The sequence below is a fragment of the Streptomyces sp. NPDC041796 genome, assembly GCF_055590785.1.
Window position 1 is genome coordinate 56,658 of record NZ_JBVJAH010000001.1, and the last position, 114,300, is coordinate 170,957.

The following is a 114,300-nucleotide window of genomic DNA, read 5'->3' on the forward strand; positions in this document are numbered from 1 at the left end:
GCCGATCGAACGCCTCCGCTTCCGCGTCCAGTCGCCGGTCGGCCTCGCCGCAGCGGGCGGTGATCTCCTCCAGCATCCGCCGGCCGGCCGCCTCGTCCTCCGGGTACGCGTCGTCGAGCTGCTGGCGCAGCCGGAAGGCCGCGGTCAGCTCGCCCTTCGCGTACGCCACCGCCTCGGTGAAGGGCTTCGCCGCCTCCTCGCCGAACTGCGCGACGGCGAACCCCAGCTCCTCCTCGCTGGTCCGGATGGCGTCGTCCGTGTCGACGAGCACCCGCTGGGCGTGGGCGTCCAGCTCCGCCACCGGTGGTTCCTGGGGCGCACACCACCGCGCCTCACCGCCACCGTGCGGCGTGGTGCGTGTCGCGGTCCGCCTGCGGCGCCTGGTGTACGTGTACGCCGCGACCGCACCGGCGCCGACGAGCAGCACCACGGGAAGGACCAGGTCGGTGCCTGAGCCGCCGTCGCCACCCGGATCCGCCGGTCCGGGTGTGACGGTGGGGGTGGGCACCGGCCGCCCGGCCAGTACGGCGAGGTACCCGTGGGCGGCCCCGATCGCGGCCCCCGCCCAGTCGTTCTGCCGCAGCGCGGGTTCGACGGCGGTACGCGCGACCTCGTCCAGGTCCGCCCGGGTGAGGCGGGAGGCGGGGTCGGCGGAGTAGGCGTACTGCCGGTCGTGCGTGGCGACGGCGAGCAGGACGTCGTCGGCCCCGAGTCCGTTCCTCACCGCGGTGGCGTCGGCCCATTCCTGCGCCGGGTGCCCGGAGAAGTCGCGTACGTACACGACGAAGAGCTGCACGCGCCCTTCTTCGTCGAGTTGTCGGAGCGCCTGGCTGACGTCCTGTTCCCGGCCTTCCAGGGCGGCGACCTTGTCGGTGATCCGGCCCTGCCGTGACAGGTCCACCGGGTCGTCGGCGTGTGCGCCGCCCGGCGCGCCGGGCAGGACCAGCCACCACGCCGTCACCAGTGCACCGAGGAGGACAGCGAGGAAGGCCGGGGTGGCTCTCCGTGTCACATTCGTGAGGCTATGACGGTGTTTGTACGGGCGCGACCGGACGCCTCTCGTCACTGTCAGTGGCGAAGGCTAGGGTGGAGATCGTTCAGCACGGCTGCGGGGGGATGAAGGTGAACGTACGGGCGATGCGGGCGAAACTGGCCGGTCCACGGCTCAAGTGGCCCAAGCGGATCGCGCTGGTGCTGGCCGTGCTGGTGGTGCTGCCCCCGCTCGCCGCCTGGGCGGCGCTGCGGGTGAACTACGCGGGGGACCTGCAGGAGGGCACGAAGACGCGGGGCAAGGACGCGATCTGGCTCGGTCACGCCTGGGTGGACGGGCGGAAGAAGGACGCGGATCTCGCGGCCTTCGCCGCACGGATAAAGGGGACGGGCATCCGGGACCTGTATGTCCACGCGGGCCCGCTGGAGCACGACGGGACCCTGCCCGCCGCGCGGTACCCCAGGGCACGGTGGCTCATCGACTCCGTGCACCGCACGATGCCCGGGATACGGGTGCAGGCCTGGCTCGGTGACGTGCTGGCCACCGAGGGCCCGAACGGGCTGCGCCTGGAGCGGGCCGAGTCCAGGGCCGCCGTCGTGCGCTCGACACGGCAGATCCTGGACGCGGGCTTCGACGGCGTCCACTTCGACCTGGAGCCCCTGCTCTCCGACGACCGGAACTACCTCTCGCTCCTGGACGACCTCCGCGAGGTGACGCGGGCCCGCAGGGCGCCGCTGTCGGTCGCCGCCCACCAGATAGACCCGCTGCCCGCGGCCCACGCGGTGAACGGCGCGCTGAGCGGCAGCGAGAAGTGGTGGTCGCAGGAGTTCTTCGGGGAGGTGGCCCGACGGGTGGACCAGATAGCCGTGATGTCGTACGACACATGGATGCCGCTGGAGGGCATGTACGGCGGCTATGTCGCCCAGCAGACCTCGCTCGCACTGGAGGTCACGCCCGAGAGCACCGACCTGCTGATGGGCCTGCCCTTCTTCCACGAGGACGACCTGGGTCACCACGAGTCGGCGGAGACCGTCGCGGCCGCGGTCCGAGGCACCCGGCTGGGCCTGGGGCGCACGGACCGCGACCGGGAGCGGTTCGGGGTCGCGCTGTACGTCGACTTCGCGGCGAAGGACGAGGACTGGGCCGCGTACAAGGCCGGCTGGCACTAGGGCGTGCCCGGGGATCCGGCCGGGCCCGACCGGCAGGACGCGCCCTGGGCCCGGCCCGGGCGGGTCAGGACCCCCGGCGAGTGATCTTGTTGCCGAGCCAGACCAGCGGGTCGTACTTGCGGTCCACCGCCCGTTCCTTCAGCGGGATCAGCGCATTGTCGGTGATCTTGATCTGTTCGGGGCAGACCTCCGTGCAGCACTTGGTGATGTTGCAGTAGCCGAGCCCGTGTTCCTCCTGTGCCGTGCGCTTGCGGTCGAGGCCGGAGTCCGCCGCCGCGTCCAGGGGGTGCATGTCGAGTTCGGCGATGCGCATCAGGAAGCGGGGCCCGGCGAAGGCGGTCTTGTTCTCCTCGTGGTCCCGCACCACATGGCACGTGTCCTGGCACAGGAAGCACTCGATGCACTTGCGGAACTCCTGGGAGCGCTCCACGTCGATCTGCTGCATCCGGTACTCACCCGGTGCCACTCCCGGCGGCGGGACGAAGGCCGGGACCTCCCGGGCCTTGTCGTAGTTGAAGGACACGTCCGTCACCAGGTCACGGACGACGGGGAAGGCGCGCAGCGGGGTCACCGTGATGACCTCGTCGCGCGAGAACACCGACATCCGCGTCATGCACAGCAGCCGCGGCCGGCCGTTGATCTCCGCACTGCACGAACCGCACTTGCCCGCCTTGCAGTTCCAGCGCACCGCCAGGTCGGGGGCCTGGGTGGCCTGGAGCCGGTGGATGATGTCGAGGACGACCTCGCCCTCGTTCACCTCGACGGTGAAGTCCTTCAGGCCGCCGCCGTCCAGGTCGCCCCGCCACACCCGGAAGCTCGCGTCATAGCTGGTCACTCGTAGAGCTCCTCTTCGGCGAGGTACTTGACCAGCTCCTCCTTGTCGAACAGGGCGAGCAGGTCGGAACGGATGGGTTCGGTCGTGGTGCGTTCGAGGGCGATCTGGCCCTCCTCGGAGTCGGGGTCGGCGAGGCGGCACAGCAGGTTCACCCGTCGCCACTCGCGTTCCATGGCCGGGCAGTCCTCCCGGGTGTGTCCGCCGCGGCTCTCCGTGCGCTCCAGTGCCGCGCGTGCCACGCACTCGCTGACCAGCAGCATGTTGCGCAGGTCCAGCGCCAGGTGCCAGCCGGGGTTGAACTGCCGGTGTCCCTCGACGCCCGCGCCCTGGGCCCGCAGCCGCAGCTCGGCCAGGGTCCGCAGCGCTCGCCGCATCTCCTCCTCGCGGCGGATGATGCCGACCAGGTCGTTCATCGTCTGCTGGAGCTCCTGGTGCAGGGTGTACGGGTTCTCCGGCCGCTCGCCCGCCCCGGTGGGACTGTCGCCGCTGAACGGGCGCAGCGCCTCCGCGGCCGCCGCGTGCACCTGGGCGTCGGCCACCACCGGGCGGGCGGCGAGGCCGCTCGCGTACCGGGACGCGTACAGCCCGGCCCGACGGCCGAAGACCAGCAGGTCGGACAGCGAGTTCCCGCCGAGCCGGTTGGAGCCGTGCATCCCGCCCGCGACCTCACCGGCCGCGAACAGCCCCGGCACACCGACCGCGGCGGCCGTGTCGGACTCGACGGCGACGCCGCCCATCACGTAGTGGCAGGTGGGGCCGACCTCCATCGGCTCGGCCGTGATGTCGACGTCCGCCAGCTCCTTGAACTGGTGGTACATCGACGGCAGCCTGCGCCGGATGGTCTCGGCCGGCATCCGGGTGGACACGTCCAGGAACACCCCGCCGTGCGGTGATCCGCGCCCCGCCTTCACCTCGGAGTTGATCGCGCGGGCGACCTCGTCACGCGGCAGCAGCTCGGGCGGGCGCCGGTTGTTGTCCGGGTCCTCGTACCAGCGGTCGCCCTCCTCCTCCGACTCCGCGTACTTCTCCTTGAAGACGTCGGGGACGTAGTCGAACATGAACCGCTTGCCCTCGGAGTTGCGCAGCACCCCTCCGTCGCCGCGCACCGACTCCGTGACCAGGATGCCCTTCACCGACGGCGGCCAGACCATGCCGGTCGGATGGAACTGCACGAACTCCATGTTCACCAGCGGCGCGCCCGCCAGCAGGGCGAGGGCGTGCCCGTCGCCGGTGTACTCCCACGAGTTGGACGTCACCTTGAACGACTTGCCGATCCCGCCGGTCGCCAGGACGACCGCCGGGGCCTCCAGCACGAAGAAGCGGCCGGACTCGCGCTCGTAGCAGAACGTCCCGCCGACCCGGCCGTCGTCGTCCTTGAGGACGCGGGTGACGGTGCACTCCTGGAAGACCTTCAGCCGGGCCTCGTAGTCCCCGAAGGCGCGGAAGTCCTCCTGCTGGAGGGAGACGATCTTCTGCTGGAGCGTCCGGATCAGCTCCAGACCGGTCCGGTCGCCGACGTGGGCCAGGCGCGGGTACTCGTGGCCGCCGAAGTTGCGCTGCGAGATGCGGCCGTCCTTCGTCCGGTCGAAGAGGGCGCCCCACGTCTCCAGCTCCCACACCCGGTCCGGCGCCTCGCGCGCGTGCAGTTCCGCCATGCGCCACTGGTTGAGGAACTTCCCGCCGCGCATGGTGTCGCGGAAGTGGACCTGCCAGTTGTCCCCGGCGTTGACGTTGCCCATGGAGGCGGCGATGCCGCCCTCGGCCATCACCGTGTGGGCCTTGCCGAACAGGGACTTGCAGATCACGGCCGTACGGGCGCCCTGCTCGCGCGCCTCGATGGCCGCCCGCAGCCCCGCCCCGCCGGCGCCGACCACGACGACGTCCCATTGCTGCCGTTCCGCTTGCGTCATCGATGAGCACCTTTTCTAGAAGAAGCGCGGATCGTCGAAGGCACCGCTGGCGAGCAGGTACACGTAGAAGTCGGCGAGCGCGACGCTGAGCAGGGACGCCCACGCCAGCTGCATGTGACGCGCGTTCAGCCTGCCGACCCAGCCCCAGAGCCGGTAGCGGACGGGGTGTTTCGAGAAGTGCTTCAGCCGGCCGCCGACGATGTGCCGGCAGGAGTGGCAGGAGAGCGTGTACGCCCAGATCAGCACGATGTTGACGAGGAAGACCAGCGTCCCGAGACCCATGTGGCCCCACTCGTACGACGCGTCGCGGAAGGTGAGCACGGTGTCGTAGGTCAGGATCCCGGCGACCGGCAGCGCGGCGTAGAAGAAGTACCGGTGGATGTTCTGCAGGATCAGCGGGAAGCGGGTCTCGCCCGTGTACTTCGTGTGCGGCTCGGCGACCGCGCAGGCCGGGGGCGACGCCCAGAAGCCCCGGTAGTAGGCCTTGCGGTAGTAGTAGCAGGTCAGCCGGAAGCCGAGCGGGAAGATCAGGATCAGCAGGGCGGGGGACAGGCCCCACCAGCCGCCGAAGACCTCCCAGTTGGGGCCGCCCTTCATGGGCACGCAGTTCTCGGCGAGACAGGGCGAGTAGAACGGCGAGACGTAGGGCGCCGCGTAGTAGTCGCTGTTCGCGAAGGCCCGCCAGGTCGAGTAGACGATGAACGCGAGCAGTCCGGCGGCGGTGGCGGCTGGGGCGAGCCACCAGCGGTCGGTGCGGAGATGTGGTGCCGCGATGGTGGCGCGGGTCGGGCTGTGGACGCCACCGCGGCCCGTGCGGGCGGCGGTGGCGGAGTCGGGGTCGGTGTCGGGTGGCTGTTCGGTGCCTGTGGCCAACGGGGTCTCCTCGGGCGCGTGCCGGTCATGGCGCGTGCCGGTCGGTGAGAGTGGGTGCCGGTTCGGGTGCGGGCCGTGTCGCCCGGCGGACCCGCGGCAGCGGGACCTCTGGCGCCCGAGGACCGGAGCCGGTGCCGGGTGGTGGTGCCCGGCGGCGGCCTACGGACCGGGCGGGGCGGCGCGGGCGGGCGGGGGCGGGCCGGGTCCCGCATGCGCGGGCGCGGGCCCCGGCGTGCACGGTCCGCGCGGTGCCGTGCCGCTCCTGGGCGCCCCGCCCGACTCGGCGGGCCCCGGGCACGGGCCGGCGGACCGTCGCGCCCCGCGCCGCTCCGGCGCGGTCGTCCGCCGCCCCGGCACGGCCGCCGCACGAGCGGGCGGTCCGCACCACGGCGCGGTCACCCCTCGCCCGGCCGGGGACGCCCGGCGCTCCGGCGCCACGGGCGTCAGGGGGCGCGGCGGTCCCGCGCGCCCAGGCCCTCGTCGTCCGAATCGGTCCACAGGGAGCTGTCGTACGGCGTGTCCGGGATGGTGACCAGGCCGTCGGGCCGGCCGACCGCCATGGGAACGGGCTTCTCCTCCCGCTGGTGCGCGAGGTTCCGTTCCAGCTGGATGACCGATCGGGCCAGCTCCTCAAGGCGGCGCTTGACCTCGGTCAGATCGTCTTCGAGTGACATGAATTGCCCTCACTTCCGCAATAGCGGGTGGCAAACACGCGCCTGAGAGTGTCGCGCGTCACATCCCCCATTGTGAAGCCATGTGCACGGATTCCACTCTTCCGAGGCTTGGGCCGGACGGGTGGTGTTTGTGCGCCGTGTCGCCGTGTCGCCGCTCCGGGGCCCTGCCGATGGATTTCAGTGTATGGGCAATAGGTGTGATCATCTCTAAATTCCACAAAACAGGACGAAGAGGTACAAGACATGTCCCACGTCGGCGCCCCTCGGGGGAGGACATGCTCCCGGGGCCCCCGTTCCCGCAGACTCCGGTCCGCCGTCCTCCTCACCAGCGGCGTACTCGCCGTCTCCGTGCTGAGCGGCTGCAGCTCCCCCGAGGAACAGAGCGACGCCAAGGCCGTTCCCCAGGACATCGCCCCCGCCTCGCGCGCCGACGTCGCCGACGGCGGCACCCTGCGCTGGGCGGTCGACGCGATGCCGACCACCCTCAACGCCTTCCAGGCGGACGCCGACGCCACGACCACCCGCATCACCCAGGCCGTCCTGCCCTCCCTCTTCACCCTCGACGACCGCGGCCGCCCCCAGCGCAACGCCGACTACCTGGAATCCGCCGAGATCGTCGAGCGCGAACCCAAGCAGGTCGTCCTCTACAAGCTCAACCAGCAGGCCGTGTGGAGCGACGGCCGCGAGATCGGCGCCCCCGACTTCGTCGCCCAGTGGCGCGCCCTCAGCGGCAAGAACTCCGCCTACTGGACCGCCCGCAACGCCGGCTACGAGCGCATCGAGAAGATCGAGCGAGGCGCCGGCGACCTGGAGGTCCGGGTCACCTTCAACAAGCCGTACGCCGACTGGCGCGCCCTGTTCTCGCCGCTCTACCCCAAAGAGGTCATGGCCACCCCGGCCGCCTTCAACGACGGCGCCCGTACGCAGCTGACGTCGACCGCCGGTCCGTTCCAGCTCAAGGGCGTCGACACCCGCAGCGGTACGGCGACGCTCGTGCGCAACCCCCGCTGGTGGGGGCAGCCGGCCAAGCTCGACACCCTCGTGCTCCGGGCCGTCCCGCGCTCGGGCCGCGCCGGCGCGCTCGCCACGGGCACCCTCGACCTCGCCGAGATCGACCATGCCACGGCGGACCGGATCGTCCGCGCGGCGAAGGGCACGGACAAGGCCGCCCACGGCGAGCCCGCGCCGCCCGCGTACGGCTCCGATCCCGCGAAGGCCCGGCAGTACGAGGCGGCACGCCTGAAGAACCAGCAGCTCGTCGCGGCGTACGCGGCCGAGCAGAAGGCACTGCGCGGCTACGTGGTCCGCAAGTCCCTGGAGCCCGCGTACACGCAACTGGCGCTGAACGGTGAGAGCGGCCCGCTCGCCGACGATCGGGTGCGCCGGGCGGTGGCCCGCGCCCTGGACCGCCAGGAGCTCGCCGAGGCCGTCCTGAAGCCGCTCGGACTGCCCGCGTACCCGGTCGGCAGCCACCTCGCGCTCGCCGGACAGCAGGCGTACGCCGACAGCAGCGGCGCCCTCGGCGGCCAGGACACCGAGGAGGCCCAGGAACTGCTCGCCGACGCGGGCTGGACGCGGGGCGGAGCCCGTAAGCCCGCCGCCCCCAAGGACGGCACGAAGGCGGGCGCCGAGGCGTCACCCGCCGCGCACAGGCCCGCCACGGGCGGCAAGAACGGAGGCGGCAGCGACGTACCGTCCGACGAGGGCCTCTACATCGTCGGCGACGACAAACCCGCCGTCGGCGGTAACGACGGCCCGGAAGGTACCCACGTCCTGGCCCCCGCCCCCGCCGCGGCCGCCCAGGGCATCGCCCTCCACCGCCAGGCCGAGAGCCAGGCCCGGGCCGAATACCGGAGGCAGTCCGAAAACAGGCCCCAGGCTCTCCGCGACACCGACAAGGGCGTGCCCGACCAGCCCAAGGCCCAGGGCGGCGGCGCCCCCGGCGCCTACGCCCCCCGCGGCACCGCCGCTCCCGCCCCGGCGGCCCCGGCCGGTCCCGGGGGCGACGGGGCCGCCGGGTCGCTCGGCAAGGACGGCCAGTCGCTCACCCTCCGCTTCGTCCTCCCCGCCGGTCCCGACTCCGAGTCCCTGCGGGTCGTCGGTGACAAGATCTCCCGGATGCTCGACCGCATCGGTATCGGCACCGAGATCGTCAAGGTCCCCGACGACAGCTACTTCAAGGACCACATCGCCTCCGGCGACTACGACCTCGCCCTCTACTCCTGGCCCGGCACCGCCTATCCGGCCACCGACGGGCGCCCCATCTTCGCCAAGCCCCAGCCCGCCGCCGACGGCTCACTGCTGGTGGAGCAGAATTACACCCGGGTCGGTACGGACCACATCGACCAGCTCTTCGACCAGGCGGCCGCCGAGCTGGACGAGAAGGCCGCCCGCGACCTGGTGAAGCAGGCCGACGCCCGGATCTGGGCGGCCGCCGGCTCCATCCCCCTCTACCAGCGGCCGGAGCTCGTCGCGGCCAGGCCGACCGTGGTGAACGCCGGGGCGTTCGGCTTCGCCACCCCCCGCTACGAGAACATCGGCTTCCGGCGGAAGTAGGGAAGTAAGGCCAACCTCAGAATCCGCTCAAGTCGCTTGCCCGCCGGTGCCGCCGGCGGGCAAGCTCCGTTACGGACCATGACCCGGGCCCACACCCACGCACCCCCAGTGCGCCGCAGTACCGCAGTACCGCACGACACCGCAGTCCACCTCACCGCACGGACCTGTACCCACCCCGTTAAACAGCTGTTCGATCTTCTCCGGATGGGCCGGGAAGCCTTGTGCGCGTCGGCCCCGTACCATGGACACAGCCGTGGCGCGTCCGCCCGGCGGGCGTACGAGGAACAAAGAGACGCCGCACCCACGATCCGAGAGAAGCGCAAGCCACTCATGCCCACGCGCCACGACATCCGTAACGTAGCCATCGTCGCCCACGTCGACCACGGCAAGACGACCATCGTCGACGCCATGCTCAAGCAGGCTGGCGCCTTCGCCGCCCACCAGCTCGACTCGGTCGACGACCGCATGATGGACTCGAACGACCTGGAGCGTGAGAAGGGCATCACGATCCTCGCCAAGAACACGGCGGTGAAGTACCACCCCAAGGACGGCGGGGCCCCGATCACCATCAACATCATCGACACCCCCGGCCACGCCGACTTCGGTGGTGAGGTCGAGCGCGGCCTGTCGATGGTCGACGGTGTCGTGCTGCTGGTGGACGCCTCCGAGGGCCCGCTGCCGCAGACCCGCTTCGTGCTCCGCAAGGCGCTCCAGCGCCGGATGCCGGTCATCCTCTGCATCAACAAGACGGACCGCCCGGACTCCCGGATCGACGAGGTCGTCAACGAGACCTACGACCTCTTCCTGGACCTGGACGCGGACGAGGAGCAGATCGAGTTCCCGATCGTCTACGCCTGCGGCCGTGACGGCATCGCGTCGCTGACCAAGCCCGAGGACGGCACGGTCCCGGCCGACTCCACCAACCTGGAGCCGTTCTTCTCCACGATCCTGGAGCACATCCCGGCCCCGGTGTACGACGAGGAGGCCCCGCTCCAGGCCCACGTCACCAACCTGGACGCCGACAACTTCCTCGGCCGCATCGCGCTGCTCCGCGTCGAGCAGGGCGAGCTGCGCAAGGGCCAGACGGTCGCGTGGATCAAGCGTGACGGCACCACCGCCAACGTGCGCATCAGCGAGCTGATGATGACCGAGGCGCTCACCCGCAAGCCGGCCGAGGTGGCGGGCCCCGGTGACATCTGCGCCGTCGCCGGTATCCCGGACATCATGATCGGCGAGACGCTGGCCGACCCGGAGAACCCGATCGCCCTGCCGCTGATCACGGTCGACGAGCCGGCGATCTCGATGGTCATCGGTACCAACACCTCGCCGCTGGTCGGCCGGGGCGCCACCGGCAAGGGCGCGGACAACAAGGCGGCCGTCAAGGACCGCAAGGTCACCGCCCGCCAGGTGAAGGACCGCCTGGACCGCGAGCTGGTCGGTAACGTCTCGCTGCGCGTTCTGGACACCGAGCGCCCCGACGCCTGGGAGGTGCAGGGCCGCGGTGAGCTGGCGCTGGCGATCCTGGTCGAGCAGATGCGCCGCGAGGGCTTCGAGCTGACCATCGGCAAGCCGCAGGTGGTCACCAAGGAGATCGACGGCAAGGTCCACGAGCCGGTCGAGCGCATGACCATCGACGTGCCCGAGGAGCACATGGGCGCCGTCACGCAGCTCATGGGCGTCCGCAAGGGCCGGATGGACAACATGTCCAACCACGGCTCCGGCTGGGTGCGCATGGAGTTCGTGGTGCCGTCCCGCGGCCTCATCGGCTTCCGTACCGAGTTCCTGACGCAGACGCGCGGCACGGGCATCGCCCACTCCATCCACGAGGGCCACGAGCCGTGGTTCGGCACGCTGACGACCCGTAACAACGGCTCGCTGGTCGCCGACCGCTCGGGTGCCGTCACCGCCTTCGCGATGACGAACCTCCAGGAGCGCGGCGTGCTCTTCGTGGAGCCGGGCACCGAGGTGTACGAGGGCATGATCGTCGGCGAGAACTCGCGCTCCGACGACATGGACGTCAACATCACCAAGGAGAAGAAGCTCACGAACATGCGGTCGTCCTCGGCCGACTCGTTCGAGGCGATCGTCCCGCCGCGGAAGCTCTCCCTCGAGCAGTCCCTGGAGTTCTGCCGCGACGACGAGTGCGTGGAGGTCACCCCGGAGGCCGTGCGCATCCGCAAGGTGAACCTCGACCAGCGCGAGCGCGCCCGCGCCGCCTCCCGCGCCAAGAACGGCTGACCCCCGCCACCCGGGCCGCCCGGGTGCCACCGCCGCCCCGCGCCCGGAGCCTCACGGCTCCGGGCGCAGCGGCGACCGGAGCGCCGGTCAGCCCGGCGCCCCGCGCCTCACGGCGTCCCGGGCAGGCCCGCGTCGTCCTCGGCTTCACGGCGCCCGCACCGCCACGGGTGTCCCGACACCCTTAAGGCGTCCCCCGCCCCACGGCGTCCCGCGCCCACGGCATCCGGGGCTTCACGGCCCCGTACCGTCACGGGCGCCCCGCACCCGTCACGGCATCCCGCGCCCACGGCGTCCTCGGCTTCACGGAGCCCGTACCGCCACGGGCGTCCCGCACCTCAAGGCGCCCCCGCCCACGGCATCCCGGGTGGGCCCACGGCGCCCCGGGCCGCCTAGGTGCCACCGGCGACCCGCGCCCCGCACGCTCGGGACCGCCCCGCAGCCCGTGCCGGACCGCCCCGCACCCCGCACGGTCGGGACCGTCGCGCGGCCCGGGCCGGGCCGGTCCGGCGTGGGCCACGGGGCCACGGGCCGTCGGCGAGGCGTCAATTCCCCGCCCTGGAAGGGCTGATCCCCTTCCAGGGCGGGGAGTTTTCTTGGTCCCCCCGCCGGGCAGGCAGCAGGCGTCCGCCGGCTCGTCCCGGAACGGGTCCGACGGCCCGTAGCAGAAGGGGACGCCGCCCCGGACGCGGGCGGCCGGCGTGGTGCGGGCCGGTCCCGGCGTCAACGCGTTTTCGCTGACGAAGCGTCCGGATATCGACCGTCGCTCTCCGGAACATGTGTTAACGGTCCGTTTCGCGGGTGTCTGTCTGTGCTCGCTTTGTCCGGATTTCGGTCTTCGGGGCCTTGGTGATGTTGCCAAAACGAGACCCTTTAAGTGTGGTTTACGGCCCGGACGTACTTAATAGTTGGCTCCATTGAGCTCGGGTCAATGGGTCACGCGCTGTGGGGAGCGCCGACTCACGAGCACACTCGGGGCACTTGGGTCATCGCCGTCAGGGGTGTCGGCATGCAACCTCGAAGTGCCCCTCTTGTAGTGACAAGTGGACTCATGAGGAGGAACCCATGCGCGGTGCCAAGAGCGCCAAGTGGGTCGCGGGCGCGATAGTCGTCGCCCTTGCAGCCACGGCCTGCGGCGGTGGCGGTAGCGACAGCAAGGCCAACGGTGCCAAGCAGGTCGTGATGGAGCTCGGCGAGCCCCAGAACGGTCTGATCCCGTCGAACACGTACGAGTCCGAGGGCTCCGAGGTCATGAACGCCCTGTTCACGGGCCTCGTGCGGTACGACGAGAAGAACGAGACCCAGCTCGACATGGCGGCGTCGATCGAGACCAAGGACAGCAAGGTCTGGACGATCAAGCTCAAGGACGGCTACACCTTCCACAACGGTGAGCCGGTCACCGCGCAGTCCTTCGCGGACGCCTGGAACTACGGCGCGAACCAGGACAACACCCAGGAGACGAACCCCCTCTACAACAAGATCGAGGGCTACGCCGACCTGAACCCGGGCGAGGGCAAGAAGCCCGCGACCGACAAGATGAAGGGCCTGAAGGTCGTCGACGAGAAGACCCTCGAGGTCACGCTCACGGCGCCGTTCTCCGCCTTCAAGACCATGCTGGGCTTCAACGCCTTCTACCCGCTGCCGAAGGCCTTCTTCAAGGACCCGAAGGGCTTCGAGACCGCGCCCATCGGCAACGGCGTGTTCAAGATGGACGGCAAGTTCGTCCGTAACCAGCAGATCAAGACGGTCAAGTACGACAAGCACCCCGACGCCGGCGAGATCAAGATCCCCGGTGTCACCTTCAAGATCTACAACAACCAGGACACGGCCTACCGTGACCTGCTCGGCGGCCGCGTCGACATCATGGACACGGTTCCGCTGTCCGCGATGACCACCGCTGCCAAGGACCTCGGCGACCGCTACATCCAGGGCACCGACTCGGGCGTCGGCTACATCGGCTTCCCGATCAAGTACAACAAGGCCTACGCGAAGCCGGAGCTGCGCAAGGCGATCTCCCAGGCGATCGACCGGAAGGCGATCACCGAGAAGATCTTCGTCAACACCCGTACGCCGGCGGACGACTTCATCAACCCGCTGGTCCCGGGCTACCGCGCCGGTGCCTGTGGCGCGCCCTGCACCTTCGACCCGGCCGCGGCCAAGAAGGCCTTCGACGCCGCGGGCGGTCTGCCGGGCAACAAGATGGAGCTCGGCTACAACGCCGACGGCGGCCACAAGGACTGGATCGAGGCCGTCGCCGCGCAGCTCGAGAAGAACCTCGGCGTCGACGTCACCGTCAAGCCGTTCGAGCAGTTCCAGACCATCCTGAACGACCTCGGTGACAAGAAGTACAGCGGCGCGTTCCGTCTCGCGTGGTCGATGGACTACCCGCACCCGGAGAACTACCTGCGTCCGGTCTTCTCCGAGGACGCCATCGAGCACGGCTCCAACTACTCGGGCTACGTCAACCCGCAGGTCGAGAAGTTCCTCGACCAGGGTGACACGGCGACCACCGAGGACGCGGCGATCAAGGCGTACCAGCAGGCTGACGACCTCATCCTGAAGGACATGCCGTACATCCCGGTGTACTTCTACAAGCTGAACGCCGGCCTCTCCAAGAACCTCAAGCCGGGCGTGCGGATCGACAACATGACCCAGATCGACTGGACCACGGTGAACCCCGCCTGACGGTTCAAAGGATCTCCGTAGGGAGATCCTGACAGCGGTGGGGGTGACGGGGTTCTGCCCCGTCACCCCCCTTCTGCCGTCTCGTTGTCGCTTACCCCTCACCCGGGCCGGGGCCCACTGGTGTGCCCTGCCCCGGTATCCGTACAACTGGAGACCTGATGGGTCGTTATGTGATCAGGCGTCTTCTGCAGGCGATACCCGTACTGCTCGGCGCGACAATTCTTATCTACTGCCTCGTCTTCCTGCTCCCCGGCGACCCGATCCAGGCGCTGGCCGGCGAGAAGAAGGCAGACCCGAACATCACCGCCATCCTGCGGGAGCAGTACCACCTCAATGACCCGCTCTACCAGCGGTATTGGTACTACATCTCGGGCGTGCTGACGGGCGATTTCGGCACCGACTTCACCGGCCGTCCGGTGGCCGAGATCATGAGCGAGACCTTCCCGGTCACGCTCAACCTGGCCGCCATCGCGTTCGCCGTCGAGGCGGTCGTCGGCATCGTCGCCGGTGTCTTCTCGGCGCTCGGCCGTGGCAAGTTCCTCGACAACATGGTGCTGCTGTCGACCCTTCTCCTGGTCTCCGTCCCGGTGTTCGTGCTGGGTAACGTGCTTCAGCTGGTACTCGGAGTGAAGTGGGCGATCGCGCCCATCAGTTACGACTCCGAGGACATGACCACCCTCATCCTGCCGGCCGTGGTGCTCGCCTCCGCGTCGCTCGCGTACATCACCCGTCTGACGCGCACGAGCATGATGGAGACGATGCGCGCCGACTACGTGCGCACCGCCACCGCCAAGGGCCTGAGCCGGTCCCGGGTCATCGTGCGGCACGGCCTGCGCAACGCGATGATCCCGATCGTCACCTTCCTCGGTGTCGACCTCGGCGCCCTGATGGGCGGCGCGATCATCACCGAGCGCATCTTCAACATCCCCGGCATCGGCGGCACGCTCTACCAGGCCGTGTACCTGCGGCAGGGGACGACCGTCGTCAGCATCGTCACCGTGCTCGTCCTCGTCTACATCGCCGCCAACCTGATCGTGGACCTGCTCTACGCCGTGCTCGACCCGAGGATCCGCTATGCCTGAGAACACCTCCACCACCGTCGAGGAGAGCGCGGTCCCCGTCGCGACCGCGCCCGGCAGCGCCGTCAAGGGCACGAAGAAGGACAAGCCCGAGCGGGTCGCCAGCATGTGGAGCGACGCCCGTCGCGACCTGATGCACAACTGGGTCTTCCTGGTCTCCGCGGTACTGATCCTGGCCCTGCTGGTCATCGCCGCGTTCCCGGGGCTGTTCACCAGCGGCGACCCGTACGCCAAGGGCTTCTGCGACCTGTCGAACTCGGTCGTGCCGCCCAGCGGCGCGCACTGGTTCGGCTTCGACGTCCAGGGCTGCGACATCTACACGCGGACCATCTACGGCACGCGCAACTCGATCATCGTGGGTGTACTGACGTCGGTGCTGACCACGCTGGTCGGCTGTGTCCTCGGCATGGTCGCGGGTCTGCGCGGCGGCTGGCTGGACGTCTTCGTCTCCCGCTTCACCGAGATCTGGTTCGCCATCCCGACCATGCTCGGCGGTCTGCTCGTGCTGGCCATGCTCGGCACCGGCAACGTCGTCACCGTCTCGCTGATCATGGCGGTGCTCGGCTGGCCGCAGCTGTTCCGCATCATGCGCGGATCGGTGATCACCAACAAGCAGAACGACTACGTGATGGCCGCCCGTGCGCTCGGTGCCGGCGGCTGGCGCATCGCGATGCGCCACATCCTGCCGAACGCGCTCGCCCCGGTGATCGTGGTCAGCACCATCAACCTCGGCGTCTACATCTCGGCCGAGGCGGCGTTCTCGTACCTCGGCATCGGCGTCCAGTCCCCGAACATCTCCTGGGGCCTGATGATCAGTGACGGCCAGGACCGCTTCCTGAGCGCCCCGCACATGGTGCTCTTCCCGTCGCTGTTCCTGAGCGTCACGGTCCTGGCGTTCATCATGCTCGGCGAAGCTGTCCGCGACGCCCTCGACCCCAAGCTGCGCTAGGAGGGCGTACGTTGACCACCATCGACAAGAAGACGAGCGCGTCCGGCGCCACGAGCGCCGCGACCGCCCCACTCCTCGAAGTGCGCGACCTGCACGTCGAGTTCCACACCCGGGACGGCGTCGCCAAGGCCATCAACGGTGTGAGCTACAGCGTCGACGCCGGCGAGACCCTCGCCGTCCTCGGCGAGTCGGGCTCCGGCAAGTCGGTGACCGCCCAGGCCATCATGGGCATCCTCGACATGCCGCCCGGCCGCATCCCCAAGGGCGAGATCCTGTTCCACGGCGAGGACATGCTGAAGATGTCCGCCGAGGAGCGCCGCAAGATCCGCGGCCGCCGGATCGCGATGATCTTCCAGGACGCGCTCTCCGCGCTGAACCCGGTGCTGTCCGTCGGCTACCAGCTCGGCGAGATGTACCGGGTGCACCTGGGCCTGTCCCGCAAGGAGGCCAAGGCCAAGGCCATCGAGCTGATGGACCGGGTGAAGATCCCGGCCGCCGCGGCGCGGGTGAACGACTACCCGCACCAGTTCTCCGGCGGTATGCGCCAGCGCATCATGATCGCCATGGCGATGGCGCTGGAGCCGGACCTGATCATCGCGGACGAGCCGACCACCGCGCTCGACGTGACCGTCCAGGCCCAGGTCATGGATCTGCTCGCGGAGCTCCAGCGCGAGGAGAACATGGGTCTGATCCTGATCACCCATGACCTCGGTGTCGTCGCCGACGTCGCCGACAAGATCGCGGTCATGTACGCGGGCCGGATCGTCGAGCAGTCGCCGATCCACGACCTGTACAAGCGTCCCGCGCACCCGTACACCCGTGGTCTGCTCGACTCCATCCCGCGCCTGGACCAGAAGGGCCAGGAGCTGTACGCGATCAAGGGCCTGCCGCCCAACCTGATGAAGATCCCCACGGGCTGCGCCTTCAACCCGCGCTGCCCGAAGGCGACGGACATCTGCCGTACGGAGATCCCGGCCCTGGTGCCGGTGACGGAGCAGGACGGCGGCGAGCTGCCGGGCCGCGGCAGCGCGTGCCACTTCTGGAAGGAGACGATCCATGGCTGAGCTCAGGAAAGAGGACGAGGCCGTGGACGCGACCCCGAACGTCACCGAGGTGGAGACGGTCGAGGCGGCCACCGAGACCGCGGCCGTCGCCGCGATCGAGGCTCCGGTGGAGCGCGGTGAGCCGATCCTCCAGGTGCGGGGCCTGGTCAAGCACTTCCCGCTGACCCAGGGCATCCTGTTCAAGAAGCAGGTCGGCGCGGTCAAGGCCGTGGACGGGGTCTCCTTCGACCTCTACCAGGGCGAGACGCTCGGCATCGTCGGCGAGTCCGGCTGTGGCAAGTCCACGGTCGCGAAGCTGCTGATGATGCTGGAGACGGCGACCGCGGGTGAGATCTTCTACAAGGGCCAGGACATCACCAAGCTGTCCGGGCGTGCGCTGAAGGCGGTCCGCCGCAACATCCAGATGGTGTTCCAGGACCCGTACACCTCACTCAACCCGCGGATGACGGTGGGTGACATCATCGGCGAGCCCTTCGAGATCCACCCCGAGGTGGCTCCCAAGGGCGACCGGCGCCGCAAGGTGCAGGAGCTGCTCGATGTCGTCGGCCTGAACCCCGAGTACATCAACCGCTATCCGCACCAGTTCTCGGGCGGTCAGCGCCAGCGCATCGGCATCGCCCGCGGTCTGGCCCTGAACCCCGAGATCATCATCTGCGACGAGCCGGTCTCGGCGCTGGACGTCTCGGTGCAGGCGCAGGTCGTCAACCTGATGGAGAAGCTGCAGGACGAGTTCAACCTCTCGTACCTCTTCATCGCGCACGACCTGTCGATCGTCCGGCACATCTCCGACCGCGTCGGTGTGATGTACCTGGGCAAGATGGCGGAGATCGGCACCGACGTGCAGATCTACGACCACCCGACGCACCCCTACACCCAGGCGCTGCTGTCGGCCGTCCCCGTGCCGGACCCGGAGGCCCGCGAGGGCCGCGAGCGGATCATCCTCACCGGTGACGTCCCGTCGCCGGCGAACCCGCCGTCCGGCTGCCGCTTCCGCACCCGGTGCTGGAAGGCCGAGGACAAGTGCGCCACCGAGGTGCCGCTGCTGGCGATCCCGGAGCGCTTCCAGGGCTCCGACAGCCCGGCGGCGCACGAGTCGGCGTGCCACTTCGCCGAGGAGAAGGACGTCGTTCACGCGGCGTGACCTCCGGTAGGCACATGAGGGCGCCCCGGGCCGTGATCGGTCCGGGGCGCCCTCATGCATGCGGGTGGTGCGGCGCCCGGACGGCGGGGTAATGCGTGCGAGATCGCACCTTATGGGGTGATATGTGGGCCTAGGCGAGGTCGAAGACCGGACGAGGACCACGGGAGGCACCCATGCGCGGAGCCATGCACGTCAGGTCCGCCGCGTGCGCGGTGGCCGTCGCCCTCGCGGCGACCGCCTGCGGCGGCGGCAACGGGGCCGGCGGCGCCGACGGGATCGTCAGCTCCTCCTGGGGCGACCCGCAGAACCCGATCGAACCGGCCAACACCAACGAGGTCCAGGGCGGCAAGGTCCTCGACATGCTCTTCCGCGGCCTCAAGAAGTACGACCCGAAGACCGGCGAGGCCAAGGACATGGTCGCCGAGAAGATCGAAACCACCGACTCCCGGAACTTCACCGTCACCCTCAAGCCGGGATGGAAGTTCAGCAACGGAGAGCCGGTCACCGCCAAGTCCTTCACCGACGCCTGGAACTACGGCGCCCACGTCGACAACAAGCAGGCCAACTCGCCCTTCTTCAGCGACATCGTCGGCTACGAGGACGTCCACCCCGCCTCCGGCCCCGCCAAGGCCAAGACGATGCGCGGCCTGGTCGTCAAGGACGACCGAACCTTCACCGTCGCCCTGAAGGACACGTTCTCCACCTGGCCCGAGACCCTCGGCTACCAGGCGTTCGTCCCGCTGCCCCGGGTGTTCTTCACCGACCACGACGCCTGGCTCGCCAAACCCATCGGCAACGGCCCCTACACGGTCGAGTCGTACACCCGCGGCACCGGCATGAAGCTGCGCCGCTGGGACGGCTACACGGGCGAGGACAAGGCCCGGAACGGCGGCGTCGACCTCAACGTCTACACCGACAACAACACCGCCTACACCGACCTGATCGCCGGCAACCTCGACCTCGTCGACGACGTGCCCGCCCAACAGCTGAAGAACGTCGGGAACGACCTGGGCGACCGCTACATCAACCAGCCCGCCCTCATCATCCAGACCCTCGTCTTCCCGCTCTACCGGCCCGAGTGGAGCAAGCCCGGCACGGAGAAGGTCCGGCGCGGCCTGTCCATGGCGATCAACCGCGACGAGATCACCAAGCAGATCTTCCAGAACACCCGCACCCCCGCCCAGGACTGGACCTCACCCGCCCTCGGCGGCGACGGCGGCTACAAGGCGATCTGCGGCGATGCCTGCACCTACAACCCGACCGAGGCCAAGCGGCTCATCGAGGAGGGCGGCGGCCTCCCCGGCGGCAAGGTCACGCTCACCTCCAACGTCGACACCGGCTCGCACCGCGCCTGGATGGACGCCGTCTGCAACAGCGTCAACAACGCGCTCGGCCGGGGCGCCGTCTGCACCGTCAACCCCATCGGAACCTTCGCCGACTTCCGCAACCAGCAGACCACGTTCAAGCTCAGCGGCCCCTTCCGCTCCGGCTGGCAGGCCGACTACCCCCTCATCCAGAACTTCCTGGAGCCGCTCTACTACACCGGCGGTTCCTCCAACTACGGCAAGCTCAGCAACAAGGAGTTCGACGGCCTCGTCGACAAGGCCAACCGCGAAGCCGACCAGGGAACGGCCGTCAAGGACTTCCAGGCCGCCGAACAGATCCTCGCCGAACAGATGCCGGCCATCCCCCTCTGGTACCAGAACGGCAGCGCCGGCTACTCCGAGCGGCTCTCCGACGTCACCCTCAACCAGTTCAGCGTCCCGGTCTACGACCGGATCAAGGTCAGCTGACCCCCGCGATCCTCCGGAGCCCTCATGGGACGCTATGTGATCCGGCGGCTGCTCCAGATGGTCCCGGTGTTCATCGGCAGCACGTTCCTCATCTTCTTCATGGTGTACGCGCTCGGCGACCCCGTCGCGGCCCTCTTCGGCGACAAGGCGCCCGACCCCGCCACCGCCGCCCGCATCAGGGAGGACCTCCACCTCGACGAGCCGCTGTGGAAGCAGTACCTGCTCTACATGGGCGCGATCTTCCAGGGCGACTTCGGCACCGCTTTCAACGGCCAGCCGGTCACCGAGCTGATGGCCTCCGCCTTCCCCGTCACCCTGCGCCTCACCCTCGTCGCCATCGTCATCGAGATCGTCATCGGCATCACCCTGGGCGTCATCAGCGGCCTCAAGCGCGGCCGCCCCCTCGACACCGGCCTGCTCGTCCTCACCCTCGTCGTGATCTCCGTCCCCACCTTCGTCTCCGGCTACCTCCTCCAGTACCTCTTCGGCGTCACATGGGGCTGGGTACGCCCCTCCGTCTCCTCCGACGCCCGCATCGACGAGCTGATCCTCCCGGGCATCGTCCTCGCCCTGGTCTCCCTCGCCTACGTCACCCGGCTCAGCCGGACCTCCATCGCCGAGAACGTCCGCGCCGACTACGTACGCACCGCCATCGCCAAGGGCCTGCCGCGCCACCGGGTCATCACCCGCCATCTGCTGCGCAACTCCCTCATCCCGGTCGTCACCTTCATCGGCGCCGACATCGGTTCCCTGATGGGCGGCGCGATCGTCACGGAACGGATCTTCAATATCCACGGTGTCGGCTACCAGCTCTACCAGGGCATCCTGCGCAACAACGCGCCCACGGTCGTCGGGTTCGTGACGATCCTCGTCATCGTCTTCCTGGTGGCGAACCTGCTCGTCGACCTGCTCTACGCGGTCCTGGACCCGAGGATCCGGTATGCCTGAGCCCGACCCGTACGAGAACCCCAAGGAGGCCATCGCACCCACCGGCGCGGGCGGCGCCATGGACCTCGCCATGAGCGAGGCCGAGACACTGCGGACGACCACCGGCAGGCCCCGCAGCCTCTGGTCCGACGCCTGGCACCAGCTGCGCCGCAACCCCGTCTTCCTGGTGTCCGCGGCCCTCATCGTCTTCCTCGTCCTGATCGCCGCCTGGCCGCAGATCCTCACCAGCGCCGACCCGCTGCGCTGCGACCTGTCCAAGTCGCAACAGGGCTCCGCCCCCGGCCACCCCTTCGGATACGACACCCAGGGCTGCGACGTGTACACCCGCACCGTGTACGGGGCGCGGGCCTCCATCACGGTCGGCGTCTGCGCCACCCTCGGCGCCGCCCTCCTCGGCAGCCTGCTGGGCGGGCTCGCCGGGTTCTTCGGCGGCTGGTGGGACGCGACCCTGTCCCGGATCGCCGACGTGTTCTTCGGCATCCCCGTCGTCCTGGGCGGCCTGGTGTTCCTGTCCGTCGTCACCAGCTCCACCGTCTGGCCGGTGGTCGGCTTCATCGTGCTGCTCGGCTGGCCCCAGGTCGCCCGCATTGCCCGCGGTTCGGTCATCACCGCCACACAGAACGACTACGTCCAGGCCGCGCGGGCCCTCGGCGCCGGCAGCGGACGGATGCTGCTGCGGCACGTGGCACCCAACGCCGTCGCACCCGTCATCGTCGTCGCCACCATCGCCCTCGGCACGTACATCGCGCTGGAGGCCACCCTGTCCTTCCTCGGCGTCGGGCTCCGCCCGCCCACCGTCTCCTGGGGCATCGACATCTCCAACGCCGCCCCGCAGATCCGCAACGCCCCGCACATGCTGCTGTGGCCCGCCGGCGCCCTCAGCATCACCGTCCTCGCGTTCATCATGCTCGGCGACGCGGTGCGCGACGCCCTCGACCCCAAGCTGCGGTAGGCCCACCATGCTGCTCGAAGTACGTGACCTGTACGTGGAGTTCCGTACCCGGGACGGGGTGGCCAAGGCCGTCAACGGCGTGACCTACTCCGTCGACGCGGGGGAGACGCTCGCCGTGCTCGGCGAGTCGGGCTCCGGCAAGTCCGTCACCGCCCAGGCCGTCATGGGCATCCTCGACACACCGCCCGGCCGGATCACCGGCGGTGAGGTCCTCTTCCAGGGGCGTGACCTGCTGACGCTCAAGGAGGACGCCCGGCGCACGGTGCGGGGCGCCGAAATGGCGATGATCTTCCAGGACGCGCTGTCGTCGCTGAACCCCGTGCTCACCGTCGGCGACCAGCTCGGCGAGATGTTCGTCGTCCACCGAGGCATGTCCAGGAAGGACGCCCGCGCCAAGGCCGTCGAGCTGATGGACCGGGTCCGCATCCCCGCCGCCCGGGAACGCGTCGGCCAGTACCCGCACCAGTTCTCCGGCGGCATGCGCCAGCGCATCATGATCGCCATGGCGATGGCCCTGGAACCGGCCCTCATCATCGCCGACGAACCGACCACCGCCCTCGACGTCACCGTCCAGGCCCAGGTCATGGAACTCCTCGCCGAGCTCCAGCGGGAACTCGACATGGGCCTCATCCTGATCACCCACGACCTGGGCGTCGTCGCCGACGTCGCCGACCGGATCGCCGTGATGTACGCCGGACGGATCGTCGAGACCGCGCCCGTCCACGACATCTACAAGGCGCCCGCCCACCCCTACACCCAGGGGCTGCTCGACTCCATCCCACGCCTCGACCACAAGGGCCAGGAACTGTACGCCATCAAGGGCCTCCCACCGAACCTGACCGCCATCCCGCCCGGATGCCCCTTCCACCCGCGCTGCCCCCGCGCCCGGGACGTGTGCCGCGCCGACGTACCGCCGCTGCACCGGGTCTCCGAGGACCGGCGCAGCGCCTGCCACTTTTGGGAGGAGACGGCCAATGCCTCCCCTTCTTGAGGTCCGCGAGCTCGTCAAGCACTACCCGCTCACCCGCGGCATCCTGTTCAAGAAGCAGGTCGGCGCCGTCAAAGCGGTCGACGGGGTCTCCCTCGCCCTCGCCCCCGGCGAGACCCTCGGCATCGTCGGCGAGTCCGGCTGCGGCAAGTCCACGGTCGCCAAGATGCTCGTCAGCCTGGAGCGGCCCACGTCCGGGCAGATCCTCTACAAGGGCGAGGACATCACCAAGCTGTCGGGCCGCGCCCTGAGGGCGGTCCGCCGCAACATCCAGATGGTGTTCCAGGACCCGTACACCTCGCTCAACCCGCGGATGACGGTCGGTGACATCATCGGCGAGCCGTACGAGATCCACCCCGAGGTGGCTCCCAAGGGCGACCGGCGCCGCAAGGTGCAGGAACTGCTGGACGTCGTCGGGCTCAACCCCGAGTACATCAACCGCTACCCGCACCAGTTCTCCGGCGGGCAGCGCCAGCGCATCGGCATCGCCCGCGGGCTCGCCCTCCGGCCGGAGGTCATCGTGGCCGACGAGCCGGTCTCCGCCCTCGACGTCTCCGTCCAGGCGCAGGTCATCAACCTGATGGAGAAGCTCCAGGACGAGTTCGGCCTGAGTTACGTCTTCATCGCCCACGACCTGTCGATCGTCCGGCACATCTCCGACCGGGTCGGCGTGATGTACCTCGGGCGGATCGTCGAGACGGGTACGGACACCGAGATCTACGACCACCCCACGCACCCCTACACCCAGGCGCTGCTGTCCGCCGTCCCCGTCCCCGACCCCGAGGCGCGCGAACAGCGCGAGAGGCTCCTGCTGACCGGCGACGTGCCCTCGCCGACCGACATCCCCTCCGGCTGCCGCTTCCGCACCCGCTGCTGGAAGGCGCGCGAGCAGTGCGCCCTGGAGATCCCGCTGCTCGCCGTCCCCGCGGTCTTCCGGGACACCCGCACACCGGCGCGGCACGATTCGGCGTGCCACTTCGCGGAGGAGAAACAGGTCGTCCCCGGCGATCCACGAGGACAAATGGGCTGATCGCCACTCAAATCCGTTAACACGTAGGCAACTTGCCGGACCCCGTACCGATATACGGACGCGCCACTCTGAACAGCGTACGGCCGTGCGGGTGCCGTGGACCGGCCGGGGCGCGCCATGTCGCCCCGGCCGGTCGCCGTACTCCTAGGCCAGACCCAGTGACCGCTTCAGGAAGTCCACCTGGAGCAGCAGCAGGTTCTCGGCCACCTGCTCCTGGGGCGTCATGTGCGTCACGCCCGTCAGCGGCAGCACCTCATGGGGCCGACCGGCCGCCAGCAGCGCCGACGACAGCTTCAGCGTGTGTGCCGCCACCACATTGTCGTCCGCCAGTCCATGGATGATCATCAGCGGGCGGGTCGGGTTCTCCGGCGCCGACAGACCGTCGTCCGTGATCAGCGAGTTCTCCGCGTACACCTCCGGAGCCTCCTGGGGAAGACCCAGGTACCGCTCCATGTAGTGCGTGTCGTACAGCCGCAGGTCCGACATCGGCGCGCCCGCCACCGCCGCGTGGAACACATCCGGCCGCCGCAGCACGGCCATCGCCGCCAGGTAGCCGCCGAACGACCAGCCCCGCATCGCCACCCGTCCCAGATCCAGCGGGAACCGGTCCGCCAGCCCGTGCAGCGCCTCGATCTGGTCGTCCAGCGTCAGCGTCAGCCGGTCCTTGATCGCCTTCTCCCAGCCCGGCGAACGGCCCGGCGCGCCCCGCCCGTCCGCCACGACCACCGCGAAACCCTGCTCGGCGAACCACTGCGAGGTCAGGTGCGGATTGTGCGCCGCCACCACCCGCTGCCCGTGCGGCCCGCCGTACGGGTCCAGCAGCACCGGCAGCGGACCGTCACCCTCCCGGTGGTCCCGGGGCAGCAGCACCGCGCACGGGATGCGGTGCGGCCCCGACTCGGTGAGCGTCAGGCGCGGCGAGAGCACCGGCTTCTCCGCGTACGACGCCACCTCCGCCACCGGCTTGCCGTCCCGCAGTACCCGCACCGTCGTCCCCGGCTCACCGGGCCGCGCCGACGCCAGGACGGTCACCGCCCCCGACCGGACCGCGAAGTGGACTCCGGGGCCTTCGGAGACGCGTTCCACGCCCAGTTCGTTGACCCGGTACACATGAATCTCGCCAATTTCCGCCTCGGCGGCCTCCTCGCCCGCCGACGCCGACACCAGCACGTCGTTCTCACCCACGTCCAGGACCCCGCGGAGGTGGAGCTGCGCGCCCGTCAGAGTCCGGTCGCCGACCGCCAGCACCCGCGCCCCGCCCTCGTCGGCGATCCGCACCAGCCGCCCGTCCGGCGCCCACGCCGGCACCCCACCGAGCAGTTCCAGCCAATCCGGGTCCTCGTCGACATGCACCGTCCGGGTCGCCCCCGTCGCCGTGTCCACCGCCAGGTACAGCTGAGTGCGCTGGTCACGCGTCTGCACCAGCAACAGCGGCGCCCCACCGGACGACCAGTGCACCCGCGCCAGATAGGGGTAGCGCGCCCGGTCCCACTCGACCTCCGTACGGGTCCCGTCCAGGCCGAGCAGACAGAGCGACACCTCCGCGTCCGCGGTCCCCGCCGCCGGATAGGCCACCTTCACCGGCTCCCGGTCCGGATGCGCCGGATCCGAGATCCACCAGCGCTGTACGGGACTGTCGTCGGCCCGGGCGACCAGCAGCCGGTCCGATTCCGGCGCCCACCAGAAACCACGTGAACGGCCCATCTCCTCAGCCGCGATGAACTCCGCCAGCCCGTAGGTGACGTGCTCGTTCTCCGGCTCGGCCAGCGCCCGGTCGTCACCCTCGCCCCCGGCACCCGTCACCCGCAGGGCGCCCCCGGCCACGTACGCGACGTACCGCCCGTCCGGCGACGGCCGCGGGTCGATCACCGGACCCGGTACGCGCAGCTCACGCGCCGTCCCGGCCCTCAGCTCCGCCACGAACAGCCGCCCCGACAGCGCGAACGACGCCAACTCGACCGCCCCGTCGACCGCGTACCCCACGATGCCGCCCGCGCCCTCCCGGCTGCGCTCGCGGCGTGCCCGCTCCTCGGGCGACAACTCCTCCTCGGCGCCGCCCAGCAGCGCCTCCGGCTCGGCGGCCACACGCTCGCGCATGCCGTCGTCCAGGTCGAGGACCCACAGCAGGTTCGCTCTGTCGGTGCCGGAGGGGGAGCGGAGGAAGACGACCCGGGAGCCGTCGGGCGAGACGGTGAACGCCCGGGGGACACCAAGGGTGTAGCGCTGAGTCCGTGCGTACTGGCGAGGGAATGAGAGCTGTTGCCTGGAGGTCATACGACCGAAACTAGCGGTCGTGCGCCCCCATGTGCTGCCGTGCACCGATCGATGCGTGGGAACGGATAGTTATGATCCGTAGCGCCGGGTGGGTATGTACCCTCCGGCACGTGCGCCTGCCCGGTCCGGAACGAACACGTATGGAGGTGAACCGCCGTGGCACTCTCGATTTCGGCGGTGGTGCTGCTGGCGATCGTCGTCTTCCTGCTGATCCGGAAGTCCGGCCTGAAGGCCGGCCACGCGGTCGTCTGCATGCTCCTCGGCTTCTACCTGGCGAGTTCCTCCATCGCCCCGACCATCAGTGAGCTGACGACCAATGTGGCGGGCATGATCGGCGGCATCAAGTTCTAGACGCCGGGTTCCGGGGCGTGTCCTCTTAGAGTGTCCGTATGACGGAACTCCCCGCCCGTCGTCTGCTCCTGGTGCACGCGCACCCCGACGACGAGTCGATCAACAACGGCACCACCATGGCCAAGTACGCGGCCGAGGGTGCCCAGGTCACCCTGGTGACCTGCACACGCGGCGAGGAGGGCGAGGTCATCCCGCCCCACCTCGCCCATCTGGCACCCGACCGGGAGGACCGGCTCGGTCCCCATCGCGTCGGTGAACTGGCCGCCGCGATGAAGGAGCTGGGCGTCACCGACCACCGCTTCCTGGGCGGCCCCGGCCGGTTCCGCGACTCCGGGATGATGGGCGCCGAGCAGAACCACCGCGACGGCGCCTTCTGGAACACGGACGTGGACGACGCCGCCCCGTACCTCGTCGAGATCATCCGTTCCGTCCGCCCGCAGGTTCTTGTGACGTACGACCCGGACGGCGGCTACGGCCACCCCGACCACATCCAGGCCCACCGCGTCGCCATGCGCGCCGCCGAACTGGCCGCCGAGCCGGCCTTCCGGCGCGACCTCGGGGACGTCCACGAGATCGTCAAGGTCTACTGGAACCGGGTGCCGCGCACGGTCGCCGAAGAGGCGTTCGCCCACTTGCGGTCGTCCGGCGCCTTCCCGGAGATCGCCGCCGTCGACGACGTCCCGGGTGTCGTCGACGACGAGCTGATCACCGCCGAGATCGGCGGGGCGGACCACGCGGCACGGAAGGCCGCGGCCATGCGCGCCCACGCCACGCAAATCGCCGTTCAGGGGACTTTCTTCGCCCTCTCCAACAACCTGGGGCAGCCCATCTTCGCCACCGAGTACTACCAGTTGGTACGCGGCAGGCCGGGTGTCCCGGCAGGCCGGCGGGAGGACGACCTGTTCGCCGGGGTGGCGTCATGAGGGCCGCGCGGATCGCTTCGTACGCGGGCCTGGCCGTCCTCGGGGCCCTGGTCGGTCTCGCCGGGGCGCTGGTGCAATCGGCCTGGTTCCCCGCCGGGTTGCTGCTGGCGCTCGCCGCGTGCGCGGGACTCTTCTACGGCGGTCTGCGGGCCACGGGCACCCAGTTGGGCGTGGTGGCGCCGGGCGTCGGCTGGCTGCTCGCCGTCGTGCTGACGAGCCTCGGCCGACCCGAGGGCGACCAGCTCTTCTGGGGCGGTGTCGCCGAGCTGCTGTACGTCCTCGGAGGCATGGTCACCGCTGTGATGTGTGCCACGATCTCGCGGCTCCCGCATCGGGACGACCGAACAGGGTCACTTCGTACGTGACGTGCCCTGACTTGGGCCGGAATGACCGACCGGGTTCCCCTGGTCGTGGGATACCCGACGGCGGCGGCCAGTATGGTGGTGCGCGCCGCCGAGCGCCCGCACGTGTAAGAGCGGGCGGCGGAGCCAACCGGGAGAACCTGCTTTGAGTCGTGAAACTGACAGTTCGTCCTCCGGCCCCCAGGGGCGCGGCGGAGCCGCGTACCCCTCGGGTACACCGCCGTACGGATCGCGCCAGTATCCGTCGCTGCACCCGACGCAGGACGCACCGGAGGAGGGCGCCGGAGCCGCCGCCGCGGAGCCGGACGAGCCCAGGACCGAGACCACGCTGACCACCCGCATCCGGATCAACATCCCCGGGTCGCGGCCCATCCCGCCGGTCGTCGTACGCAAGCCGGTGAGCGAGACGGACAGAGCCGCTGCCGCTCCGGCCCCCCGTGCCGCCGCCGAGCGGCCGCCGGCGGCCGAGACGCCGAAGCCGGTGGAGGAACCTCCGGCGGACGAGAAGCCTGCCAGCGACTGGTTCGCCCCCCGCAAGCCCCCGGCTCCCGCGCCCGTGCCCGCGCCTTCGTCGGCGCCCGAGCCGGCGCAGCCGCCGGCTGGGCCTCCCGGCGCCGGGCCCTCCGCTTCCGGGGCTCCCGCGCCCGGGGCTCCCGCGCCCGCACAGCGCGCGGACGGTCCGCGTGGCGATGGCCCGCGTGGTGACGGTCCGCGTGGCGATGGCCCGCGTGGTGACGGCCTGCGCCCCGACGCGCGCCCGCACAGCTCCCTGGCGGACCTGGCGGCGGGCACGGCCGCCCCCGGCCGCCCGGCGCACGGGAACGGCCCGGCGCATCCCAGTGGCCCGACGACCGGCCCGGTGACCGGCAGCATGGGCGCCGTGCCGTGGATGTCCGACGACACCGCCGTCCTGACGCCGCAGAAGCCCGCGCCCGAGTCCGGGTTCGAGCCGGAGTACGAGCCCCCGTACGAGCCGGGCCCGCCGGCCGGCGGCCATGTCTCCGGCGACACACTCACCAGCGGCATCCCCGTGGTACCGCCGGAGCACCGCTCCCCGTCGCCGTTCCCGGTCTCCGGCCCGGCACAGGTCGCCGCCGACCGGGGCCCCGCGCCGTTCGACAGCCCGGAGCCGGTGGCCATTCCCGCGCCGCCCGCCCCTACCCCCGTGCCGTCGGCCGCCCCCGCGCCCGCGCCTGCCCGCGCGCAGAAGAAGGGCCGCTCCAAGCTGGTCCTCCTCGGCGTGGCGGCGGTCGTCCTGCTCGGTGTCGCCTACGGCGCCGGTCTGCTCCTCAACCACTCCGACGTACCCAAGGGCACCACGGTCCTCGGCGTCGACATCGGCGGCGGTACCAAGGAGCAGGCGGTCCAGAAGCTCGAAACCGCCTTCGGTGAGCGCGCCTCCGCCCCGCTGCAGCTCAGTGTGGGCGGCAAGAAGGAGGAACTGGCCCCGGAGAAGGCCGGGCTGTCCCTGGACGCCCAGGAGACCGTCCGTGCCGCCGCGGGCGCCGACTACAACCCGGTCTCCGTGATCGGCTCCCTCTTCGGCGGCGAGCGCGTCGCCCAGCCGGTCATCCCGGTCGACGAGGAGAAGCTGAGCGTCGCCCTCACCGACCTCGCGGGTACGTCCGGCTCGGTCGCCGAGGGCACGATCAGGTTCGAGCCGAACAAGGCCGTCGCCGTACCCGGCAAGGCCGGCAAGGCACTGGACGTCCAGCGCTCGATGATCTCGGTACGGGACGCGTACCGCGCCCAGGTCGAGACCGGCCGGACGGACCCGGTCGAACTGCCCGTCGTCACCAAGGAACCCACCATTACCCAGGCCGAACTGGACCGGGCGATGAAGGAGTTCGCCGAGCCCGCGATGTCCGGTCTCGTGACCATCAAGGCCGGCGGCAAGGAGATCCAGTTCGGCCCGTCCCGGTCCCTGCCGAAGATCCTGTCCATGAAGCCGATCAACGGCCGCCTGGTCGAGGTCTACAACAAGCAGGCGATCACCGAGCTCCTCGACGGTGTCTTCGAAGGGGTCATGATCACCAAGGGGGACGGCAAGCAGCACGAGGTCTCCGCCGACGACGTGGCCCACGCCATGCAGACGGCCCTGCTCGGCAAGACCCCCGCCGAGCGCACCGAGACGATCGAGCTCGACCCCCAGGGCTGACCCGACCGGCCTCCCCGTGCCCCAGGCCCCCCGCCCCGCCCGGGCGGGGGGCCTTTCGGGTGAGTCTGCGCGGACCGGGCATGCGTGGACGCCCGAGGGGTTACCGGTGCGGACATGACCGCTCAGCTCCGCCTCCGTGGCCTCTCCGTCGCCGCTGCCGTGTGCGCCGCCGCCGCGTCGGCCCCGCTCCTCACCGGCTGCGGGGACGCCCGGGAAATCACGCGCCGTTGCCGCCGCGCCGTCCCCGTACGGCAGCCCCACCGGCACCTCGTCACCGCGCCGCCCCACCCGGGACCAGGCGGAGCGCAAGGCCCTCATCCAGGCCACCAAGGTGCCGTGGGACAAGGCGGCCGGGACGGCGGTGGCCGGTGTACGTGAGGGCAGGCTCGCCGAGATCGAGCTCAAGTGGGCGCGTTCCGGCATCGGCAGCCCGAGCCCGGGCCCGCGTACCCCCGAGTGGGACTCCACCGTCGTCGCCCCCGACGGCACCGCCCACACCGTCCACGTCGACGCCGTCTCCGGCAAGGTGACCGAGTCGCGGGTCGACCCCGGGCAGGACCCGGACGACAAACGCGAACTCGCCGACCGGCTCGGCGCTGCCACGGTCACCCCGCAGCAGGCCGTCAAGACGGCCACCGACCGGAAGAAGGGCACGGTCACCGCCGTCCAACTGGACGACGTGGTCTGGTCCGTGGACGTCGTGACGACGAACGACTGGAACAAGACGACGTACGACATCGACGCGAAGACCGGCAAGATCGTGCGCGAACACGTCGACCGCGACTGACGCGGACCGGCGCTCGGGCGCCCCGGCGCGGGGGGGCGGGTCCCACCCATGGGTGGGGGGCGTGGCCCCTCCGGGCTCGCCTCCTCGAGGCCGGCGGCCCCGGGTCCCTCGGACGGGAACCCGGCCTTCGCCGCCGACCTCTGCGGGGGCGACCCTGCACGGCCCCGCCCCGGCCGTCGGCCGTCTGCGGGTGGGTGGGCGGGCGGGTGCGGTCCTGCCTTGGGTGTCGGCCGTCGGCCGTCGTTCGTCTGTTGGTGGGTGGGTGCGGTCCTGCCTTGGGGGTCGGCGTTTGGTGGGTGGGTGACCATGCGCGGTCCCGCCCCGGCCGTCGGTCGTCTGCGGGTGGGTGGGGGCGGCCTCGGCGTGGCGGTCAGTTGAGCATCGCGCGTGCCGCCCGGGCGCGGTGGCGGACCGTCTCCGCCACGGCCGGTTCGACGGGGGCCACCACTTCGGCGTACGCGTCCATCTCCGCCGCGCCCGTCAGGAAGTCGCCGCGCTGGACCAGCAGCTGGGCCCTTTCGTAGCGCAGCCGGGCGGGGTGCGCGGGCAGCAGCAGGGACAGCTCGACCGCCCACAGGGCCACGTCGGAGCGTTCCGGGCGTACGGACGCCCAGGCGCGGATGTTGTTGAGGATCCGCTGCATGATCTGCAACGGGTCCGAGGGGGTCAGCATCGACGGGTGCAGGCGCTCGCCGGTCGCCCCCGCCACCAGCAGCTCCGCGTCCGCCCCGGACAGGGCGCGGCCACCGGCGAAGGGGTCCGCCAGGACCTGCTCCTCGGGGTCGCCGAAACCGACCACGAAGTGTCCCGGGAGCGCCACCCCGTACACCGGGGCGCCCGCCCGCCGTGCGACCTCGATCCACACCACCGACAGCAGGATCGGCAGGCCCCGGCGGCGCCGCAGGACCTCGGGCAGCAGCGAGGCCTCCAGGTGCTGGTAGTCGCCGGGCGTGCCGTGGAAGCCGCACCGCTCGCCGAGGAGGTCGGCGAGCGCGGTCACCCAGGAGCGCGGTCCCCGCACCCCGTACGGCAGGAGCCCGGCCAGCCGGTCCAGCTCGATCTCGGCGGCGTCCATCCCGGCCTGCCCCAGCGCCGGATCCGCCTCCGCGCCCACCAGCAGGCACAGCGTCGCGAGGTCCGGCCGTTCCTCGCGGGCCTCCTCGGCGAACCGGCGGCGCCACTCGGTGGTGTGCATACGCGTCACGTACCCGCTTCGGGAGATCGGAAGTGGTGGTACAGGTGGTGGACGGTGAAGCCCATCCCTTCGTACAGGGCGAGGGCACCACCATTGTCCGACTCCACCTGGAGCCAGGCCGCGGACGCGCCCTCCTCCAGCGCCCGGCGGGCCAGCGCCGCCATGACGGCCGTGGCGAGGCCCCGCCTGCGGTACGCCGGGTCCACCTCGACCGCCATGAAGCCGGCCCACCGCCCGTCGACCACGCACCGCCCGATGGCGGCGGGCACGTCACCCTCGCCCGGCACGGTGGCGAACCACACCGACGGGCCGCTCTTCAGGACGTGCAGGACGTGGGGGCCGGGGACGCCCGAGCGGTTGTAGCGGCGCAGCCACGCCTCGTCCACGGACCGGGACAGCCGTACGTCACCCGGTTCCCGGTCGCCGATCGGCGCCAGGGCTCCGATCCGGACCTCCGCCGTGACCTCCCGGCGCCAGCCGCGCTCCTCCAGCGCCGCGCACAGCCGCTCCTGGGTGCCCTCGGCGCCGGTCGCGGTCTGGACGTACGGGGGCAGGCCCCGCTCCTCGTACCAGGCACGCGCGCGTGCCAGGGCGTCGTCCAGCGGCACGCCGGGATCACCGAGCGGCAGCACCGAATTGGCCCGGCGGGTGAACCCGCCGGCGGCCCGCAGGGTCCACTCGCCGAGCGGTTCGCTCTCCACCGGCTGCCAGGCCCTCGCGGTCGCCCTCGCGAGCTCCTCGAATCCGGCCGCAGGGCCCCTGCGGCGGGCGGGCGCGGCGGGCACGACCTTCCCCGCGACCAGGGACGATTCCGGAATGCGGACGGTCTCGCCGGTCCGTCGTGTGATCAGCAGCACACCCCCGGTCCATGATGTGAGAACACCAACCGTGTCGGTGAACTTCTCCGGCCGTGCTCCGGTGTCGCTCGACCGGCGGACGGAGACTCGTTTACCCACGTCAGAGGGGCTGATCCGGACCTCCAGCCGTCCGCCCGCAGTGAATTCCACAGCTGTGTCCGCCCCTCCTGTTCGGTTCCGTCCCAAGAACGGAGATACTAGGTGCGGGCATCGACGACGCCGCGCTCCCGCGCAAACAGCCCTACCGAGGAGGAACGACCAGCGTGACCTACGTCATCGCGCAGCCTTGTGTCGACGTCAAGGACAAGGCGTGCATCGAGGAGTGCCCCGTCGACTGCATCTACGAGGGCCAGCGGTCCTTGTACATCCACCCGGACGAATGCGTCGACTGCGGTGCTTGTGAGCCGGTCTGCCCGGTCGAGGCGATCTTCTACGAGGACGACACTCCCGAGGAGTGGAAGGACTACTACAAGGCGAACGTCGAGTTCTTCGACGATCTCGGTTCGCCCGGTGGCGCCTCGAAGCTGGGCCTGATCGAGCGCGACCACCCCTTCATCGCCGCCCTGCCGCCGCAGAACGGCTGATCGCGCATCCTCGGTCCCGTACGGCCCCGCCGCTGTACGGGACCGACGCGTATCACCCCTGAAGCAGAAGAAAGCGAGCACCGTGTCCTCCCCCGTCTCCTCACGCCTCCCCGTCTTCCCGTGGGACAGGCTCGAGCCGTACAAGAAGACGGCCATGTCCCACCCGGACGGCATCGTGGACCTGTCCGTCGGCACGCCGGTGGACCCCGTCCCCGAGGTGATCCGGCGGGCGCTGGTGGCCGCGGCGGACTCGCCGGGCTATCCGACGGTGTGGGGGACCCCCGAGCTGCGTGACGCGCTCACCGGCTGGTGCGAGCGGCGCCTCGGCGCACGCGGCTTCGCCCACAGCAACGTCCTGCCGGTCGTCGGCTCCAAGGAGCTGGTGGCCTGGCTGCCGACCCAGCTCGGCCTCGGCGCCGGGGACACGGTGGCCTACCCGCGGCTGGCCTACCCGACGTACGAGGTCGGCGCGCGGCTGTGCGGTGCGACGCCGGTCGTCTACGACGACCCGACGGAGCTGGACCCGGCCGGGCTGAAGCTGCTGTGGCTGAACTCGCCCTCCAACCCGACCGGCAAGGTCATCTCCAAGGACGAGCTGATCCGGATCGTCGCCTGGGCGCGTGAGCACGGCGTCCTCGTCTTCAGTGACGAGTGCTACCTGGAGCTCGGCTGGGAGACCGACCCCGTCTCCGTACTGCACCCCGACGTGTGCGGCGGATCGTACGAGGGGATCGTCGCCGTCCACTCGCTGTCCAAGCGGTCCAACCTGGCCGGCTACCGTGCCGCGTTCGTCGCGGGTGACGCGGCCGTGCTCGGCGAGCTGCTGCAGATCCGCAAGCACGGCGGGATGATGACGCCCGCCCCGGTGCAGGCGGCCACGGTCGCCGCGCTCGGCGACGACGCGCACGTGGCCGAGCAGCGGGCCCGGTACGCGGCGCGGCGCACGGCGCTGCGTACGGCCCTGGAGACGCACGGGTTCCGGATCGAGCACAGCGAGGCGAGCCTCTACCTGTGGGCGACCCGCGACGAGGCCTGCTGGGACACCGTGGCGTACCTGGCGTCCCTCGGGATCCTGGTCGCGCCCGGCGACTTCTACGGCGTGGCCGGTGAGCGGTTCGTGCGGGTGGCGTTCACCGCCACCGACGAGCGGGTCGAGGCTGCGGTCAAGCGGCTGGGCTGAGACGTGCGAAGGGCCCGGGGAGAGTGTGTGACTCCCCGGGCCCTTCGCGTACGAGCGGGCGGTTACTTGCCGAGCGCCGGCAGGGTCTGCACCGGCAGCTCCGCCGGCACGCCGCCGCCGAGCGCGTCGGTGGGCGCGGCGCCCGCGGCCCCGCCGACGATCTCGCCGGCGCCGCCGGCGGCGTCACCGGCGGCCTTCTGGGCGACGGGGGTGGCGGTCTCGCCCGCGGCGGGAACGGCCTGCTCGACCGTCTTGCCGCCGGCCTCGCCGACCATGCCGGTCGTGCTCGTGGAGGCGCCGCTGACGGTGTCGGTCGCCGAGGCGGTGTCGAGGCTGCTCACGCCGCCGAGCTGGGGGGCGTTGGGGAGGTCCACGGCGCTTGCGGAGCCGGCCGCACCGACCACGGGAGCTGCGCCCGCTGCGATCAGCAGCGCGGCACGGGCGATCCGACGGGTCAGGGGGAGGGACATGATGCTCCTTCGACGGGAGAGGTCGTTTGACTGTGGTGCCTGTCCGACGATCGGACGCTGTGACAACCGCTCGGAGGCCGGGGAAGGTTGCGGTGGCCCGAGGTAAAGAGTTGGTAATGCGTCGCATTATCGGCTCCGCCTAAACCCGGGCAAACGAGCAGACACATCTGGGAGGGAAGAACCGTCACTCCCCAATGCTCGTAAGGGAATTGGGGCGCGTCCGCGCACTGGGGGAGAATCGGCCGCCGACGCGATGACGAGTGCCTCACCCGAGTGAATTCCCGTACGTTTGCCCGGCCGGTCTTCGACCGCCCGCAGCCGGACGGACGGCCGGGGTGGGACCGCGCAGGGTCGCCCCCGCAGAGGATGGCGGCCCCGAAACGGCTCCCTCGCACGCGACCCGAGGCCGCCGGCCCGGAGGGGTCCCGCCCCACCCACGATCACCGCGGCGCTCGCGCCGGGCGCCCCGGCCGGGCCCGGCTACTTCGCGACGCGGATGCGGACCTCGTCCGTGCGTGCGGCGTCCTCCGGGGCGGGGCGCCAGCCGTCCTCCGACTGCTCCACGCTCCAGACACGGCCCGCGTACGAGACCTCCGCGAGCCCGAGGGCGTCCGCCTGGGCCACCGCCCACTGCGCCAGCTCCCAGCCGCCCCGCGAACCGCCGCCGGGCGTCGCGCCCCGGGGGCCGGCCGAACCGGCGGTCATGCTCCGCACCGGTACGGAGATGTCGGGCGCCGCCCCGCCCGGGGGCAGCTCACCGAACGCCCGCTTCACCTCCGCCCGTACCTTCGCCGGATCGCCGGCCCGCACGGGCCCCCTGCCGGACGTGCATGTCAGTGACGCGGGCGCGCGGCCGGTGAGGGCGGCGGCGAGCAGCGAGGCGTCCGGCTCGTGCTTCGCGTACGCCTGCGGGAACCCGCTGCGCTGCACGCGCTGCGCGGCGACGGTCAGCGGGAGCCGGGAGTAGCCCGGGACCTTGGCGAGGTGGTCGTAGAACTTCCCGGCCGAGAAGACCGGGTCGAGGATCTGCCTCTCGGTGCCCCACCCCTGCGAGGGGCGCTGCTGGAACAGGCCGAGGGAGTCGCGGTCGCCGTACCGGATGTTGCGCAGGGCGGACTCCTGCAGGGCGGTCGCCAGGGCGATGGTGACCGCGCGCTCGGGCATCCCGCGCGACGTCCCGACGGCGGAGATCGTCGCGGCGTTGGAGGCCTGCTCGGGCGTGAAGCGGTAGGTGTTGCTCCCGCTGCCCACGACGCAGTGCGGCGCGTCCTTGCCGCCTGTCACGTACTGCACGACCACGTACGCGATCACCGCCAGCAGCACGGCGAGCGCGACGGCGATCCTCAGGCGGCGAGGTCGGCGAGGGCGGGTGGACTCGGACACGCAGCCCACCGTACTGGAGGCCGGGATAGGCTCGGCACCATGTCCGAGACCATGCCCGCCACCCTGCTGGACCTCACCCAGGACGGCCCGGCGCTGACCGCCGCGCTCGTCGACTTCCCCTCGGTCAGCGGCACCGAGAAGCCCCTTGCCGACGCGATCGAGCAGGCGCTGCGCACACTGCCGCACCTGACGGTCGACCGGTACGGCAACAACGTCGTCGCCCGGACGAACCTGGGCCGGGCCGAGCGGGTCGTCCTGGCCGGACACATCGACACCGTGCCGATCGCCGACAACGTCCCCTCGCGGCTCGACGAGAACGGCGTCCTGTGGGGCTGCGGCACCTCGGACATGAAGTCCGGCGTCGCCGTCCAGCTGCGCATCGCCGCGACGGTCCCCGAGCCCAACCGCGACCTGACCTTCGTCTTCTACGACAACGAAGAGGTCGCCGCCCACCTGAACGGTCTGGGGCATGTGGCCGCCGCACACCCCGAGTGGCTGGAAGGCGACTTCGCCGTCCTGCTGGAGCCGTCCGACGGCCAGGTGGAGGGCGGCTGCCAAGGGACGCTGCGGGTCCATCTGCGTACCAAGGGCGAGCGCGCCCACTCCGCGCGGAGCTGGATGGGGTCCAACGCCATCCACGCCGCCGCCCCCATCCTCGCCAGGCTGGCCGCCTACGAACCGCGCCGCCCGGTGATCGACGGGCTCGAGTACCACGAGGGCCTCAACGCCGTCGGGATCGAGGGCGGCGTCGCCACCAACGTCATCCCCGACGAGTGCACCGTGATCGTCAACTACCGCTACGCGCCCGACCGCTCCATGGAGGAGGCCGAGGCCCACGTGCGTGAGGTGTTCGCGGACTGCGGCGTGGACGAGTTCGTGGTGGACGACCACACGGGCGGCGCCCTGCCGGGCCTGTCGCACCCGGCCGCCGCGGCCTTCATGGCGGCGGTCGGCGGTACCGCGCAGCCCAAGTTCGGCTGGACGGACGTGTCCCGGTTCAGCGCTCTGGGCGTGCCCGCCGTCAACTACGGCCCGGGTGACGCGCTCTTCGCGCACAAGCGGGACGAGCACGTCGCCGTCGACAAGATCACGCACTGTGAACGCCGACTGTACGACTGGCTCACTGCCTGACCTCCGTAATTTCGCCTTTTGTCACGCCCGTCGCCCTACCCTGAGCGGGAAACGATGTTCAGCGGAGGGAGCGGATCATGGGCAACCCCGAGGCCGAGGCCGAAGGACTGCGAGCGCTGGCCGAGCAGCGGCTGGGGCCGGTACTGCGCCGCCGGGAGCAGGTCCAGCCCGGCACCACCGATCAGCGGCTGCTGGACACCGCGGGCGACTCCGAGTGGGTCCACACCGACCCGTGGCGCGTGATGCGCATCCAGTCGGAGTTCGTGGAGGGCTTCGGCGCCCTCGCCGAACTTCCCAGCGCGATCAGCGTCTTCGGCTCGGCCCGCACCGCGGAGGGCACGCCGGAGTACGAGGCGGGCGTGCGGATCGGCCGGGCGCTGGTCGAGGCGGGCTTCGCGGTGATCACGGGCGGCGGCCCGGGCGCCATGGAGGCCGCGAACAAGGGTGCCCGGGAGGCGAAGGGCATCTCGGTGGGCCTCGGCATCGAGCTGCCCTTCGAGCAGGGCCTCAACCCGCACGTCGACATCGGGGTCAACTTCCGCTACTTCTTCGTACGGAAGACGATGTTCGTCAAGTACGCCCAGGGCTTCGTCGTCCTGCCGGGCGGGCTCGGCACCCTCGACGAGCTCTTCGAGGCCCTCACCCTCGTCCAGACGCGGAAGGTGACCCGCTTCCCGATCGTGCTGTTCGGGACCGAGTACTGGAGCGGTCTGGTCGACTGGCTCCGCGGCACGGTCATCGCCCAGGGCAAGGCCTCGGAGCACGACCTCATGCTCTTCCACGTCACGGACGACGTCGACGAGGCGGTCGCCCTGGTCACCAAGGAGACCGGACCCGGCCGCCCCTGACGGGCAGGGCTACGCCAAGCCCCGGCGGGCGACCGCCGGGGGGCGGCGCCCCGCGATGGACGCCACCATGTCCAGCACCTGCTTCGTCTCCGCCACCTCGTGGACGCGGTAGACCTGGGCACCCAGCCACGCCGAGACCGCCGTGGTCGCGAGCGTGCCCAGCACCCGCTCCTTGACCGGCTTGTCGAGGGTCTCGCCGACGAAGTCCTTGTTGGACAGCGACACCAGCACCGGCCAGCCCGTCGCCGTCATCTCGTCCAGCCGGCGCGTCGCCTCCAGGCTGTGCCGGGTGTTCTTCCCGAAGTCGTGGCCGGGGTCGATCATGATCCCGTCGCGGCGTACGCCCAGCTCCACGGCGCGCTCCGCCAGCCCCACCGTCACCCGCAGGATGTCCGCCATCACGTCGTCGTACGTGGTCCGGTGCGGCCGGGTGCGCGGCTCCGCGCCGCCCGCGTGCGTGCACACCAGCCCCGCGCCGTGCCGAGCGGCGACCTCCGCGAGCCTCGGGTCCACCCCGCCCCACGCGTCGTTCAGCAGGTCGGCGCCCGCCTCGCAGACCGCCTCGCCGACGTCGTGCCGCCAGGTGTCGACGCTGATCACCACATCGGGGAACCGCCGACGCACCTCGGCCACGAAACCGACCGTGCGACGCGCCTCCTCCTCGGCCGTCACCTCCTCCCCGGGACCGGCCTTCACCCCACCGATGTCGATGATGGCGGCGCCCTCCGACACCGCCTGCTCGACGCGGGCGAGCGCCGGCTCGTCGCGGAACGTGGCGCCCTGGTCGTAGAAGGAGTCCGGGGTCCGGTTCACGATGGCCATGATCACCGGCTCGTGCGCGTCGAATTCACGCCGTCCCAAGCGCAGCATCCCGTTTGTCCTCCTCGCGTTCGGTCGCCTGCGACCTTAACCGCCGGCGGCGCATGGCACGATCGGCAGCGATACGTTTTCGCTCCCGGTGGAGAGGCACGCTCGTGTTCTGGTTCTTGGCTGTAGCGATGGTCGTGGTCGTTGCCGCGGTCACTCTCGCCGTGATCGGCGGCGGGGAGAGCGACGTGCTTCCCGAAGCGGCACCCGAGCACACGGTGGACCGGCTGCCGCTGACCCGGGCCGTCGGCCGCCACGACATCGACGCGCTGCGGCTGCCGCTGGCGCCGCGCGGCTACCGCATGGCGGAGGTCGACGACGTGCTGAACAGGCTCGGCGCCGAGCTCGCCGAGCGGGACGCGCGGATCGCCGAGCTGGAGACCGCGCTGGCGGGAGCCCGCGCGGAGACCCCGGGCCCGCCCCCCGCGCCCGGGGACGCGCCCGACGAGGAGAAGGACCAGTGACCGGCGAGGCCCTGCCCGGCCCGGACGGGAAGCCCCGCTGCCCGTGGGGCCTGGCCACCGAGGACTACCTCCTGTACCACGACGAGGAGTGGGGCCGTCCCGTCCACGGCGACGACGCCCTGTTCGAACGGCTCTGCCTGGAGGCCTTCCAGTCGGGACTGTCCTGGATCACCATCCTCCGCCGCCGCGAAGGCTTCCGCCGGGCGTTCGCGAACTTCAGGATCGCCGCGGTCGCGGAGTTCACGGACGCCGACCGGGGACGGCTCCTGGCCGACACCGGGATCATCCGCAACCGCGCCAAGATCGACGCGTCCATCGCCAACGCGCGCGTGCTGGCCGGCTGGGCGCCCGGCGAGCTGGACACCCTGATCTGGTCCTACGCCCCCGACCCCGCCTCCCGCCCGGCCCCCCGCACCCTCGCCGACGTCCCGGCCGTCACCCCGGAGTCGACGGCCCTGTCCAAGACGCTCAAGAAGGCGGGTCTCCGGTTCATCGGCCCGACGACGGCGTACGCCCTGATGCAGGCGTGCGGCCTGGTCGACGACCACCTCACCGACTGCGCGGCCCGGGGCGGCGCCCTGGTCTGACCGGGGCGCCCCGGCCCGGCGGGCGCGGGGTGCCCCCTGTTGTGGGCGGGTCGTCCGGCCCCTCTGCGGCGGCGCGGAGGGGCCGTGCAGGGTCCCCGCAGGGGATCGGCGGCGAGCCACGGCGACGAGACGAGTCGGGTGCCCCGCCGACCGCGAGGAGTCGAGCCCGGAGGTGCCCCGACCTGGCCCACCGGCCCTGGCCACCGCACCGCCCCGGGACGGAAGCGAGGACAGGGCGCCCTGTCCTCGGTTGCCCACCCGTTCCGCCCCGCGGAACGACTGCCCCCGACGGGGAACCCCTCGTACCGCCGCCCCCGAGGGCTCAGCGGCCCAGGTACTTCGGCTTTTCCTTGGCCAGGAAGGCCTGGACCGCGATGCCGTGATCCTCCGACGCGCCCGCCTTCGTCTGGAGCTCGTCCTCCTTGTCCAGCGCCTCGTCCAGGGTGTGGGCCGCCCCGTACGCCAGGGACGCCTTGAGCGCCGCGTACGCCAGCGTCGGGCCCTCCGCGAGGGTGCGGGCCACGGACTCCGCCTCGGCCGCCAGGTCGGCGGCCGGGACCAGCCGGGTCGCGATGCCCAGCTCGTACGCCTCCTGCGCCGTGATCGAGCGCGGGAAGAACAGCAGGTCCGCCGCCCGGCCCGGGCCCACCACCCGTGGCAGCGTCCACGAGACGCCCGAGTCGGCGGTCAGCGCCACCCCGGCGAAGGAGGTGTTGAAGGACGCCGTGTCGGCCACGACCCGGTAGTCGGCCGCCAGCGCGAAGCCGAAGCCCGCCCCGGCCGCGACCCCGTTCACCCCGGCGACCACCGGCTTCGGCATCCCGGCGATGGCGCGGACGATCGGGTTGTAGTGCTCCCGCACGGTGCTCATCGTGTGCTCGGTGCCGATGAGCGCGACGTGCTCCTTGAGGTCCTGCCCCACGCAGAACGCCTTGCCCGTCGCGGTCAGCAGCACCGCCCGTACGGCGCTGTCCTCCGACGCCGCCAGGAGCGAGTCCCGGAGGCCGATCTTCGCCTGGGTGTTCATCGCGTTCATGGCGTCGGGCCGGTTGATGGTGATCGTGGCGAGTCCGTCGACCACCTCGTACAGCACGGTGTCGGCCATGGCAGGGTCCCCTTTGCGGCTACGGAGCGATGATGTCCCGCCCAGCATGGCGGAGATCATCGCGCCCCGACATGTGACCTGCGTCAAAGAATGTCCGGCCCCGCCGCCGTGTGCGGCGGCGAAGTATCGCAGGCGTATCGCCGAATTGGACGGTTTTGCGAGAGCGCGTTGCGCAAGCGATGCCTGCTGATGTTGGTCATCGGGTCCTGCCATGCGGGATAATGACCTGGAAGCAATGTGTTCGATGCCGGTGATGCGTGCCCATGCCAGAGGGCCGTCGGCGACGATGAGCTGGTTTCAGGAAGGGGAACGAGCATGGCGGCCATGAAGCCGCGGACGGGCGACGGCCCGCTCGAGGTGACCAAGGAGGGGCGGGGCATCGTCATGCGCGTTCCGCTCGAAGGCGGCGGTCGGCTTGTCGTCGAGCTGACTCCGGACGAGGCCGACGCGCTCGGCGACGCACTCAAGAAGGTCGTGGGCTGACGCGGAACGCTCCCTGTTTTTTCGAGAGCCCCGGCACGGTGGCGGTGACGCGACCGGGCCGGGGTTTTCGTATACGGGTGCGCGCGCCGCTCAGCCCCTCCGCACCGCGCACAGCAGCCCGTCGCCCACCGGCAGCAGGGACGGCAGCAGCTCCTGGCTCTCCCGTACCGCACGCAGCAGCTCCCGCAGCCTGAGCACCTCGGCCGGCTGGGCCGCCGAATCGACCGTACGGCCGTCGGCGAAGACGCCCTCGAAACAGACCAGGCCACCCGGCCGCAGCAGGCGCAACGATTCAGCGAGATAGTCCAGGCACTCCGTGCGGTCGCCGTCGCAGAAGACGAGGTCGTAGCCGCCGTCAGCGAGCCGGGGGAGTACGTCGAGGGCACGGCCGGGGATGAAACGGGCCCGGTTCCCGGCGAAGCCGGCCGCCCGGAACGCCTGCTTGGCGAACTGCTGGCGCTCCGGCTCCGGGTCCACCGTGGTCAGGACGCCGTCGGGGCGCATGCCCTCCAGCAGGTAGATCCCGGACACCCCCGTCCCGGTGCCGATCTCCGCCACCGCCTTGGCGTCCGCCGTGGCCGCCAGCAGACGCAGCGCGGCGCCGGTGCCTGGCGACACCGAGGGCAGCCCCGCGTCCCGGGCCCGGTCACGGGCCCAGCGCAGCGCTTCGTCCTCGGCGACAAAGGCGTCGGCGAACGCCCAGCTCGTCTGCCGGTTGGCGGTAATGACCCTCTCCTGTCCCCGTAGTTGGCGCAACGGTGACTGTAGCCGTTCGGGCCCGGGAACCCGCAGATGGGACCGCGCGTTATGGAGGGGTGGGGGGAGCACATGGATCAAGAGCCGAAGACGGTCCCAAATTCACGTAAAGATTCTTATCCGGAGCTAACGGGCGAGGTGGCTATGGTAGGGGCTCCACTGGACACCACCAGAGCCGATAGGGGAGGTGCGGCTGCGCCTGTGGATCGGGGAGGAGTGCTGCGGCGCTTTCTCAGGTCGGCGGGTGAGCCGAAATCCGTGACCGACACCGCTGACCGTTCCATGCCCGCCGACTTCGCACCCACCACCGCGACCTTCGCATCGGATGCGGAATCGCAGGCGTGGACTCCGCCCTCGTGGGAGGAGATCGTCAGCACGCACAGTGGCCGGGTCTACCGCCTCGCGTACCGCCTGACCGGGAATCAGCACGACGCCGAGGACCTCACCCAGGAGGTCTTCGTCCGCGTCTTCCGCTCGCTGTCCACGTACACGCCGGGCACCTTCGAGGGCTGGCTGCACCGCATCACCACCAACCTCTTCCTGGACATGGTGCGCCGCAAGCAGCGCATCCGGTTCGACGCGCTCGGCGACGACGCGGCGGAGCGGCTGCCCAGCCGCGAGCCGTCGCCCCAGCAGGTCTTCCACGACACGCACTTCGACGCCGACGTCCAGCAGGCCCTCGACACCCTCGCGCCCGAGTTCCGCGCGGCGGTGGTCCTGTGCGACATCGAGGGGCTGTCGTACGAGGAGATCGCCGCCACCCTCGGAGTCAAGCTCGGCACCGTCCGGAGCCGTATCCACCGCGGCCGCTCCCACCTGCGCAAGGCCCTCAAGCACCGATCGCCCGAGGCCCGCGCCGAGCAGCGCACGTTCGCGGCCGTGGGCGGGGAGGGCGGACCCGCGTGAGTGGCACAAGTCCGACCCCCGCGGAACAGCATCTGGGGGACCGCCTCGCCGCGCTCGTCGACGGTGAGCTCGGTCATGACGCCCGTGAGCGGGTCCTCGCCCACCTGGCGACCTGTCCCAAGTGCAAGGCCGAGGCCGACGCGCAGCGCCGGCTGAAGAGCGTCTTCGCCCAGGCCACCCCGCCGCCGCCCTCCGAGGGGCTGCTCGCACGCCTCCAGGGGTTGCCCGGGGGTGCTCCGGGCGGTGACGACGACCGGGGCGGACCCTTCGGCGGCGACGGACCCTTCGGAGTGAGACCCGGCGCCTTCGGCTACGCCGGGGGAGGGGACGCGGGGTTCCGTATCCACGAGGTGGGCCGCCAGGAGGCGGAGCGCTCCCCGTGGCGCGGCCGGAGGTTCGCCTTCGCCGCCGCCAGCGCGGTGTCGTTCGCGGCGATCGCCCTGGGTGGTGCCCTGCCGACGGTCGCCACGGTGGACGCCCGGGGCGACGGCACGGGCAACAACGTCACGCCATTGCGGTCGCCCGGCCAGACACCGGGCGCCGGCACGGGCGACAACAGCCGCCGCCGTGGAGGCGGGTACGGACCGGTCAAGGCGACGGACCGTCCGGCCGCGCCCCTGGCCGCCGTGCCGCTGCACGCGGTGCAGCGCCCGGGAGCCCATCCCTTTCTGTCGGCTTCGCCGCTGGGCGCGGTGAGCGCGCTGAACACCACGGCACCCGCACCGCTGATACGTCCCACGGGGCCGGCACCGCACCTCGCCGGCGCCATCGGGGCGACCCCGGCGGCCGCCCCGTCACCCAGCTCCCTGCCGCTCCCCGCGGGCCGCTGACCGGCGCCCCCCTGCGCGGGGGCCGCCGGACCTGGTTGAATCCTGCGCAGGGGCGTCCCGAGGGGGCGCGGGACGGGCACGCAGCGGGGAGAACATGGACGACGGGAAGCCCACGGAGTCGAAGCCGAAGTGGTGGAGCCGCCCGGCGCGGCAGCACGTGGTAGCGGAAGCGGGCGGCCCCGAGGGTGCCCCGCGGACGCCCCCGCCCGCCCCGGCCGACGAGCCGGCTCCCGTTCCGGCAGTGGCGGTCGAGCAGACGGTGGCGGAGCAGACGACGGCGGAGCAGACGACAGCGGAGCAGACGGCGGTGGCGGCGCGCCCGCAGCCGCTGCACCAGCCGGACGAGTACAGCACCCCGCCCTACGGCGAACCGGGCCCGTGGGCGCCCGCACCGCCCGTACAGCGGCCGTTGGCGACCCCCGCGCACGGGACCACCGTCCCACCCGCGTACGGCACGCCGCACCCCAGCACGCCGCACCCCAGCACGCCGCACCCGAGCACGCCGCAGCCGGGCACGCCTCACCAGCACCAGCGCCAGCACCCGCAGCCGGCCGCCCAGCCGCAGCAGGCCCACCCGCAACCGCCGCAGCCGGCCGCCCAGCCGCAGCCAGCCGCCCAGCCGCACCAGGCCCACCCGCAGCCGCAGCCGACGCAGTGGTTGCAGTACGACCCGTGGAGCACCCCCGGCGGCGGGCCGCAGCAGCCGCTCCTCCACCCCGGCGGCCCCGTACCGCACGCACCGCGCAAGGGGCGGCGCCGCGGTCTCGCCGTGGTCGCCGCGCTGCTGTTCGCCGGGCTCACCGGCGTACTCGGCGGCGGTGTCGGCGCGTACATCGAGCGGAACGGCGGCATCACCACCGTCGAGCTCCCGCAGGCCGGCCGTGAGGACGACGGCCGGGCCCCCGACAGCGTCGCCGGTATCGCGGCGAGCGCCCTGCCCGGGGTCGTCACGCTCCACGTCAGCGGCGGCGGCGAGCAGGGCACCGGCACCGGGTTCGTCCTCGACGAGCAGGGGCACATCCTCACCAACCACCATGTCGTCGACCCGGCCGGCACCTCCGGTGACATCACCGTCACCTTCAGTGGCGGTGAGACGGCCGTGGCCGAGCTGGTCGGCAAGGACAGCGGGTACGACCTCGCAGTCGTCCAGGTCAAGGGCGTCTCCAACCTCAAGCCGCTGCCGCTGGGCAACTCCGACAACGTCCGCGTCGGAGACCCGGTCGTCGCCATCGGCGCCCCCTTCGACCTCCAGAACACGGTGACCTCCGGCATCATCAGCGCCAAGGAGCGGCCCATCACCGCGGGCGGCGAGAAGGGCGACGGCAGCGACATCAGCTATGTCGACGCCCTCCAGACCGACGCCCCGATCAACCCCGGGAACTCGGGAGGTCCGCTGCTCGACTCCAAGGCGCGGGTCATCGGCATCAACAGCGCCATCCGGGCCGCCGACAGCGGCTCGGGACCCGAGGGCGGCCAGGCCGGGTCGATAGGGCTCGGCTTCGCCATCCCCGTGAACCAGGGCAAGCGCGTCGCCGAGGAGCTCATCAACACCGGCAAGGCGAACCACCCCGTCATCGGCGTCAGCCTCGACATGAAGTACACCGGTGACGGCGCCAGGGTCGGCGAGAAGGCCCAGGACGGCGGTGCCTCCGTCACACCGGGCGGCCCGGCCGCCAAGGCGGGCATCCGGCCCGGTGACGTCATCACCAAGGTGGACGGCCAGCGGGTGCACAGCGGTGAGGAGCTGATCGTCAAGATCCGCGCGCACCGCCCGGGCGACCGGCTCGAGCTGACCCTGGAGCGCGGCGGCAAGGAGCAGACCAAGACGCTGACGCTCGGTTCCTCCGCCGGTGGCTGAACATCCACCGGGAGGTCACCACGAGGCCGCCGGGAGGTACCAACCCGGCAGCCGGGCCAGGTACCGTGTTACGGGCCCCGGGCCCTCACCGGACGGCCCGGACGGCCCGGACGGACCGACGGACCACGGACCGGACCTGTGAAGGAGCAGCAAGGTGTTCAATGACATAGGCGCACTCGAGCTGGTGGCGCTCGTGGTCCTTGCCGTGCTCATCTTCGGTCCCGACAAGCTGCCGAAGGTCATCCAGGACGTCTCCGGCTTCATCCGCAAGATCCGCGACTTCTCGGAGAACGCGAAGCAGGACATCCGCAGCGAACTGGGCCCGGAGTTCAAGGACTTCGAGTTCGAGGACCTGAACCCCAAGACGTTCATCCGCAAGCAGCTGACGGAGAACGAGGAACTGAAGGACATCCGCAGCAGCTTCGATCTCAAGAAGGAGATCAACGACGTCGCCGACGCCGTCAACAGCCGCGAGCCGGACGTGTCGGTCCCGGCGGCGGTCAACGGCACGCACGGGGGCACGGACCTGCTGAAGAAGGGCGACAGGCCCGACCACGGCGAGCGCCCGCCGTTCGACGCCGACGCCACCTGAGCCCCTCCCGCGCCGCTCTTCCGGAAAGACCTCCCGCCGGGTGGCTATCCTCTCCATCTGTCCGGTTGCGAGACCGCCCGTGGGGCGCGCCGTACCGGACTCCATGGATCGAGGAGGCGGCCGGGCAGATGGAGACGACGAGTCGAGTAGGGGCGCAGGGTGCCGCACCCGGCACCACATCGACGTCCGAGGCGACCGGGACGCCCGAGGGGGTGCCCGTGGCCCGGCGTACGGTCGACGGTTATCTGCGAGCGTCGTTCCCCTGGTACGGGCTGGACGAGGCGTTCACCGGGCCGCGCTGGCTGATGCAGGTCGGCACGTCGGCCGACGGCACGGTGCAGCACGGCTCGATCGGCCACGGCGACGAGCCGTCGATACGGCCGGACCGGCTCGACGCGGCCGGGGCGGAGAAGGAGCGGTTCGCGGTCGTCGTGACGGTGGCCGCGAGCCCCGTACGCCGCAGCGGTGACGGTACGGGGGTGCTGGACGCGACCAGCGTGTCCTCCGCCGCCTGGCTGGCCGGCTCGGGGCTCCTCGCGTACACCTGGCCGCCCCAGCTTGACCACTCGCTGCGGGACGACTGGCTGGACCAGCAGACCGAGGCCGCCTTCGAGCTCGCCGACGACCTGGACGGCCCGGAGTGGTCGACGCTCTCCCTGCCGGTCGACGGCGTCCCGACGTCGTTCCACTACCGCGAGTCGGAGTTCGGCTGGGTACTGGCCGGGACGACACGCAGCGGCGTCCATCTGGGCGCGTACGGACGGGGGATGAGCGCGTACGGCCTGGGCTTCGCGGTGGTGCAGGACATCACCGCGTACGCGTAAGTCCCGTACGGGGAACGCGGAAGGGGCGCCGCTCGTCGAGCGGCCCCCCTTCACGACGTCTTCGTCAGAACTTGTTGCGCGGGGTGATCCCCAGCGACATGCCCGACAGGCCGCGCTGACGGCCGCCCAGCTTGCCCGCGATGGTGCGCAGTGCCGCGCCCGCCGGCGAGTCCGGGTCGGACAGGACGACCGGCCTGCCCTCGTCGCCGCCCTCGCGCAGCCGTACGTCGATCGGGATGGAGCCCAGCACCGGGACGGTGGCGCCGGTGGTCCTGGTCAGGCCGTCGGCGACCCTCTGCCCGCCGCCCGTGCCGAAGACGTCGACCATCTCGTCGCAGTGCGGGCAGGGCAGGCCCGACATGTTCTCGACGACGCCGACGATCTTCTGGTGCGTCTGCACGGCGATGGAGCCGGCCCGCTCGGCGACCTCGGCCGCCGCCTGCTGCGGCGTGGTGACGACGAGGATCTCCGCGTTCGGCACGAGCTGCGCGACGGAGATCGCGATGTCGCCGGTGCCCGGCGGCAGGTCCATCAGCAGGACGTCCAGGTCGCCCCAGTACACGTCCGCCAGGAACTGCTGGAGGGCGCGGTGGAGCATCGGGCCGCGCCAGACCACCGGGGCGTTTCCGGGGGTGAACATGCCGATGGAGATGACCTTCACGCCGTTCGCCGACGGCGGCATGATCATGTTCTCGACCTGGGTGGGGCGGCCGTCGGCACCCAGCATGCGCGGCACGCTGTGGCCGTAGATGTCGGCGTCCACGACACCGACCTTCAGCCCGTCGGCGGCCATCGCCGCCGCCAGGTTCACGGTCACGGACGACTTGCCCACGCCGCCCTTGCCGGAGGCCACGGCGTACACCCGGGTCAGCGAGCCGGGCTTGGCGAACGGCACCTCGCGCTCGGCGGTGGTGCCGCGCAGCGCGGCGGCCAGTTCCTTGCGCTGTTCGTCGCTCATCACGTCGAGCGTCACGTCGACGCCGGTGACGCCCTCCACGCGGGAGACCGCCTCGGTCACGCGGGTGATGATCGTCTCGCGCATGGGGCAGCCGGAGACCGTGAGGTAGACGGTGACGGCAACCGCCCCGTCCGCACCGATCTCCACCGACTTGACCATGCCGAGCTCAGTGATCGGTCGGTTGATCTCGGGGTCGTTCACCGTCGCCAGTGCTTCGCGCACCGCGTCTTCCGTAACCATACGGAGATGGTACGGCGCCGGACCCGGCCCCCGGAAAGGCCTGTCAGCGGTCGGCTTCGTCACTCCCGCGGGATCCGCCCTGCGGGAATAGATCCCGCCGCTCGTCCAGCTCCCTGACCAGGTCCTCCAGCTCGGAGCGGATCCAGTCGCGTGTGGCGACCTCGCCGAGGCCCATCCGCAGCGCGGCGATCTCCCTGGTCAGGTACTCGGTGTCGGCGATGGAGCGCTCGTTCTGCTTGCGGTCCTGCTCCAGGTTGACCCGGTCACGGTCGGCCTGCCGGTTCTGGGCCAGCAGGATCAGCGGAGCCGCGTAGGAGGCCTGGAGCGACAGGGCGAGGGTCAGGAAGATGAAGGGGTACTCGTCCCAGCGCAGATGGCCGGGCGCCGAGATGTTCCACAGCACCCAGACGACGACGATCACCGTCATCCAGACGAGGAACCGCCCGGTGCCGATGAAACGGGCGACCCGCTCCGAGAGCCGCCCGAATGCCTCGGGGTCGTACGCCGGCAGCAGCTTGGGCCGCCGGATCCGTGGCTGGTCCAGCCGGATCCGGGGCGCGGGCGGCTCGCCGGGACGCTCATGCGCCATGTGCGGCCTCGCTCTCGCCCTCCGGCTCGAATTCCGTCTCCCGCCAGTCCTCGGGCAGCAGGTGGTCGAGTACGTCGTCGACGGTGACCGCGCCGAGCAGTGACCCGCTCTCGTCCACCACCGGGGCGGCGACCAGGTTGTAGGCGGCGAGGTAGCTGGTCACGGAGGGCAGCGGGGTGTCGGGGGTGAGCGGCGCCAGGTCGGTGTCCGCGATCGCCGAGACCAGCGTGAACGGCGGATCGCGCAGCAGCCGCTGGAAGTGCACGGTCCCCAGGTACTTGCCCGTCGGCGTCTCGTCGGGTGCCCGGCACACGTACACCTGGGCCGCCAGGGCGGGGGAGAGGTCCTGCTGGCGTACCCGCGCCAGGGCGTCGGCGACCGTCGCGTCCGGACGCAGCACGATCGGCTCGGTGGTCATCAGACCGCCCGCCGTGCGCTCCTCGTACGACATCAGACGGCGTACGTCGGCGGCGTCGTCCGGCCGCATCAGCGTCAGCAGCCGCTCCTTGTCCTCCTCGGGCAGCTCCGACAGCAGGTCGGCGGCGTCGTCCGGGTCCATGGCCTCCAGGACGTCGGCGGCCCGCTCCTCCTTGAGCTTGCCGAGGATCTCGATCTGGTCGTCCTCGGGCAGCTCCTCCAGCACGTCCGCGAGCCGGTCGTCGTCCAGGGCGGCGGCGACCTCGGCGCGGCGCTTGGGGGACAGGTGGTGCAGGACGTTGGCGAGGTCGGCCGCCCGCATCCGCTCGAAGGTGGCGACCAGGCTCTCGGCGCCCTGCCCCACCTCCTCCAGCGAGAAGCCGGTGACGGCCGACCATTCGACGGTGAGCGTCTCGCCCTTGCGGCGCAGCGCCCCACCGCCGCCCCGGCGGACGAAGACCTTGTCGATCTCCCAGTCGCGGCGGGCCGGGAGCTGCTGGATGGCGACGTCGAGGACGGTCACCTCGGAGCCGTCCTCGACGATCCGCACCCGGCGGTCGAGCAGCTCGCCGAGGACCAGGCGCTCGGTGGGACGCTGCTCGAAGCGGCGTACGTTGAGCACACCCGTGGTGATGACCTGGCCGGACTCGACACCCGTGACCCGGGTCATGGGCAGGAAGATCCGGCGGCGTCCGATCACCTCCACGACCAGGCCGAGGAGCCGCGGCGGGCGCCGGCCGACGCGCAGCATCGCGACGAGGTCGCGAACGCGGCCGACCTGGTCGCCGTTCGGGTCGAAGACGGGGACGCCGGCGAGGTGGGAGACGAAGATCCGGGACGTGCCTGCCGCCATGCCGCACACCTCCTCGTCTGCCGGAATCCAGAGCATTGTGCCGATTCAGGCTAGCCCGTCCTGGTGCGGGTCGCCCAGGCAGGGCGTCCGTCCGGCTCTCTTCCGGCGGTCGTATACGGCACGGGTACGCTGCGGTCTGCCAACCCCCCACGGTTTGATGAGAGGCAGTGCGCTGGTGACCCTTCTCGCCCCGGCTTCGCGCGCCCGCCGGGCCGCCCTTCCCGTCGCTCTGTGCGCCGGACTGACCGCGGTGCTCACCGCCTGTGGAGAGGAGCCGCCGCCGGATCCCGACGCCGGCACGAACGGAGTGGGCAAGCTGTCCGCCACCGCGATCGAGTCGAAGGCGCGGGCGGCGGCGGGCGGGGCGACGGCGGTACGCCTGTCGGGGACGCTGGTCAGCAAGGGCGGCACGTACGAGCTGAACATGCGGCTGGCCCGGACCGGCGCGGCCGGCTCGGTCGTCTCCAAGACGTCCACCTTCGAGCTGCTGCGGGTCGGCGACGCGCTCTACCTGAAGGCCGACGCGGATTTCTGGGCGAGCGCGACGAGCGACGCGGAAGGGGACGCGGACGCGGACGGGGGCGGGGACGCGGAGGGCGGCTCCGGCGCGGAGGCGGCGGACAAGCTCGACGACAAGTACGTGAAGGTGCCCGAGGACGACCCCTCGTACAAGCAGCTGCGTGGCTTCACGGAGATGAACGTCCTGCTCGGCGGGCTGCTGGAGCTGCACGGTGACGTCGTCAAGGGCGACCGTTCCAAGATCGGCGGCATCCGCACCATCAAGGTCGCGGGCGGCCCCAAGGGCGAGGGCGGCACCCTCGACGTCTCCCTGGAGGGCACGCCCTACCCCCTCCAGTTCGCCCGCGGCGGCGGCGCGGGGGTGGTCGTCCTGTCGGACTGGAACAAGACGTTCCCGCTGACGCCCCCGTCCAAGGACGAAACCCTCGACTACGGCCGCCAGCTCCCCCGCACCAGCGACTGAAGCGTTGCCGCCGTCCGGTGCGGGAGCGGTGCCCGCGCCGGGTCGGTCGGTCCGTGTCAGGGGCGCCGGCGCTTCTTGCGCTTGAGCAGCAGGCGGGGGAGCGCCGCCGGGATCGGGTGGCGGGTGGTGGCCGGCGTGGGCAGCGGGGGCGCCGCCAGCGAGCCGTCCGGATGGGCCGTCGTCGCGCCGACCGGGGCGAGCCGCAGCACCCGGCACTCGCGCGCCCAGCGCTCGGTCATCGTCTCCGCGTCCGGGGCGTTCAGCCGCTTGCCCTTCAGCTCGGCGACGGCCGCCTCCCACGGCTCGGAGCCCGCGGCCAGCTCGGTCACGGTGGCCGTCCAGGCGACCACGCGGCCGCCCTTGTCCTTGCTGCGTACCGTCACCTCGGCGGCGGAGCCGTCCGCCAGGCCCGGCAGTGGCTGCTCGCCCGGCCCGTCGCCGACGACGTGCGCCGCGCCGTCGACCCACACGTGCCACAGCGCGCGGGCCGGGCCCTCGCCCCGTACCCAGATGAGGCCGGACTTCTTGGTGGCCTCCTCGACGAGGGCTTGGTCGAGTAGTGCGTCTGTCATGACCCGCAGCTTAGCTACAGCCACCCGTTGCGCTTCAGGGTGCGGTGGATCGCGAAACAGATGACCGAGATCCCCGCCAGGACCAGCGGGTAGCCGTACTTCCACCGCAGCTCCGGCATGTAGTCGAAGTTCATGCCGTACACCCCGCACACCGCCGTCGGCACGGCGATGATCGCCGCCCATGAGGTGATCTTGCGCATGTCCTCGTTCTGCGCGACCGTCGCCTGCGCCAGGTTGGCCTGGAGGATCGAGTTCAGCAGTTCGTCGAAGCCGACGACCTGCTCCTGGACCCGTGCCAGGTGGTCGGCGACGTCCCGGAAGTACTTCTGGATGTCCGGGTCCACCAGCCGCATCGGCCGCTCGCTCAGGAGCTGCATCGGCCGCAGCAGCGGCGACACGGCCCGCTTGAACTCCAGTACCTCACGCTTGAGCTGGTAGATCCGCCCGGTGTCGGCGCCCCGCGTGGAGCCCTTGGTCGGCGGCGAGAAGACGTCGATCTCGATCTGGTCGATGTCGATCTGCACCGCGTCCGCCACCGCGATGTAGCCGTCCACCACATGGTCGGCGATGGCGTGCAGCACCGCCGACGGCCCTTTCCCCAGCAGCTCCGGCTCGCCCTCCATCCGGTGCCGCAGGTTGCGCAGTGAGCCCTGGCCGCCGTGGCGGACGGTGATCACGAAGTCCCGGCCGGTGAAGCACATGACCTCACCGGTCTCGACGACCTCACTGGTCGCCGTGAGCTCGGCGTGCTCCACGTAGTGGATCGTCTTGAAGACGGTGAACAGCGTGTCGTCGTACCGCTCCAGCTTGGGCCGCTGGTGGGCGTGGACCGCGTCCTCCACGGCCAGCGGGTGGAGCCCGAACTCGGCCGCGATACCGGCGAATTCGGCTTCGGTCGGCTCGTGCAGCCCGATCCACGCGAAGCCGCCGCCCTCGCGTACCTGCCGCATGGCCTCGCGCGGCGTGAGGCACGCGTCGGCCGCGGCCTCCTTCAGCCGGCGGCCGTCGCGGTACACGGCGCAGTCGACGACCGCGGTGGATGTCGACGGGTCACGGGTGGCGTCGTAGGAGTTGTACGTGTTGTAGGGGGCACTGCTCTTGCGCAGGGACGGGCGGACCGCTGCGCGCAGGTCACGGATCATCGACATGGCTGGCTCCTTCACGGAGAGGCCGTCGCGGTGCGTGGCACAGCCCGGAATGAGGACGTGGCGTTCCTTACGTCCGCAAAGCGGGCGGCACCGCGGGATCGCGGTGACGGCGTTCGCTACAGACAGGCAAAACGGTGTGCTCTTCCGTCGTGCGAATAGCCGTGACCTCACACTCACGCTCCACGAGGAGAGCGGAAGCGGGCAGGTGGGATGCCGCTCAGGTCACAGAGAAATGCCGCGGGCGGAAGAGCGGTTGGTACTGCACGGTCGACTTCGATCCACCGCAGCCCCACCTCCTCCGGCCGGTCCCCCTTGAGGGATGACGTGTTGTCGGGACTGGAAAGCAACGCTTGGCGTGCTGTCCCGACCAGCAGACGGCCAACACTATCAGCCGACTGAGGGTCAATCCCTTACTTTGCCCATTCCATACGCGCTCTATGCTCCCCGCATGGGAGAAGTTCTAGCTCTGGTCGAGGCGCGGTTGCGTACCGCCCTCGGTGAACCGGACGCGCGTGCCGCGGTGACGTTCCTGGGTACCGACCGGATCGAGGTCCTGCGCTTCCCGGACGCCGCCCTCGGCCTCGTGAGGTACGCCACCCTCGGCATGTCGGCGCAGCCGATGACCGACCCGACGGCCGCCCTCGCCGACCCGGTCAAGGGCCCGCGCGCGGAGCTCCTCCTGACCGTACGGGCGGGGCTCGCCGACACGGACAAGGTGCTGCGCCCGCTCGCGGTCCTCGCCGCCTCGCCACAGGTCGAGGGCGTGGTCGTGGCCCAGGGCGCCTCCCTGGACACCGGTGAACCCCTGTGGCCGGGCGCGCCGTTCACCTCCGTGCTCGTGGCGGAGCCCGGTGGGCTCGTCGAGGACCTGGAGCTGGACGCGCCCATGGATCCGGTGCGCTTCCTGCCGCTGCTGCCGATGACGCCCAACGAGGCGGCGTGGAAACGCGTGCACGGCGCGCAGGCGCTCCAGGAGCGGTGGCTGGCGGCGGGTACGGACCTGCGTGATCCGCTGCGCAAGTCCGTGGCTCTCGACTGATCGCGCAACAAGTTGGACGTTCAACGGATGTACACCGCATCCATATTGGTGGGGTGGAGCGGCACACCGGACGGGTGATCGTCCTTGACGAGGCGACGGCCGGGGAGGACCGTTGAACCCTATGAGGGGCGAACCCAGTTGCCCGAAGTGCGGAGGCCGGGTCCGGGCGCCCGGTCTCTTTTCCGACTCGTGGCAGTGTGACGTGCACGGCGCCGTGCACCCGCTGCAGCCCGTGATCCCGCCCAGTGTCGAGGCGCTCGGCGTCGTCACCCACCGGGCGCAGGTGCCTGTCTGGATGCCCTGGCCCCTGCCGGTGGGCTGGCTGTTCACCGGTGTCGCGTACGCGGGGGACGACCGCAGCGGCGGCCGTGCCACCGTCGTCGCCTGCTCGGGCCCCGCTCCGCTCGGCGGCGTGGGCGAGCTGCTGCTGATCGCCGAGGAACCGGGCGTCGGCCTGGGCGCTCGGTACGCCGGGATCGACGGCCCCGACCCCGGTCCGCACATGTGCACCGGCAACCGCCCCCAGGCCAAGGTGCTCGCCGCCGGCCGCCCCACCCCCCTCTGGCACGTCAGTGACGCGCCCGAGGACCGCGCGGTCTTCGCGGGCGAGGCGCGGGCGCTGTGGCTGTGGGCCGTCGTCTGGCCCGAGAAGTCGGGCCTGCTGATGTACGACGACCTCGTCCTGACCGACCTGCGGGAGGCCGGGTCCGAGGTGGAGCTGCTGCCCTGCGGCGCGCTGAGCCCCAGGCTGCTGGACTGACGGACACGAGCCCGGGCGGAACGCCGGTATCCTTTTGAGCGTCCCCCGTCCGTCCCCGAGCCCCGGAGTCCCGCGTCGTGCGCATCGACCTGCACACCCACTCCACGGCTTCCGACGGGACGGACACCCCCGCCGAGCTCGTGCTCGCCGCCGCCGCGGCGGGGCTCGACGTCGTCGCGCTGACCGATCACGACAGCACGCGCGGTCACGCCGAGGCGCTCGCCGCGCTCCCCGAGGGACTCACACTCGTCACCGGCGCCGAGCTCTCGTGCCGGATCGACGGCATCGGCATGCACATGCTGGCCTACCTCTTCGACCCGGACGAGCCGGAGCTGGCCCGTGAGCGCGAGCTGGTGCGCGACGACCGCGTCCCGCGCGCCCGCGCCATGGTCGGCAAGCTCCAGGAGCTCGGCGTGCCCCTCACGTGGGAGCGCGTCGCCGCCATCGCCGGAGACGGGTCCGTCGGCCGGCCGCACATCGCCGAGGCGCTCGTCGAACTCGGCGTCGTGCCCAGCGTCTCCGACGCCTTCACGCCCCAGTGGCTCGCCGACGGCGGCCGGGCGTACGTCGAGAAGCACGAGCTCGACCCGTTCACCGCGATCCGTCTGGTCAAGGCGGCCGGTGGCGTCACCGTCTTCGCCCACCCCGGCGCCGCGAAGCGCGGCCGGACGGTGCCCGAGTCGGTGATCGCCGACCTGGCCGCGTACGGGCTCGACGGCATCGAGATCGATCACATGGATCACGACGAGCCGACCCGCGCCCGGCTGCGCGGGCTCGCCGCCGAGCTGGGCCTGCTGACCACCGGGTCCAGCGATTACCACGGCACCCGCAAGACCTGCCGGCTCGGCGACCACACCACCGACCCCGAGATCTACGGCGAGATCACCCGCCGCGCGACCGGCGCGTTCCCGGTGCCGGGCACTGGGGGACCCTCCCCGGCGTAGCTCCGGTCGGCGCCCGTGACTCCGCGCGGGCCGTGTGCCCGCCGTGTGGGCGCCGCCCGGGTCCCGTGCGGCAGGACACCGTCCATGACCCCGCGCGGCGGGATCCGCCCACCAGAGCTCCCCCTCCGCAACCGCACTTCCCTGTACGACCCTCCTCCCGCAAGGCTCACCGTGTTCGACATCGCCGTCTTCGGCTCCCTCTTCCTCACCCTTTTTGTCATCATGGATCCCCCCGGGATCACCCCGATCTTCCTCGCCCTGACCTCCGGCCGGGCCACCAAGGTCCAGCGCCGCATGGCCTGGCAGGCCGTCGCGGTCGCCTTCGGTGTGATCACCGTCTTCGGCATCCTCGGCCAGCAGATCCTGGCGTACCTGCACGTCTCCGTACCCGCGCTGATGATCGCGGGCGGGCTGCTCCTGCTGCTGATCGCGCTCGACCTGCTGACCGGCAAGACCGACGAGCCCAAGCAGACCAAGGACGTCAACGTCGCCCTGGTGCCGCTCGGCATGCCGCTGCTGGCCGGACCGGGCGCGATCGTGTCGGTGATCCTCGCCGTGCAGCACGCGGAGGGCGTCAGCGGGCAGGTCTCCGTCTGGGCGGCGATCGTCGCCATGCACGTCGTGCTGTGGCTGACCATGCGCTACTCGCTGCTGATCATCAGGGTCATCAAGGACGGCGGTGTGGTGCTGGTGACCCGGCTCGCCGGGATGATGCTGTCGGCGATCGCCGTTCAGCAGATCATCAACGGCGTCACCCAGGTCATCCAGGGTTCCTGACACACCACTGCGCCCCCGTACGGATTCCGGCTCCCTGGAAGCGGCCGGAGTCCGCGCGGGGGCGCGGTGTCGGAGCGTCGTGCTTGCTATGAGGCCGTGGTCACGGCCGGGCGGATCCAGATGCGCTGGCCCACCGAGGCGGCCTGCTGCACGATCCGGTTGACGGAGGCGGCGTCCACGACGGTGGTGTCCACGGGCGTGCCGTCGACGTCGTCGAGTCGCAGAATCTCGAAGCGCATGGGCTTCTCCCTTCGTCTGAGTTGATCCTCCTGATGGAGAACTGTGTTCCGTACCGGTTCCAACGGCATGTAAAGGGCAAACATTCCCTACGCTAAAGAAAATTTTTGAGCGTCTAAGTATTCGCAGGTGGATGGTGGCGGGCACGCCCCCGGAGCCGGACAATGAGCCCCGTATGAACCACGACCCGGACACCCCGACCCTCACCCAGCTCGGCGCCCGCCTGGAGCGCACCAATGAGCTCCTTCAGCGTGTGCTCGCCGAGGTCGCCAAGACGCCCTCGACACACGCCATCTTCGTCGACGCCGGTTACGTCCATGCTGCGGCCGGGTTGCTGGTAGCGGGCACCGAGGACCGGCGCTCCTTCGACCTGGACGCGGAAGGGCTCATCGAGGCTTTCATCGACAAGGCCCGCACCATCTTCGCGGACAGCCGCCTGCTGCGCGTCTACTGGTACGACGGCGCCCGGCGCCGGATCCACACCCCGGAACAGCAGGCGATCGCCGAGCTCCCCGACGTCAAGGTCCGGCTGGGCAACCTCAACGCCAACAACCAGCAGAAGGGCGTCGACTCCCTCATCCGCTCCGACCTGGAGTCACTGGCCCGCCACCGAGCCATCAGCGACGCGGCGCTGGTCGGCGGTGACGAGGACCTGGTCTCGGCGGTCGAGGCGGCCCAGGGGTACGGGGCCCGCGTCCACCTCTGGGGCATCGAGGCGGCCGACGGTCGCAACCAGGCCGAGCCCCTGCTCTGGGAGGTCGACAGCACCCGGACCTTCGACCTGGCCTTCTGCCGCCCGTACGTCACCCGGCGGCCGGTGACCACCTATGAGAGCGAGGGCGAACCGCCGCCGTCGCGTGACGAGGTGCGCTTCCTGGGCGCGCAGATCGCCGAGACCTGGCTGGCGGAGCGGGGATCCGACGCGATGGCCGAGCTGCTGCCCGGCCACCCGTACCTCCCCGGCCCGGTGGACCAGGAACTCCTCGTCGAGGCGGAACGGCGGCTGAGCCGGTCCCTGCGCGGGCACGCCGTGCTGCGGCGGTCGCTCAGGGACGGCTTCTGGCAGCAGCTTCAGTCACGGTTCTGAGGGCTTCGGTGGCGGTCCCAGAACCGTGCCACAGCAGCGGAGGTCTCCACCGGCCGGTCGGTGTTCGGTGAGTGCTCGGCGCCCTCCACACGCGTCCGGTGGGCGCCCAGCCGGCCCGCCATCGCGTCGAGGAGCGCCACCGGCCACGTGTCGTCCCGGATGCCCGAGATCACGTGCACGGGCAGCCGCGGGCGTACGGCGGCGAGTTCGTCGACCCGGTCGGGCTCGACGGTCAGCCGGCGGCCGGTGGCCAGGAGCTGGGCGGGAGTGTGCAGCAGCCAGCGGCGGCGGAGGTCCTCGCGGTGGCTGCCCGCCTCGTCGGCGTCCTCCGGCGGGTCCAGGGCCCGCATGGCCTCCCACACCTGACTCATGGTCATCACCGCGAGCGCGTCACTCAACAGTTTGATCTTGTCCTGCTGGGCCGGCGCGACCTCGGCGGGTCCGGACGACATCAGGGTGAGCGTGAGGAACGGCTCCGCGTCGAGGAGTACGGCCGCCCGGGCGATCAGGCCGCCGAGGGAGTGGCCGAGGAGATGGACCCGACCGCTGCCGAGGGCCGCCGCCTGGGCCAGTACGTCACGCGCCAACTCGTCCTGCTCGTAGGCCTGTTGGTCATCGGGGCCCGGAGTCTCGTACTGTCCCCGGCCGTCCACCGCGACAGCGCGGTAGCCGGCGTCGGAGAGCGGTTCGAGCATGGCGATGAAGTCCTCCTTGGACCCGGTGTACCCGGGCAGCAGGAGGGCCGTCCCCTTCGGCTCCGCACCGTCGGCGGGCGCCGCGTCCAGCACGGCGAAGTCACCGCGGGACGTGCGGAGGGTGTGGGCACGGGCACAGGGGGGCGGGGTGAACGTGGGCGGGCGGCTCATGGGACGAGGCTAGCGGGGCACGAGCCGGGGTGCGGACAGCGACGGCCCCGCTCCCGGAAAAGGGGGCGGGGCCGTCGCTCGTGTGCCGGCCGGCGATCAGCTCTCGGACTGCGCGGCGGCCACGGCCTTCACGGCCCGGCGCCGCCGGGGCTTGGCCTCGGCCTCGACGGTCTCGGTGACCTCGGTGGTCTCCGGGGCGGCCGCGGTCTTCCGGGTGCGGCGGCGGGGCTTGGCCTCGGCCTCGACGGTCTCGGCGACCGGCTCGGCGGCCTTGCGGGTGCGGCGGGGCTTCGCCTCGGCGGTCTCGGTGACCTCCGCGACCGGCTCGGCGGCCTTGCGGGTGCGGCGGCGGGGCTTGGCCTCGGCCTCGACGGTCTCGGCGACCGGCTCGGCGGCCTTGCGGGTGCGGCGGCGGGGCTTGGGCTCGGCCTCGACCGCTTCGGTGACCTCGGTGGTCTCCGGGGCGGCCGCGGTCTTCCGGGTGCGGCGGCGGGGCTTGGACTCCGCGACCGGCTCGGTGACCTCGGCCGGGGCGGTGGCCTCGGGGGTCACCTCGGCGACCGGCTCGGCGGCCTTGCGGGTGCGGCGGCGGGGCTTGGGCTCCACGACCGGCTCGGCGACCTCGGGTGCCTCCGCGGTCTCGGCGACCGGCGTGACCGCCACGGCCTCCGCCACCGCCGGGGCGCCCGCACGGGTGCGGGTCCGGCGCCGGCGCGGGGTGCGCGGCTCCGAGGCCTGGTCGGCCGCGGGGGTCACCGTCTGGGCGGTCGTCGCCGCCTCGTCGGTCCCCATCGGGGCGCCGCCCCGCGTACGCCGGCGCTGACGCGGGGTACGCGTACGCTCCGGGCGCGCCTCCGTACGGTCGGAACGCTCCGCACGCTCCGGACGCCGTCCGCGCGACCCACGGCCGCCCGTCTCGCCGAGGTCCTCGACCTCTTCGGCGTCCAGACCGGCACGCGTCCGCTCGGCACGCGGCAGGACGCCCTTGGTGCCCTCGGGGATGTCCATGTCCGCGTAAAGGTGCGGGGACGTCGAGTACGTCTCGACCGGGGCGTTGAAGTCCAGGCCCAGCGCCTTGTTGATCAGCTGCCAGCGCGGGATGTCGTCCCAGTCCACCAGCGTGACGGCGATGCCCTTCTTGCCCGCGCGGCCCGTACGGCCCACGCGGTGGAGGAAGGTCTTCTCGTCCTCGGGCGACTGGTAGTTGATCACGTGCGTGACGCCCTCGACGTCGATGCCTCGCGCCGCGACGTCCGTGCAGACGAGGACGTCCACCTTGCCGTTGCGGAAGGCGCGCAGCGCCTGCTCACGGGCGCCCTGGCCGAGGTCGCCGTGGACCGCGCCGGAGGCGAAGCCGCGCCGCTCGAGCTGCTCGGCGATGTCGGCCGCCGTCCGCTTCGTACGGCAGAAGATCATCGCGAGCCCGCGGCCGTTGGCCTGGAGGATGCGCGAGACCATCTCGGGCTTGTCCATGGAGTGCGCGCGGTACACGTACTGCGCGATGTTCGCGACGGTCGCGCCCTCGTCGTCCGGCGCCGTGGCGCGGATGTGGGTGGGCTGCGACATGTAGCGGCGGGCCAGGCCGATGACCGCGCCCGGCATGGTCGCCGAGAACAGCATGGTCTGACGCTTCGCCGGAAGCATGTTGATGATCTTCTCGACGTCGGGCAGGAAGCCGAGGTCGAGCATCTCGTCGGCCTCGTCGAGGACGAGGGCCTTGACCTTGGACAGGTCCAGCTTGCGCTGCCCGGCCAGGTCGAGGAGGCGGCCCGGGGTGCCGACGATCACGTCGACGCCCTTCTTCAGGGCCTCGACCTGGGGCTCGTACGCACGGCCGCCGTAGATCGCGAGGACGCGGACGTTGCGGACCTTGCCGGCGGTGAGCAGGTCGTTGGTGACCTGGGTGCACAGCTCTCGGGTGGGGACCACCACGAGCGCCTGCGGGGCGTCGGTCAGCTGCTCGGGCTTGGCCCGGCCCGCCTCGACGTCCGCGGGGACGGTGACGCGCTCCAGCAGCGGGAGGCCGAAACCGAGGGTCTTGCCCGTTCCGGTCTTGGCCTGGCCGATGACGTCGGTGCCGGTGAGGGCGACCGGGAGGGTCATTTCCTGGATGGGGAAGGGGGACGTGATGCCGACGGCTTCGAGTGCCTCGGCCGTCTCGGGAAGGATCCCGAGCTCTCGGAAAGTCGTAGTCAGGGTGCTGCCTCTTCTGTGAGACGCGGCATGAGGCGAACGCTGGGGGTCTTACCGTGCCGGGACTGTCCGGCCGCAGTCCGACAAGAACACAGCCGGGTGGCACGGGACCACTGCCGTCGCTCGAGCGTCATACCGCTGAGGGGCCCCTCATGTGCGGCTCATGCGCACGGAGGGCTGTCGGGTCGGAGCCGATCGGGCCACCGACCGGGCATCCTCATTCATGAGATGGCCCGCCGAGTACATAGAACATGACTGACTACTCAGCAGGCGCATTACCACTGTACCCCGGATCCTCGCAGGTGTGTTGGGCCAATTCACAAGGAGGGGGAGGTCACAGTGGATGACCAGGGCCTTCGGCCGCCTGCCGGGCGGGCTATTGTGCGCTTCATGGAGACGCCTGACAACGCCGCCGCTTCCGCCGCCGCCGCCGAAGAACCGACCGGGATCGCCGCCCTGGACTGGGCCGGGGCCTCCGCCGAGCCCCAGTACCGTGCCGCGGTCGTGGACCTGCTCGGTGCGCTCGCGTACGGGGAGCTGGCGGCCTTCGAACGGCTGGCCGAGGACGCGAAGCTGGCGCCCACGCTCGCCGACAAGGCGGAGCTGGCGAAGATGGCGTCGGCCGAGTTCCACCACTTCGAGCGGTTGCGGGACCGGCTGACGGCGATCGACGCGGAGCCGACGGCCGCCATGGAGCCGTTCGCGAAGGCGCTGGACGACTTCCACCGCCAGACCGCGCCGTCCGACTGGCTGGAGGGCCTGGTCAAGGCCTACGTGGGCGACTCGATCGCCAGCGACTTCTACCGGGAGGTCGCCGTCCGGCTGGACTCCGACACGCGGGCGCTGGTGCTGGCGGTGCTGGACGACACCGGGCACGGCAACTTCGCCGTCGAGAAGGTGCGCGCCGCGATCGAGGCCGACCCCCGGGTGGGCGGTCGTCTCGCCCTGTGGGCGCGCCGGCTGATGGGCGAGGCCCTGTCGCAGGCCCAGCGTGTGGTCGCGGAGCGGGACGCGCTGTCGACGATGCTCGTGGGCGGCGTCGCGGACGGCTTCGACCTGGCGGCGGTGGGCGAGATGTTCTCCCGTATCACCAAGGCCCACACCAAGCGCATGGCCGCGCTGGGGCTGGCGGCCTGACGGGTCTCCCGCCCCGTCCCCCCGGCTCCGTGCGCGACGGCCCGGAGCCGCCTTCTCAACGGCGGGGGACCGCCCACGGGGCCTCGCGGCGTGAAGCCGCCGCACCCGCGGCGCCAGGCGTTCGGGGTGTGACCCGGGATACGCATACGCGCGGCGCAGCCGCCGCGCCCGGGCCGCCGGTGAGGGGCTGGGGTGCCGGGGCGTGCCGCTCGGGGGGCCGGGGCGTGCCGCCCTGGTCAGGTCTGCGTAGCCGTCGAGCGGCGCAGGCGGCGGGTCGGGCGCAGGAGGAGCGAGAGCACGACCGCCGCGACCGCGACCGCGCCCAGCAGGGTGCCCAGGGCGTAGCCGGGGCCCAGCGCCGCGTGCGTGATCAGCGCCCCGAAGAGGGCGCCGAGTACTCCCGCGCCGATGACCACGCGGCGTGACGGGAGCCGGTCGGCGAGTCGGTGGGCGGCAGCCCAGGACAGTGCGAATCCGAGCACGACGGAGCCGAAAGCTTCCCAGAACACGCGGATCACCTCGCGGACGGCGGGGCGGGCAAAACGGTCACAGGCCGTACTACCCGATGCACGCGAAACGCAATCCTTCTCGTGGGGCACGTGAAAGGCCCGGCGGGACAACCCGCCGGGCCTTCGCGTCGTACGTTCCGTGCTCTTTCGGTACTGCTCAGAGCGCCCCGAAGCCCACTCGCGGCTTCGCCGGCTCGCCGATCTCCACGTAGGCGATACGGTCGGTCGGCACCAGGACCTTGCGGCCCTTGTCGTCCGTCAGGCTGAGCAGCTGCGTCTTGCCGGCGAGCGCCTCGGTGACCGCGCGCTCCACCTCCTCGGCGGACTGCCCGCTCTCCAGAGCGATCTCCCGGGGCGCGTGCTGCACGCCGATCTTGACCTCCACGGCTATGTCCCTCCGAACGGTCAGCGTTGCGCGGTCGGCCGCGCCGTACGCTGCACACATTAGCCCGGAGAGACGACCCCGATCATCAGTGGGATTCCGAGCCGTGCAGTGGGAACCCGGCGATGCCGCGCCAGGCCAGTGACGTCAGCAGCTGCACCGCCTTGTCGCGCGGGATCGCCGACTCGCTGGACAGCCAGTACCGCGCGACCACCTGGGAAACTCCTCCCAGGCCCACGGCCAGCAGCATGGACTCGTCCTTGGACAGCCCCGTGTCCTCGGCGATGACGTCCGAGATCGCCTCGGCGCACTGGAGCGAGACGCGCTCGACGCGCTCGCGCACCGCCGGCTCGTTGGTCAGGTCCGACTCGAAGACGAGACGGAACGCGCCGCCCTCGTCCTCCACGTACGCGAAGTAGGCGTCCATGGTGGCCGCCACACGCAGCTTGTTCTCCGTGGTGGAGGCGAGCGCGGTGCGCACCGCCTGGAGCAGCGACTCGCAGTGCTGGTCCAGCAGTGCCAGGTAAAGCTCCAGCTTCCCGGGGAAGTGCTGGTAGAGCACGGGCTTGCTGACGCCCGCGCGCTCCGCGATGTCGTCCATCGCGGCCGCGTGGTATCCCTGTGCGACAAACACTTCCTGGGCGGCGCCCAGGAGCTGGTTGCGTCGGGCTCGGCGCGGCAGGCGCGTGCCCCGTGGGCGCGCCGCCTCTGTCTGCTCGATGGCTGTCACGCCGCCTCCCAAAATCGATCCTTGCGCGCTCTGCGCCGCGCCCGCCATCGTACTTTTGGGTAACCCGGCTGTGCGCGGTGCGAGCGCAGAATTTCACGTACCGGACGACCGGGGTAGCCGGATATTCAACGTTAAACCGACCAAATCAGCGGTAGTCGTCCTCGTCCAGCGTCACCACGCGGGTCTGCTCGGCCGCGTCGGCCTCGTTCGCCACGGCCGGATCGACGCGGGTGAGCGGGTCGTCGGCGTGCTGCTGCAGTTCCCTGTGCTGCTCGGCCGCGTCGGCCTCGGGCGTCTCCTCGTCCAGCGCGGCGGTCGCCTCGCCGTTCTCGGTCGCTTCGAAGGTCTCCGGGTCGGTCGGATCGACGGTCATGGGCTCCCTTTCACTGGGCGGATCACATCGGCGTGCGGGGGGCCTGGGCGAACTGCCCTCATGTACGAGCCTAGGAGGTACCCCTTTTAAGCGCTATGCGATCCTGTGACGGCCGCCACACCGGAGCTCGTGTGATCATCTCGTAACATTGCCGCATGTCTTCGACCGAGCTGCCGGAATCCATCGCCGCCACCGCGGCGGGACCACGGGTGAGCACCGTCCGGATCGCGGAGGGGGAGCGGCTGCGCTCCGTGACGCTGCCCGGGCTGACGCTGAACGTGCGGTACCGGCCGTCGGACCGTACCGGGCTGCCGCCCGCGATGTACGTGCACGGGCTCGGGGGCTCCTCGCAGAACTGGTCGGCCATGATGCCGCTGCTCGAGGACATCGTCGACGGCGAGGCACTCGACCTCCCCGGCTTCGGGGACTCCCCGCCGCCCGACGACGGCAACTACTCGCTGACCGCGCACGCCCGCGCGGTCATCCGGCTGCTGGACTCCGCCGAGCGCGGGCCCGTCCATCTGATCGGCAACTCACTGGGCGGGGCCGTCGCCACCCGCGTCGCGGCGGTCCGCCCGGACCTGGTCCGTACGCTGACGCTGATCTCGCCCGCGCTGCCGGAGCTGCGCGCCCAGCGCGGCGCCTGGCCCACGGCGCTGCTCGCGCTGCCGGGCGTCGCGTCCCTCTTCACCCGGCTCACCAGGGACTGGACGGCGGAGCAGCGGGTGCGCGGTGTGCTCGCGCTCTGTTACGGGGACCCCGGGCGGGTCACCGACGAGGGCTTCCGCAACGCCGTGGAGGAGATGGAGCGGCGGCTGAGGCTGCCGTACTTCTGGGACGCCATGGCCCGCTCGGCGCGCGGCATCGTCGACGCGTACACGCTGGGCGGCCAGCACGGTCTGTGGCGGCAGGCGGAGCGGGTGCTCGCGCCGACGCTGCTGGTGTACGGGGCGCGCGACCAGCTCGTCTCGTTCCGGATGGCGCGCAGGGCGGCGGCCGCCTTCCGCGACTCGCGGTTGCTGACGCTTCCGGAGGCGGGGCACGTCGCGATGATGGAGTACCCGGAGACGGTCGCCCAGGCCGTACGGGAACTGATCGCCGACACCGACCACGAAGACGGGAGCTGATCCGGGGCGTGGGACGACATAGCCGCAAAGGCCCCGCACCTCAGGGCTCCGAACAGGCCAAGGGCCCGGTGCGCGAGGGGGCGCGTCCCGGTGGCGGACGCCGGCGCAAGGCCCCCGCGGCGCCCCCCGAGCAGCAGCACCACCAGAGCGCGTCCCCCACGGGACCGCAGCCATACGTACGGGGCGGCCACCCCGAGCAGCGCGAGCCGGGCGGCGGCTGGGGCGACACCGGCCGGTACGGCGATTGGCGCGGCGTACCGGCGCGCCCGGACCGGCCCGGCGGCCCGGGGCCCGCGGGCCCGGCGCCGGGTGGCCGGGAGCCCGGCGGTCCGGGTCGTGGTGGGCCCGGGAGCCCGGGGAACGGCGGTCCCGCCACCGGCGTGGGCATGGGCGCCCGGATACCGGGACCGCGCCGCGAGTTCGTGGAGGCCTTCGACGGCACCCCGCGCGGGGCTTCGCCCCGAGACTTCGGTGGGCCCGGTGGGCCCGGGGCCCGCTCCGATCAGCCCGGTTTCGAGGAGGGCGACCGGAAGACCGGCCGCCCGGGCGGCGCCGGCAAGGGCCGTACGTTCACCGGTATCGCCGCCGCCGCGGTCACCACCGTCCTCGCCGTCGTCGTGGCCGGTCAGGTCACCGGCGCCGGACCGGACACCTCCGCCTCCCGCCCGCCGGGCGAGAGCGCCGGCCGCCAGGCCGACGGCGGTGACGGCGCCCGCTCGGACCGTTCCGACGAGCGCGCCGCACCGCCCCCGCCCGCGCGGCGGGCCGCCCCGGCCACGTACGCGCAGCTGATGGCCGAGCGGTTCCCGCTCGACCCGAAGCTGAAGGGCTCCGGAGAGTTCGAGGTGGTACCGGGCACCGACACGGCACCCGGCAAGGGCCGCAAGGTGCGCTACCGGATCGACGTCGAGAAGGGCCTCGGGCTCGACCCGGCGCTGTTCGCGCGGGCGGTCCAGGAGACCCTGAACGACGACCGCAGCTGGGCGCACAACGGTGCCATGACCTTCGAGCGGGTCTCCAGCGGCGAGGCCGAGTTCGTGGTCACGCTGGCGAGCCCGGGAACCACCGGGGTCTGGTGCGCCAAGTCCGGGCTGGACACCACCGTCGACAACGTCTCGTGCGACTCCGCCGCCACCGAGCGCGTGATGATCAACGCGTACCGGTGGGCCCAGGGCTCGGAGACCTACGGGGTCGCCGCGATGCACACGTACCGGCAGATGCTGATCAACCACGAGGTCGGGCACCGGCTGGGGCACAACCACGTGAACTGCCGTACACCCGGCGCCCTCGCGCCGGTGATGCAGCAGCAGACCAAGTCGCTGGAGGTCGAGGGCATCAAGTGCCGCCCCAACCCCTGGGTCTTCCCCAACGGCTGACCGGGCGAATCCGCCCCTAGCGCGTCGAAACGCGACGGGCGCAGGAAAGTTACGAGCATTCACCCCTTCCGGTGGCGCAACGGACAACCGTCCATCACGTCACCGGCATATCCGCTTACGTTCTTCCCGCTGTGAGCCGCCGGACCAACGGTGGCCGCACACAAGGGAGATCGGGGGTGTACTCGTGCGGATCGGACTGCTCACCGACAGTGGATACCCGTATACGACAGGTGAGTCCAGGCTCTGGTGCGACCGGCTCGTGCGTGGGCTCGCGCAGCACGAGTTTCACGTCTACGCGCTGAGCCGCAGCGCCCGCCAGGAGGACGCCGGCTGGGTCCCGCTCCCGCCCCAGGTGCAGCGCGTGCGTACGGCTCCGCTGTGGGGTCCCGAGGACGACCGGCCGGGTGTGCCCACCGGGCGTGCGGGGCGCGCCGGGCGGGCGGGGCGCGCCGGGCGGGCGTACGGCCGGCGGGAGCGCCGGCGCTTCTCCACGTGCTTCACGACGCTCGCCGCCGCCGTCTGCGGGACGGCCGACGCCCCCGCCGACTTCGCCGAAGGGCTCTACGGGCTCGCCGACCTGGGCCGCGAGTACGGTGGCCTGTCCGCCGCCCTCCGCTCGGAAGCCGCCGTCCGCGCCCTGGAGTCCGCCTGCCGCGCCGGTGGCGTGCGCCGGGGCGTGCACGGCGCCACCGTGACCGACCACCTCGTCTTCGCCGAGCAGGTGGAGCGGGCCCTGCGGCCCCTGTCCCTCGACTGGTACGGCGAGGAGGGCCTGGGCGCGGTCGACCTGTGCCATGCGACGTCCGGTGGGACCGCCGCCCTGCCCGGCCTGTTGGCCAAACGCTTCTTCGGCGTTCCGCTGCTGGTCACGGAGTACGGCGTACATCTGCGCGCGCACTACCTCGCGGTCGCCGACGCGCCGCTGAGCGCTCCCGTTCGCGCCCTGCTCGCCGCCTTCCACGGATGCCTGGCCGCCGAGGTGTACCGGCAGGCGGCCGTCATCACCCCGGGCAACACCCACGCCCGCCGCTGGCAGGAGAGGTGCGGCGCCGAACGCGCCAAACTGCGCACCGTCTACCCGGGCATGGAGGCCGAGCGGTTCGCGGCGGTGGGGGAGGGCCACGACAGCGGTGATCCGCAAACCCTGGTGTGGGTCGGGCGCATCGAGCCGGCGAAGGACCTCGTCGGCCTGCTGCACGCCTTCGCGGAGGTGCGGAGGGAGGAGCCGGGAGCCCGGCTCAGGATCGTTTCCGCACCCGTCCGGGACGCCGACTCCGCCACGTACCGCGCGCACTGCGAGGCCCTGGCCGCGCAGCTCTTCCCCGACGAGGCGGCCGACGCGCACGCCGTGGGCGACAACCCCGTCTCCTTCGAGGACCTCGGCGGCCCGTACGCGCCCGACGTCACCGACGCCTACGCCGCGGCCGGAGTGGTCGTCCTCTCCAGCGTGGTCGAGGGCTTCCCGGTCAACCTCGTCGAGGCCATGCTGTGCGGTCGCGCCACCGTCTCGACGGACGTCGGCGCGGTCGTCGAGGTCATCGGCGGTACGGGACTGGTCGTGCCCCCGCGCAATCCGCGGGCGCTCGCCGACGCGTGCCTGGCGCTGTTGCGCGACCGGGCGCGGCGCGAACGACTGGGCGCCGCCGCGCGCGCCCGCGCGCTCGAACTGTTCACCGTGGAGCAGAACGTCGCGGCATTTCGCGGCATTTACCTGGAGCTCATCTCCCGCGCGCCGGTGCGCCGCGACACGGAGGCCATCGGCACGGACGGCGAACCCCTGCCGTTCGCCCACCCCGCCGAGGCGTACGTGCCCGGCCACTGGACCGGACGCGCCACGGGAGTCGCGGCCACCCCGGCCCGGGCCGCGGCGGCGCCCCCGGCGAGCGCGGTCGCTGCCGCCGGGGCGGACCGGGTACCGGGCGGGCTGCCGGGCGCGGTCTCCGGCCGGGCGCCGGACCCGGGTCCGGTGGTGGCGTCGTTGCCGGTCGCGGCCTCCTACCCGGTCGCGGCCACGTTCCCGGTCCTGGGAAGGGCGGACGGCCATGTCTGACGGAGGTACGACCATGCCGGGCGGGCACGCCCGGGGCGCCGGCCCCGCCGACGGGCTGCCCGGCGGGTGGCGCAGCCGCGCCGAGGCCCTGCTGGCGGAGCCCGCACTCGGGGGCCACGACGCGCGCGCCGCGGCGGGTACCGGGCGCGGCCCTGCCCGTGCCGGCGTCACCCGGCGGGGGCCCGCCGATCCGGTGAAGGCGTTGCTGCACCGGCACCGGGAGCTGTGCGAGCGGGCGGTCGACCCGCTGGAGATCGCCGCCGGGCTGGAGGCCCACGGGGTCACCGACCGGACCGCCGCCCGGTTCCGGCACCGGGACGTGTTCTCACTCGCCGAGGAGCTGTACGCGCGCGTGCCGCGCGCCGACGACGACGAACGGCGCCGCTCAGCCGCCCCCGCACCCGGCACGGGCGCCTCGTGGAACGCCGGGGCCGCCTTGTCGGCGCTGGTGCCCGGCGCCGTGGGGGCGCTCACGTCGGTGGGCCTCGTCGTGACCGACGGGCCGCTGCGGGCGGCCATCGGCGTGGTGGGCGCCGTGGTGATCGCCGTGGCACTCACCGCCGGCCCCGCGACACCGGGCACGCGCGTGTGGACCGCGTTCCTGCTCGTGTACGCCCTGTTCGGCGACGGACTCCTGGGCCGGCTCCTGGCCGGCGGACCCGAGGGGATGTGGCCCGTCGACGCGCCGCCGCTGCTGGGCGTCGCCCTCGCCGCGGCGCCCGCGGCCTGGTGCGCCCGGCTCTTCGCGGTACGGGCGCGGCGCAGACTCGCCGGCAGCCGCGGCCTGGCGGACTTCGCCGCCGGGACCCGGCCCCTGCTCCTCGGTGTCGTCGCGCTGCACACGGCCGCCCTGACCGGACTGGTCGTGCTCGTGGACACCGTCCTCGGCCAGGGGTCCTTCAGCGAGGGCGCCGTGGCGCTCGGCACCCTCCTCTTCCTCGCCCGCCTGCTCACCGTCCACGGCTTCCCGGGCGCCGCCGCCGGCCTCCTCGCCGCGTGCGCCGCCGAGGCCCTCGCCCTCGCGTCCGTGCTCGCCGGCCGACTCCCCGGCCTCTCCTGGCTCGCCCGCCCCGTCGAGGCGACCACCGCCGCCTGGGGCTCCGCGGCCCTCCCCACGCTGGCGTGCGGCGCGGCCGCCTTCGCCCTGCTGGCGTACGCCACCGCCGTACTCGCCCGGGCCTCGGCCCATGCGGACACCGCCGTCGGCTGAGACCCGGCCGGTACCCCCGTACACCCCTTTCCCCGGCACACATCCCCAAGGAGACAACGACCATGACCCCCCAAACCCCCGCAACGGCCACTCGGCGCGAAGGGGGCGCGCGATGAGGGTGCTGCTGCTCGGTGCCAATGGATTCATCGGCCGTTTCGTCGCCGACCGGCTGCTCGCCGACCCGGCCGTCCACCTGACCGCCCTCGGGCGCGGCGACGACGCCGACGTACGCTTCGACCTCGCCGGCGGCAGCCCCGGCGCGCTCACCCGGTTCCTGGACGCGGTCCACCCCGGCGTCGTGATCAACTGCGCCGGGACCACCCGGGGCGGCGCACGCGAGCTGACCCGGCACAACACCGTCGCCGTCGCCACCGTCTGCGAGGCGCTGCGCCGCAGCGGCTGCGGGGCCCGTCTGGTCCAGGTCGGCTGCGCCTCCGAGTACGGGCCCTCGCAGCCCGGCTCGTCCACCGCGGAGGACGCGGTGCCGCGCCCCGGCGGGCCCTACGGCGTGTCGAAGCTCGCCGCCACCGAGCTGGTCCTCGGCTCCGGGCTGGACGCCGTCGTCCTGCGGGTCTTCTCCCCGGTCGGCCCCGGCACCCCCGCCGGGTCGCCGCTCGGCCGGCTCGCGGAGGCCATGCGGCGCGCCATGCAGACCGGGGACGGCGAGCTGAAGCTCGGCGGCCTCGGCGTCCAGCGCGACTTCGTCGACGTACGGGACGTCGCGCGCGCCGTGCACGCCGCCTCCCTCTCCGCGGCCCAGGGCATCGTCAACATCGGCACCGGCCGTGCCGTACGGCTCCGGGACGCCGCCGCCGTCCTGGCGAGGGTGGCCGGGTACGCGGGTTCGCTGCACGAGCTGGACGCGCCCCCGGTCAGGCCGGCCCTGTCGTCGGTGGGGGCCATGGCGGCCATCGGCGCCCAGCGCGGCGAGAGCGGCCCGGACCACCTGGCCCCCGCGGCGCCCCACCCGTACCCCGACGGATGCGGCGGCTGGCAGCAGGCCGATGTGCGCACCGCCCGCGACCGGCTCGGCTGGCGGCCCCGCATCAATCTGGAGGAGTCGCTGGCCGACATCTGGATGGAGGCGGCGTGCCGCATCTGACCCGTACCGGCACGGAGCTCTCCGCGACCGGCGCCGAACGGCTCGGGTTCGGTGTCCCCGGCTACGCACACCCCCTGCTGGCCCCGGTCGAGTGGGCGGAGCTGACCCGCCCCGGTACGCCCCTGCACTGGGCCGTCCTCAATGTCGCGGACGGCCCGGGGGCCCGGCCCGACCCGCACTGCCTGGAGGCGGCCGGGAAGCTGCGGAACGCCGGCGTGCGGGTGCTGGGGCACCTCGACCTGCGCCACGGCTCGCGCCCGTTCGGCGAGATCGTCTCCGACGCGCACCGTTTCCTCGACTGGTACAAGGTGGACGGCTACCTGCTGGACCGCTGTCCCACGGACCGCGCGGACCTGTCGGCCGTGCGGCGTGTCACGGCCACCCTGGAGGTGGTCCTGGAGCACGCCGAGGGCGGTCACCTGGTGCTGGGGCACGGCTCGCACCCTTGTCCGGGATACGCGGAGATCGCCGACCAGCTGGTGACCTTCTCCGGGCCGTGGGCGGAATACCGCTGGTCACAGGTGGCGGAGTGGACCGCCGACCATCCGCCGGAGAGGTTCGTCCACCTCGTCCACGGGGTGCCGCGCACGCATCTCGACGAGGCGATGCGTATCGCCCGCTGGCAGGGTGCCGGGACCATCTTCTTCACCGACCGCATGGGCGACACCGGACATACCAACCCATTCGCGGCGCTGCCCGGCTACTGGGACGAAATCGTCTCGCAGATCGGACCGGGTGTCTCGGAATGAGGAGGGCCGTGGCAGTGTTACGGGAGAACAACCGTACTGACTACCGACCAACGGAGTCCCCGTGTCGCTGCCACCCCTGGTCGAGCCGGCCGCCGAGCTCACCGTAGACGAGGTCCGCCGGTACTCCCGCCACCTGATCATCCCGGATGTCGGGATGGACGGGCAGAAGCGGCTCAAGAACGCCAAGGTGCTCTGTGTGGGCGCCGGTGGCCTGGGTTCGCCGGCCCTGATGTACCTGGCCGCGGCGGGCGTGGGCACCCTCGGCATCGTGGAGTTCGACGAGGTCGACGAGTCCAACCTCCAGCGCCAGATCATCCACAGCCAGTCCGACATCGGCCGCTCCAAGGCCGAGTCCGCGCGCGACAGCGTGCTCGGCATCAACCCGTACGTGAACGTGATCCTTCACGAGGAGCGGCTCGAGGCCGACAACGTGATGGACATCTTCAGCCAGTACGACCTGATCGTCGACGGCACGGACAACTTCGCCACGCGTTACCTGGTCAACGACGCGTGCGTGCTGCTGAACAAGCCGTACGTATGGGGTTCGATCTACCGCTTCGACGGTCAGGCCTCCGTCTTCTGGTCCGAGTACGGCCCCTGCTACCGCTGCCTGTACCCGGAGCCCCCGCCGCCGGGCATGGTCCCCTCCTGCGCCGAGGGCGGCGTGCTGGGCGTGCTGTGCGCGTCCATCGGGTCCATCCAGGTCACCGAGGCGATCAAGGTCCTGGCCGGTGTGGGCGACCCGCTGGTCGGCCGCCTGATGATCTACGACGCCCTGGAGATGCAGTACCGCCAGGTCAAGGTCCGCAAGGACCCGAACTGCGCGGTCTGCGGCGAGAACCCGACCGTCACCGAGCTCATCGACTACGAGGCCTTCTGCGGCGTCGTGTCCGAGGAGGCCCAGGAGGCGGCGCTCGGCTCGACGATCACTCCCAAGCAGCTCAAGGAGTGGATCGACGGGGGCGAGAAGATCGACATCATCGACGTCCGTGAGCAGAACGAGTACGAGATCGTCTCGATCCCCGGTGCCCGTCTGATCCCGAAGAACGAGTTCCTCATGGGCAGTGCCCTCCAGGGCCTCCCGCAGGACAAGAAGATCGTCCTGCATTGCAAGACGGGCGTCCGCAGTGCGGAAGTCCTCGCCGTGCTGAAGTCCGCGGGCTTCGCGGACGCGGTGCACGTCGGTGGCGGCGTCATCGGCTGGGTCAACCAGATCGAGCCGCAGAAGCCCGTCTACTAGACACCGGTCCACCGGACCACGTTCGCGGCGAGGGGCCGGACCCGGCACGGGTCCGGCCCCTCCCGCGTGCCCGCAGCCGCTGCCCGTCGGGGCCGCCGCGTGCTCGGGACGCGCTCAGGAGCAGGTCTTGCCGCTCGCCGGGACCTTGCCGTCCAGCAGGTAGTCGTTCACCGTGTCCTGCACGCACGCGTTGCCGCTGCTGTACGCGCCGTGCCCCTCGCCCTTGTAGGTGAGGAGGACGCCGACGCCCGGACCGAGCTCGTCCGCCATCTTCTTGGCGCCCTCGTAGGGCGTCGCGGAGTCTCCCGTGGTCCCCACGACCAGGACCGGACCCGCACCCGGCGCACTCGCCTCCGGAGTGGCGCTCTCGCCCTTCACCGGCCAGTCGGCGCACCATCCGGCCGTGTCCCAGGCCATGAACTCGGCGAAGACCGGCGATATCCTCCGGAAATCCGGCAGCAGCGCCCGGGCCTCGGCGGCCGTCGGCCGGCTGCTGCTGTCGGCGCACGAAATGGCGCGCTGCGAGTGTGCCTGCGTGCCGTACGTACCGTCCGCCGCCCGGTCGTTGTACATGTCGGCGAGCCGCAGGAGGGCGTCACCCCCACCCGACTCGGCCTCCTTCAGGCCCTCGGTGAGGTACGGCCACATCTCCTTCGAGTACAGGGTCTGGGCGATGCCGGTGAGCGCGAGGCTCTGCGTGAGCTCGCGGCCGTCGGCGGTGGACAGCGGCTCGCGGTCGAGCCGCTCCAGCAGCGAGGTCACGCGCGCGTTGCCCGCCCCGGCTCCCTCACCGGTGGACGCGAAGTAGTTGTTCAGCGCCCGCTGGAAGCCGATGGCCTGGTTGCGGGCGTGGCCCGCGGTGTCCGCGGTCGGGTCGACGACCGCGTCCAGGACGGTCCGTCCGACGTTGCGCGGGAACAGGTGGGCGTACGTCCCGCCCAGTTGCGTGCCGTAGGAGAAGCCCATGTAGTTGAGCTTCCTGTCGCCCAGTACGTGCCGCACGAGGTCCAGGTCCCGCGCGGTGTTGCTCGTGGTGACATGGCCGATGACCTTGCCGGACCGCTTCGCGCACCCGGCACCGAAGTCGGCACCGTCCTTGAGGAACGCGGCCTCCTCGGCAGGCGTGTCCGGCGTGAGGTCGATGCGCGCCAGGGAGGCGGCCTGCTCGGCGCTGTCACGGCACACCACGCCGGAGCTCCGCTCCACCCCGCGCGGGTCGAACCCGACGAGGTCGTAGCGGGAGCCCAGCTCCTCGAACCCCTCGGCCGCCTGCGGCATGGCGGTCACCCCGGAGGCACCCGGGCCGCCGAAATTGAACAGCAGGGAGCCGATCCGGCGGTCCTTGTAGCGGGCCTCCTTGCGGATCAGCGCGATGGAGATCGTCTCGCCGTCCGGCTTCGTGTAGTCGAGGGGTACCTTGACGCTCGCACAGCGCCACTGGGGGCCGGGCTTCTCCGCTCCCTCGGGTGCCTCGCAGTCGCGCCAGTCGAGCTTCTGGCCGGTGAGTGCGGGCGGCAGGGAGGTCATCGCCGCGCCCTCGGAGCCACCTCCGCTGCCGGTGCCGGAGGTCGTGTCACCGCCGCTGTCGCAGCCGGTGGCGAGGCCGGCCACCAGCGTCGCCGCGACCGCCAGGCCTCCGGCCCGTACCCGCATGGACATATGTCCCCCCAACTCCTGTACCGAACAGCCATCCTAGGCCGGGCCGCCGACAGCGCTACGGGCAGACGGTCCCCGACTTCGGCACCTTGCCGTCCAGCAGGTAGGCGTCCACCGCCCGCTTCACACACGCGTCGCCGCCGTTGTAGGCGCCGTGGCCCTCGCCCCGGTACGTCAGCTCCACGCCGACGCCCTTGCCCAGCGCGGTCGCCATGGCCTTGGCCCCGGCGTACGGAGTGGCCGGGTCGCCGGTGGTGCCGACGACCAGGATGGGCGCCGAGCCGGGGGCGCTGACCTCGGGGTGCTCCCACGTGCCGGCGACGGGCCACTGGGAACAGGTGATCAGGCCCCAGCCGAGGAAGGATCCGAAGACGGGGGACGCCTCGCGGAACTCCGGCAGCTTCGCCTTCGCCTGCTCCACGGAGAACCGGGCCTTGTCGTCGACACAGTTGATGGCCGCGTTGGCCGCCTGGAGGTTGCTGTAGGTGCCGTCCTGGTCGCGGCCGTTCATGGAGTCCGACAGGGCGAGGAGCAGTGCCCCGTCGCCGCCGTCCGCCTCGTCGAGACCCTGTTCCAGGTAGGACCAGTACTCCTTCGAGTACAGGGCCTGGAGGATGCCGTTGGCGGCCTGGGACTGGGTGAGCTTCCGGTCGCCGATGCCAGGGATGGGTTTCTTGTCGAGCCGGGCGAGCAGGTCGGTGATGAAGCCCTCGATCTCCTTGGCGTCGGCCCCCGGCAGCTTGCAGGCGTCGCCGCGCCGGGCGCAGTCCTCGGCGAAGTTGTTCAGGGCGAGCTGGAAGCCCTCCGCCTGGCCGAGCGCGCCCTGCTCCGCGCCGCCGGTGGGGTCGACCACGGCGTCGAAGACGGCCCGCCCGACGTTCTTGGGGAACAGGTGGGCGTACACGCCGCCCAGTTCGGTGCCGTAGGAGATGCCGAAGTAGTGCAGCTTGGCGTCACCGAGCACCTGGCGCATCAGGTCCATGTCGCGGGCCGCGTCGAGGGTGCCCACATGGGGCAGCGCCTCACCGGAGTTCTCCTCGCACGCGGCGGCGAACTCCTTCAGCGCGTCCTGGTAGGCCTTCTCCTCACCGGCGTCGTCGGGTGTGGAGTCGAGCGCGAAGAACGCGTCGAGCTGCCGGTCGTCCTGGCACTCCACGCCCACGCTGCGGCCGACCCCGCGAGGGTCGAAGCTCACCAGGTCGTAGCGGGTGCGCAGGGACTCGTAGTCCTTGGCGAAGGAGGGCAGGGCGGTGATGCCGGAGCCGCCGGGGCCGCCGAAGTTGAAGATGAGGGAGCCGATCCGTTTCGCCGGGTCGGAGGCCTTGGCCCGGATGAGCGCCAGCTCGATGGTCTCGCCGTCGGGATCCGCGTAGTCGAGCGGCACCTGCATGAAGGAGCATTCCCACTTGGTGCCGCCGGGCAGCGGGGACGGGGCGGTGCCCGTGCCCTCCTGGAGGGCCGGGGCCGGGCACGCGTCCCAGGCCAGCTTCTGGGTCGCCAGATCCTTGGGCCGGTCCGTGTCCTGGCCGCCCTTGTCGCCGTTGTCCGAGCAGCCGGCGACCATCAGGGCGGTGGCGGTCGCCGCGGCGAGCACGGCGGCTGACCGGGTGGCGGGCCGGGCGGTGCGCGCGGTGGCACGCCGTGGAGTGCGGTTGGCGGCGGTCCGGGCGGCGCGGGTGGTCATGGACCCATGGTGCGCCCGGCTCCCGCACGGCGCCCGTGCCCAGGTCCATGCGGGTGGCCGGCGGTGTGCCGGACGGGCGCTACAGGGCGCCCTTCCGTGTCAGGAAGTTGAACGAGAACCAGCCCGGCAGCACCGGCAGCCACAGCGTCATCAGGCGGTAGAGCAGCACCGCCGGGGCCGCTACCTCCGCGGGCAGACCGCCCACGGCCACCAGGCCGAAGGTCAGGGCACCCTCCACGGCCCCGACACCACCCGGCGTGGGCGCGGCCGACCCCAGGGCGTTGCCCGCGAGGAACACCACGGCGAGGCTCGCGTAGCTCAGCGGCTGCGCGCCGTCCGAGAAGGCGCGGATCGACGCGTCCAGGCACAGCACGAACGCACCCGTCAGCAGCAGCATCCCGCCGATGCCGGTGATCAGCTTCCCCGGCCGCTGGAGCACGTCCAGCATGCGCGGCACCACACCGGCGAACAGCGACCGCAGCCGGGTGGAGACGAACTTGCGCATGGCGGGGATGGCCGTGACGACCAGCACCAGCACCGCGGCCGTCAGCAGCCCCGCGATCACGGTCCTGGACGGGGTGAAGTCCTGGGTCTTCTCCGTACCCGTCAGATAGCCGAACGAGAGCAGCAACAGGATGTGCGCGCCCAGGCCGAACAATTGCGAGGCGCCGACACTGGCCACCGCCAGCCCGGGCCGGACCCCGGAGCGCTGGAGGAAACGGGTGTTGAGCGCCACCCCGCCCACCGCCGCCGGGGCGACGATCTTGACGAACGACCCCGCCACCTGGGCGATCACCGTGCGGCCGAAGGACACCCGCTCCGGGACGAAGCCCAGCAGGCTCATCGCGGCGGCCACGTAGCTGAGCGCGGAGAAGAGCAGCGCCACCGCGACCCAGGCCCAGTCCGCCCCGGCGAACGTGGAGACCGACAGCGACGCCTTGGAGATCTGCGAGATCAAGAAGTAGACGGCGATCGCGCCGGCGATGATGCTGATGAGTGTCCGCGGCCTGATCCGCTCCAGCCGGGCGGGCTCCACCGGGGCCTGAGGTCTGATCAGCAGCACCTGCTGCCGGATCTGGGCCAGCAGGTCCTCCTCGCGGACCTCGTCCATCGCCTCGTCCAGGGCCCGCTTCTCGGCCTGCTTCTCCGCGCGCACCGCCTTGCGGTCCGCCCGCTTCTCCTCGTCGGTCTTCTCGGCGGCGTGACTCTCCAGCCGTGCGCGCTTGGCCGCCTCGGACGCGGCCAGCACCGCCTCCCGTTCCCGCTGCGCGCGTTCCCGCGCGAGCCTGCGCAGCGTCGCGCGCGTGGAGCGGCTCAGCGCGATCGGCTGGAGCAGCGGCAGGCAGTCGGCGACCCGGTCGGGGCCCAGTGCGTCGACGGCGGCCGCCACCGCGCGCCGCGCGCCCACACGCAGCCCCAGGGTGGTCAGCAACTGTGCGATGTCCATCCGCAGCACGAGGTCCCCGGCGGCGATCTCCCCGCCCCGGAGGTCTGTGATGATCACCTTGCCGGAACGATCCACCAGAAGCGCGTCGCCGGTCAGCCTGCGGTGCGCGATACGCCGCGACTGGAGCGCCTTCACCTGTTGCCAGGCTCCGCGTACCACCTCGTCGGTGATCTCCTTGTCGTCCAGCGCGTCCAGCGAACGGCCACCGAGGTGCTCGTACACGAGCATCACGGCGTCCGGGCCGAGCTCGGCGGTGGCGATCAGCTTCGGCGCGTTGGCGCCCGCGGCGATCGCCGCGTACGCGAGCAGCGCCTCCTGCTCCAGGGCCTGACGCAGGGACTGCAGGGAGCGGCGGGTGGTGATGCCCCGCAGGGTCATGCGGCGCCATACCCGGTAGAAGAAGCCCTGGGCCTGCTGCTCCCGGTCGACGACGGTGACGTCGAGCGGTGGGCCCTCCTCCAGCGTGACCAGGTAGCGCCGGCCGCGGTCGCCCTGCTCGGCGGAGTCGGAGACGTCCTCCGCGCGCATCGCGGTGACCGGGCGGAAACCGACGTGGCGCAGGCCCGCCAGGAGGGTCTGGCCGGTGGGCCGGACGTTCGGGGAGCCGACCGCGTACAGCGTGCCGTACGCGACCGTCCAGCCGATCAGGATGGTCAGGATGATCGAGAACGGCGTGGTGTAGTCGGCGACGAGCATCGCGAACGCGTCGAGCAGCAGCACCACCCACAGCGACACCCGCCAGCGCGGCCGGCGGGCCATTCCCACGGCCGTCATATAGGCGATGACGGGAGCGAGGTACCCATGGACGGGGTCGGACAGGCCGCCGTCCGCCTGGGGCTGTGTCAGCGCCTCCTGGATGGTGCCGGGTGCCGCCCTCGCGACCCACAGATCGGTGGCGAGGGTGACGCCGTGCGCCAGTACGGCGGCGAGGACGCCGTCCGCGATGCGCAGCCCGTCCCGCTTGATCAGCCGCTCGATCGCGAAGGCGACCGGCACGAGCAGGACGGCGATGCTGGAGACGAGCCCGGCGACCTTGACGAAGACGTCGGGGGCCTGGCCGGTGCCCTTGCTGATGTCCTCTTCGAGACCGGTGGTGGTGGCGTGGGCGAAGGCGGCGATGGCGATGACGACGCCGATCGCGAGGATGCCGACGAGCAGGCGCAGCAGGTCGGACGGCCGGTGCACGCGTGCGGCGAGAAGCGGCTCGTCACCGGAGACGCGGTCGATGTGCCTCTCCGCGTTCACGCATACCGTCTCCTTCGTCTGATTCTTCTCCATCGTCTCAGGAGGCCCCGAAGTGGTCGCCACCTCGGGAGGCCGCACATCCTGCCCCTTCGCCGTGTCTGTGTCTTGTTGATCTCGTATCACCGGTCACCGCCCGGAAGATGGTGGCATGACCGGGCGGTAGAGGGGGCCATCAGGGTGCATTGCCCGCGTTGTCGGTGGTGTGGTGCAGGATGGACCGGGTGAGTGCTGAGGAGCTTCCGGAGTACGCGGAACGGGTGCTGGAAGTCGCCGAGCTGATCCCGGCCGGCCGGGTGATGACGTACGGAGACGTCGCCGAATGGCTCGGCGAGGGCGGCCCGCGCCAGGTCGGGCGCGTCATGGCGCTCTACGGCGGCGCGGTGCCGTGGTGGCGGGTGGTGCGGGCCGACGGGCAGCTCCTGCCGGGCCACGAGCTGCGGGCTCTCGGCCACTATCGCGAGGAGGGCACCCCGCTGCGCGAGGCCACGCGCCACGCCGAGGGCCATCTGCCGCGGCTCGACATGCGGCGGGCGCGCTGGGACGGGGGCGATGGGTCCGGCGGCGGTGGCCCCGGCGGCGCGAGTGCGATGGCTCACAGGTGACAGCTTCGGCCATGCGGCGGCACGGCGGACAGGGTGGGCATCGTGGGCACGGCCGTACGGAGTACGCGTAACGTCGTCCCGCACAGCGTGCTCCCCGCACCCACCCAGCATCCTCAGCACCAGCACACCCACCAGGACCGGCGATCCACGTGAGCTCCTCCTCGATTACCACCGGGCGTACGTCATCTCGCGGGCGGACCCCGGGCGCGTACCGACTGGTGCGTACCCCGCCGGCTCCCGTGAACCCCCCTCTCCTGGACGCATCGCAGCGCGCCGTGGTTGACCATCCCGGCGGACCGCTCCTCGTCCTCGCCGGCCCGGGCACCGGCAAGACGACGACACTGGTGGAGGCGGTCGCCGCCCGGATCGCCCAAGGCACCGACCCCGAGCGGATCCTGGTCCTCACCTTCAGCCGCAAGGCGGCCGTGGAACTGCGCGACCGGATGGCGGCACGGATCGGCGGGGTGCGAGCCCCCCAGGCGACCACTTTCCACTCCTTCTGCTACGCCCTGATCCGCGCCCACCAGGACGCCGATCTCTTCTCGGAGCCGCTGCGCCTGCTGTCCGGTCCGGAACAGGACCTGGCCGTACGCGAACTGCTGGCGGGCCAGCTCGACCTGGAGCGCGAGGGCCTGGCCCGTATCCACTGGCCCGACGATCTACGGGCCTGCCTGACCACGCGCGGCTTCGCCGACGAGGTCCGGGCCGTGCTCGCCCGCTCCCGGGAACTCGGCCTCGGCCCGCGAGCCCTGGCGGACTTCGCCGCGCGCACCGGGCGGCGTGACTGGTCGGCGGCGGCCGAGTTCCTCGCCGAGTACCTGGACGTGCTCGACATGCAGGGCGTGCTGGACTACGCGGAACTCGTGCACCGGGCGGTGCTCCTGGCCGGTTCGGCGACCCTGCCCGGCTACGACGCGGTGTTCGTGGACGAGTACCAGGACACCGACCCGGCGCAGGTCCGGCTGCTGCGGGCGCTCGCGGGCGGCGGGCGGACGCTGTACGCGTTCGGCGACCCGGACCAGTCGATCTACGCGTTCCGGGGCGCGGACGTCAACGGGATCCTGAACTTCCCCGACACCTTCCGCCGCGTCGACGGCACCCCCGCGCCGGTCGCCGTCCTCACCACCTCGCGCCGCTCGGGCGCGGCCCTGCTGTCCGCCACCCGCCTGCTGACCACCCGGATGCCGCTGCCGCGCCTGCCGGCGGACAAGGCGCGGGCGCACCGGGACCTGGCCGCGGTGCGGGGCGGCGGCCGGGTCGAGACGTACACCTTCCCGACCCCCTCCACGGAGGTCGACAACATCGCGGACATCATGCGGCGCGCCCACCTGGAGGAGGGCGTCCCCTGGAACGACATGGCGGTCCTCGTCCGCGCGGGCGGCCGCACCATCCCCACCCTCCGCCGCGCCCTGACCTCCGCGGGCGTGCCGGTCGAGGTCGACGGCAACGACGTCCCGCTGCGCCACGAACCGGCGGTGGCCCCGCTGCTGACCGCCTTGCGAGCCGCCGCGACCCCGGCCCCGGGGGCACCCGCGCCCGGAGGCCCGACGGCGCCGTCCGAGGAGCGTGCCGATGAGCCGGGCGAGCCGGGGGCGGTGTCCGTTGAGCCGGACTCGTCGGGGGCGGTTCCCGTGACTGACGTGTCGGGGGCCGTTCGGGAGGAGCGTGCCGATGTGCCGAGCGGGCCGGCGGCGGTGGCCGCCGAGCCGGACCTGTCGGGAGCCGTTCCGGGGGCGGACTCGTCGGGGGCCGTTCGGGAGGAGCGGGACGACGACGTGTCGGAGGAGAGCGGGGCGTGGCTCGACACCGAGACGGCGATCAGCCTGCTCACCTCGCCCCTCGGCGGCATGGACGCCGCCGATCTGCGCCGCCTCGGGCGCGCCCTGCGGGACGAGGAGCGGGCCGGGGGCAACAAGGTCCCGCCGCCGTCCGACGTGCTGCTCGCCCGCGCCCTCGCCGAGCCCGAGCGTCTCGTGGCGCACGACCCCTCCTACGCGCGCGGCGCCCAGCGCCTCGGTGACCTTCTGCGCCGCACCCGCGAGCTGCTCGCCGGTGGCGGCACCGCGGAGGAGGCCCTCTGGCTCCTCTGGAGCGGTACGCCCTGGCCCGCCCGTCTCCAGCGCGCCGCGCTCCGGGGCGGCGCGGCCGGCCGCAACGCCGACCGCGACCTCGACGCCGTGTGCGCCCTTTTCGACACCGCCGCGCGCGCCGAGGAGCGCACCGGTGGCCGGGGCGCGCTGAACTTCCTCGAAGAGCTCGACGCCCAGGACATCGCCGCCGACACCCTCTCCAAGCGCCCCGTACGGCCCGATGCCGTGCGCCTGATGACCGCTCACCGCTCCAAGGGCCTCGAATGGGGCCTGGTCGTCGTGGCCGGCGTACAGGAAGGCCTCTGGCCCGACCTGCGCCGCCGCGGCTCCCTCCTGGAGGCCGACCGCATCGGCCGCGACGGCATCGCCGAGCCGCTCACCCCCGGCGCCCTCCTCGCCGAGGAACGCCGGCTCTTCTACGTGGCCGCCACCCGCGCCCGCGACCGGCTCGTCGTGACCGCCGTCAAGGCGCCCGCCGACGACGGCGACCAGCCCTCCCGTTTCCTCACCGAACTCGGGGTCGAGCCGAAGGACGTCACCGGCCGCCCCCGCCGCCCCCTCGCCGTGGCCGCGCTGGTCGCCGAGCTGCGCGCCACCACCGTCGACCCCGAAGCGACCCCCGCCCTGCGCGACGCCGCCGCCCGCCGCCTGGCCCGGCTCGCCGCGCTCACCGACGACGAGGGTCAGCCGCTCGTCCCGGCCGCCCACCCCTACCGCTGGTGGGGCCTGTACGAGCCGACCCACGCGACCGTCCCCCTCCGCGACCGCGACCGCCCCGTCGCGCTCTCCGGCAGCGCCCTGGACCAGCTCGCGAACACCTGCGCCCTCCAGTGGTTCCTGGGCCGCGAGGTCAAGGCCGACGCCCCAGCGACCGCCGCCCAGGGCTTCGGCAACGTCGTCCACGTCCTGGCCGACGAGGTGGCCTCCGGGCGCACCCCGGCCGACCTCGCCGTCCTCATGGAGCGCCTCGACTCCGTCTGGGACGCGCTCGCCTTCGACGCCCCCTGGAAATCCGCCCAGGAGAAGGAGCACGCGCGCGTGGCGCTGGAAAGGTTCCTGCGCTGGCACGTCATGGACCGCGGCGGCCGCACCCCCGCCGCCACCGAGCACGACTTCGACGTCACCCTGGAGGCGGGGGAGTACGAGGTACGGATCCGGGGCTCCATGGACCGGGTGGAGGCCGACGAGCACGGCCGGGCCTACGTCGTCGACTTCAAGACCGGCAAATCGGCCCCCACCAAGGACGAGGTCGCCCACCACCCCCAGCTCGCCGTGTACCAGCTCGCCGTCCGCGAGGGTGCCGTCGACGAGGTCTTCGACGGCCGCCGCCCCGAACCCGGTGGCGCCGAGCTGGTCCAGTTGCGCCAGGCCGCGCCCAAGAAGGAGGGCGGCGAGTCGCTGCCCAAGGTGCAGGCCCAGGAATCGCTCAGTGGTGAGTGGGTCGGTGACCTGCTCGCGACCGCCGCCGGACGCGTACTGGACGAACGGTTCACCCCGTCCACCGGCAAGCACTGCGACCACTGCGCGTTCCGCGCCTCCTGCAGCGCCCGTCCCGAGGGCCGCCACATCGTGGAGTGAGGACTGTCAGTGGGGCCGGTTAGCCTCATTGACCGTGACCACTCGCCTCACCGACCCCGAGCAGCTCAAGGAGCTTCTCGGCATCCCGTTCACCCCGGAGCAGACGGCCTGCATCACCGCGCCGCCCGCCCCGCAGGTCATCGTGGCCGGAGCCGGCTCCGGCAAGACGACGGTGATGGCCGCCCGGGTGGTCTGGCTGGTCGGCACGGGCCAGGTCGCCCCCGAGCAGGTCCTCGGCCTGACGTTCACCAACAAGGCGGCCGGTGAGCTCGCCGAGCGCGTCCGCAAGGCGCTCGTCCGCGCCGGGGTGACCGACCCCGACGTCATCGACCCGGACGACCCGCCGGGCGAGCCGCGCATCTCCACGTACCACGCCTTCGCCGGCCAGCTCCTCACCGATCACGGACTGCGCATCGGCCTGGAGCCCACCGCCCGGCTCCTCGCCGACGCCACCCGCTACCAGCTCGCCGCGCGCGTGCTGCGCGAGGCGCCCGGCCCGTACCCCGCCCTGACCAAGTCCTTCCCCACCCTCGTCAGCGACCTGCTCGCCCTCGACGCCGAGCTCGCCGAACACCTCGTACGCCCCACCGACCTCCTCCGTCACGACGCGGAGCTCCTCACCGCCCTCGACGGCGCCCGCCTCACCAACGCCGACCTGCGCAAGGTCCCCGAGGCCGCCGCCGCCCGCCGCGAGCTCACCGACCTGGTCATCCGCTACCGCGTGGCCAAGCGCGAGCGTGACCTGCTCGACTTCGGCGACCAGATCGCCCTCTCCGCGGAGCTGGCGCTCACCCGCCCCGAAGTGGGGGCCATCCTCCGCGACGAGTTCCGGGTCGTGCTCCTGGACGAGTACCAGGACACCTCCGTCGCCCAGCGGCTGCTGTTGTCCGGGCTGTTCGGCGGAGGCACCGGGCACCCGGTCACCGCCGTGGGCGACCCCTGCCAGGCGATCTACGGCTGGCGCGGCGCGTCCGTCGCCAACCTGGACGACTTCCCCGAGCACTTCCCGTACGAGGACGGCACCCCCGCCACCCGCTTCTCGCTCAGCGAGAACCGCCGCAGCGGCGGCCGCCTCCTGGACCTCGCCAATGGGCTCGCCGAGCCGCTGCGCGCCATGCACGCGGGCGTGGAGGCGCTGCGCCCGGCACCCGGCGCCGAGCGCGACGGCACGGTCAGGATCGCCCTGCTGCCCACCCAGGCGGAGGAGATCGCCTGGCTGGCCGACTCCATCGCCCACCTCGTGCGCACCGGCAAGGAGCCCGGTGACATCGCCGTCCTGTGCCGCACGGCGACCGACTTCCCCGAGATCCAGGCCGCCCTGGTGGCCCGGGACGTCCCCGTCGAGGTCGTGGGCCTCTCCGGGCTGCTGCACCTGCCGGAGGTCGCCGACCTGGTGGCGGTCTGCGAGGTCCTCCAGGACCCGGGCGCCAACGCCTCGCTCGTACGGCTGCTCACCGGGCCCCGGTGGCGGATCGGCGCCCGTGACCTGGCGCTGCTGGGCCGCCGTGCCCGGCTCCTCGTCCACCGCTCGCGGGACGACGCCGACGCGGACCCCGACGAGCGGCTGGCGGCGGCGGTCGAGGGCGTGGACCCGGCCGAGGTGGTGTCGCTCGCCGACGCCCTGGACACCTTCCTCGAACCGGCCGGTGAGGACGACGGCCTGCCGTTCTCCGCCGAGGCGCGGGTGCGCTTCGCCCGCCTCGCCACCGAACTGCGCGACCTGCGCCGCTCCCTGGCCGACCCCCTGATGGACGTCCTGCACCGGATCCTGGCCGCCACCGGCCTGGAGGTCGAGCTGTCCGCGTCCCCGCACGCCCTGGCGGCCCGCCGCCGCGAGACCCTCTCGAACTTCCTCGACATAGCGGCCGGCTTCGCCTCCCTCGACGGCGAGGCGACCCTGCTGGCCTTCCTCGGCTTCCTCCGTACGGCCGCCCAGTACGAGAAGGGCCTGGACAACGCCCTGCCGGGCGGTGAGAACACCGTCAAGGTCCTCACCGCCCACAAGTCCAAGGGCCTGGAGTGGGACGTGGTCGCCGTCCCGGGCCTGGTCACCTCCCAGTTCCCCAGCACCAGGTCCCGCGAGTCCTGGACGTCCCAGCCCCAGGTCCTCCCGCACGCCCTGCGCGGTGACGCCCCGACCCTGCCGACGATCGAGGACTGGGACGCCAGGTCGCTGAAATCCTTCAAGGACGCCATGAAGGACCACCAGCACACCGAGGAGCTCCGCCTCGGGTACGTGACCTTCACCCGCCCCCGCACCCTCCTCCTGGGATCGGCCCACTGGTGGGGCCCTTCCCAGAAGCGCCCCCGCGGCCCGTCCCCGTTCCTGGACGCGCTGTACGACCACTGCGCGGCGGGCTTCGGCGAGATCGAGGCCTGGGCGGACGAACCGGCCGAGGACGCCGAGAACCCCATGCTGCGGGAGTCCACGGCCGACCACGCCTGGCCGCTCCCCCTGGACCCCACCTCACTGGCCCACCGCCGCGCGGCCGCCGACAAGGTCATGGAGTACCTGGACTCCCCTCCGGAGCCCGGGCCCCCCGCCTTCGCCGAGCCCGACCCGCCGGACCCCGACCACCGGAGCCTCGCCCATCCCGAGGCAGTCCCGTACCCCGACCTCGCCGAGCTCCCCGGTCACCCCGACCCCGACGAGCCATGGGAGGACGAGCCATGGCCCGACGACCTCGCGGACTGGGACGACTGGGCGACCGGGACCCCGGGCGGGCCGGAGACCGCCGGCGCCCCCGCCGCCCCGCACCCGAACGTGCCGGCACCCCGGCACGGTGAAGCCGACTCCACCGGCTCCGGCGACTTCACCGGCACCGACGACCTCACCGAGACCGGCGACTTCACCGACACGGACGAAGCCGCCGCCCCCCGCCACGGAACCGACCGCGAAGCCGCCCCCCGCCACGGCCGAGCCGACGCCCGGCAAGGGCACGGCGGAACCCGCCCGGGGGAGCGGCGCCTCACGCCCGAGGAGGCTCGCACCATCGCGTCCTGGGACCGCGACCTCGACGCGCTCACCGGCGAGCTCCTCCGCGCCCGCGCCACCACCCGGGACGTCCTCCTCCCGACGTCCCTGTCCGCCTCCCAGCTGCTGCGCCTGGCCGCCGATCCCGACGGTTTCGCACAGGAGCTGGCCCGCCCCATGCCCCGCCCGCCGCAGCCCGCCGCACGGCGCGGGACGAGGTTCCACGCGTGGGTGGAGGCCCGGTTCGAGGAGCTGCCCCTGCCGATGCTGGGGCCGGACGAGCTCCCCGGCGGGGAGGTGTACGCCGACGAGCCGGAGATCGCCGACGAGCGGGACCTGGCCGCGCTCAAGGAAGCCTTCGAGAACACCGCGTACGCCCACCGCACCCCCCACCGCGTCGAGGCGCCCTTCCAGCTCGCCCTTGCCGGCCGGGTGATTCGCGGCCGCATCGACGCCGTGTACCACGACCGCGAAAGCGGTACGTACGAGATCGTCGACTGGAAGACCAACCGCTCCCGCACCGCCGACCCGCTCCAGCTCGCGGTCTACCGGCTCGCCTGGGCCGAGCAGCACGACCTGCCGCTCGACGCGGTCACGGCCGCCTTCGTCTACGTGCGCACGGGTGAGGTCGTCCGCCCCGACGACCTGCCCGGACGTGACGGGATCGAGCGCATCCTGCTCCGTGGGACGGCCGACGGCGCCACCCCCGATGCCGGATAGGCTCAAGGGCATGAGCGACACCCCGGACAGCGCCGTCCAGACAGTACGTACGTACATAGAGCAGCACCGCGCCGCCTTCCTCGACGACCTCGTCGAGTGGCTGCGCATTCCGTCCGTGTCGGCGCAGCCCGCGCACGCCCCGGACGTACGGCGCAGTGCCGAGTGGCTGGCGGCGAAGCTCAAGGAGACCGGCTTCCCGGTCGCCGAGGTGTGGGAGACCGAGGGAGCCCCCGCGGTCTTCGCCGAGTGGCCCTCCGGCGAGGAGGACGCCCCCACCGTCCTGGTGTACGGGCACCACGACGTACAGCCCGCCGCCCGTGAGGACGGCTGGGACACCGACCCCTTCGAGCCGGTGATCCGCGGAAACCGGCTCCACGCGCGCGGTGCCGCCGACGACAAGGGCCAGGTCTTCTTCCACACCCTGGGTGTGCGCGCCCACCTCGCGCTGACCGGCCGTACCGCCCCGGCCGTCAACCTCAAGCTGCTCGTCGAGGGTGAGGAGGAGTCCGGCTCCCCGCACTTCCGGGCGCTCGTGGAGCGGCACAGCGACCGCCTGGCCGCCGACGCCGTGGTCGTCTCGGACACCGGTATGTGGTCGGAGACCACGCCCACCGTGTGCACGGGCCTGCGGGGCGTGGCCGACTGCGAGATCGACCTGTACGGCCCCGATCAGGACATCCACTCCGGTGCCTTCGGCGGCGCCGTCCCGAACCCGGCCACGGTCGCGGCCCGGCTGGTGGCCGCGCTGCACGACGAGAACGAGCGGGTGACGATCCCCGGGTTCTACGACGGTGTCACGGAGCTGACCGACGCCGAGCGCGCGCTGATCGCGGAGCTGCCCTTCGACGAGGCCTCCTGGCTGGCCAACGCCACCTCCCACGGGACGCTCGGCGAGGCCGGTTACTCCACCCTGGAGCGCGTGTGGGCCCGCCCGACCGCCGAGGTCAACGGCATCGGCGGCGGATACCAGGGCCCCGGCGGCAAGACGATCATCCCCGCGTCCGCCCATCTGAAGCTGTCGTTCCGCCTGGTCTCCGGCCAGGACCCGTACGTGATCGAGGCGGCCGTACGCGACTGGGTCGCCGCCCGCGTCCCCGCCGGCATCCGCCACAAGATCACCTTCGGTGCGCCGACGCGCGCCTGCCTGACGCCCCTCGACCACCCGGCCCTCCAGTCGGTCGTACGGTCGATGAGCCGGGCCTTCGACGGCGCGAAGATCCGTTTCACGCGTGAGGGCGGCTCCGGACCCGCCGCCGATCTCCAGGACGTACTGGCCGCGCCGGTGCTGTTCCTGGGCATCTCCGTGCCGTCCGACGGCTGGCACGCACCGAACGAGAAAGTCGAGCTGGACCTGCTGCTCAAGGGCGTGGAGACAGCCGCCCACCTGTGGGGCGACCTGTCCGGCGCGCTCCGCTGAGCCGCACCCCGCCCGCGGGAAACGCAGCTGAACAGAGACCCAGGAGAACCCATCCACCGGGGGAGTTGGAAGCACCAGTGAGCACCATCAGTAACGAGGCCGGGCACCGGCCCATCGGCCTCACCGCTCCGAGCGGTATCGACCGCGCGGCCCACCACCGTCTCGACGAGGCGTGGCTGGCCGCGGCGTGGAGCCACCCGACGACCCGCGTCTTCGTGGTGTCCGGCGGCCAGGTCCTCATCGACGACACCCCCGACGGCCGCACCGAACTGGTCATGACCCCCGCCTTCGAGGCGCCCGTCACCGAGACCCACCGCTACTTCCTGGGCACGGACACCGACGGCGTCCGCTACTTCGCGCTGCAGAAGGACTCCCTGCCGGGCCGCATGGACCAGTCCGCGCGGCCGGCCGGTCTGCGCGAGGCCGGGCTGCTGCTGTCCCCGCGCGACGCGGGGCTGATGGTGCACGCGGTGGCGCTGGAGAACTGGCAGCGGCTGCACCGGTTCTGCTCGCGCTGCGGCGAGCGCACGGTGATCGCGGCGGCCGGCCACATCCGCCGCTGCCCGGCCTGCGGCGCCGAGCACTACCCGCGTACCGACCCGGCGGTGATCATGCTGGTGACGGACGAGGAGGACCGGGCGCTGCTGGGCCGGCAGGTCCACTGGCCGGAGGGCCGCTTCTCCACGCTGGCGGGCTTCGTGGAGCCGGGCGAGTCGATCGAGCAGTCGGTGGCCCGGGAGGTCTTCGAGGAGGCCGGGGTGACGATCGGCGAGGTGGAGTACGTCGCCAGCCAGCCGTGGCCCTTCCCGTCGAGCCTGATGCTGGGCTTCATGGCGCGGGCCACGTCGTCCGAGATCAATGTGGACGGCGACGAGATCGAGGAGGCCCGCTGGTTCTCCCGGGAAGAGCTGCGGGCCGCGTTCGAGTCCGGCGAGGTCCTTCCCCCCTACGGAATCTCGATCGCGGCCCGTCTGACCGAGCTCTGGTACGGCAAGCCGCTGCCCAAGCCCGGGAACGTGGCGTAGCGCCGGTCGGCGCTCAGGCGCCGATCTTCTGCTTCACCTGGGCCAGCGAGGGGTTCGTCAGCGTCGTCCCGTCCGCGAAGAGCACGGTCGGGACGGTCTGGTTGCCTCCGTTGGCCTTCTCGACGAACGCGGCCGACTCGGGGTCCTGCTCGATGTTGATCTCGGTGTACGCGATGCCCTCGCGGTCCATCTGGCTCTTCAGCCGCCGGCAGTAGCCGCACCACGTCGTGCTGTACATCGTCAGGTTGCCCTGCATCGTCTGCGCTCCTCGTCGGTCACGTCGGGGGTGGTGCCTTCCTCGTGGCACCAGGAGGCAGAACGTATACGTCCGCGCCACCATTCCCGATAAGTAGGACTGCCGGCCGGGCCCTGTGGACAACCGTCCCGTGCGCATCCGTCGACCTGGCAGCATGGCAGGGTGACAGCAGCAACGCACTCCACTCTCTTCCCGCAGGTACCGGGTGGGAGCCAGTTCATGGCCCCGCCGCAGGACGCCGACGCGGTGCTCGACGGGCTGGACCCCGAGCAGCGCGAGGTGGCGACCGCCCTGCACGGTCCGGTGTGCGTGCTGGCGGGCGCCGGCACGGGCAAGACTCGCGCGATCACCCACCGCATCGCGTACGGCGTCCGCGCGGGCATACTCCAGCCCAGCAGTGTGCTGGCCGTCACCTTCACCAACCGTGCCGCCGGTGAGATGCGCGGCCGGCTCCGGCAGCTCGGCGCGGCCGGTGTCCAGGCGCGCACCTTCCACTCGGCCGCCCTCCGCCAGCTCCAGTACTTCTGGCCGAAAGCAGTCGGTGGTGACATGCCCCGGCTGCTGGAGCGCAAGGTCCAGCTCGTCGCCGAGGCAGGGGCCCGCTGCCGTATCCGGCTCGACCGCAATGAGCTGCGGGATGTCACGGGCGAGATCGAGTGGGCCAAGGTCACCCAGACCGTCCCCGCCGACTACCCGGCCGCCGTCGCCAAGGCCCAGCGCGACGCTCCGCGCGATCCTGCTGAGATTGGCCAGATCTATGCCATGTACGAGCAGCTGAAGCGGGACCGGGGAGTCATCGACTTCGAGGACGTCCTGCTGCTGACCGTCGGGATCCTCCAGGACCGGCACGACATCGCCGACCAGATCCGCCGCCAGTACCAGCACTTCGTGGTGGACGAGTACCAGGACGTCTCACCGCTCCAGCAGCGCCTCCTCGACCTGTGGCTCGGCGACCGCGACAGCCTGTGCGTGGTGGGCGACGCCAGCCAGACGATCTACTCCTTCACCGGCGCCACCCCCGACCACCTGCTGAACTTCCGCACCCGGCACCCGAACGCCACCGTGGTCAAGCTGGTCCGCGACTACCGCTCGACCCCCCAGGTCGTCCACCTGGCCAACGGGCTGCTCGCCCAGGCCCGTGGCAGGGCCGCCGAACACCGCCTGGAGCTGATCTCCCAGCGCGACCCGGGCCCCGAGCCCGTCCACACCGAGTACGCCGACGAGCCCGCCGAGGCCGAGGGCACCGCCCGCCGTATCCGCGACCTGATCGCCGCGGGCGTCCCGGCCGGCGAGATCGCCGTGCTCTACCGGATCAACGCCCAGTCGGAGATCTACGAGCAGGCCCTCGCCGACGCGGGCGTGCCCTACCAGCTTCGGGGCGCCGAGCGCTTCTTCGAGCGCGCCGAGGTCCGCGAGGCGGGTGTCGCCCTGCGCGGCGCGGCCCGGGCCGGGGGCAACGACTCCCTGCTCGACGACGCGGAGGACCTGCCCTCGCAGGTGCGGGCCGTACTGTCCACCAAGGGCTGGACCACCGAACCGCCGACCGGTTCCGGGGCGGTCCGCGACCGCTGGGAGTCCCTCGCCGCACTGGTCCGGCTCGCCGAGGACTTCGCCCGCGCGCAGCCCGGGGCCACCCTCGGTGACCTCGTGGCGGAGCTCGACGAGCGGGCCGCCGCCCAGCACGCCCCCACCGTCCAGGGCGTCACCCTCGCCTCGCTGCACTCGGCGAAGGGCCTGGAGTGGGACGCGGTGTTCCTGGTCGGCCTCACCGAGGGCATGATGCCGATCACCTACGCCAAGACCGACGAGCAGGTCGAGGAGGAACGCCGCCTGCTGTACGTGGGCGTCACCCGCGCCCGGCTCCACCTCTCGCTGTCCTGGGCGCTCGCCCGTTCCCCCGGCGGCCGCGCCTCGCGCCGCCCGACCCGGTTCCTTACCGGGCTGCGCCCCGGCTCCACCCCGCCGGGTGCGCGGACCAGGGCCGGGGGCGCCGGGGTCGAGCGGGGCGTGGGCGGGCCTGCGGCGACCACCCGGCGCGGGCGCCGCGGGCCCGTGCGGTGCCGGGTGTGCGGCGCCACGCTCACCGACGCGGGTGAGATGAAGCTGATGCGCTGCGAGGACTGCCCGTCCGACATGGACGAGGCGCTGTACGAGCGGCTGCGGGAGTGGCGCTCCGAGCAGGCCAAGCAGCTCGGGCAGCCCCCGTACTGCGTCTTCACCGACAAGACCCTGATGGCGATCGCCGAGTCCGTTCCCGCCACGGACGGCGAGCTGGCCCGTATCTCCGGTGTCGGCGTCCGCAAGCTCGACCGCTTCGGAGCCGATGTCCTCGCCATCTGCGCAGGTCAAGTCCCTGACGAGGGGCGCGGCGAGGACTGATCCAAACTCGTCGGAAAAATAGTTTGCGCACGCCCCGTCAAGCCCCATAGGTTCTTAACCACGGAAACAGCGGCTTCTCCGAAGCCCTGTCTTCGTGCTGTACTTATCCGAATACGCGCGGGACCGGCTCCGTCCGATCCCCCCGAGACGCCGAGAGGAGGCGATTCCAGTGATCAGCATCAACAGCAGCTCCGTCAGCACCACCGCCAAAATGACCGATCGCGTGGTCGTCTCCGCCTGCTCGCTCGGCCTCTCCGGTTCGGCGCTCCTTGGCACCGGTATGCCCGGCTTCGCAGCCGTGCGTCCTGCCACCCTCCTGGCGGCTCTGCCCGTCCGGGAGCGCAGTGAGCGACCGACCAAGGCACTGGAAGCAGGAGTAGCAGCAGGCAAGGCCCAGGCCTATGCCTTTGCGGCGACCGGTGCCGAAACCAAGACGCAGACGCAGCACCACCACTCGATGTGGGCCTTCCGTGGGCTCGAACCCTGGAGTGATCCAGCCTGATCCAGGATCAGGCCGGCGCCTTCAGGGCCGCGGAACCCCACCCGGGATCCGCGGCCCTTCTGTTTTCCCTCATGCGGGAGACGGAGCGAAGGGGCCTCGGGACGACGCAGTACCCGGTACCAGCCCACCGGCCAACAGGCCGGACCGACCAGACGAGGAAAACGAAACCGTGCAACTCGAAGCGCACGCCCCGTCCGTACCGCCTTCCGAAACGATCCCCCCGCCCGGCCTCACGGAGGACTCCACCTTGACCCCCCTCACCGCGCTCACCGCGCTCGACGACGCCATCGAGAACCTCGGCGTACCCGTCCCCTGCCGTTCCTACGACCCGGAGGTCTTCTTCGCCGAGTCGCCGGCCGACGTGGAGTACGCCAAGTCCCTCTGCCGCACCTGCCCGCTCATGGAGGCCTGCCTCGCGGGCGCCAAGGAGCGGCGCGAGCCGTGGGGCGTCTGGGGCGGTGAGCTCTTCGTCCAGGGTGTGGTCGTCGCCCGCAAGCGGCCCCGTGGCCGCCCGCGCAAGAACCCGGTCACGGCATGAACGTCCGAGCCGGAACCATCGACCGCCCCCTCACGCACGATCCCCAGAAGCAGGCCCCGATGACCTCTTCCACCAGCGAGCCGTCCGGCTCCGCGACCCCAGCCTTCAGCACCATCGGCGCGACCGCGTCGCGCCAGAACAGGAACCGTGAGATGCAACTCATCCAAGAAGCCTTGGCCCGTGCCCATATGCATCAGCGCATGCAGGAAGCCGACGCGGAACGCCAGGCCCTGCGCCTGGTCGCCGCCCGGCGCATGCAGCGCCGCGCCGAGCGCGTGTCCATGCGCGCCCGCCGCGCGCTGGCCATGGCCGTCATGAACTAGTGCCGCCACGGCACTGATCACCAAGCGGGGACCGGTCCTGACGGGCCGGTCCCCGCGGTGCGTTGCGCGTGGCCCTGGACCCCCGGCGGGGTTATCGTCTCGTAGTGAACGAGCGGACTTCTCCCCCCGCGCAGCCGGGCACACAGAGCGTGGTGTGCTCCCGCTGCGGCGCGACCGCCGACAGCCTCCCGGTGACCTGGACCTGTTCCGTGGAGAACGGCAGCCGTCTGTACTTCTGTGACGACTGCGCCCGAGCCCATCTCAGAGCCATCGAGAGCAGACTCGACTCCTCCTGGTGGTGACCGCGACCGCCGTCCCGGCCCACCCGGGGCGGGACGACGGGCACAGGTCCGCGCCGGGCCGTGCTCAGGCGTGCGCCTCCGCGACGGCCGGGTCCGCGTCGTCGTCGGGCAGGAAGCCGGGCAGCCACTCCTCGAGCTCGTCCCGCATCCGCACCGTCGCGTTCAGCTGGCACAGCACCCCGATCGTGCTCAGCGTCACCCGGTGGATCAGCAGGTACGACGGCGGCAGATTGAGCTGCTTGCCCAACTGGTGCGCGGGCGAGCGCATATCGGCGATCCGGGCCGCCTGACCGCGTATCCAGTCCCGGGTGAAGGTGAACTCGTCGGCGTCGGCCGGCTCGATGATGGGCAGCAGGTATTCCAGCACCGCGTCCGGATCGAGGTCGATCGTCTCCTTGACGAACCCCTCCTCGCGGAGCAGCTCGTACACCCCCTCCGCGTCCCCCTCCAGGGTCATCCGCAGCGACGCCCCGATGGTCTCCGGCAGGCCGCCCGGCAGTCGGTCCACCGTGCCGAAGTCCAGCACCCCGAGCCGCCAGCCCCCCACGTCGTCCCCGTCGTCCGCGGCGGGCAGCAGCCGGAAGTTGCCCGGGTGCGGATCCGCGTGCAGCAGCCCCGTCCTGGCCGGCCCGGAGAACAGGAACCGAGCGAGCAACTGTCCCGCGCGGTCACGCTGCTCGGGCGTACCGTCCGCGATGATCTCCGCCAGCGGTATCCCGTCGATCCACTCGGTCACCAGCACCTGATCGGACTGGTGCACCACATCCGGCACCACCACATCCGGATCGTCCACGAATTCCGCGGCGTGCTCCCGCTGGGACTCCGCCTCCAGACCGTAGTCCAGCTCCTCGGCCACCCGGTCGCGGAGTTCCTTGATCAAGGGCTTGATGTCCATACCCGGCACCAGCGGCCCCAACAGCCGGGCGAACCGGCTGAGCTGCGCCAGGTCCGACAGCAGTGCCTCACCCGCACCGGGGTACTGCACCTTCACCGCGACCTCACGACCGTCGTGCCACACGGCCCGGTGCACCTGGCCGATCGAGGCAGCCGCCGACGGCTTGTCCTCGAACTCCAGGAAAAGCTCCCGCCATTGCTCGCCCAGCCGCTCCTCCAGCACCGAGTGGACCGTGCGGGTCGGCATGGGCGGAGCCGCTTCCTGGAGCTTGGTCAGCGCCGCCCGGTAGGGCCCCGCTATCTCCTCGGGAAGCGCCGACTCGAAGACGGACAGTGCCTGCCCGAGCTTCATCGCGCCCCCCTTCAGCTCTCCCAGCACGCGGAACAGCTGGTCCGCCGTGCGCTGTTGCAGCTCACGGGCCACGATCTCCGCGGACTTGCCTCCGATCCGCTTGCCCAGCCCCCATGTGGCCCGGCCGGCGAAGCCCAGAGGCAACGTGGCCAACTTGACGGTACGGGTTACCGCCTTCCGGGGAAGATCAGACATACGCCCCTCCATATCCCAGACTGCCGTGCCGCGTTTGCCATAGGCGTCGCTTCGTCGACCGCGGTTACCCCGCCATTGTGTCCTGCCCGTCCGCGGACACCGAGGCGCGCACCCCCTCCGCGTGCCGGGCCGCCCCGCAGGGGCACTCGGCGTGAGGTGACATCCGCTCCGAGCGCCACTCCAGCAACGGCAGCGAGGCCTCCCACCGGGCGCCCGTGCTCGCGGGCAGTTCCCCGTCCAGGAACGACACCGCGTGCGCCGCCGCGAGCCCCGCCACCGCGGCCGCCAGCCCCTGGTCACAGGCGGGCACCCGGCTCTGCCGCCCCGAACGCCACTGCGCCAGCATCCGCGGCCACGCCGGGTCCCGGTCGGAGCGCTCCAGCTCCACACACCCCGCGCACGCCGTGCCGCCGGGCAGCACCAGCGGGCCCACGACCCCCGTCGCCTCGATCACTCCCGCGTACAGATGAGGAGTTCCCGTGGCCACCCAGTCGTCGGCGGGCACGGGGTCCGGCGCGTACGCCGCCAGGCCGTCCCGCGGGGCGACCACGACCAGGGACAGCCCCGGCTCCGACCCCGCCTCCCTGCCCGTCCGGACCGTCCGCGGCACCCGCCCGCCCGGTGCCGACCGCCCCACCAGCCGCCGGGCCGCCGCGTCGCGCCGCTCGGCGACCGCCTCGGCCGGCAGCCCGCCGGGGGTCACGTCCCATGGTTCGACCCGCTCACCGTCCAGCACCTCCACCCGGCCGACCCCGGAAGCCGACAGCAGCGCCGCGATGCTCGCCCCCACCCGTCCGGCGCCCTTCACCTGCACGCGCATGCCCCGTCGCGCAGCCAACCGCCGTGCCGCCCCGCCCGGTTCGCGATGGACGACGGACAGTGACGCCAGGTCGGCACGCAGCCGGTCGTATGCGCCGTCCTCCTTCCGCAACACCTCGACCGCCGGGTCGCCTGCCGTCGTGTCGTCCAGCAGCCCCGCCTCCGCCAGCCGGTCCAGCAGGGCCTCCAGGTGGCCGTCCGGCAATCCCAGCGCCCGCGACTCCTCACGCAGCAGTTCCAGTCCCCGCGTCCCGTCGAACAGCGAGAGCAGACTGCCCGTCGTCGTGTCCACCGGCCCGACCACCACCGCATGCGCCGGGGCCGCTCCGAACTGCACGAACTGCAGATTGCGCCAGGCGCGTCGCAGCGCGGGCCTCATCCTCGGATGCATATCCGCCCCCGTGATCCTCATCCGACTCCGGTGATCTCGGCATCAGAATGCCCGGCGCGGACAGCCGGCGCAGAAAGTTGTCCACAGGGCAGGCGCATTAGTCGTTCAAATGGTGCAGGCTGTGGACAGATCACACGCCAACCGTTCCGGAGGCGGGACTTCCCCCGCTGACAGCGGGTAACGTCGGGGCGTGCCCGCCGACCCACAGCGCAGTCCGACGAGCGACCCGCCCCGCAGCGCGGGGACGCGTGCGGTCGAGGTCCGCAGGAGCTCCCGGCGCAACAGGACCGTCTCCGCCTACCGCGAGGGCGACCGGACGATCGTGCTCATCCCCGCCCGGATGTCGGAGGCGGAGGAGCGACGCTGGGTGAACGTGATGCTCGACAAGCTCGCCGCCCAGGAGAGCAAACGCGTCCTCGGTGACGCGGAGCTCACCGAGCGTGCGGAGCGCTTGTCCGCCCAGTATTTCGAGGGCAGGGCGCGGCCGACGTCCGTGCGGTGGGTGACCAACCAGAACACCCGGTGGGGCTCCTGCACCCCGGCCGAGGGCAGCATTCGCCTGTCGCACCGGCTGCAGGGCATGCCGGAGTACGTGGTGGACTACGTACTCGTCCACGAACTGGCCCATCTGCTGGTCCCCGGGCACGGGCCCCGGTTCTGGCGGCTGCTGGAGGCCTATCCCCGGACCGAGCGGGCCCGCGGCTACCTGGAAGGAGTCGTCGCGGCGGGCCGGTTGCCCCACCTGCCGACCGCTCGCGGAGAGTGACATTCACCGATCCTGTACCGAAACAGTCCCGACTTGGCTCAATGTCGTCGCCAGCCGTTAGCCTGACGCGACGCATTCAAAATTCGGGATGGGGGACGGTCGTTACGCATGGCCAGGGAATTCCAACGGGGCCACAAGGCCAAGATCAGCGATCTCACACCCGGAACCGATCTGTACGTGGGAGTGCAGATCGCCGCTCCAGGTCTGACCTTCGACATCAGTTGCTTCGGGCTGGACGCCAATGAGCAGCTCTCGGACGACCGGTATTTCGTCTTCTTCAACCAGCCGAAGTCGCCCGAGGAGTCCATCCAGCTGCTCGGCGCGCAGGCCGGTGACACCGAGTCCTTCCGCGTCACCCTCGACCGCGTCCCGCCGCACATCCACAAGCTGGCCTTCACCGCGACGATCGACGGTGCCGGGCAGATGTCCCAAGTGGGGCCCGGTTACATCCGTATCGTCGCGGGCGGCGAGGAGGTTGCGCGGTACGCGTTCGACGGTTCGGAGTTCAGTACCGAGCGCGCGGTGATGCTGGGGGACTTCTACCTCAAGGACGTCTGGCGGTTCGCCGCCGTCGGCCAGGGCTTCGACGGCGGGCTGGAGGCGCTGCTCAGGAACTTCGGCGGCGAGGTCGCCGAGGAGGAGCAGGCCGCCCCGCAGCAGCCGGCCGCCCCGCAGCAGCCGCAGGCCGCGGCGCCGTCCTTCGCCCCGCCGGCGTTCGCCGCCCCCGGCGCGCCCGCCGCACCGGCCACGCCGCAGGCCCCGCAGCCCGCCCCGTCGTTCGGTGCCCCCGCCGCGCCCGCGCCTACGCCCGCACCGGCACCAGCACCCGCACCGGCACCGGCGCCGGCGCAACCCGTGCACACCGCGCCGACGCTCGCCGCGCCGATGGCGCCGGTCGCGCCGACCCCGCCGTCCCCGTACGGCCAGCCGCCCCAGCAGCCGCAGTACGGCCAGGTTCCGGGCCAGGCCCCCGGCCAGACGCCGCCGCCCGGGATGCCGTCCCCGTACGGCCAGGTTCCGGGCCAGACCCCGCCCGGCGGCACGCCGCCGCCCTACGGCCAGCAGGCCCCGGCCCCGTACGGGCAGCCGCAGTACGGACAGCCCTACGGTCAGCAGCCGCCCATGGGTATGCCTCCCGGTGGAATGCCGCACGGCATGCCCCAGGGCGTGCCGCAGGCCGGCCCAGGTCTGGACGCGGCGCTCCAGAAGTACCGCGAGACACCCACCGGGCAGCGCTGGACACCGCAGAACCAGCAGCTCATGCGGGTCGACCTGGCCATGGGCGGCACGCCCGTGCTCGCCCGGCAGGGCAGCATGGTCATGTACCAGGGCAAGGTCGAGTTCGGCTACAAGGGCGCCGGTTTCTCCGGCCGTATCGTCGGGAACGCCACCGGCCAGGAGATGCAGCTGATGCGCTGCACCGGCCGCGGCCAGGTCTTCCTCGCCGAGAACGGGGCGCATCTGCACCCCATCGAGCTCCAGGGCGACGGCATCTGCGTCTCCGCCGAGAACGTCCTCGCGTTCGACGAGTCGCTGCAGTACGAGGTCCGCCGCATCGAGGGTCACGGCATCCCCGGCGGTGCGCTGTTCACCATGCAGTTCCAGGGCACCGGCACGGTCGTCGTGAAGACCCACGGCGTCCCGGTCGTCCTGCCCGTCACACCGACCACCTTCGCGGACTGCAACGCGGTCGTCGCCTGGTCGTCCGCCTCCCAGGTGATCATTTCCAGCCAGGTCCGCCTGCGCCGGAACGCCTACCCGGGCCACAGCGGGGAGACCGTCAACCTCCAGTTCCGGGGCGCCCCCGGCAACTTCATCATCGTCCAGCCCTACGAGGTCTGAAGGAGCCCGAATCAATGAACCAGCAACTCGCGGGCTTCGCCCCCACCCCCGTCGCCGCCCGGATGGAGAACCACGGCCGCTCCATGCTCAAGGTCGCCATGACCTCGGGGCAGGACCTGTTCGCACGCACCGGCTCCGTCGTCGCCTACGAGGGCTTCGTCCAGTACGAGCCCAACCCGCCCGCCGCCCGCCAGATCGCCTCCCAGTGGGTGACCGGCGAGGGCGCGCCCGTCATGAAGTGCTCGGGTGACGGGCTGCTCTACCTCGCCGACTACGGTGCCGACGTCGTCGTCATCAACCTCAACAACGACGCCCTGTCCGTCAACGGCACCAATGTGCTGGCCTTCGACGCCCACCTCCAGTGGGGCGCCGAACGGGTCAAGGGCATGGCCAAGTTCGCCGGACAGGGCCTGTGGAACGTCCAGTTCGCCGGCACCGGCTGGGTCGCCCTGACCTCGCGCGGGACGCCGATCGTCGTCGACTGCGGGCGCGGCGAGGACGAGACGTACGTCGACCCCGACGCGCTCGTGGCCTGGTCGCCGTCGCTCAAGGTCAAGGGCAAGCGCAGCTTCAAGGCCTCCTCCCTGATCGGGCGGGGCAGTGGAGAGGCGTACCAGATGGCCTTCTCAGGGCAGGGCATCGTCGTCGTACAGCCGAGCGAGGACAGCACCGACCGTCTGCGGATCCGGGGCTGAGGGGGAGCGAGAACACACCATGCAGAGCCCGCTTTTCAGCCACACCGAACAGCAGAGCCAGGAGCGGTACGTCGTGCAGAACCCGCAGCTCCTGCGGGTCGCCCTCACCGGACACGACGACGTCCTCGCCCGCAAGGGCGCCATGGTCGCGTACCAGGGGCTGATCGACTTCGACGGCGAGTACCAGAACAACAACCAGCGCAGCGCCCGGGCCAACACCGGTGAGGGCCTGGACCTGATGCGCTGCTCCGGGCAGGGCACCGTCTACTTCGCCAACCTGGCCCAGTACATCCATGTCGTGGACGTCGACCAGGACGGAATGACCGTGGACAGTGCCTACGTACTGGCGCTGGACTCCACCCTGCACACCGAAGTGATCGCCGTGGACAGCCAGTACGGCATCTCGGGCTCCGGCAAGTACCAGCTGAACATCTCCGGCCGGGGCAAGGTCGCCCTGATGACCTCCGGTCAGCCGTTGATGATGCAGGTCACGCCGGAGAAGTACGTCAACGCCGACGCCGACGCGATCGTTGCCTGGTCGTCGTCGCTGCGTGTCCAGATGCAGGCGCAGACCCACTCGTCCAACGTGCGCCGCCGCCGAGGCAGCACCGGGGAAGGCTGGGAACTGAGCTTCCTGGGCCAGGGCTTCGCGCTCGTCCAGCCCAGTGAGGTCATGCCGCCGCAGAACGCCGAGATCGGGCAGGGCCTCGGCGCCCAGTTCGGCGTCGGCCAGCACGGCGCACACGCCCAGAACCAGAACAACGCCTGGAACTGAGCAGCCCGCACGGGTAAGGGGCGGCCTCCATTGCCGGCCGCCCCTTACACCCACCGCTCACAGCGCAGCGCGGGCCGCCTCCACCAGCCGTACGACGGACGCGTCGGCCACGGCCGCCACCTCCTCGTAGGCGAACCAGCGCAGGTCCAGGGACTCCTCGCTGATCGCCTCCACCGCGTCCTGGGGCGCGATCGCCACGTACTGCACATCGAGGTGCCAATGGCAGGGCGCCGGGATCGGATGCCGGTCCAGCCTGGCCGGACCGCCCGGCAGCAGCGTCAGCCCGGGGATGCCGGACTCCTCCGTGGCCTCCCGCAGCGCCGCTCCGGCCACCGTCCCGTCACCGGGCTCGCAGTGGCCGCCCATCTGCAGCCACATGCCGAGCTTCTTGTGCAGGGTCAGCAGGACCCGGCCGCGCTCCGGATCCACCACCAGCGCGCTGGCCGTCAGGTGCCCGGCCTCGCACGCCTTCCACATCCCGTCCGGGTGGGCCGCCAAGTGGTCCAGGTAGACCTGGCGCAGCTCGGCCTGGTCCTCTGGTCCGTCGTACGCCTTCAGTACGAGGACGGCGTCATCGTGCAGAGTCACTTGTCGGTGTCGTCCTCGCCCTGGTCGCGCTCGTCCCGCCCGGCGGCCTCACCGAGCATCTTGTCGAGCTCCGAGAAGTCCAGGTGCTCGCGGTGCACGAAACCGTCCGGGTCGTCCAGGTCGGACGCCGTGGGCAGCATGTCCGGGTGCTCCCACAGGCCGTCACGGCCGTCCACACCGCGCGCGTCCGTGAGCGACGCCCACAGCCGTGAGGCGTCCCGCAGCCGGCGCGGCCGCAGCTCCAGACCGATCAGCGTGGCGAACGTCTGCTCGGCGGGACCGCCCGAGGCACGGCGGCGGCGCAGCGTCTCACGCAGCGCGCCCGCCGACGTCAGCCGGGTCTTGGCGGCCTCGTGCACCACCGCGTCCACCCAGCCCTCGACCAGCGCGAGCGCCGTCTCCAGACGGGCGAGCGCGGCCTTCTGCTCCGGCGTGTCCTCCGGCTGGAACATGCCCTGCTGAAGGGCCTCCTGCAGCTGCTCCGGGTTGGAGGGGTCGAGCCCGCCGACCGCGTCCTCCAGCTTGCCGGTGTCGACCTTGATCCCGCGCGCGTACCCCTCGACCGCGCCGAACAGGTGCGAGCGCAGCCACGGCACGTGGGCGAAGAGCCGCTGGTGGGCGGCCTCGCGCAGCGCCAGGTACAGCCGCACCTCCTCCTGCGGCACGCCCAGGTCCTTGCCGAACGCCGCCACGTTCAGCGGCAGCAGCGCGGCCTTGCCGGCCGGCCCCAGAGGCAGCCCGATATCGGTCGAACCGACCACCTCACCGGCCAGGACACCCACGGCCTGACCGATCTGCTGGCCGAACATGGCGCCGCCCATGGAGCGCATCATGCCGATCAGCGGGCCGGCCATGGCCTGCATCTCCTCGGGCAGGACGTTCCCCATGGCCGCGCCGACCTGCTCCGCGACCGGGTCCACCAGCTGCTGCCAGGCCGGCAGCGTCGCCTCGACCCACTCCGCCCGGCTCCACGCCACGGCGGTGCTCGCCCCCGACGGCAGGGACGTCACGCCGTCCAGCCACAGGTCGGCCAGGCGCACGGCCTCCTCGACCGCGGACCGCTCGCCCGGACCCACACTGGCGTCCTTGGTGCCGTCCGACGTGCCCTGCGACACCGTCTGGCGGGCGATCTGCTTGGCCATGTCCCAGTTGACGGGACCGCCCTCATAGCTGAGCATCTGGCCGAGCTGCTGGAAGGCCGCGCCCAGGTCCGTGGGGTTCAGCGAGCCGAACATCGCGGCGAACGGGTTGTCCCCGCCGCCCGGCATGCCGCCGAACCCGAAGGGGTCGCCACCGGCACCCTTGCCACCTTCGGCAGGTCCCTTCTTCTTGCCTTCGTCGCCGTCCTCCGGCTCCTCCGGCGGAAGGCCGAATCCGAATGGGGTGTCACTCACGGGGTTCCTCGGCTCGTAGGGCCGCCGGCTTCCTGCCGGCGGCGGCTGCCCGACAACACCACCAGCGTAGACATCCGAGCCGGATGTGGGCTCGGTGCTCCACCGGCTCATGGCCTGCGGCAGGATGGACGCCACCTGGTACGTACGCGTCATACACGTACGTACTGAAGACAACCGCTGGAGACGCCCGGTGAGTTCCCCAGATCCGCAGGTTCGCGCAGCGCGAAACCACTCAACCCAGTCCTCCGGCCGCGGCCCCGTCGTCGCGGTCACCGGCGCCGCGTCCGGCATCGGTGACCTGCTCGCCCGGCGCCTCGCCGCGTCCGGGGAGGTCAAGCAGGTCATCGCCATCGACGAGCGCCGGGGCGAGGTCTCCGAAGCGCAGTGGCACATCCTCGACGTACGCGACCCGGCCATCGCCGAGAAGCTGCGCGGCGCCGACGTCGTGGTGCACCTGGCGCTCGACCTCGACCTCGAGAGCGACGCGGCCGCCCGTACGGCGTACAACGTCCGCGGCACGCAGACCGTGCTGACCGCGGCGGCGGCCGCCGGCGTCCACCGGGTCGTGCTGTGCACCTCCGCCATGGTGTACGGGGCGCTGCCCGACAACGACATCCCGCTCTCCGAGGACGCCGAGCTCCGGGCGACCGCCGAGGCCACCGGTGTGGGTGACCTGCTGGAGATCGAACGCCTGGCCCGCCGGGCGCCCCGGGCGCACCCGGGCCTGAACGTCACGGTCGTGCGCCCCGCCGTCCTGGTGGGCGGTACGGACACGGCGCTGACCCGCTACTTCGAGTCGCCCCGGCTGCTGGTGGTCGCCGGATCACGGCCGGCCTGGCAGTTCTGCCACGTCGAGGACCTGGTCAGCGCGCTGGAGTACGCGGCGCTGGAGAAGGTCGAGGGCGAGTTCGCGGTCGGCTGTGACGGCTGGCTGGAGCAGGAGGAGGTCGAGGAGCTGAGCGGCATCCGCCGCATGGAGCTGCCCTCCGCGGTGGCCCTCGGGGCGGCGGCCCGGCTCCACCGGATCGGGCTGACCCCGTCGCCGGCCGGTGACCTCGCGTACACCATGCACCCGTGGGTCGTCAGCGTCGGGCGTCTGCACGACGCGGGCTGGCGGCCGCAGTGGACCAACGAGGAGGTCCTCGCCGCGCTCCTGGAGGAGGTCGAGGGCCGCCACACGCTCGCGGGCCGGCGCCTCGGCCGCAAGGACGCCACGGCGGCGGGCGCCGCGGGCGCGACGGTCGCCCTGCTGGGCACCGCCGCCCTGGTACGCCGGGCCCGCAAGCGCCGCGGTCTGTAGCGGGCCGGCGGCCGGAGTGGCGGTACGGGTCCGGAGTGGCGGGTACGGGTCCGGCCCGGCCGTCCGGTCCGGGTCCCGGCGCGGTGGGCCTGGCCCACAGGTCCGGGAGCCCCAGAGGTTCGGCGGGAGCCGGAACAGAGGTCCGCTGTGGGCCACCGCCCAAGGCCCGAACCCAGGCGCCCAACCCAGGCGCTGAACCCAGGCCCGGAACCCAGGCCCGGAACCCAGGTCCGAAACCCAGGGGCCCGGGGTTAGGCCCGAAACCCAGGGGTCCGGGACCAGGCCCGGGACCAGGCCCGGAGCCGCCCCGCAGCAGGCGTGGACGAAGACCGGCCCCCGGGTGCGACCCAGAGGCCCGGACCGGGCCCGGCCCGAGGCCGGGCGCAGGGGCGGGGCGGCGGGCCTGTAGGAGGCTCCAACGCGCGCGTGGCCGGGCAGGTCGAAAACGCTATTCCGCGATGTCAGTCCCGTGCGGCACGATGGCTTCATGGCACCCACGTACGACCACCCCGGCGAGCGCGCGGCGGCGGACCCGATCCGGCTGCTGGCGATCCGTGACACCCCGCTCTCCCTCGACGAGGTCTTCCGGGCCGTCGGCGACGACGCGGCCGGTGGCACCGCCCTTTTCGTGGGCACCGTGCGCAATCACGACGGTGGTGCCGACGTCGACGCCCTGGGATATTCCAGCCACCCCACCGCCGAGGCCGAGCTGCGCCGCGTCGCGGAGAAGGTCGTCGCGGACTACCCCGTGCGTGCCCTCGCGGCCGTCCACCGGGTGGGCGACCTGACGGTCGGCGACCTGGCGGTCGTCGTCGCCGTGTCGTGCCCGCACCGGGGAGAGGCATTCGAGGCGTGCCGCAAGCTGATCGACGACCTCAAGCACGAGGTGCCCATCTGGAAGCACCAGCGCTTCTCCGACGGCACTGAGGAGTGGGTCGGCGCCTGCTGACCGGATGCGGACGGTGGGCAAGCGTCCGATTTGCGTAACCCGACCCCTGGCGTGAGCGTTGAAACGGTGGATGGTTAATCTGCTGATCAGTCAGTGCTTTGTGATCATGGGGATGGGAGGTCGCGATGGCAGTTCTCGCCTGGTTGCTGATTCCGCTGTTCGCCGCCATCGGTGCTGCGATATGGGGAAGCTGGGCCTCCCGCGACCGGACCACCGGTGACGTGGCCGAGCTGGCCGGTTACGCGCGCTTCCGCGAGGTGATGGAGAAGTCCCACTCGGGCAGCGGCACGGCCTGACGCTCCCCCCGGACGGACCGGCCCCGAGGGTGCACGGACACGCGCGTCCCGTACTGTCGTTCCATGCCACGCCGCACTGCGACGATGCTCGCCTCCACCCTCGTCCTCATCGCGCTGCTCTGCGCAGGCGTGTTCTTTCCGGTGCCCTACTCGGAGATGAGCCCGGGACCGACGGTCAACACGCTCGGCGAGGCCGACGGCGAGCCGGTGCTCCAGATCTCCGGGCACAAGACCTACCCCACGACCGGGCATCTCAATATGACGACGGTCAGGGTCACCGGTGCGGACTACAGGATGAACCTGGTCGAAGCGGTGTACGGGTGGCTCGCCCACGACAGCGTCGTGGTGCCCCACGAGACGCTCTACCCCAACGGCAAGACCGAGGAGCAGTCGACCCAGGAGAACGCCGAGGAGTTCAGCCAGTCCCAGGAGAGCGCGAAGGTGGCCGCCCTCGGACAGCTGGGCATCCCCGTTGCGTCCCGGGTGGTCGTCTCCTCCGTCCAGAAGAACAGCCCGGCCGAGGGCACACTGCACGCGGGCGACGTGATCAAGGCGGTGGACGGTACGCCGGTCAAGGCGCCGGAGGACGTGGCGAAGCTCGTCACCAAGCACAAGCCCAAGGAGAACGTGGTCTTCACCATCGTCCCCGCGAAGGACGCGGCGGCGGCGGAGAAGGCGGGCCGGGAGCCCACTACGACCGAGCGGCTCACCCTCACCACCAAGACGTCCGACGAGGGCGACCGGGCGATCGTCGGCATCCAGGCCGGAACCGATCACACGTTCCCGTTCACCGTCGACATCAAGCTCGCCGATGTCGGCGGCCCGAGCGCCGGACTGATGTTCTCCCTGGGGATCGTCGACAAGCTGACCCCCGGCGACCTCACGGGCGGCACGTTCGTCGCCGGCACCGGGACCATCGACGACACGGGCAAGGTAGGCCCCATCGGCGGCATCGAGATGAAGCTGGTCGGCGCGCGGAACGCGGGCGCCAGGTACTTCCTGACGCCCGCCGACAACTGCGCGGCGGCGGCCTCCGACACGCCTGACGGGCTGACCCTGATCAAGGTGAACACGATCAAGGACGCGGTGACGTCCCTGGAGAAGGTCCGCAAGGGGGACCCCACCGGCCTCCCGAGCTGCTCCACCGGCTGACCCACCGCCGCACCCCCCGGCGCGACCCGCAAGCCCCCACCGCCCCGGCCCGCCCCGCGAGCTCAGGCCGCGGCGGCCGGGGCCGGCGGTCGAACGCGGTGGTCAGGACGCGAACGCGGCGGTCAGGACTCGAACGTGGCGGCCAGGGCTTCGGCGAGGCCGGGTACGAGGTCGGCGCCGGTGAGGACCTCCGTGGGGGAGTCCTTCTCACGCAGCCGCAGCGCCGACTCGCGGGCGCCGTCGCGGAGGACCGCCACCGTCATGCGGACCTCCTGGCGGTCCGGGTGGGCGGCGACCCACTTGGCCAGTCCCGCCTCGTCGAGGCCGTCCGGGACGGAGGCCTCGGCGGACGGCGGAAGCATCAGGCGCTCCACCGTCATCGCGCACCCCGCCACGGCGTCGGGCCAGGCGATGGTGCCGAGGAACTCGTCGAGCGGCCGGTCGGCGGGGATCTCGTCCTGCTCGATCGGGGTGAGCGGAGCGGCGGCCTCGTCGGCGTCGAGGCCGAGCTGGGCTGCCAGGCCGGGCTCCTGGGAGCGCAGCTGGGCGGTGTCGACGAGGGCGAAGAGCCGGGCCGGCTGGTCCCAGCCGAGGCCGGACGCGTACTCGTCGATCTCGAGCACCGCGCGGGTCAGCGGGCTGGCGGCCATCGGGGGGCCTGAGGGGGAAACGTTGGACATGGTCAATATCCTGCCTCCTTTCGACCCGGAGGCGGGAACTAGGTAAAGCTTCAGTAAGTTGCATGGGTGGGCTCTACGATCGCTGGGCCTGCTTCACCACACGACCGCGAACTCGAGGGGCGCACGTTGGCTTTCCAGATGCCGGACCGCGGCGGAGGCCCGACCGGGCCACGGATCAGAGTCGGCCGGCCGTCCCGGCGGGCCCGCACCCTGCTCATGACCTTGGGCGTACTGGCCGTCCTGGCCATGCTTTTTGTCATGTTCGCCGGGTTCTGGACGGACTGGCTGTGGTACAGGTCCGTCAATTACTCGTCCGTCTTCACCACCACCCTGTGGACGAAGATCGGCCTCTTCGCCGTCTTCGGCCTGCTGATGGCCGCGGCGGTCGGACTGAACATCTGGCTCGCGCACCGGCTGCGCCCGCCGCTGAGCGCGATGTCGCTGGAGCAGCAGAGCCTGGACCGGTACCGGATGGGAGTGGCCCCGTACAAGAAGTGGGTGCTCCTGGTGATCACGGCCCTGGTCGGGCTGATCGCGGGTGCCTCGGCGTCCGGTCAGTGGCGCACCTGGCTGATGTGGGTCAACGGGGTGTCCTTCGGCCAGAAGGACCCGCAGTTCGGCCTCGACGTGTCGTTCTTCGCCTTCGACCTGCCCTGGTACCGCTTCCTGCTGGGCTTCGGCTTCGCGGCGACCGTGCTGTCGCTGATCGCGGCGGCCCTGACGCACTACCTGTACGGCGGGCTGCGCATCACCAGCCCCGGCGCCCGCGCGACCGCCGCGGCGACCGGACACCTGTCCGTCCTGCTCGGCGTCTTCGTCTCGCTGAAGGCCGTCGCGTACTGGCTCGACCGGTACGGCCTGGCCGTGAAGTCCAGCGACTTCAAGGCGACGGGCAACTGGACGGGCCTCAGGTACGTCGACGCCAACGCGTACCTCCCGGCGAAGACGATCCTCTTCTGCATCGCCGTCATCTGCGCCGTGCTGTTCTTCGCGACGCTCTGGCGCCGCACGTGGCAGCTCCCGGTGATCGGTTTCGGTCTCATGGTCCTGTCGGCGATCCTGATCGGCGGGCTCTACCCGGCGATCGTGCAGAAGTTCCAGGTCCAGCCGAACGAGCAGGCCAAGGAAGCGCCGTACATCGAGAAGAACATCGATGCCACGCGCAAGGCGTACGACATCGACCAGACGAAGCCGGAGAACTACTCCGGCAAGTCCACGGTCAAGGCGAAGGACAAGCTGCGGGCCAACGCGGACTCGGCCGCCAGCTACCGGCTGGTCGACCCGAGCATCGTGTCGCCGACCTTCCAGCAGCTGGAGCAGCGGCGGAAGTACTACCAGTTCCCGACCACGCTCGACGTCGACCGGTACGAGGGCAAGGACACGGTCGTCGGCCTGCGTGAGCTCAACATCAAGGGCATCCCGAAGCGGAACTGGATCAACGACCACTTCACCTACACCCACGGCTATGGCGCGATCATGGCCACGGGTACGGCGACGGACGCCAACGGCTCCCCGATCTTCACCGAGTCCGGCCTGCCGACCAGCGGCCAGACCCCGAAGTACGAGCAGCGGATCTACTACGGCGAGAAGACCGAGCAGTACTCGATCGTCGGCGGCCCGCAGAAGGAGCTCGACTACGAGGAGAACGGCGAGAAGACCACCAGCTACAAGGGCAAGAGCGGGGTCAACCTCTCCAACGCCTTCAACCGGGCGGCTTACGCCGTCGCCTTCAGCGAGCCGCAGATCCTCTACTCGGGAGCCATCGGCGACGGTTCGCGGATCCTCTACAACCGCACGCCCAAGCAGCGCGTGGAGGCGGTCGCCCCCTGGCTGACCATCGACGGCGACGCGTATCCGGCGGTCATCGACGGCCGCATCCAGTGGATCGTCGACGCCTACACCACGACGAACGGCTACCCGTACGCGTCCCGTACGACGCTGGGGGACACCACCACGGACTCCCTCACCGCCGGAAACCAGACGCGCGCGGTCGTGGCCCAGCAGAACCAGGTCAACTACATCCGTAACTCGGTGAAGGCCACCGTCGACGCGTACGACGGCACGGTGAAGCTGTACCAGTGGGACACCGAGGACCCGGTCCTCAAGACCTGGATGAAGGCCTTCCCCGGCACGGTCGAGCCGAAGAGCGCCATCAAGGAGGACCTGAGGGAGCACCTGCGCTACCCGCAGGACATGTTCAAGGTGCAGCGTGAGCTGCTGACCCGTTACCACGTCCAGGACGCCGCCCAGTTCTACAGCGGCAGTGACGCCTGGCAGGTGCCGGACGACCCGACGAACAAGGACGGCAACGCGGTCCCGCCGTACTACCTGAGCATGAAGATGCCGGGGGACACCCAGCAGCAGTTCTCGCTGACGACGACGTTCACGCCGAACGGCCGGCCCAACCTGGGCGGCTTCATGGCGGTCGACGCCGACGCCAACAGCAAGGACTACGGCCGGATAAGGCTGCTGCGGGTCACCTCCGACGTGCCGGGTCCGGCGCAGGTGCAGAACAAGCTCAACAGCCTGCCCTCCGTGGCCCAGTTCGTCCGTGACCTCAAGGGTGCCGACTCCGACATCCAGTACGGCAACCTGCTGACGGTGCCTCTGGACGGCGGCTTCCTGTACGTCGAGCCGATCTACGCCCAGGGCAGGAACGCCCTCTATCCGCTGCTGCGGAAGGTGGCGGTGTCGTACGTCGACGCGGACCAGCCGGAAGGCGACACCACCAAGGACACCACGGTGTTCGAGGACAACCTCGCCAAGGCGCTGAACGCGGTCTTCGGGGTGGACGGAGAGACGCCCACCACACCGCCGCCGAGCGACCCGACCAAGCCGCCGGTCACCGGCGAGGCCGCGCTCGCGCAGGCGATCGCGGACGCGCAGAAGGCCTTCGCGGACAGCGAGGCGGCGCTGAAGAAGGGTGACTGGACGGCGTACGGCAAGGCGCAGGACGAACTGGCCGCGGCGTTGCAGCGGGTCGCCGAGGCGGACGCCCAGCGCAAGGCCGACGCCGGCAAGAACGCCGACAAACCCGCCGCCGGGGCGGACAAGCCCGCGACCGGTGCCGGTACCGCCGGGGCGGCGAAGCCCGCCTCGGGCGGCTGAGCCGTGCGGCCGAGCCCCCTGCCCGTCCTTCGGGCGGGCAGGGGGCCCTGCGGGTCGTGATACGGTAGTGACACAACGACGCGGGGTGGAGCAGCTCGGTAGCTCGCTGGGCTCATAACCCAGAGGTCGCAGGTTCAAATCCTGTCCCCGCTACTGAAAGCAAGGGCCCGGATCCTTCCAGGATCCGGGCCCTTGTCGTATTTCGGGGGCGGCCGGGCTCCTGCGGCTCATGTGAAGAACGGCCCTGACGGGGGCAGTTGAGGTGAAACGTGTTTGACTTGTCTCCCTGTGGGCATGTCGACAAAACGCTGAAGTGACCTCACTGGCTGCGGTATACCAGGTGTACGCGGGTAGCAGGTGGTGCGACGATGGGAATTATGGGGGACAGGGCAACTCTGTTGGAGACAGGGCGGTTTGTGCAGCGGCACGCCGAAAGCGCCGCAGATGTGATGAGCGACGCTGCCATGGAGACCACCGCCATGGACAGCGCTGAGACCGGTGACGGCGTCGAGATCGAGGAGCGTCACCGCCGCGCCGCCGAGAACGGCGACACCGCCGCCATGAGCGTCCTCGGGGCACTGCTGCTGCGACGCGGTGACCTCGACGGAGCCGAGCCCTACCTGCGCGCCGCCACCGCCGACGGCGACCGCGCCGCCGCCAACAACCTGGGTGTCCTCCTCCACCAGCGCGGGTACGCCGACGAGGCCGCCGGCTGGTGGCGCATCGCCGCCGTGGCCGGATCCGCGGCGGCCGCCCACGCCCTGGGCCGCCACTACCGCGAGCGCGGCGACGAGCCCGCGGCCGAGTACTGGCTGCGCCAGTCCGCCGAGCAGGGTCACGCCCTCGGCGCGTACGCCCTCGCCGACCTCCTGGAGCACCGCAGCGACGTCGGCGCCGAGCGGTGGCTGCGTGCCGCCGCCGAGCAGGGCCACCGGGAGGCCGCCTACCGCCTCGCCCGCGCCCTGGAGCGCAAGGCCCAGGCCGCCGACGACACCGCCGCCACCGATACGGGTAGCGAGACCGCCGAGCAGTGGTACCGGCAGGCCGCCGCCCGTGGCCACCGCCGCGCCGCCCTGCACCTGGGGGCCATCCTCGAACGGCGCGGTGAGCTCAAGGAGGCCGGCCGCTGGTACCTGACGTCCGCCAAGGACGGCGAGTCCCGCGCGGCCTGCGCGCTCGGGTTCCTGCTCCGCGACGCGGGCGACGAGGAGAGCGCCGCCGTCTGGTGGCTGCGTGCCGCCCAGGACGGCGACGGCAACGCCGCCAACGCGCTCGGCGCCCTGCACGCCGCCCGCGGCGAGCACCAGACGGCCGAGCGCTGGTACCGCGCGGCCACCGACGCGGGCGATGTGAACGGCGCGTACAACCTCGGGCTGCTGTTCGCCGCCCAGAACCGCGTCGCCCAGGCCGAGCAGTGGTACCGCCGCGCCGCCTACGCGGGTCACCGCGAGGCCGCCAACGCCTTGGCCATCCTGCTCCTCCAGAGCGGCGACCCCAACGGCGCCGAGCCGTGGTTCTCCAAGGCAGCCGAGGCGGGCAGCGTCGACGCCGCGTTCAACCTCGGCATCCTCTACGCGGGTCGCGACGACGACGAGGCGGCGCTGCGCTGGTACGAGCGGGCCGCCGCGGCCGGCCACACCGAGGCCGCGCTGCAGGTCGGCATCGCCCGCCTCCGGGACGGCGACGAGCAGGAGGCCGAGCGCCACCTGCGGTGCGCGGCGGGCGGCGGCAGCGCCGAGGCCGCGTTCCGCCTCGCCACCGTCCTCGACGCCCGCCAGGCGCCCACCGGGCCGCCCGCGCTCGGCGAGCCGCAGGCCCCGAAGAGCGAGTGCGAGGAGTGGTACGAGAGGGCCGCCGAACAGGGCCACCGCCGCGCCCAGGTACGGGTCGGCATGCTGGCCGCCGCGCGGGGTGACACCGCGGAGGCGGCCCGCTGGTACCGGGAGGCCGCCGACGCGGGCAGCCGTAACGGCGCCTTCAACCTGGGCCTGCTGCTCGCCCGGGACGGGAACGAGCGCGAGGCGTCGCTGTGGTGGACCCGCGCCGCCCGCGCCGGACACGGCCGGGCCGCCCTCCGCCTGGCGCTGCTCGCCGCCCGCCGGGGCGAGCTGACCGAGGGCCGCCGCTGGTGTGCCCGCGCGGTGGAGCTGGGCCCCGCGGAGGTCGCCGAGCGCGCCGCCCGGCTCAGCGAGGCACTGCACCAGGAACTCACCGCCTAGCGCCCGCACGGAGCCGCCGCCTCCGCCGGGGCGCCCGGCTCCCGCCCCCGGACCAGCGCCCGGCGCGGGAGCCGCGGCCCCTGCCCGCGTACGGGCCGCTGCCCGAGCACCGCGCACGGGTGCCGGACCCCCTCCTGCGGCCTCCAGCGACCCACCGCCCCCAGCCCCGGTCGGTGACCACCCGCCCCAGCCCCGCCAGGGACCAGCCGGCCCCCGCCACTCCCCACCCTCAGCGGGAGCACGTCGCGGCCGCCGCCCAAGCCCTGCTTATGGATTTGCGCTGGTCCACGCGGTCCCGTAAGGTTGTGTTCACCGACGCGGGGTGGAGCAGCTCGGTAGCTCGCTGGGCTCATAACCCAGAGGTCGCAGGTTCAAATCCTGTCCCCGCTACTGAAACCGAAGGCCCGGATCCTCAGGATCCGGGCCTTCGGCGTGTCCCGCTCGGCGACCGTCGGTCACCGCACACACGAGGAAGCCCCCGGCCGCGCGGCCGGGGGCTTCCTCGTGTGTGCGTGGTACGCGAGCCGTACGGGTCAGGCGGAGGCGCAGTTCGGGCAGACGCCCCGGTAGGTGACCTCGACGTCGGAGATCGTGAAGCCGAAGCGCTCCGTGGTCGGCAGGTCCGCCAGGGGGTCGCCCGTGGGGTGGACGTCGCGGATGGCGCCGCAGCGCGCGCACACCAGGTGGTGGTGCGGGCGGTGGGCGTTCGGGTCGTAGCGCTTGGCGCGGCGGTCCGTGGAGACCTCCAGGACCTCGCCCAGCGTCACCAGCTCACCCAGCGTGTTGTACACCGTCGCCCGGGAGATCTCGGGAAGCCGCTCCACGGCGCGCGCGTGCACCTCGTCGGCGGTCAGGTGGACGTGGTCCCCGTCGAGGACCTCGGCCACGACCCGCCGCTGTGCGGTCATTCGCCAGCCGCGTCCGCGCAGTCGTTCCAACAGGTCACTCATGAGGACCAGCCTAACAGCAGGGGACCTAAGTCCCGAATCGGTGTGGGTTTGGAAGTGAGCTTGACTTAGACAATGTCCATTGTAGGATCGGGAACGGCTTTGGCCAAAGGACAGGACTTGCACGACGCAGGACACACGCAGGAGGCGCACGTGACGCAGGGACCGCTCACTACGGAGGCCGGCGCGCCGGTCGCCGACAACCGGAACAGCGAGACCGCGGGCGCCGGAGGTCCGGTGCTGGTTCAGGACCAGCTCCTGCTGGAGAAGCTCGCCCACTTCAACCGCGAGCGCATACCGGAGCGCGTGGTCCACGCGCGCGGCGCCGGCGCGTACGGCATCTTCACGGTGACCGCGGACGTCACCCGGTACACCCGGGCGAAGTTCCTGTCCGAGGTCGGCAAGCAGACGGAAACGTTCCTCCGCTTCTCGACCGTGGCGGGCAACCTCGGGGCGGCCGACGCGGTCCGTGACCCGCGTGGCTTCGCGCTGAAGTTCTACACCGAAGAGGGCAACTACGACCTCGTCGGCAACAACACCCCGGTGTTCTTCATCAAGGACGCCATCAAGTTCCCCGACTTCATCCACACCCAGAAGCGAGACCCCTACACCGGCTCCCAGGAGGCGGACAACGTATGGGACTTCTGGGGCCTGTCGCCCGAGTCGACCCACCAGGTGACCTGGCTGTTCGGCGACCGCGGCATACCGGCGAGCTACCGCCACATGGACGGCTTCGGCTCCCACACCTTCCAGTGGAACAACGAGGCCGGTGAGGTCTTCTGGGTCAAGTACCACTTCAAGACCGACCAGGGCATCAAGTGCCTCACGCAGGACGAGGCCAACAAGCTCGCGGGTGAGGACCCCGACTCCCACCAGCGTGACCTGCGCGAGGCCATCGAGCGCGGC

The 114,300-nt window shown here is 71.8% G+C and carries 100 protein-coding genes and 2 tRNA genes (2 of these 102 running past the window's edge); 67 read left to right on the forward strand and 35 right to left on the reverse strand.

The window, feature by feature from the left end:
* Positions 1–1,012: the beginning of a TPM domain-containing protein gene (locus ACZ6C1_RS00265; RefSeq protein ID WP_469236363.1), read on the reverse strand. The gene continues 1,115 nt to the left of window position 1, outside the view; the window shows 1,012 of its 2,127 coding nt (coding positions 1–1,012); its start codon is at positions 1,010–1,012; the stop codon falls past the left edge of the window.
* A gap of 125 nt (positions 1,013–1,137) precedes the next feature.
* Between ACZ6C1_RS00265 and ACZ6C1_RS00270 the strand changes: the two genes are divergently transcribed.
* Positions 1,138–2,160, forward strand: coding sequence for a glycoside hydrolase family 18 protein (locus ACZ6C1_RS00270; RefSeq protein ID WP_469237132.1), 1,023 nt, complete (start codon positions 1,138–1,140; stop codon positions 2,158–2,160).
* Positions 2,161–2,224: 64 nt separating this feature from the next.
* Here the strand turns inward: ACZ6C1_RS00270 and ACZ6C1_RS00275 are convergent, their stop codons facing one another.
* From ACZ6C1_RS00275 to ACZ6C1_RS00290, 4 genes are all read right to left on the reverse strand, one after another.
* A complete protein-coding gene (locus tag ACZ6C1_RS00275; protein ID WP_469236364.1) occupies positions 2,225–2,995 on the reverse strand; it encodes a succinate dehydrogenase/fumarate reductase iron-sulfur subunit in 771 nt (256 codons plus the stop codon).
* On the reverse strand, positions 2,992–4,905 hold the full coding sequence (locus ACZ6C1_RS00280; protein ID WP_469236365.1) for a fumarate reductase/succinate dehydrogenase flavoprotein subunit: 1,914 nt from the start codon (positions 4,903–4,905) through the stop codon (positions 2,992–2,994). Before ACZ6C1_RS00280 ends, ACZ6C1_RS00275 begins: the two co-directional genes overlap by 4 nt.
* Before the next feature lie 15 nt (positions 4,906–4,920).
* Positions 4,921–5,778 carry a hypothetical protein gene (locus ACZ6C1_RS00285; protein ID WP_469236366.1) on the reverse strand — a complete coding sequence of 286 codons (858 nt, stop codon included), beginning with the start codon at positions 5,776–5,778 and terminating at the stop codon, positions 4,921–4,923.
* A 443-nt stretch (positions 5,779–6,221) separates the two neighbouring features.
* Positions 6,222–6,452: a hypothetical protein gene (locus ACZ6C1_RS00290; protein WP_469236367.1), complete on the reverse strand. Its 231-nt coding sequence runs from the start codon at positions 6,450–6,452 to the stop codon at positions 6,222–6,224.
* A gap of 243 nt (positions 6,453–6,695) precedes the next feature.
* Between ACZ6C1_RS00290 and ACZ6C1_RS00295 the strand changes: the two genes are divergently transcribed.
* The 12 genes from ACZ6C1_RS00295 (at position 6,696) to ACZ6C1_RS00350 (ending at position 23,872) form a co-directional block, all read left to right on the forward strand.
* Positions 6,696–9,008, forward strand: a complete 2,313-nt coding sequence (locus ACZ6C1_RS00295; RefSeq protein ID WP_469236368.1) for an ABC transporter family substrate-binding protein — start codon at positions 6,696–6,698, stop codon at positions 9,006–9,008.
* A gap of 330 nt (positions 9,009–9,338) precedes the next feature.
* Complete coding sequence (gene typA / locus ACZ6C1_RS00300; protein WP_469236369.1) at positions 9,339–11,246, forward strand: translational GTPase TypA; 1,908 nt, start codon at positions 9,339–9,341, stop codon at positions 11,244–11,246.
* Positions 11,247–12,308: 1,062 nt separating this feature from the next.
* Complete coding sequence (locus ACZ6C1_RS00305) at positions 12,309–13,928, forward strand: peptide ABC transporter substrate-binding protein (RefSeq protein WP_469236370.1); 1,620 nt, start codon at positions 12,309–12,311, stop codon at positions 13,926–13,928.
* Positions 13,929–14,086: 158 nt separating this feature from the next.
* The gene (locus tag ACZ6C1_RS00310; protein ID WP_469236371.1) at positions 14,087–15,010 is read left to right on the forward strand and encodes an ABC transporter permease; all 924 of its coding nucleotides are present in this window, start codon (positions 14,087–14,089) and stop codon (positions 15,008–15,010) included.
* The gene (locus tag ACZ6C1_RS00315) at positions 15,003–15,956 is read left to right on the forward strand and encodes an ABC transporter permease (protein ID WP_469236372.1); all 954 of its coding nucleotides are present in this window, start codon (positions 15,003–15,005) and stop codon (positions 15,954–15,956) included. The genes ACZ6C1_RS00310 and ACZ6C1_RS00315 overlap by 8 nt, the downstream gene beginning before the upstream one ends.
* Before the next feature lie 11 nt (positions 15,957–15,967).
* Positions 15,968–17,020 carry an ABC transporter ATP-binding protein gene (locus ACZ6C1_RS00320; protein WP_469236373.1) on the forward strand — a complete coding sequence of 351 codons (1,053 nt, stop codon included), beginning with the start codon at positions 15,968–15,970 and terminating at the stop codon, positions 17,018–17,020.
* Entirely contained in the window at positions 17,013–18,161 is a 1,149-nt protein-coding gene (locus tag ACZ6C1_RS00325) for an ABC transporter ATP-binding protein (RefSeq protein WP_469236374.1), read from the forward strand. The genes ACZ6C1_RS00320 and ACZ6C1_RS00325 overlap by 8 nt, the downstream gene beginning before the upstream one ends.
* Positions 18,162–18,334: 173 nt before the next feature.
* Positions 18,335–19,954, forward strand: a complete 1,620-nt coding sequence (locus tag ACZ6C1_RS00330; protein ID WP_469236375.1) for a peptide ABC transporter substrate-binding protein — start codon at positions 18,335–18,337, stop codon at positions 19,952–19,954.
* Between the two features lie 24 nt (positions 19,955–19,978).
* Complete coding sequence (locus tag ACZ6C1_RS00335) at positions 19,979–20,902, forward strand: ABC transporter permease (protein WP_469236376.1); 924 nt, start codon at positions 19,979–19,981, stop codon at positions 20,900–20,902.
* The gene (locus ACZ6C1_RS00340) at positions 20,895–21,854 is read left to right on the forward strand and encodes an ABC transporter permease (protein WP_469236377.1); all 960 of its coding nucleotides are present in this window, start codon (positions 20,895–20,897) and stop codon (positions 21,852–21,854) included. Before ACZ6C1_RS00335 ends, ACZ6C1_RS00340 begins: the two co-directional genes overlap by 8 nt.
* Positions 21,855–21,861: 7 nt before the next feature.
* Positions 21,862–22,845: an ABC transporter ATP-binding protein gene (locus ACZ6C1_RS00345; RefSeq protein WP_469236378.1), complete on the forward strand. Its 984-nt coding sequence runs from the start codon at positions 21,862–21,864 to the stop codon at positions 22,843–22,845.
* Positions 22,829–23,872, forward strand: a complete 1,044-nt coding sequence (locus tag ACZ6C1_RS00350; RefSeq protein ID WP_469236379.1) for an ABC transporter ATP-binding protein — start codon at positions 22,829–22,831, stop codon at positions 23,870–23,872. Before ACZ6C1_RS00345 ends, ACZ6C1_RS00350 begins: the two co-directional genes overlap by 17 nt.
* A gap of 144 nt (positions 23,873–24,016) precedes the next feature.
* On the opposite strand, the gene ACZ6C1_RS00355 is transcribed toward ACZ6C1_RS00350, so the two are convergent.
* Positions 24,017–26,146: a S9 family peptidase gene (locus tag ACZ6C1_RS00355; RefSeq protein WP_469236380.1), complete on the reverse strand. Its 2,130-nt coding sequence runs from the start codon at positions 26,144–26,146 to the stop codon at positions 24,017–24,019.
* Positions 26,147–26,302: 156 nt separating this feature from the next.
* Here ACZ6C1_RS00355 and ACZ6C1_RS00360 point away from each other — a divergent pair, with 156 nt between their 5' ends.
* From ACZ6C1_RS00360 to ACZ6C1_RS00380, 5 genes are all read left to right on the forward strand, one after another.
* A complete protein-coding gene (locus ACZ6C1_RS00360) occupies positions 26,303–26,497 on the forward strand; it encodes a hypothetical protein (RefSeq protein ID WP_189550932.1) in 195 nt (64 codons plus the stop codon).
* A gap of 38 nt (positions 26,498–26,535) precedes the next feature.
* Positions 26,536–27,420 (forward strand): N-acetyl-1-D-myo-inositol-2-amino-2-deoxy-alpha-D-glucopyranoside deacetylase, encoded by an 885-nt coding sequence (gene mshB, locus ACZ6C1_RS00365; protein WP_469236381.1) that lies wholly within the window; start codon positions 26,536–26,538, stop codon positions 27,418–27,420.
* Positions 27,417–27,785 (forward strand): DUF6113 family protein, encoded by a 369-nt coding sequence (locus ACZ6C1_RS00370; protein WP_469236382.1) that lies wholly within the window; start codon positions 27,417–27,419, stop codon positions 27,783–27,785. The genes mshB and ACZ6C1_RS00370 overlap by 4 nt, the downstream gene beginning before the upstream one ends.
* A gap of 142 nt (positions 27,786–27,927) precedes the next feature.
* Positions 27,928–29,940: a hypothetical protein gene (locus tag ACZ6C1_RS00375; protein WP_469236383.1), complete on the forward strand. Its 2,013-nt coding sequence runs from the start codon at positions 27,928–27,930 to the stop codon at positions 29,938–29,940.
* Positions 29,941–30,076: 136 nt separating this feature from the next.
* Positions 30,077–30,727: a PepSY domain-containing protein gene (locus ACZ6C1_RS00380; protein WP_469236384.1), complete on the forward strand. Its 651-nt coding sequence runs from the start codon at positions 30,077–30,079 to the stop codon at positions 30,725–30,727.
* A gap of 370 nt (positions 30,728–31,097) precedes the next feature.
* On the opposite strand, the gene ACZ6C1_RS00385 is transcribed toward ACZ6C1_RS00380, so the two are convergent.
* Positions 31,098–31,922 (reverse strand): transglutaminase family protein, encoded by an 825-nt coding sequence (locus ACZ6C1_RS00385; protein WP_469236385.1) that lies wholly within the window; start codon positions 31,920–31,922, stop codon positions 31,098–31,100.
* A 5-nt stretch (positions 31,923–31,927) separates the two neighbouring features.
* Positions 31,928–32,929, reverse strand: coding sequence for a GNAT family N-acetyltransferase (locus tag ACZ6C1_RS00390; protein ID WP_469236386.1), 1,002 nt, complete (start codon positions 32,927–32,929; stop codon positions 31,928–31,930).
* Between the two features lie 113 nt (positions 32,930–33,042).
* On the opposite strand from ACZ6C1_RS00390, the gene fdxA reads away from it, so the two are divergent.
* Together fdxA and ACZ6C1_RS00400 are read left to right on the forward strand one after the other, a co-directional pair.
* A complete protein-coding gene (gene fdxA / locus ACZ6C1_RS00395) occupies positions 33,043–33,363 on the forward strand; it encodes a ferredoxin (protein WP_031078476.1) in 321 nt (106 codons plus the stop codon).
* An 82-nt stretch (positions 33,364–33,445) separates the two neighbouring features.
* The gene (locus tag ACZ6C1_RS00400; protein WP_469236387.1) at positions 33,446–34,543 is read left to right on the forward strand and encodes a bifunctional succinyldiaminopimelate transaminase/glutamate-prephenate aminotransferase; all 1,098 of its coding nucleotides are present in this window, start codon (positions 33,446–33,448) and stop codon (positions 34,541–34,543) included.
* A 62-nt stretch (positions 34,544–34,605) separates the two neighbouring features.
* Here ACZ6C1_RS00400 and ACZ6C1_RS00405 read toward each other — a convergent pair whose 3' ends face one another.
* Positions 34,606–35,013 carry an ATP-binding protein gene (locus ACZ6C1_RS00405; protein ID WP_469236388.1) on the reverse strand — a complete coding sequence of 136 codons (408 nt, stop codon included), beginning with the start codon at positions 35,011–35,013 and terminating at the stop codon, positions 34,606–34,608.
* Positions 35,014–35,493: 480 nt separating this feature from the next.
* Entirely contained in the window at positions 35,494–36,405 is a 912-nt protein-coding gene (locus ACZ6C1_RS00410; protein WP_469236389.1) for a VldE C-terminal domain-containing protein, read from the reverse strand.
* Between the two features lie 42 nt (positions 36,406–36,447).
* Between ACZ6C1_RS00410 and dapE the strand changes: the two genes are divergently transcribed.
* Positions 36,448–37,527 (forward strand): succinyl-diaminopimelate desuccinylase, encoded by a 1,080-nt coding sequence (dapE, locus tag ACZ6C1_RS00415; protein ID WP_469237136.1) that lies wholly within the window; start codon positions 36,448–36,450, stop codon positions 37,525–37,527.
* Between the two features lie 77 nt (positions 37,528–37,604).
* Positions 37,605–38,375, forward strand: coding sequence for an LOG family protein (locus ACZ6C1_RS00420; RefSeq protein WP_469236390.1), 771 nt, complete (start codon positions 37,605–37,607; stop codon positions 38,373–38,375).
* Between the two features lie 9 nt (positions 38,376–38,384).
* Here ACZ6C1_RS00420 and folP read toward each other — a convergent pair whose 3' ends face one another.
* Complete coding sequence (gene folP, locus ACZ6C1_RS00425; protein ID WP_469236391.1) at positions 38,385–39,245, reverse strand: dihydropteroate synthase; 861 nt, start codon at positions 39,243–39,245, stop codon at positions 38,385–38,387.
* Between the two features lie 128 nt (positions 39,246–39,373).
* Between folP and ACZ6C1_RS00430 the strand changes: the two genes are divergently transcribed.
* A complete protein-coding gene (locus ACZ6C1_RS00430; protein ID WP_469236392.1) occupies positions 39,374–39,706 on the forward strand; it encodes a DivIVA domain-containing protein in 333 nt (110 codons plus the stop codon).
* Entirely contained in the window at positions 39,703–40,293 is a 591-nt protein-coding gene (locus ACZ6C1_RS00435) for a DNA-3-methyladenine glycosylase I (RefSeq protein WP_469236393.1), read from the forward strand. The genes ACZ6C1_RS00430 and ACZ6C1_RS00435 overlap by 4 nt, the downstream gene beginning before the upstream one ends.
* A 322-nt stretch (positions 40,294–40,615) precedes the next feature.
* Here the strand turns inward: ACZ6C1_RS00435 and chcB are convergent, their stop codons facing one another.
* Positions 40,616–41,398, reverse strand: a complete 783-nt coding sequence (gene chcB, locus ACZ6C1_RS00440) for a 2-cyclohexenylcarbonyl CoA isomerase (RefSeq protein WP_469236394.1) — start codon at positions 41,396–41,398, stop codon at positions 40,616–40,618.
* A gap of 315 nt (positions 41,399–41,713) precedes the next feature.
* Between chcB and ACZ6C1_RS00445 the strand changes: the two genes are divergently transcribed.
* Complete coding sequence (locus tag ACZ6C1_RS00445; protein ID WP_003966491.1) at positions 41,714–41,881, forward strand: DUF3117 domain-containing protein; 168 nt, start codon at positions 41,714–41,716, stop codon at positions 41,879–41,881.
* A gap of 90 nt (positions 41,882–41,971) precedes the next feature.
* On the opposite strand, the gene ACZ6C1_RS00450 is transcribed toward ACZ6C1_RS00445, so the two are convergent.
* On the reverse strand, positions 41,972–42,637 hold the full coding sequence (locus ACZ6C1_RS00450) for an O-methyltransferase (RefSeq protein ID WP_084895721.1): 666 nt from the start codon (positions 42,635–42,637) through the stop codon (positions 41,972–41,974).
* A 144-nt stretch (positions 42,638–42,781) separates the two neighbouring features.
* On the opposite strand from ACZ6C1_RS00450, the gene sigE reads away from it, so the two are divergent.
* From sigE to ACZ6C1_RS00475, 5 genes are all read left to right on the forward strand, one after another.
* On the forward strand, positions 42,782–43,543 hold the full coding sequence (gene sigE / locus ACZ6C1_RS00455; protein WP_469236395.1) for an RNA polymerase sigma factor SigE: 762 nt from the start codon (positions 42,782–42,784) through the stop codon (positions 43,541–43,543).
* Entirely contained in the window at positions 43,540–44,373 is an 834-nt protein-coding gene (locus ACZ6C1_RS00460; RefSeq protein WP_469236396.1) for an anti-sigma factor family protein, read from the forward strand. The genes sigE and ACZ6C1_RS00460 overlap by 4 nt, the downstream gene beginning before the upstream one ends.
* A 94-nt stretch (positions 44,374–44,467) precedes the next feature.
* A complete protein-coding gene (locus tag ACZ6C1_RS00465; protein ID WP_469236397.1) occupies positions 44,468–46,231 on the forward strand; it encodes a S1C family serine protease in 1,764 nt (587 codons plus the stop codon).
* Between the two features lie 154 nt (positions 46,232–46,385).
* Positions 46,386–46,823, forward strand: a complete 438-nt coding sequence (locus ACZ6C1_RS00470) for a sec-independent translocase (RefSeq protein WP_469236398.1) — start codon at positions 46,386–46,388, stop codon at positions 46,821–46,823.
* Positions 46,824–46,951: 128 nt separating this feature from the next.
* Entirely contained in the window at positions 46,952–47,647 is a 696-nt protein-coding gene (locus tag ACZ6C1_RS00475) for a hypothetical protein (RefSeq protein ID WP_469236399.1), read from the forward strand.
* Between the two features lie 64 nt (positions 47,648–47,711).
* On the opposite strand, the gene ACZ6C1_RS00480 is transcribed toward ACZ6C1_RS00475, so the two are convergent.
* From ACZ6C1_RS00480 to ACZ6C1_RS00490, 3 genes are read right to left on the reverse strand one after another with little or no spacing between them, the layout of a single operon-like run.
* Entirely contained in the window at positions 47,712–48,845 is a 1,134-nt protein-coding gene (locus ACZ6C1_RS00480) for an Mrp/NBP35 family ATP-binding protein (RefSeq protein WP_469236400.1), read from the reverse strand.
* A gap of 43 nt (positions 48,846–48,888) precedes the next feature.
* Positions 48,889–49,434, reverse strand: coding sequence for a DUF1003 domain-containing protein (locus tag ACZ6C1_RS00485; protein WP_469236401.1), 546 nt, complete (start codon positions 49,432–49,434; stop codon positions 48,889–48,891).
* Complete coding sequence (locus tag ACZ6C1_RS00490) at positions 49,424–50,704, reverse strand: magnesium transporter MgtE N-terminal domain-containing protein (RefSeq protein WP_469236402.1); 1,281 nt, start codon at positions 50,702–50,704, stop codon at positions 49,424–49,426. The genes ACZ6C1_RS00485 and ACZ6C1_RS00490 overlap by 11 nt, the downstream gene beginning before the upstream one ends.
* Positions 50,705–50,879: 175 nt before the next feature.
* Here ACZ6C1_RS00490 and ACZ6C1_RS00495 point away from each other — a divergent pair, with 175 nt between their 5' ends.
* A complete protein-coding gene (locus ACZ6C1_RS00495; protein WP_469236403.1) occupies positions 50,880–51,686 on the forward strand; it encodes a hypothetical protein in 807 nt (268 codons plus the stop codon).
* 56 nt (positions 51,687–51,742) lie between these two features.
* Here the strand turns inward: ACZ6C1_RS00495 and ACZ6C1_RS00500 are convergent, their stop codons facing one another.
* Positions 51,743–52,258, reverse strand: a complete 516-nt coding sequence (locus tag ACZ6C1_RS00500; protein ID WP_469236404.1) for a hypothetical protein — start codon at positions 52,256–52,258, stop codon at positions 51,743–51,745.
* 14 nt (positions 52,259–52,272) lie between these two features.
* Positions 52,273–53,406, reverse strand: a complete 1,134-nt coding sequence (locus ACZ6C1_RS00505) for a magnesium and cobalt transport protein CorA (protein WP_469236405.1) — start codon at positions 53,404–53,406, stop codon at positions 52,273–52,275.
* 448 nt (positions 53,407–53,854) lie between these two features.
* Between ACZ6C1_RS00505 and ACZ6C1_RS00510 the strand changes: the two genes are divergently transcribed.
* The 4 genes from ACZ6C1_RS00510 to ACZ6C1_RS00525 all read left to right on the forward strand — a co-directional run bounded on the left by ACZ6C1_RS00510 (position 53,855) and on the right by ACZ6C1_RS00525 (position 56,926).
* The gene (locus tag ACZ6C1_RS00510) at positions 53,855–54,445 is read left to right on the forward strand and encodes a suppressor of fused domain protein (protein WP_469236406.1); all 591 of its coding nucleotides are present in this window, start codon (positions 53,855–53,857) and stop codon (positions 54,443–54,445) included.
* A 121-nt stretch (positions 54,446–54,566) separates the two neighbouring features.
* The gene (locus ACZ6C1_RS00515; protein WP_469236407.1) at positions 54,567–55,205 is read left to right on the forward strand and encodes a DUF6758 family protein; all 639 of its coding nucleotides are present in this window, start codon (positions 54,567–54,569) and stop codon (positions 55,203–55,205) included.
* Between the two features lie 77 nt (positions 55,206–55,282).
* Positions 55,283–56,149: a PHP domain-containing protein gene (locus tag ACZ6C1_RS00520; protein ID WP_469236408.1), complete on the forward strand. Its 867-nt coding sequence runs from the start codon at positions 55,283–55,285 to the stop codon at positions 56,147–56,149.
* A 171-nt stretch (positions 56,150–56,320) separates the two neighbouring features.
* Positions 56,321–56,926 carry a MarC family protein gene (locus ACZ6C1_RS00525; protein WP_469237137.1) on the forward strand — a complete coding sequence of 202 codons (606 nt, stop codon included), beginning with the start codon at positions 56,321–56,323 and terminating at the stop codon, positions 56,924–56,926.
* An 86-nt stretch (positions 56,927–57,012) separates the two neighbouring features.
* Here the strand turns inward: ACZ6C1_RS00525 and ACZ6C1_RS00530 are convergent, their stop codons facing one another.
* Entirely contained in the window at positions 57,013–57,165 is a 153-nt protein-coding gene (locus ACZ6C1_RS00530; protein ID WP_469236409.1) for a hypothetical protein, read from the reverse strand.
* Between the two features lie 173 nt (positions 57,166–57,338).
* On the opposite strand from ACZ6C1_RS00530, the gene ACZ6C1_RS00535 reads away from it, so the two are divergent.
* Entirely contained in the window at positions 57,339–58,250 is a 912-nt protein-coding gene (locus ACZ6C1_RS00535; protein WP_469236410.1) for an NYN domain-containing protein, read from the forward strand.
* Here the strand turns inward: ACZ6C1_RS00535 and ACZ6C1_RS00540 are convergent.
* Positions 58,235–59,116: an alpha/beta fold hydrolase gene (locus ACZ6C1_RS00540; protein ID WP_469236411.1), complete on the reverse strand. Its 882-nt coding sequence runs from the start codon at positions 59,114–59,116 to the stop codon at positions 58,235–58,237. The genes ACZ6C1_RS00535 and ACZ6C1_RS00540 overlap by 16 nt on opposite strands.
* A gap of 96 nt (positions 59,117–59,212) precedes the next feature.
* Positions 59,213–61,219 carry a DEAD/DEAH box helicase gene (locus ACZ6C1_RS00545; RefSeq protein WP_469236412.1) on the reverse strand — a complete coding sequence of 669 codons (2,007 nt, stop codon included), beginning with the start codon at positions 61,217–61,219 and terminating at the stop codon, positions 59,213–59,215.
* A 480-nt stretch (positions 61,220–61,699) separates the two neighbouring features.
* Between ACZ6C1_RS00545 and ACZ6C1_RS00550 the strand changes: the two genes are divergently transcribed.
* Positions 61,700–62,446, forward strand: coding sequence for a ferritin-like fold-containing protein (locus ACZ6C1_RS00550; RefSeq protein WP_126886053.1), 747 nt, complete (start codon positions 61,700–61,702; stop codon positions 62,444–62,446).
* A gap of 236 nt (positions 62,447–62,682) precedes the next feature.
* Here the strand turns inward: ACZ6C1_RS00550 and ACZ6C1_RS00555 are convergent, their stop codons facing one another.
* The 4 genes from ACZ6C1_RS00555 to ACZ6C1_RS00570 all read right to left on the reverse strand — a co-directional run bounded on the left by ACZ6C1_RS00555 (position 62,683) and on the right by ACZ6C1_RS00570 (position 64,440).
* Positions 62,683–62,955, reverse strand: coding sequence for a hypothetical protein (locus ACZ6C1_RS00555; protein WP_469236413.1), 273 nt, complete (start codon positions 62,953–62,955; stop codon positions 62,683–62,685).
* A 157-nt stretch (positions 62,956–63,112) separates the two neighbouring features.
* Entirely contained in the window at positions 63,113–63,340 is a 228-nt protein-coding gene (locus ACZ6C1_RS00560) for a DUF3107 domain-containing protein (protein WP_351815300.1), read from the reverse strand.
* An 85-nt stretch (positions 63,341–63,425) separates the two neighbouring features.
* Positions 63,426–64,067 (reverse strand): TetR/AcrR family transcriptional regulator, encoded by a 642-nt coding sequence (locus ACZ6C1_RS00565; RefSeq protein WP_344366313.1) that lies wholly within the window; start codon positions 64,065–64,067, stop codon positions 63,426–63,428.
* 145 nt (positions 64,068–64,212) lie between these two features.
* The gene (locus ACZ6C1_RS00570; RefSeq protein WP_469236414.1) at positions 64,213–64,440 is read right to left on the reverse strand and encodes a hypothetical protein; all 228 of its coding nucleotides are present in this window, start codon (positions 64,438–64,440) and stop codon (positions 64,213–64,215) included.
* Positions 64,441–64,595: 155 nt separating this feature from the next.
* On the opposite strand from ACZ6C1_RS00570, the gene ACZ6C1_RS00575 reads away from it, so the two are divergent.
* The 7 genes from ACZ6C1_RS00575 to moeZ all read left to right on the forward strand — a co-directional run bounded on the left by ACZ6C1_RS00575 (position 64,596) and on the right by moeZ (position 73,294).
* A complete protein-coding gene (locus tag ACZ6C1_RS00575) occupies positions 64,596–65,567 on the forward strand; it encodes an alpha/beta fold hydrolase (protein ID WP_469236415.1) in 972 nt (323 codons plus the stop codon).
* 8 nt (positions 65,568–65,575) lie between these two features.
* Positions 65,576–66,943, forward strand: coding sequence for a DUF3152 domain-containing protein (locus ACZ6C1_RS00580; RefSeq protein ID WP_469236416.1), 1,368 nt, complete (start codon positions 65,576–65,578; stop codon positions 66,941–66,943).
* 184 nt (positions 66,944–67,127) lie between these two features.
* The gene (locus ACZ6C1_RS00585; protein WP_469236417.1) at positions 67,128–68,993 is read left to right on the forward strand and encodes a DUF3492 domain-containing protein; all 1,866 of its coding nucleotides are present in this window, start codon (positions 67,128–67,130) and stop codon (positions 68,991–68,993) included.
* The gene (locus ACZ6C1_RS00590) at positions 68,986–70,203 is read left to right on the forward strand and encodes a hypothetical protein (protein WP_469236418.1); all 1,218 of its coding nucleotides are present in this window, start codon (positions 68,986–68,988) and stop codon (positions 70,201–70,203) included. Before ACZ6C1_RS00585 ends, ACZ6C1_RS00590 begins: the two co-directional genes overlap by 8 nt.
* Positions 70,204–70,315: 112 nt before the next feature.
* Positions 70,316–71,305 (forward strand): NAD-dependent epimerase/dehydratase family protein, encoded by a 990-nt coding sequence (locus tag ACZ6C1_RS00595; protein ID WP_469236419.1) that lies wholly within the window; start codon positions 70,316–70,318, stop codon positions 71,303–71,305.
* Positions 71,293–72,054 carry a spherulation-specific family 4 protein gene (locus tag ACZ6C1_RS00600; protein WP_469236420.1) on the forward strand — a complete coding sequence of 254 codons (762 nt, stop codon included), beginning with the start codon at positions 71,293–71,295 and terminating at the stop codon, positions 72,052–72,054. Before ACZ6C1_RS00595 ends, ACZ6C1_RS00600 begins: the two co-directional genes overlap by 13 nt.
* Before the next feature lie 61 nt (positions 72,055–72,115).
* Positions 72,116–73,294: an adenylyltransferase/sulfurtransferase MoeZ gene (gene moeZ / locus ACZ6C1_RS00605; RefSeq protein WP_469236421.1), complete on the forward strand. Its 1,179-nt coding sequence runs from the start codon at positions 72,116–72,118 to the stop codon at positions 73,292–73,294.
* Between the two features lie 114 nt (positions 73,295–73,408).
* On the opposite strand, the gene ACZ6C1_RS00610 is transcribed toward moeZ, so the two are convergent.
* The 3 genes from ACZ6C1_RS00610 to ACZ6C1_RS00620 form a co-directional block, all read right to left on the reverse strand.
* Positions 73,409–74,953 carry an alpha/beta hydrolase gene (locus ACZ6C1_RS00610; RefSeq protein WP_469236422.1) on the reverse strand — a complete coding sequence of 515 codons (1,545 nt, stop codon included), beginning with the start codon at positions 74,951–74,953 and terminating at the stop codon, positions 73,409–73,411.
* Between the two features lie 55 nt (positions 74,954–75,008).
* Entirely contained in the window at positions 75,009–76,634 is a 1,626-nt protein-coding gene (locus ACZ6C1_RS00615; RefSeq protein ID WP_469236423.1) for an alpha/beta hydrolase, read from the reverse strand.
* A gap of 79 nt (positions 76,635–76,713) precedes the next feature.
* On the reverse strand, positions 76,714–79,359 hold the full coding sequence (locus tag ACZ6C1_RS00620) for a lysylphosphatidylglycerol synthase domain-containing protein (protein ID WP_469236424.1): 2,646 nt from the start codon (positions 79,357–79,359) through the stop codon (positions 76,714–76,716).
* Positions 79,360–79,538: 179 nt separating this feature from the next.
* On the opposite strand from ACZ6C1_RS00620, the gene ACZ6C1_RS00625 reads away from it, so the two are divergent.
* The 5 genes from ACZ6C1_RS00625 (at position 79,539) to nudC (ending at position 89,732) form a co-directional block, all read left to right on the forward strand.
* The gene (locus ACZ6C1_RS00625) at positions 79,539–79,928 is read left to right on the forward strand and encodes an MGMT family protein (protein ID WP_469236425.1); all 390 of its coding nucleotides are present in this window, start codon (positions 79,539–79,541) and stop codon (positions 79,926–79,928) included.
* Between the two features lie 149 nt (positions 79,929–80,077).
* Positions 80,078–83,596: an ATP-dependent helicase gene (locus tag ACZ6C1_RS00630; RefSeq protein WP_469236426.1), complete on the forward strand. Its 3,519-nt coding sequence runs from the start codon at positions 80,078–80,080 to the stop codon at positions 83,594–83,596.
* Between the two features lie 34 nt (positions 83,597–83,630).
* Positions 83,631–87,290 carry an ATP-dependent helicase gene (locus ACZ6C1_RS00635; RefSeq protein WP_469236427.1) on the forward strand — a complete coding sequence of 1,220 codons (3,660 nt, stop codon included), beginning with the start codon at positions 83,631–83,633 and terminating at the stop codon, positions 87,288–87,290.
* Between the two features lie 10 nt (positions 87,291–87,300).
* Positions 87,301–88,707, forward strand: coding sequence for a dipeptidase (locus ACZ6C1_RS00640; RefSeq protein WP_469236428.1), 1,407 nt, complete (start codon positions 87,301–87,303; stop codon positions 88,705–88,707).
* Positions 88,708–88,784: 77 nt separating this feature from the next.
* Positions 88,785–89,732 (forward strand): NAD(+) diphosphatase, encoded by a 948-nt coding sequence (gene nudC, locus ACZ6C1_RS00645; RefSeq protein WP_469236429.1) that lies wholly within the window; start codon positions 88,785–88,787, stop codon positions 89,730–89,732.
* A gap of 13 nt (positions 89,733–89,745) precedes the next feature.
* On the opposite strand, the gene ACZ6C1_RS00650 is transcribed toward nudC, so the two are convergent.
* Positions 89,746–89,988 carry a mycoredoxin gene (locus ACZ6C1_RS00650; RefSeq protein ID WP_392272176.1) on the reverse strand — a complete coding sequence of 81 codons (243 nt, stop codon included), beginning with the start codon at positions 89,986–89,988 and terminating at the stop codon, positions 89,746–89,748.
* 162 nt (positions 89,989–90,150) lie between these two features.
* On the opposite strand from ACZ6C1_RS00650, the gene ACZ6C1_RS00655 reads away from it, so the two are divergent.
* The 5 genes from ACZ6C1_RS00655 to ACZ6C1_RS00675 all read left to right on the forward strand — a co-directional run bounded on the left by ACZ6C1_RS00655 (position 90,151) and on the right by ACZ6C1_RS00675 (position 94,032).
* A complete protein-coding gene (locus tag ACZ6C1_RS00655; protein ID WP_469236430.1) occupies positions 90,151–92,367 on the forward strand; it encodes an ATP-dependent DNA helicase UvrD2 in 2,217 nt (738 codons plus the stop codon).
* A 169-nt stretch (positions 92,368–92,536) separates the two neighbouring features.
* Positions 92,537–92,869, forward strand: a complete 333-nt coding sequence (locus tag ACZ6C1_RS00660; protein WP_469236431.1) for a hypothetical protein — start codon at positions 92,537–92,539, stop codon at positions 92,867–92,869.
* Positions 92,870–93,038: 169 nt separating this feature from the next.
* Complete coding sequence (locus ACZ6C1_RS00665) at positions 93,039–93,407, forward strand: WhiB family transcriptional regulator (protein ID WP_005480495.1); 369 nt, start codon at positions 93,039–93,041, stop codon at positions 93,405–93,407.
* Complete coding sequence (locus tag ACZ6C1_RS00670; protein WP_469236432.1) at positions 93,404–93,730, forward strand: hypothetical protein; 327 nt, start codon at positions 93,404–93,406, stop codon at positions 93,728–93,730. The genes ACZ6C1_RS00665 and ACZ6C1_RS00670 overlap by 4 nt, the downstream gene beginning before the upstream one ends.
* Positions 93,731–93,834: 104 nt before the next feature.
* Complete coding sequence (locus tag ACZ6C1_RS00675) at positions 93,835–94,032, forward strand: hypothetical protein (protein ID WP_469236433.1); 198 nt, start codon at positions 93,835–93,837, stop codon at positions 94,030–94,032.
* 64 nt (positions 94,033–94,096) lie between these two features.
* Here the strand turns inward: ACZ6C1_RS00675 and ACZ6C1_RS00680 are convergent, their stop codons facing one another.
* Positions 94,097–95,473 carry an ABC1 kinase family protein gene (locus ACZ6C1_RS00680; protein ID WP_469236434.1) on the reverse strand — a complete coding sequence of 459 codons (1,377 nt, stop codon included), beginning with the start codon at positions 95,471–95,473 and terminating at the stop codon, positions 94,097–94,099.
* A 64-nt stretch (positions 95,474–95,537) separates the two neighbouring features.
* Positions 95,538–96,683: a TOMM precursor leader peptide-binding protein gene (locus ACZ6C1_RS00685; protein ID WP_469236435.1), complete on the reverse strand. Its 1,146-nt coding sequence runs from the start codon at positions 96,681–96,683 to the stop codon at positions 95,538–95,540.
* Positions 96,684–96,873: 190 nt separating this feature from the next.
* On the opposite strand from ACZ6C1_RS00685, the gene ACZ6C1_RS00690 reads away from it, so the two are divergent.
* The 4 genes from ACZ6C1_RS00690 (at position 96,874) to ACZ6C1_RS00705 (ending at position 100,761) form a co-directional block, all read left to right on the forward strand.
* Positions 96,874–97,449, forward strand: coding sequence for a M48 metallopeptidase family protein (locus ACZ6C1_RS00690; protein WP_469236436.1), 576 nt, complete (start codon positions 96,874–96,876; stop codon positions 97,447–97,449).
* Between the two features lie 108 nt (positions 97,450–97,557).
* A complete protein-coding gene (locus ACZ6C1_RS00695) occupies positions 97,558–99,291 on the forward strand; it encodes a TerD family protein (RefSeq protein WP_469236437.1) in 1,734 nt (577 codons plus the stop codon).
* Positions 99,292–99,305: 14 nt separating this feature from the next.
* Positions 99,306–99,986 carry an AIM24 family protein gene (locus ACZ6C1_RS00700; RefSeq protein WP_469236438.1) on the forward strand — a complete coding sequence of 227 codons (681 nt, stop codon included), beginning with the start codon at positions 99,306–99,308 and terminating at the stop codon, positions 99,984–99,986.
* A 19-nt stretch (positions 99,987–100,005) separates the two neighbouring features.
* The gene (locus ACZ6C1_RS00705) at positions 100,006–100,761 is read left to right on the forward strand and encodes an AIM24 family protein (protein WP_469236439.1); all 756 of its coding nucleotides are present in this window, start codon (positions 100,006–100,008) and stop codon (positions 100,759–100,761) included.
* Positions 100,762–100,818: 57 nt separating this feature from the next.
* Here the strand turns inward: ACZ6C1_RS00705 and ACZ6C1_RS00710 are convergent, their stop codons facing one another.
* Complete coding sequence (locus ACZ6C1_RS00710; RefSeq protein WP_469236440.1) at positions 100,819–101,349, reverse strand: NUDIX hydrolase; 531 nt, start codon at positions 101,347–101,349, stop codon at positions 100,819–100,821.
* Complete coding sequence (locus ACZ6C1_RS00715; RefSeq protein ID WP_469236441.1) at positions 101,346–102,743, reverse strand: zinc-dependent metalloprotease; 1,398 nt, start codon at positions 102,741–102,743, stop codon at positions 101,346–101,348. The genes ACZ6C1_RS00710 and ACZ6C1_RS00715 overlap by 4 nt, the downstream gene beginning before the upstream one ends.
* Positions 102,744–102,933: 190 nt before the next feature.
* Between ACZ6C1_RS00715 and ACZ6C1_RS00720 the strand changes: the two genes are divergently transcribed.
* The 4 genes from ACZ6C1_RS00720 (at position 102,934) to ACZ6C1_RS00735 (ending at position 106,440) form a co-directional block, all read left to right on the forward strand.
* Entirely contained in the window at positions 102,934–104,043 is a 1,110-nt protein-coding gene (locus ACZ6C1_RS00720) for an SDR family oxidoreductase (RefSeq protein WP_469236442.1), read from the forward strand.
* 487 nt (positions 104,044–104,530) lie between these two features.
* Complete coding sequence (locus tag ACZ6C1_RS00725; protein ID WP_084895839.1) at positions 104,531–104,992, forward strand: molybdenum cofactor biosynthesis protein MoaE; 462 nt, start codon at positions 104,531–104,533, stop codon at positions 104,990–104,992.
* A 125-nt stretch (positions 104,993–105,117) separates the two neighbouring features.
* Positions 105,118–105,288, forward strand: coding sequence for a hypothetical protein (locus ACZ6C1_RS00730; protein WP_179166405.1), 171 nt, complete (start codon positions 105,118–105,120; stop codon positions 105,286–105,288).
* A 63-nt stretch (positions 105,289–105,351) separates the two neighbouring features.
* Positions 105,352–106,440 carry a YlbL family protein gene (locus tag ACZ6C1_RS00735; protein ID WP_469236443.1) on the forward strand — a complete coding sequence of 363 codons (1,089 nt, stop codon included), beginning with the start codon at positions 105,352–105,354 and terminating at the stop codon, positions 106,438–106,440.
* Positions 106,441–106,562: 122 nt separating this feature from the next.
* On the opposite strand, the gene ACZ6C1_RS00740 is transcribed toward ACZ6C1_RS00735, so the two are convergent.
* Positions 106,563–107,120 carry a PPA1309 family protein gene (locus ACZ6C1_RS00740; RefSeq protein WP_469236444.1) on the reverse strand — a complete coding sequence of 186 codons (558 nt, stop codon included), beginning with the start codon at positions 107,118–107,120 and terminating at the stop codon, positions 106,563–106,565.
* Between the two features lie 138 nt (positions 107,121–107,258).
* Here ACZ6C1_RS00740 and ACZ6C1_RS00745 point away from each other — a divergent pair, with 138 nt between their 5' ends.
* The 4 genes from ACZ6C1_RS00745 (at position 107,259) to ACZ6C1_RS00760 (ending at position 112,837) form a co-directional block, all read left to right on the forward strand.
* The gene (locus ACZ6C1_RS00745; RefSeq protein ID WP_469237139.1) at positions 107,259–110,228 is read left to right on the forward strand and encodes a UPF0182 family membrane protein; all 2,970 of its coding nucleotides are present in this window, start codon (positions 107,259–107,261) and stop codon (positions 110,226–110,228) included.
* A 79-nt stretch (positions 110,229–110,307) separates the two neighbouring features.
* Positions 110,308–110,381: transfer RNA gene (locus tag ACZ6C1_RS00750), tRNA-Met, on the forward strand.
* Positions 110,382–110,596: 215 nt separating this feature from the next.
* Positions 110,597–112,447, forward strand: a complete 1,851-nt coding sequence (locus ACZ6C1_RS00755; RefSeq protein WP_469236445.1) for a tetratricopeptide repeat protein — start codon at positions 110,597–110,599, stop codon at positions 112,445–112,447.
* Positions 112,448–112,763: 316 nt separating this feature from the next.
* Positions 112,764–112,837: transfer RNA gene (locus ACZ6C1_RS00760), tRNA-Met, on the forward strand.
* Between the two features lie 143 nt (positions 112,838–112,980).
* Here ACZ6C1_RS00760 and ACZ6C1_RS00765 read toward each other — a convergent pair.
* A complete protein-coding gene (locus ACZ6C1_RS00765) occupies positions 112,981–113,397 on the reverse strand; it encodes a Fur family transcriptional regulator (protein ID WP_469236446.1) in 417 nt (138 codons plus the stop codon).
* Positions 113,398–113,547: 150 nt separating this feature from the next.
* Here ACZ6C1_RS00765 and ACZ6C1_RS00770 point away from each other — a divergent pair, with 150 nt between their 5' ends.
* A protein-coding gene (locus tag ACZ6C1_RS00770) for a catalase (protein WP_469236447.1) crosses the window boundary here: on the forward strand, positions 113,548–114,300 show its 5' portion. Its footprint extends 699 nt past the window's final position; the window shows 753 of its 1,452 coding nt (coding positions 1–753); it begins with the start codon at positions 113,548–113,550; its stop codon lies beyond the right edge, outside the window.

What these genes read in the sequence shown, in the direction of transcription:
- ACZ6C1_RS00270 (WP_469237132.1), top strand. Translation starts at nt 1,138, where the DNA reads ATGCGGGCGAAACTGGCCGGTCCACGGCTCAAGTGGCCCAAGCGGATC.
- ACZ6C1_RS00280 (WP_469236365.1), bottom strand. Translation starts at nt 4,905, where the DNA reads ATGACGCAAGCGGAACGGCAGCAATGGGACGTCGTCGTGGTCGGCGCC.
- ACZ6C1_RS00290 (WP_469236367.1), bottom strand. Translation starts at nt 6,452, where the DNA reads ATGTCACTCGAAGACGATCTGACCGAGGTCAAGCGCCGCCTTGAGGAG.
- ACZ6C1_RS00295 (WP_469236368.1), top strand. Translation starts at nt 6,696, where the DNA reads ATGTCCCACGTCGGCGCCCCTCGGGGGAGGACATGCTCCCGGGGCCCC.
- typA (WP_469236369.1), top strand. Translation starts at nt 9,339, where the DNA reads ATGCCCACGCGCCACGACATCCGTAACGTAGCCATCGTCGCCCACGTC.
- ACZ6C1_RS00305 (WP_469236370.1), top strand. Translation starts at nt 12,309, where the DNA reads ATGCGCGGTGCCAAGAGCGCCAAGTGGGTCGCGGGCGCGATAGTCGTC.
- ACZ6C1_RS00310 (WP_469236371.1), top strand. Translation starts at nt 14,087, where the DNA reads ATGGGTCGTTATGTGATCAGGCGTCTTCTGCAGGCGATACCCGTACTG.
- ACZ6C1_RS00315 (WP_469236372.1), top strand. Translation starts at nt 15,003, where the DNA reads ATGCCTGAGAACACCTCCACCACCGTCGAGGAGAGCGCGGTCCCCGTC.
- ACZ6C1_RS00325 (WP_469236374.1), top strand. Translation starts at nt 17,013, where the DNA reads ATGGCTGAGCTCAGGAAAGAGGACGAGGCCGTGGACGCGACCCCGAAC.
- ACZ6C1_RS00330 (WP_469236375.1), top strand. Translation starts at nt 18,335, where the DNA reads ATGCGCGGAGCCATGCACGTCAGGTCCGCCGCGTGCGCGGTGGCCGTC.
- ACZ6C1_RS00335 (WP_469236376.1), top strand. Translation starts at nt 19,979, where the DNA reads ATGGGACGCTATGTGATCCGGCGGCTGCTCCAGATGGTCCCGGTGTTC.
- ACZ6C1_RS00340 (WP_469236377.1), top strand. Translation starts at nt 20,895, where the DNA reads ATGCCTGAGCCCGACCCGTACGAGAACCCCAAGGAGGCCATCGCACCC.
- ACZ6C1_RS00345 (WP_469236378.1), top strand. Translation starts at nt 21,862, where the DNA reads ATGCTGCTCGAAGTACGTGACCTGTACGTGGAGTTCCGTACCCGGGAC.
- ACZ6C1_RS00350 (WP_469236379.1), top strand. Translation starts at nt 22,829, where the DNA reads ATGCCTCCCCTTCTTGAGGTCCGCGAGCTCGTCAAGCACTACCCGCTC.
- ACZ6C1_RS00355 (WP_469236380.1), bottom strand. Translation starts at nt 26,146, where the DNA reads ATGACCTCCAGGCAACAGCTCTCATTCCCTCGCCAGTACGCACGGACT.
- mshB (WP_469236381.1), top strand. Translation starts at nt 26,536, where the DNA reads ATGACGGAACTCCCCGCCCGTCGTCTGCTCCTGGTGCACGCGCACCCC.
- ACZ6C1_RS00370 (WP_469236382.1), top strand. Translation starts at nt 27,417, where the DNA reads ATGAGGGCCGCGCGGATCGCTTCGTACGCGGGCCTGGCCGTCCTCGGG.
- ACZ6C1_RS00385 (WP_469236385.1), bottom strand. Translation starts at nt 31,922, where the DNA reads ATGCACACCACCGAGTGGCGCCGCCGGTTCGCCGAGGAGGCCCGCGAG.
- ACZ6C1_RS00405 (WP_469236388.1), bottom strand. Translation starts at nt 35,013, where the DNA reads ATGTCCCTCCCCCTGACCCGTCGGATCGCCCGTGCCGCGCTGCTGATC.
- dapE (WP_469237136.1), top strand. Translation starts at nt 36,448, where the DNA reads ATGCCCGCCACCCTGCTGGACCTCACCCAGGACGGCCCGGCGCTGACC.
- ACZ6C1_RS00420 (WP_469236390.1), top strand. Translation starts at nt 37,605, where the DNA reads ATGGGCAACCCCGAGGCCGAGGCCGAAGGACTGCGAGCGCTGGCCGAG.
- folP (WP_469236391.1), bottom strand. Translation starts at nt 39,245, where the DNA reads ATGCTGCGCTTGGGACGGCGTGAATTCGACGCGCACGAGCCGGTGATC.
- ACZ6C1_RS00430 (WP_469236392.1), top strand. Translation starts at nt 39,374, where the DNA reads ATGGTCGTGGTCGTTGCCGCGGTCACTCTCGCCGTGATCGGCGGCGGG.
- chcB (WP_469236394.1), bottom strand. Translation starts at nt 41,398, where the DNA reads ATGGCCGACACCGTGCTGTACGAGGTGGTCGACGGACTCGCCACGATC.
- ACZ6C1_RS00445 (WP_003966491.1), top strand. Translation starts at nt 41,714, where the DNA reads ATGGCGGCCATGAAGCCGCGGACGGGCGACGGCCCGCTCGAGGTGACC.
- sigE (WP_469236395.1), top strand. Translation starts at nt 42,782, where the DNA reads ATGGTAGGGGCTCCACTGGACACCACCAGAGCCGATAGGGGAGGTGCG.
- ACZ6C1_RS00465 (WP_469236397.1), top strand. Translation starts at nt 44,468, where the DNA reads ATGGACGACGGGAAGCCCACGGAGTCGAAGCCGAAGTGGTGGAGCCGC.
- ACZ6C1_RS00475 (WP_469236399.1), top strand. Translation starts at nt 46,952, where the DNA reads ATGGAGACGACGAGTCGAGTAGGGGCGCAGGGTGCCGCACCCGGCACC.
- ACZ6C1_RS00480 (WP_469236400.1), bottom strand. Translation starts at nt 48,845, where the DNA reads ATGGTTACGGAAGACGCGGTGCGCGAAGCACTGGCGACGGTGAACGAC.
- ACZ6C1_RS00485 (WP_469236401.1), bottom strand. Translation starts at nt 49,434, where the DNA reads ATGGCGCATGAGCGTCCCGGCGAGCCGCCCGCGCCCCGGATCCGGCTG.
- ACZ6C1_RS00490 (WP_469236402.1), bottom strand. Translation starts at nt 50,704, where the DNA reads ATGGCGGCAGGCACGTCCCGGATCTTCGTCTCCCACCTCGCCGGCGTC.
- ACZ6C1_RS00500 (WP_469236404.1), bottom strand. Translation starts at nt 52,258, where the DNA reads ATGACAGACGCACTACTCGACCAAGCCCTCGTCGAGGAGGCCACCAAG.
- ACZ6C1_RS00505 (WP_469236405.1), bottom strand. Translation starts at nt 53,406, where the DNA reads ATGTCGATGATCCGTGACCTGCGCGCAGCGGTCCGCCCGTCCCTGCGC.
- ACZ6C1_RS00510 (WP_469236406.1), top strand. Translation starts at nt 53,855, where the DNA reads ATGGGAGAAGTTCTAGCTCTGGTCGAGGCGCGGTTGCGTACCGCCCTC.
- ACZ6C1_RS00515 (WP_469236407.1), top strand. Translation starts at nt 54,567, where the DNA reads ATGAGGGGCGAACCCAGTTGCCCGAAGTGCGGAGGCCGGGTCCGGGCG.
- ACZ6C1_RS00530 (WP_469236409.1), bottom strand. Translation starts at nt 57,165, where the DNA reads ATGCGCTTCGAGATTCTGCGACTCGACGACGTCGACGGCACGCCCGTG.
- ACZ6C1_RS00535 (WP_469236410.1), top strand. Translation starts at nt 57,339, where the DNA reads ATGAACCACGACCCGGACACCCCGACCCTCACCCAGCTCGGCGCCCGC.
- ACZ6C1_RS00540 (WP_469236411.1), bottom strand. Translation starts at nt 59,116, where the DNA reads ATGAGCCGCCCGCCCACGTTCACCCCGCCCCCCTGTGCCCGTGCCCAC.
- ACZ6C1_RS00545 (WP_469236412.1), bottom strand. Translation starts at nt 61,219, where the DNA reads ATGACCCTCCCGGTCGCCCTCACCGGCACCGACGTCATCGGCCAGGCC.
- ACZ6C1_RS00550 (WP_126886053.1), top strand. Translation starts at nt 61,700, where the DNA reads ATGGAGACGCCTGACAACGCCGCCGCTTCCGCCGCCGCCGCCGAAGAA.
- ACZ6C1_RS00570 (WP_469236414.1), bottom strand. Translation starts at nt 64,440, where the DNA reads ATGACCGTCGATCCGACCGACCCGGAGACCTTCGAAGCGACCGAGAAC.
- ACZ6C1_RS00575 (WP_469236415.1), top strand. Translation starts at nt 64,596, where the DNA reads ATGTCTTCGACCGAGCTGCCGGAATCCATCGCCGCCACCGCGGCGGGA.
- ACZ6C1_RS00590 (WP_469236418.1), top strand. Translation starts at nt 68,986, where the DNA reads ATGTCTGACGGAGGTACGACCATGCCGGGCGGGCACGCCCGGGGCGCC.
- ACZ6C1_RS00595 (WP_469236419.1), top strand. Translation starts at nt 70,316, where the DNA reads ATGAGGGTGCTGCTGCTCGGTGCCAATGGATTCATCGGCCGTTTCGTC.
- ACZ6C1_RS00610 (WP_469236422.1), bottom strand. Translation starts at nt 74,953, where the DNA reads ATGTCCATGCGGGTACGGGCCGGAGGCCTGGCGGTCGCGGCGACGCTG.
- ACZ6C1_RS00615 (WP_469236423.1), bottom strand. Translation starts at nt 76,634, where the DNA reads ATGACCACCCGCGCCGCCCGGACCGCCGCCAACCGCACTCCACGGCGT.
- ACZ6C1_RS00620 (WP_469236424.1), bottom strand. Translation starts at nt 79,359, where the DNA reads ATGGAGAAGAATCAGACGAAGGAGACGGTATGCGTGAACGCGGAGAGG.
- ACZ6C1_RS00625 (WP_469236425.1), top strand. Translation starts at nt 79,539, where the DNA reads ATGGACCGGGTGAGTGCTGAGGAGCTTCCGGAGTACGCGGAACGGGTG.
- ACZ6C1_RS00640 (WP_469236428.1), top strand. Translation starts at nt 87,301, where the DNA reads ATGAGCGACACCCCGGACAGCGCCGTCCAGACAGTACGTACGTACATA.
- ACZ6C1_RS00650 (WP_392272176.1), bottom strand. Translation starts at nt 89,988, where the DNA reads ATGCAGGGCAACCTGACGATGTACAGCACGACGTGGTGCGGCTACTGC.
- ACZ6C1_RS00670 (WP_469236432.1), top strand. Translation starts at nt 93,404, where the DNA reads ATGAACGTCCGAGCCGGAACCATCGACCGCCCCCTCACGCACGATCCC.
- ACZ6C1_RS00680 (WP_469236434.1), bottom strand. Translation starts at nt 95,473, where the DNA reads ATGTCTGATCTTCCCCGGAAGGCGGTAACCCGTACCGTCAAGTTGGCC.
- ACZ6C1_RS00685 (WP_469236435.1), bottom strand. Translation starts at nt 96,683, where the DNA reads ATGCATCCGAGGATGAGGCCCGCGCTGCGACGCGCCTGGCGCAATCTG.
- ACZ6C1_RS00695 (WP_469236437.1), top strand. Translation starts at nt 97,558, where the DNA reads ATGGCCAGGGAATTCCAACGGGGCCACAAGGCCAAGATCAGCGATCTC.
- ACZ6C1_RS00700 (WP_469236438.1), top strand. Translation starts at nt 99,306, where the DNA reads ATGAACCAGCAACTCGCGGGCTTCGCCCCCACCCCCGTCGCCGCCCGG.
- ACZ6C1_RS00705 (WP_469236439.1), top strand. Translation starts at nt 100,006, where the DNA reads ATGCAGAGCCCGCTTTTCAGCCACACCGAACAGCAGAGCCAGGAGCGG.
- ACZ6C1_RS00725 (WP_084895839.1), top strand. Translation starts at nt 104,531, where the DNA reads ATGGCACCCACGTACGACCACCCCGGCGAGCGCGCGGCGGCGGACCCG.
- ACZ6C1_RS00730 (WP_179166405.1), top strand. Translation starts at nt 105,118, where the DNA reads ATGGCAGTTCTCGCCTGGTTGCTGATTCCGCTGTTCGCCGCCATCGGT.
- ACZ6C1_RS00735 (WP_469236443.1), top strand. Translation starts at nt 105,352, where the DNA reads ATGCCACGCCGCACTGCGACGATGCTCGCCTCCACCCTCGTCCTCATC.
- ACZ6C1_RS00740 (WP_469236444.1), bottom strand. Translation starts at nt 107,120, where the DNA reads ATGTCCAACGTTTCCCCCTCAGGCCCCCCGATGGCCGCCAGCCCGCTG.
- ACZ6C1_RS00745 (WP_469237139.1), top strand. Translation starts at nt 107,259, where the DNA reads ATGCCGGACCGCGGCGGAGGCCCGACCGGGCCACGGATCAGAGTCGGC.
- ACZ6C1_RS00755 (WP_469236445.1), top strand. Translation starts at nt 110,597, where the DNA reads ATGGGAATTATGGGGGACAGGGCAACTCTGTTGGAGACAGGGCGGTTT.
- ACZ6C1_RS00765 (WP_469236446.1), bottom strand. Translation starts at nt 113,397, where the DNA reads ATGAGTGACCTGTTGGAACGACTGCGCGGACGCGGCTGGCGAATGACC.